Raw genomic sequence first — 115,343 nt, 5'->3', positions numbered from 1 at the left:
GAGCGCAGCGAAGCAACTATTCATAGGCAAGTCTATAGGCCGTGGGGTCAATACGATTCAGTCGATGCAGGCCATCGCCACCAAGTTAAGCGCATCACCGTTAACCCCGGTGCCAAGCTTAGCGTGCAAATGCACCACCACCGTGCCGAGCATTGGGTAGTGGTATCGGGCACGGCTAAAGTGACCAAAGGCGATAAAACATTTTTAGTGTCAGAGAACGAGTCTACCTATATAGCCATAGGTGAAGTACACGCTTTGGAAAACCCCGGCAAGCTACCGTTAGAGTTAATCGAGGTGCAATCAGGGTCGTATTTGGGTGAAGATGATATTGTGCGCTTAGAGGATAACTATGGCCGAGTTAAATAACTTTGGAGAGCATTGGCTAGTGTAAGGTCTTGTTGGTTATGAGCCTGTTATGAATTAGGGATCACGCTTGTCGATATTTTTTAGCTGTAAGCCACAAGCGGTAAGCTTTAAGAAAAGGATTAAAAGACTTGTCCTACGCAAGGCGTAGGCCGCAAAATTTTTGTCGCTTGTCGCTTGTCGCTTGTCGCTTGTCGCTTGTCGCTTGTCGCTTCCCGCTGCGAGCCACCGCTCGCATATCAAAATACTTCCTGCCGTTTTTGCCTGATAAGTTTGCTGGTACTTTTAACGGGTGCTCTATTTTATTCCATGCGGTGATTTTTTGGCCTTGGTTGAGCTGGGGGAAGTGTAGCTTAGGGTTAGCGGCTAGGCCCAAAAACGCCAGTAGCTGTTGGGGCGCTGCACTATCGGCGATGTTGAGGTTTAATAAATCCTGCGGCCTATCCCTAAAATAATTAACAAGCTGTTGCTGGTGTTGCTGGTAGCAGTGGCTTAGGTGTTGTTGGTTATTGATGTGCCCCAGCTCAAAAGGGGCAAAAACCTGTTTAAAGCACCGTTTTAACACGGGGTTAAAGCCGCCACTGTCATTGTTAATGTTTTTAATCATGCGGTTGAGCAGTTGCTGTATAGACGGCAGCCACAGCGTTAAGTCGCGCTCTAGGTAGATAAACTTCGAACCGGGATAGCGTTGATCCAAAAACGGATAATCACAATAAGCGGGAGTATCAGCCACCGCCTCGGCCTGTTCTATGGCGGCTTGGGTGAAAGCGGTATGCGCCACGCTATAACCTAGCGCTAGCAGGGTGGTACAGAGGCTAGTAGTGCCGGTACGGGGGAGGCCGATGATGAAGATTTTGCGCATCGCTCAAGTCTACAGGGGGGAGTCTCTAGTCGCTAGCAGGTAGACGCTAGATAAAAATGATGGGGATATTAAAGTTGCAAGCTTCAGGCGGCAAGCTGTAAGAAAAAAACGTTAGTTTGGGTAGTTTTTCTCTTGCCTCTTGAGGCTTACCGCTTGCAGCGAAGTGCGCTGGTTTTAGTTCTTGCTCTTCATGCTTTTTAGAGTACTATTAATAGTATTGTTAGTTGTACGGTAAAGATGATGAAGATATTAACAGCGAATGATTTAAAGACTAAGGGTGTTTCAGCCGTTGATTCCTGTATGGAGGTACAGGAAGAGGTGGTGATATCAGTGCGAGGCAAGGATAAATACGTGGTGATAGGGGTAGAAAAATACGCTAAGTTGCGTGAGTATGAGTTGGAAATTGCCTTGCAGGAAGCAAGAGCCGATGTTGACGCTGGTCGAGTGGTGGTGGAGTCGGTCGATGATCATATGAAACGGATGTCAGATGACTTATAGAATAATTTATCCAGAGAGTTATTTAAGGCGCGCTAAGAAATTTTTAAAAAAGCACCCAGAGGTGCATGACCAATACCAAAAAACCTTACAGTTGCTGGAGCTCAACCCCTATCACCCCTCCTTAAGGCTACACAGCTTGCATGGCCGCTTGAAAGGACTTTCATCAGTTTCAATTAATATCAGCTATCGCGTTGTGCTTGAGTTTCAGATTAGTGAGGATGGGATTCTGTTGGTAGATATTGGTAGTCATGATCAGGTGTATTAAAAAAAGCTATAAGCTTCGAGCGGCAAGCTGTAAGAAAAGGCAGTAATCTTACCTCTTGAAGCTTACCGCTTGCAGCTGACCTATGAGACTAGCGGCTGTGCCGCTAGTCTCATAGGTCTATAAACAAACACCTCCGCCCACACGCACAATATCGTGCTAATAATCGCCGCCGCAAACGCAAACGCATATACATAAAAATAGCTGCCATCTATTACCATATGGCCTGCAATAGCGGGGCCTATGGCTGAACCTAGTAGCTGGCAGGTGGGGATTAGCGGGGTGAGGCGGCCGCTGGTGTCGCCTTCTGAGATTAAGCTCATTTGAAAGGGCAGTACAAAATTCCAGGCCCCGGCAAATAGCAACATGCCCAAGCCAAAGTTAAAGGCTGAGTGAGCGTATAGCATCAGCAGTAAGCCGGCGATGAGGGCAATGGTGGCGGCCATAATGGGGATGATGCGGCCGTAGCGGTCGCCCATAAACGAGGCTAGGTAGGCCCCGGCGGAGCTGATAATCAGCGAGATGCCAAAGGCTTCGCCCATGGCGGCGTAGCTGAGGCCATTGGCTAGGCCTACTCTGTCTAAAAAGGCCCACACCCCGGTTTCACCCAAAAAGTAGATAAACATACCGGCAACGCCCAGCACCACCCCTAACAGGGAGCCTGTTAACACGGGAGAGTGAGTGCTCGCTTGCTGGCTGGGTTTGTCATAGCCACGGCAACCTCTGGCGGGGAAGAATGGCACTAGCAGCAAGGTGATGGCTACCATGGCGCCAAACAGCAACATAATACCGCCAAAACCCCACTGCGGGGTGATAAATATGGGCATAAAATACGCGGCTAAACCCGCCAGCAATACCTGCGTGCCCACACCATAACCAAAGTTGCGGTCGGGGGTGTCGGTGTCGCCAAAATAGGTGAGCACGCAAGAGACGATGGCGCCATTGGCAAAGCCCACCCCAAAAAAGGCCAGCTTTAAGGTGTCGTAACTGACAAATGAGGCAATGGCATAACATGCCAGCACCGTCAGCGATGAAATCGCCACCACCCAGCGCCAGTTAACACGGCGCACCCAAAAAATAGAGCTAATCCCCACCGCTACCGCGCCAAACATATAGCTGGAGCCTAAATAGCCTATTTGCACATCGTTTAAGCCCATGCCATCGGCGGCGGCCCCTAACACAACGGGCAGGGTGTTATAGATCAGGTAGGCCACCGATAAAAAGAATACCGCTACCCAAACGCTGCGGCCATTATTCAGTGTGCTGTTATCGATAGCTGACGGTGTGTTCATGCCTATTGCTCACATTATTGTTGTTGTTTTACTGTTATTGCTGCCGTCCCAGCCTACTGGTAAGTAGGATGGTCGCAAAGCAAACAGTCTATTTCTATTGGCTGTGGTGCTGGGTTGCTTATGTTTGTTGCGACTATTGATTAGAGCCTATTGTTTAAGGGCTATGGGTTAAAGACTATCCCATATACCTGTATGATTGTTCAACTAATAATATCTAAATCGTGGCTTTGGTATAAAAACGTACTTTCTTTAATTACATTAACTTATTGATAAAAAATAACTTTTTTGTTAATTAAGAACAATTAAACGATTTTGTTACCAATCCGTACATTCTAATAACAAAATTCTTATTGAACAATCGTATAGTTTCTGAAATGATACACATATTGCAACTAGCCCCTATGCTGTGAGGGGTAATCGCAAATCAATCGACAACGAATGGAGGCCTTATGGGCTTTACAGTAGCAACCAATAACGGCGTAAGACGCATCACGCTTGATCGCCCTGAGCACTACAACGCGCTAAGCGTGCCCGTGCTAAAGGCACTGGCTGAGTGTATAGATGAGTCAGCCAGTAATGCCGACGTGCGTTGCGTGGTGATTAGCGGTAGCGGCCGCGCCTTTTGCGCCGGCGCCGATGTGGCTGAATGGGCCGAGGCTGAAGCTAATGGCACCCTAGAGACTTACGGTTGGACCGAAGCGGCCCACGCCATGATGGCCAAGCTCTACGCACTGCCTAAGCCGGTTATTGCCGAGGTCAACGGTGCAGCTGTGGGTGCCGGTGTTGATTTGGCACTGTGCTGTGATTTTCGTTACGCCTCTAGCAAGGCCAAATTTAAAGCGGGCTATACCACCATGGCTTACAGCCCCGATGCGGGTAGCAGCTGGCACTTGCCGCGCTTAATTGGTTTAGAAAAAGCCAAGCAATTTTTATTCTTTGATAAGGCTTGGCCCGCTGCGCAAGCGTTAGCCGCAGGTTTAGTGACTGAGGTGCATGATCCTGAGTCCTTAACTGCTGCCGTTGATGCCGTAGCCGCCACCTTAGCCGCAGGCCCCACTTTTGCCTATGGCCAAACCAAAGTTTTATTAGAGCAAAGCAGTCGTAATAGCTTGGTTGAACAACTAAGCCAAGAGCAAGCGGCGGGCCTATTATGTGGCCGTAGCAAAGATGCCGACGAGGCCTTAAAAGCGTCTATAGAAAAACGTAGCCCTGAGTTCACCGGGCAATAGATAGCGTAATAAACCGCACAAAGTAAATAATTGTAAGCAGCTATAGGTATAACGCGATGGACTTTCGATTAACTGAAGAACAAGAAATGCTGGTATCAAGCGTAAAAGCATTTGTTGAAAAAGAATTACTGCCCCATGAAGAAGCGGTAGACCGTGCCGACGAAGTGCCCGCTGAATTAGCGGCGCAAATTCGTGAAAAAGCCCTAGACGCAGGCCTATACGCCTTTAACATCCCCGAATCCGGTGGTGGCTTAGGTTTGGATCATGTCTCGCAAGCTTTAATCGAGCGTGAGCTATCCAAGTGCGGCTGGGCCTTACATGTAAACGTTGGCCGTCCTTCAAATATTTTAATGGCCTGTAAAGGCGATCAAATCGAAGAGTACTTGGCCCCCTGTGTAGCTGGCGAAAAAACCGATTGCTTCGCGCTCACCGAGCCCGGTGCTGGCTCTGATGCGGCCTCTATACAAACCAAGGCCGTGAAAAAAGGCGACAACTACGTTATCAATGGCGCTAAGCATTTTATCAGCCATGCCGGCAGTGCCGACTTTTCTATCGTGTTTGCCGTTACCGGCACCTATGAATACAAGGGACGCCAGAAAAACGAAGTCACCGCCTTTTTAGTCGACAACGACAACCCAGGCATGACTATACGTCGTGGCCCTAAAGGGGTAAGTAACCGCGGTTATCACACCTACGAATTATTTTTTGATGACTGCATCGTGCACCAATCAAAAGTGTTGGGTGAAGTGGCCAAGGGCTGGGAAGTGGCCAACCAATGGCTAACCGCTGGCCGGGTGATGGTTGCCGCTAACTGCGTAGGTCAATCCATGCGTGCATTAGAAGCTTCGCTTGGCTGGGCTGCTGACCGCAAGCAATTTGGTAAGGCCATAGGCTTAAACCAAGGTGTGTCATTTAAGTTGGCCGATATGGCCACCCAAATTCGCGCCGCTGATTTAATGACTTTACACGCCGCGCAAAAAATGGATCTAGGCACCTTAACCGATGCTGATGCTGGCATGGCCAAGTTATTTGCCAGTGAGGCCTTGGGCCGCATCGTCGACGAAGCGGTACAAATTTACGGCGGCATGGGTTTAATGGATGAAACGCCCGTAGAAAGAATGTGGCGTAATGCGCGCATAGAGCGCATCTGGGAAGGTACCTCAGAAATACAGCGTCATATTATTTCTAAGGAGCTATTAGCTCCGTATTGGTAGGCCTTTGCTAGTAAGGTGTGTTGCGGTGAATTGGTAGTGGCCTAATTGTTGTAGCCATGAAAAAATAGCCGCATCGAAAACTACCCGTGGAACAATGATGGCAAAGCTAAGCGATAGCCCTAAAAAACCAAAGTTTGTGCGTGAAGAGCCAGAGGTCAGGCGCAAACTATTAATCGAGGCCACCCTGCGTTGCCTGGCTAAATATGGTAATAGCGGCACCACTGTAGAGGTTATCTGCAAGGCCGCGAAGGTATCACGCGGATTACTCAATCATCATTTTAACGGCAAGAGCGATATTATTGTTCAAGCCTACGAGTACATGTCAGATAAATTAGACAACAGTACTCGGGGCCTAATTGAAGAAATCGGTAGGGAGCCACAAGCTCAGCTAGAGGCCATGATCAAAGCGGCCTTTAGCCCACCTACCTTTACCAAAGAAGATTTATCGATATGGATAAGCCTTTGGAATCTCGCGCAAGTCGATCCACAAATAAATGGTTTAAATAAGCGTCACTACAACAAATACCGTCGCAGCATTGCCCACCTTATAGATGCGGTGGCCGACGAAAACAAAATCAGCATTAACAGCTCACGCGCCGCGTTGAGTTTAACCGCGTTAATGGATGGTTTGTGGTTGGAGTGGTGCTTGGATCCAGACGCGTTTGTGCCGCAAGAAGGCGAAGCCGCGTGTTTAGACTTTATTAAACGCCTCTTTACCTAGGCTTAAAAAAGACGTACCGGTTAAGCGCCGCACACTATTTTTTAAGATCCGCCGTAAAGATATGACTAAAAAATAGTGTTTGGAGTTGTGCATTATGGCCAACAAAGAAAATATGCGTCGCTTATTAGCCCCAAAAACCATCGCCTTCGTAGGCGGTAGTGCTATGGCCGATGCGGTTATACGCTGTAAAAAAGGTGGCTTCGCCGGTGAGATTTGGTTGGTTAACCCCGTTAAAGACGAAATCAACGGCGTTAAATGTTACCCCTCAGTAAAAGATTTACCCAGCGCCCCCGATGCCACATTTATTGGCACTAAGCGTGATATCACCATCCCCATTGTAAAAGAACTTAATGACATAGGCGCAGGCGGCGCGGTGTGTTATGCCTCTGGTTTTGCCGAGATGGATAGCCATGGCGAAAATGAAGGCGAACTAAAACAGCAGGAGCTGTTAGCCGCTGCCGGTGACTTAGCTATACTGGGCCCTAACTGTTACGGCTTGTTAGATTATTTACACGGCTCTGCGTTGTGGCCCGTTGCCCACGGCGGCAAAATGGTAGAGCAGGGCATGGCTATCATTACCCAAAGCGGTAACTTTGCCTACAACATCTCCATGATCGATAGATCCTTACCCATCGCCTATATGGTGAGCGTAGGTAATCAGGCACAAGTTGATGTTGCCGGTTTAATTGATGCTTTCTTAGAAGAGCCGCGCGTTACCGCCATAGGCCTGCATTTGGAAGGCTTAAAAAATGTGCCTAACTTTGCCGCTGCCGCCATGCGCGCTTTAGAAAAAGGCGTGCCTATAGTGGCTTTAAAAACAGGGACTTCTGCAATGGGCGCCGAGATGGCGCTAAGCCATACCAGCTCACTGGCAGGTTCCGACGATTTGTATAATGCCCTGTTTGATCGTGTAGGCATTGCCCGGGTTACTGGCCCCGTTTCTTTTGTTGAAACCTTAAAAATATTTGCCTGCGGTGCAGTGCCTAAAGGCAATCGCCTAGTGGCCCTAGCTAGCTCGGGTGGCGATGCTGGCTTAATTGCCGATTACAGCGATAACCAAGGCATAGCTCTACCAAAACTATCAGCAGGCGTTACAAAAAATATTGCCGAGTTATTACCGGCCTATGCCAATGTTGCTAACCCCTTAGATTTTACTACCGCTATTTGGGGCGATAGGGACGCGTTAACAAAGTGTATGGATAATTTATTTAGTGATGGCTATGACTTTTGTTTGCTACCACTAGATTTCCCCGGTGAAGCCTCGGGTGAGAACCCACAGTGCGAATTAATCGCCGATGTATTTCAAGCGTGCTGTAAAAAACACAATGTGCCTGGCGCTATCGCATCGGTGTTCCCTGAATTAATGCAAGAAAAAACCCGCCAGCATTTACACAGTATAGGCGTTCCGGCATTACAGGGTTTAGAGGATGCAGTCACCGCCATAGGCAAGGTTATGGCTTATAGCCAGCGCCGCCAAGATATATTGAACCGTAAGGATGAATCTACCCAAGCACTATGCCCTGCCGATGAATTAAACGGTGAGGCCATCGCTATGGACGAATGGGATTCAAAACAATGGTTACAAAAATATGGCCTACCCGTTCCGGCTGCCAAACTGGTTAACGCTGCTGAGGCTGAGCAAGCTGCCGCAGAACTAGGCTGTCCGGTGGTGGTGAAAATGGTGAGTAAAGACCTGCCCCATAAAACCGAAGCCGGTGCGGTAAAAGTGAATATCAAAACCCCCGCCGAAGCCGCAGCTGTTGCCCAAGAGATGGTAACCAGACTTAGCTTAAGCCATCCACAGCTAGACACCAGCCGCATACTGATAGAAAAAATGTCAGCCGCGCCGGTGACTGAATTAATTGTAGGTATTAAACGCGAACAAGGTTTTGGTTTGTCGCTGGTGATTGGTGCTGGCGGGATTTTAGTAGAGCTAATGAAAGAAAGCGTTAGCTTATTGCTACCTACCAGCCGCGATGCCGTGCGCGATGCGATTAAGCAACTAAAAGTGTACAAACTTATCGAAGGTTTCCGCGGTAAAGAACCTGGTGATTTAGAAGCCACCGTCGATGCGGTTATGGCTGTTGCCAACTTCGCCGTAGACAACGCCGATAAAGTGCTAGAGCTAGATGTAAATCCCTTGATGGTGTTACCGCAGGGCCAGGGAGCGGTGGCGGTGGATGCTTTAATTTCACGGGCGGAATAGCCCGTGAAAGCTGTAAGCGGCAAGCTTCAAGAGGTAAGAAAAAATAAGAAGAAGTCTCTAGTGAGTAGTCGCTAGTCGCTAGGAAAAACACCTTAGATTGTCATTCCGGGCTAGACCCGGAATCCACTTTAAGCTTGCCACTTGCGGCTTAAAGCTCAGCCCAAAGGGCTGAAAAATCACAACAAGCCGGCACCAAGAATGTTTTTTCTTAAAGCTTGCCGCTTGAAACTTAAAGCTCAGCCCTAAGGGCTGATGAAGAAGGAAGTAACCATGAGCGAATTTGAGCAGTACGACACTAACAAAATCGTAGAGGATGATAAAAACCATTTTTTACACCCCTGGCAGTATTTTGATGCTTTCAAAAAAGATGGTGCGCTACCCATAGCTAAAGCCGAGGGTGCTTATATCTACGATACCGAGGGCAATAAATTTTTAGATGCCATAGGCGGTATGTGGTGTACCAACATAGGTCTGGGCCGTGAAGATATGGTTGAAGCTATCGCCGACCAAGTACGCCAAATGGCTTACGCCAACCCCATGGTTGATATGACCAATATTCCCGCAGGCCAGTTAGCTAAGAAATTAGCCGAGCTTGCACCGGGTGATTTGAATCGGGTGTTTTTCTCTTGCGGTGGTTCTACTGCGATTGATACCGCTTTTCGTTTAATCCACTTTTATCAAAATTGCCGCGGCCTGCATGACAAAAAACACATCATCGCCCGCAAAGAGGCGTATCACGGTTCTACCTATGCGGCTATGTCTATAGGTGGCAAAAACGCCGACCATATAAAAGAATTTGATTACATTACTGACACCATCCATCACATCTCTTGCCCTTACTACTACCGTGCGCCAGTAGGTATGAGTGAAGAGCAGTACACCGACTCTTTAATCAAAGAGTTTGAAGATAAAATTACCGAGTTGGGCGGTGCCGATAAAGTCGCAGCGTTTTTTGCTGAGCCTATCATGGGTTCTGGCGGCGTTCTTGTTCCACCTAAAGGTTATATACGCAGAATGTGGGAAACCTGTAAGGCTAACGATATTCTGTATGTGTCCGATGAAGTGGTAACCGCCTTCGGCCGTGTGGGTGAATGGTTTGCTTCGGAATCCGTATTTGGCATACAGCCTGATATTATTACGTCAGCGAAAGGTTTAACTTCAGGCTACCAGCCGTTGGGTGCCACTATTTTTTCTGATGGCATTTGGGATGTGATTAGTGAGAGCGGCAAAGGCCGTTACTTTGCCCATGGCTTCACCTACTCAGGTCACCCGGTTGCCTGTAGAGCGGCACTCAAAAATATTGAAATTATAGAAGATGAAAAAATACTAGAGCATGTACGCGAGGTAGGTCCTTATTTTCAACAGCAGTTGGAAACCTTGCTTGATTTACCTATAGTCGGTGAAGTACGCGGCAAAAACTTTATGATTTGCATAGAGAACGTTGCCAATAAAGAAACCAAAGAACTGTTCCCCGAAGAGCTAGATATAGGCCGCTGGATTACCGACCAAGCAGCTAAGCGCGGTGTATTGGTGCGCCCTATAGGTCACTTAAACGTATTGTCGCCACCGGTAGTATTAACGAAAGAGCAGGTAGACCATATTGTTGCTACCTTGCGTGAAAGTATTGAAGCGGTCATGGTAGAGCTGGAGCAAGCAGGGCATTGGAATAGCGTAGCCAAAAGCGCTTAGCGCTTTTGCAAGCGGCAAGAGGCAAGCTACAAGAGGTAAGAAAAAAGTCTCTAGTGAATAGTCGCTGGTCGCTAGGAAAATACGTTAGATCGTCATTCCGGCGGACAAGGTGAATTGCGAAGCAAGAGGGGGGTGCCCTGGGGTATGCCGGAATCCACAGGCTTTAAACAGAAAGATGGATGCCGGATCAAGTCCGGCAAGACAGAAAGAGTGCTGGCATAGCAGAAAGAGGACTGTCATTCCGGGCTAGACCCGGAATCCATGGATTTGAAAGAAGATGAATACCGGATCGAGTCCGGCAGAGCCTGCCCCATACGCGTAGCGAGTGCTATGGGTATGACGAAAAGGCTGTAAATTTAAGTTGATTTAATTGACGAGATTATTGAAATGTCATTACCCGAAGTATTAAAAAATCGTTTATCGCTGCCCTTAATTGCGGCACCTATGTTTTTAGCCTCAGGGCCAGAGCTAGTCGTTGAGTGTTGTAAGGCCGGGGTGGTAGGTACCTTCCCTGCGTTGAACCCGCGCACTACAGCGCAGTTAGATGAGTGGCTAACTGAAATTGATAAACAGTTAGCACAGTTTGAGCAGGAGACGGGCCAAAAGCCTGCTCCTTACGGAGTGAACCTGATTGTACATAAATCTAACCCGCGCCTGCTTGATGATTTAGCGATTATCGAGAAGCACCAAGTGAAGCTCATCATTACCTCACTCAGTTGTAATGCTGAAGTGATAGATCGCATCCACGCCTATGGCGGCATTGTGTTTCACGATGTGGTAAATGTGCGCTTCGCGAAAAAAGCCGCGTCTATGAATGTTGATGGCTTGATTGCAGTGAGTGGCGGTGCCGGTGGCCATGCGGGCCATTGGAATCCGCTTACCTTAATCGGTGAGTTGCGTGAGTTTTTTGATAAAACGATATTGCTGGCCGGTTGTGTGTCGCGCGGTAGCGATATTGCCGCAGCACAAATGATGGGCGCCGATTTGGCCTATGCGGGCACGCGATTTTTAGCCACTAAAGAATGTCGCGTAGTCGATGACTACAAAGATATGATAGTGCGCTCATCCGCGGCCGATATAGTTTACACACCTGCTATATCAGGTGTGCCCGCTTCGTTTATGCGTGAGAGCGTAGCTGATGCCGGTTATGATCCAGACGACCTTACGCCCGCTGCCGAGATAGACTTTGGTGCCGAAATGGTAGGCGATGAAAAAACCGGCAAGAAAAAGGCCTGGAAGGATATTTGGTCCGCAGGGCAAGGCGTGGGAGGCATACACGATGTGCCCACTACCGCCGAGCTGGTTAATCGCCTAAAAGCAGAATATCAGCAGGCCCATGCCGCGCAGGCGGAAAAGTTTAAGGCTTTTAGTTAGCGCACCACTGCGTAATAACGAAAATATAAATGGGGCAAGCGGCAAAGCAAGCCCCATTTTTATAGTCTTAAACCCCCCCTCTAAACACTTAAGGTAATCGTTGACAGAAGAGCTAGAGAATTCAAAATCTCACCTCTCTTTTTAAAGCACTCCATAAGCCAACATGGCATCGGCGACTTTAATAAAGCCACCAATATTAGCGCCCTTCACATAATTTATATGGTCGCCCTCGCGGCCATACAATACGCAAGTGTCATGAATTTTCCCCATAATATCTCGCAACTGCTTATTGAGATCAACTTCAGCCCAAGAAATACGTGCGCTGTTTTGGCTCATTTCTAAACCGCTCATCGCCACGCCGCCGGCATTGGCTGCTTTACTGGGGGCGAAGGCGACGCCAGCCGCTAAAAATACAGCAACCCCGGCTTCTTCAGTGGGCATGTTGGCACCTTCGGAAACGGCAATGCAGCCATTTTTTACCAGTGCTTCAGCATCTTCTTTGTTGAGCTCGTTTTGGGTGGCACAGGGCAGGGCAACATCACAGGGAACTTCCCAAGGCGCTTTACCTTCAACAAATTTAACCCCGTATTCTTTTGCGTATTCAGAAATTCTGCCGCGACGAACATTTTTTAATTCGAGAATATAATTGAGTTTTTCTTCGGTTAAACCATCGGGGTCATAAATATAGCCCGAAGAGTCAGATAGGGTGACGACCTTTGCGCCTAATGCCATTAATTTTTTAGCGGCAAATGTTGCGACATTGCCCGAGCCGGAAATGACCGCGGTTTTTCCTTCTAATGTGGTACCTTTTTCTTTCAGCATGTCTTCAAGAAAATAAACCGCACCATAGCCGGTGGCTTCCATTCTTACCAAACTGCCGCCATAGGAAAGGCCTTTGCCTGTGAGTACGCCCGTAAATTCGTTGGTTAACCGTTTGTGTTGGCCAAATAAATAACCAATCTCACGTGCGCCTACGCCTATGTCACCTGCCGGTACATCGGTATTTTGGCCTATGTGGCGTGATAACTGGGTCATAAACGCTTGGCAAAAACGCATTACTTCCCTATCAGACTTACCCTTGGAGTTAAAATCGGAACCGCCTTTACCGCCACCCATGGGCAGGCCGGTGAGGCTGTTTTTAAAGGTTTGCTCAAAGGCTAAAAATTTCAGTGTGCTTAAGGTGACATCAGGGTGAAAGCGCAAGCCGCCTTTATAAGGGCCTATGGCATTATTGCACTGCACTCTATAGCCACGATTTACCCGTACATTGCCCTCATCATCTTCCCAGCAAACGCGAAACGTAACGATACGGTCAGGTTCCGTCATGCGTTCGAGAATATGGGGGATTCGGTAATGGGGTTTATCGTGGATATAGGGAATAATAGTGGCAGCCACTTCATGTACCGCTTGGTGGAAATCTTCTTCTCCGGGGTTTCTGCGGATCAAGCCGTTCATAAAACGTTCTAATTCTTGGTCGCTGCTTAAACTTTCGTCATAACTCATAGGTGGTTTCTCTTTATTATCGTTCTTATAGAAGCGAATGTTGTATAAGACATTGGTATTAAAGAGCATAGGTAATATCAGCAGGTTGCCAAGTAAATGAGTAAAATTAAGTAGATTGAATCGCCCCTACTTACTCACCGCTACGTTATATATGTATGTCCCTCATACCTGCCAATAACCAACTTCCCAGCGAGCGTAATTTAGCCAAGTGCTATCTGTGGGCGAAAGACTCCTTAATGGTGGCCAATAATGCTGATGAGCAGCAGCTAGCCGGGAAGTTAATAGCCAAAATTTTCAGAATCATGCCTCAAATGTGGGTAGGCAGTTTAGATAAAAAAGTAAATCAACACTTACAGCAGTTAGGCTCGCGCTAATCAAAATTAAAAAATTAGCCTATTAAACAATGGCTTAGCTATTTCTTGTCAGAAACTATCACTGCTGTCCAGCGGTCAAAAACCAACACTCTTGGAGTATTGTTATCTGTTGACAACAATCTATGCTTACTGCCATCTATCGTAGGAGAAGAATTGTGACGTCCCAACATACCGATGACTTAGCTATAGCACAGCAGTTTTTAACAGATAACCCCGATATTGAAACCATAGAGGTGATGGTAACCGACCTCAATGGCAGCTTTAGGGGCAAATGGTTAACCCGAGATAATTTAGAAAAAGTATTCAAGGGTGATGTAAAGCTTGCCCTTACCACTGTCTCTCCCGATGTGTGGGGCAGAGATGTAGGCTCACTGTGTGATAAGACCGGTGATGGCGATGGCGTTTGTCTACCTATAGTCAGCACCTTAAAACGACTGCCTTGGCTAGAGCGCCCCACCGCCCAAATGTTTATGCAGCTCACCGGCGATGACGGCCAGCCTTGGGGTTACGACCCCCGTGTTGTGTTACAAAACGTCTACAAGCGCTACCAAGCGTTGGGCCTACGCCCGGTAACCGCTCCCGAGTTAGAGTTTCACCTCTTCTTAGAAAAACGCGATGACATGGGTGTACCACAACTGCCCGATACTCGCATTAATGGCAAAAGCCATATGGCGGGCCAGCTTTACGGCATTGATGTGATGCAAGAGCAGTCTGCGTTGATGCACGATATACGCGACGCCGCCGTAGCCATGGATCTGCCTTTAGATGGTCTGTTAAAAGAACTAGCCCCCGCCCAGTACGAACTTAATCTCAACCATATTGATAACCCCTTGCACGCTGCTGATAATGCGCAAATGCTCAAGCGCGTTATTAAAGGTGTGGCGCAAAAGCATGGCTACATCGCTACCTTTATGGCCAAACCTTTTGGTGACATGGACGGCAATGGCATGCATATCCATTGCAGCGTATTAGATAATGACGGTAACAATATCTTCGATGACGGCACTGAAGCAGGTACTGATACTTTGCGTCACGCTATCGCCGGTCTGGCTCAAACCATGTCAGATACTATGTTGATTTTTGCGCCGCACTTTAACTCCTACCGCCGCTTTAAAGTAGGCAGCCACATTCCTAAGGCACCTACCTGGGGTTATGAAAACCGTGACGTTGCTATGCGCGTACCCAGTGGCTCGCCGAAAGCGCGTCGCATTGAATACCGCGTAGGCGGTGCCGACTTAAACCCTTACTTAGCACAAGCGGCTTTGTTATCGGGTATTTTATACGGCATAGAAAACAAGTTAGAGGCCGATGCGCCGCTAAACGATAGCGTTAATAAACCTGAGGCCTCACTGCCACGCAGCTGGCGCGATGCTTTAGAGCTATTTGAAGCGTCTACTTATGTGAAAGAGCATTTGGGCGCACCTTTCCAAGAAGCCTTTAGTGCCGTTAAACATGCTGAGCAGGAAGAGTTTGAAGGCCGCGTTAGCGCCTTTGAGTACGATACCTATTTAGTGGGTGCGTAAAACGTAGCCATAGTTAATGACTTAGTTGTAACAAAGCCGATGTGATGTCGGCTTTTTTTCGCCTGTATTTTTTAGGAAAACATTATGAAACCCATACTCATCATCCGCACCGGTTCTTCTTATGATGATTTACCCGCCCTGTGTGCCAGGCGCGGTGATGAGGTGCAATGGTTTTGTGATGCCATGGGTTGCACGGTGGACCAGATAATCACTGCCAAAGTGTATCAAGGTGAATCCTTACCTGCTGCTGATAGTGTGCGTGCAGTGATCGTCACCGGCTCGGTAGATATGGTGTCGGCGCAGCTACCCTGGAGCGAAGCCAGCGCGCAGTGGTTAGCGCAGGCGGTGGCGCAAAATGTGCCGGTGCTAGGCGTGTGTTTCGGCCATCAATTATTAGCACATGCCTTGGGCGGTGTGGTGGCTGCCAACCCTAACGGTGCCGAATACGGCACGGTTACTGTGCAGCAAAATAACAACGCTTGCGACGATGTCTTGCTCAGTCAGCTGCCCCAGCAATTACAGATGCAAGCGGCGCATGCTGAATCGGTATTGGCTTTGCCGGTAGGCGCTATCTGTTTGGCGGCTAATGCTCACGATGCCAATCATATTTTTCGCCACGGTCAGCACGCCTGGGGTGTGCAGTTTCACCCCGAATACGATGTAGAAATTATGCAGGATATTTACGACGAAGAAGGCGAGCATTTACAGGAAGTCGGTTTGGATGTAGCAAAGTTACGTGCCACTACTAAAGATTCTAGCCATGGCCAGCAGTTACTAAAAGCCTTTTATGATTATGTAAGTCAGTAAAATCAGGCCTTATTAGCCGTCGCTTAGTTCGCCTTGTACATTTTTTTTCATGGCGAGTTTTACCTCGGCTATAGGCATGTTTTGAGACAATAAAAAATGTAGCTTAGTGATAGTGGCTTCTAAGGTCATATCATAGCCACTAAGCACGCCGGCATCGGCCAGTGCTTTACCGGTAGCATAAACGGCCATATTGACACTGCCCTGTAAGCACTGGCTTAAATTAATAATAATCACACCACGCTGGTTGGCAGCAGCAAGCGCGTCAATAAAATTTGCGTGTTGTGGGGCATTACCGGCACCATAACTTTGCAGTATTAATGCTTTTATCGGTTGTTGTAACACCGTATCAAGTAGCTCTGTGCTAACGCCGGGGTAGAGCGTAAAAATACTAATAGGCTGTGGACTAATATTCGCAACGCTGAGTGTATTCGTTGCTGTTAATGCTTTTTGTTGATGCTCTGGGAGCGGCAGCATAGCACTGTCGGCTTCAAACAGCGGCGGATAATTAGGCGAGGCAAAGGCATCAACATCTTCAGCGTGTACCTTAGTGCTGCGGTTGCCGCGCAATAATTTTTTATCAAAAAATACACAGACTTCTGGCGCCGGGTAATTGGCAGCGAGATACAGTGCATGTGATAAATTACTGGGGCCATCCGAATGTGGCTGTGCCAAGGGAATTTGCGAACCGGTGATAATCACCGGCTTGGCTAAACCCTGCAACATAAACGACAGCGCCGAGGCGGTGTAAGCCATAGTGTCGGTGCCATGCAAAATCACAAAGCCATCATAGTCTTCGTAGTTAGCTGCGATGTCATCAGCAATAAGTTGCCAGTCGGCAGGCGAGGCATTGGCCGAGTCGATTAAGGGATCATATTCTTTAATAACAAACTCAGGCATCGCCTCATGGTAAAACTCAGGCAAGGTTTTGATGTGGCTGGTTAAAAAGCCCGCTACCGGCGCAAAACCCTGCGCCGTTTGTTGCATGCCTATAGTGCCGCCTGTGTAGGCGATGTAGATGGAGGGTTTGGTCATAAGTAAGCTTAGTGAGTTGCTAAAGTAATGATGGGTAGATTAGGGGTTGGTGGGGGTTTGTGCAATAAACCCGGCGCTTCAGTTTAGGTAGTGGGTTTTGTTTGGGCTGGGAAGACAGGATTGATGCTTGCAGCTTGAGGCTGCAAACACCCCTGCGGGGCAACCTTCGGTTGTTAGCATGCCCCGCGAAGCGCTTTGGGTACCCATTTATGTCGTGGACATAAATGGTCGAACGACAGGTTCTTGCCGTCGAGCAAGCCAATACTAAAAAACCCGGCGCTAGGCCGGGTTTTTTAGTATTGGCGCGCCCGACAGGATTCGAACCTGTGACCAACGGCTTCGGAAGCCGCTACTCTATCCAGCTGAGCTACGGGCGCATAACTCGTATAAATTGTGTTGTTCAGTTTAAGCCGTTGGCTGCCAACGGTTTAATGTTATTAGCTTAAGACTTATAACACCCCTTCGGGGCGTCGTCGTTTCACTCCTCGTTGCCAATGCATGCATTGGGTCGGAAGCCGCTACTCTATCCAGCGGTACCCGTTCCGGGCATAAAAGCTCCAAGCGGGCGCATAAAAGGGTGTTTAAAATATGAGCAGCTAGGCCGGTGTTGTGGCTGTAGGTGCTTTTTGGAAAGGGGAATTATACAGATTCGCCTTTAATTGACACGGCTTTCTTGCGGATTTTGTGGATAAGCGGGCTTAGGGTTTCCGCAGGCCTGATAACTGGCTATAATCGCGGGCTATTACAAGGCTGGGTTATGGGCCATTTATTGATTTTAGAGGGCGTCGATAGTGAACAACATTAAGAATAACGCGATAATTAAGTTGAGCTTATTGGTATTGGCTTCAGTATTGAGCCTTTCTGCATATGCAATATCAGAGAAGAACCTAGAGGCGATCAAAGAACGTACGGCACCTGTGGCCAAAGTTTGCCTAGAAGGCGATGACAGCTGTGGTTCAGTGGTAGCTGCAGTAGCTAGTGGCCCTCAGTCGGCGGAAGATGTGTATAACGCTAGCTGCATGGCTTGCCATGCTACTGGCGCTGCCGGTGCACCTAAGCTGGGTGATACCGCTGCTTGGGCGCCACGTATAGCGAAAGGTTTAGATACCTTGCATGACCACGCCTTAAACGGCTTTAACGGTATGCCACCTAAGGGCTTGTGTATGAGCTGTTCGGATGACGAAATTAAAGCGACTGTTGATTATATTGTTGAGAATAGTAAGTAGCAGGCCGAAGGCCTGCAGCGATAAGCTGCAAGTTTTAAGCTGTAAGAGACCGCGCATTGCGCGGTTTTTTTTGCTTTATGAAAAGGCATCGTGAAAAATTATTCTTGCCTCTTGCCTCTTGCCTCTTGCCTCTTGTAACTAGGCCTAAAACGTCTTCTCCGCATGGGCGCTAATCGACCAGCTATCGACATGTTCACCGGAGGTGAGGGTTTTGGCGATGTCTATGTGTATCACGTTTTGGCCGCTGGAGCGTATGGAGGCCAGGCGTATGCCAAAGCCTATGCTGGCGAGGGTGCCGCTTTGTTCGTTGTTGCTGACGATGTTTTCTGTGCCCGAGGCGCGGCCGGCGTCGATAAAGCCTACCCACGCTACGCGCACTAATCGGTAGAGTTCTATGTTGGGGTAGTGTCGGGCTTCCACAGTAGTTTGCCAGCGGTTGTTGCCGTGTTGGTATTGTGAAGGGTAGCCTCGCACTGTGGGTTGGGCGGCGGGGGTGTAATCTAATTCGTTGTCATCATCACCTCTGCTGCCACCTAAGGTGACGGGTTGATCGATGTAATTGTTGCCGCTGACGGTGGCTTCGGTTTTAACATAGAGTTTGTTGGCGGGGCTCCAGTTGTAAAAATATTCAAAGCCTACTGATGCTTTGTAGTAGTCATCGCTGGCTACGCCAAAGTCTACGGTGGCGCCGAGTGAACCAAACCACAAATGTTTACCGGCTAAGATACCTTTGCTAGCAGAAGCCCTGAGGTGGCCGGCGTAGTCTTTATCGCTGCGGCCGTTGTCAGCTTCTAGGCCAATGCGTAGTGAGTGCTTCCAGCCTAGGTGGTGATCTTCTTTGGCGTTGATAAAGTGCACATCGGAGATTACTTCATAATCGTCCTCTATGGCTTGAAACTGTAGCCAAGGGTAAATAAAACGGCGGGTATTGGGCACGGCCAAGCTTACATCGTTGCCGTTTAAGACGGGGGCGAAAGTTTCTTCATTGGCGCTAACGCCCAGAGTCCAGCGATGGGTCCAGCCATCAATTTTGCCCTCTGACCAGCCATAGCCTGCTTCAAACAGTTTTTTGTTGGCAATAAATACGTTTTCTTCATCGCCATTTTGGTCTATGTGTGAATCTTGTTTGCTGTGGTCGCTAGTAAAATAATAACTGTCGGTGGTGTTTAAGGTGTAAAAGGGTTTGCCCCAGCCTATGCCATAGCGGTAACCGTCATCATTATCAAAAGCGGCTAAGGAAAGCGTGCTGTGTTGAATGCTGGTAATGGGGGCATCTAACTTAATACCGTAGCCGGTGCGGTCTTTATCGGAAAAATAGCGGAAGTTACCTTGTATCCCCAAGCCTAATAAGTTGTCATCTTTTAGGCCGTAGGAATATTTATTTTCACCGCCCGAACGGCTGAAATTGATTTTAGGATAAAGTGTCCAGTGATCCCACGTGGTGACATCAACATTACCGTTAGGCTGGTGATTACAGTCTCGCTCAAAGCGAACCTTAGCATCGCGTATGTAATCTAGTTGCCGCAGCAGACGTTCGCTTTCTTCTATATCGGACAGTGTGACGGTATCGCCTTCATCAAAACTGAGATGATTTTTAATGATATGAGGTTTGGTTGTTATGTGCAGATTGTTGGCAAGATAATGCAGCCAAATAGCCTGGTCGTCTTCTTCAAAAATAGGCTGGTTTTGAATGGTAATCTGGTTAATGTTTACGTTGTTGGGTGCTGTGGTTTGGCCCATGTCTGAGCCTGTGGCTGTGTTCAGAGGCTGAGGCTCGCAGTCTGAGTGATCGGCATTGGCGCTTAAAGGGCTTAGCGCTAATGCACATATAAGCGAATAGAAAGGGGATGGTCTTACGGCCATTTAATTGCTCTGCTCAGGGATTATCAAGGATCTAGCGCCTTGCACTACACTGCTGTTATTTAAGCATAGAAGATAGCGGCTGGGTTAGCCCTCTTTATCGGCTAATACATTCTAGCCTGAATGTTAATCGACAAATAAGTTCTTAAGGCTAGCCAGGGTCTGTTTGCCGCGCTCTTTAGCGATGCTAGCATCTTGCTCGGGGCCGCCCTCCCACACCACGTCGTCATAGGGTAGTTCATCCAAAAAGCGGCTGGGGGCGCAGTCTAACATTTCACCAAATTGCTTACGTTTGGCGCACAGGGTTAAGGTGAGGCTGCGCTTGGCGCGGGTAATGCCTACATAGCAGAGGCGGCGCTCTTCTTCGACGTTGTCTTCTTCTATGCTGCTGCGGTGGGGCAGTAACTCTTCTTCCATGCCTATGATGTAAACATGGGGGAACTCCAAGCCTTTGGAGGCGTGCAGGGTCATTAGCTGCACCTTGCCGCTGGCTTCGTCCTCTTCTTCTTGGCGCTCCATTAAATCCCGCAATACCAGTTTGCTGATGGCGGTTTCTATGTTGTTATCGTCTTCGTCTATTTTGGCGAGGGTGTTTTCTAAGGATGTAATGAGAATATTGACGTTGCCGTAACGCTTCTCGGCGGTGGCACCGCTGGCGCTGTTTTGGTGTAGCCAGGCTTCGTAATCTACATCGGCGAGCATTTCCCGTATTGCGCCTACCGGTTGCTCGCCTTGGCAGTTTTCCCTGACCTTATCAAACCAGTAGGTAAACTCCCTAAGCCGCTTAACACCGGCATCCCCCACTTGCTGCTCTAAGCCCTGCTCGTTACAGGCGGCATACATACTGATGTCGTGCTGGGTGGAGTAGGTGCCTAAGCCCTCTAAGGTGGCGGCACCAATTTTGCGGCGCGGGGTGTTAATCACCCGCAAAAAAGCGTTGTCATCGTCGGTATTAATAATCAGTTTTAAATAGGCCATGATGTCTTTGATTTCATGACGCGAAAAAAACGAGGTGCCGCCGGTGAGGTTATAAGGTACTTGGTGATGCTGTAGTTTTAGCTCCAACAACCGCGACTGATGGTTGCCGCGGTAGAGTATGGCGTAGTCGCAAAACTCGGTGTTGTTGCGTAGCTTGTGGTCCAGTATTTCAAGCACGACGCGTTCGCACTCTACCTCTTCATTGCGGCAGCGCAGTATGCGTATGGGGTCGCCATAGCCCAAATCACTCCACAAGCTTTTATCAAATACATGGGGGTTGTGGGCAATAACCTGGTTAGCCGCCTTTAAGATGCGAGCGGTAGAGCGGTAGTTTTGCTCTAGCTTAATGATTTTGAGTTGTGGGTAGTCGGTTTGCAGCTGCACCATGTTTTCGGGGCGGGCACCGCGCCAGGCGTAAATCGATTGGTCGTCATCGCCCACCACGGTGAGTTTGCCACGGTCGCCGACGATGAGTTTAACCAGCAGGTATTGGGTGATGTTGGTATCTTGGTATTCATCCACCAGCATATAGCGAATTTTGCGCTGCCATTTTTCCAACACCTCTGGCTGACCCAAAAACAGCTGCACTGGTACCAGTATTAAATCGTCAAAGTCTAGGGCGTTATAGGCTTTTAGCGCACGTTGATAATGCTCATAGGCGGTGGCGCAGAGTATATCGGTGGGGCCGTCGGCTAGTGCTATGGCTTGGGCTGGGCTAACCATGTCATTTTTCCAATTGGAAATACGGTGTTGCACCGTATCGGCCTGGTCGCTGTCGCCGCCGTGCTGTTGTATTAGCAGGTCTTTAATGAGTGCTTGCGCGTCTTGCTGGTCAAAAATAGAAAAGCCCGACTTATAACCCAGTAGCTTATGCTCTTTGCGTATGATGGTGAGGCCTAGATTGTGAAAGGTAGAAACGGTAAGGCCGCGGCCGGCTGGGCCTTTAATAAGCTGGCCCACCCGCGCCTTCATCTCTCTAGAGGCCTTGTTGGTAAAGGTAACGGCGGCAATATTGGTCGCTTTGTAGTTACAGTGGTTGATTAGGTAGGCAATTTTGCGGGTGATTACACTGGTTTTGCCGCTGCCGGCACCGGCCAATACCAATAACGGACCGTCAATATAGTCTACCGCTTCGCGCTGTCGGGGGTTGAGTTTAGACACAGAAAAAAACGAACTCTAATGATGAATAGCGGCGCATTGTAGCAGTTGGTTGGCCTAAAGGCTTGAGGGCTGTGTATTATGGGGCGCTAACGGTATTAATTATCAAAAAGAACTAGAATTTTTGTTAAAAGACGGCTATAACTACTTGAATTATTTATAATTAAATTAAACAAGAACTAAGAAGTATCTAGGACCCAAGGATTGGAACCGTCAAAGGTAGAAGTATGAGAGATGCCTCAGTACGGATTTTATTAGCCGGCGGCACACAAAGCCAATATCAGCTGCTTATCGAGCAACTGCAAAACATAAAGCGACAGCCCTATCTGCTGACCTGGTTTGAAGACTACGACCACGCCGAGCGTGAACTTGCGGCTGAGTCTTATGATTTAGCATTGATTGATTGTCAGAGCGACTCCGAGCGCGCGCTGTATTTATTAACATCTATACAGCAAAGTGCTGTTTTGCCTTGCATCACCCTGTTTGAACACAGCGATAGTGAACTATCGGTGCTGGCTCAAGATTTAGGCGCGGTGGACTGTCTTTGCGCCGATAATTTACATATCGCCATCCTAGAGCGCTCTTTTCGCTATGCGCTGGACCGCAGTGTTGTTGACCAAAAACTTTCCCAATCCCATCTTTACGACCCGCTAACGGGTATTTCCAATCGGCAAATGTTCCGCAAAACCCTGGACGCTGCCATAGAAACCGCCAAAGCCCAGCAGACCAAACTGGGCTTATTGCTTATTAACCTGGACGGTTTTAAGCGTATCAACCAAGCCTATAGTATGGATACCGCCGATGAAATGGTGCGTACTATGGCGCGGCGCTTATCTCGCTGTGTGCGCAAAAGTGATCGCTTAGCACGTATGGGCGGTGACGAGTTTGCCTTGATTTTGGATGACTGCCGTAATGTGGAAGATGTCGCCTTAGTGGCGCAAAAAGTGATAGACGTCTTGTCGGCCCCTTATATGATAGAGGGCGCGCCGGTTATTATTAGCTGCAGCATAGGCGTGACCATGTACCCGGAATCGGGTGAGAGCGTAGACGGTCTGCTTAAGCGCGCCAATATGGCGATGATGGAAGCCAAGTCAGAGCGCGGCAGCCAATACCATTTTTACAGCGAAGAAACGCAAGTAGGCGCTTTGCAGCGGGTCAATTTAGAAAAAGATTTACGCGTGGCCCTGCGCGCCAATCAATTTGAAATGTATTACCAGCCACGGGTTGATTTGCGCAGCGGCGAAACCGTAGGCATGGAAGGCTTGATACGCTGGCATCACCCCAAACGGGGTTTGGTGTCGCCGGCGGAGTTTATCCCCCTAGCCGAAGAGTGCGGCCTGATCATCCCCATAGGCTATTGGGTGATACAGCAGGCCTGTAAAGACATGAAGTATTTTGATAGCACGGGTAAAACCAATTTACACGTGGCAGTTAACTTATCCTTTAAGCAGCTGCAAGATAATATGTTTGTAGATACCGCTGCGCGCATTATTAAAGACAGCGCTGTGGATGCCCACCGTTTAGAATTTGAATTAACCGAAACGGCTATCATGTCTAACTTTCAACAAACCTATGAAGGCATGATGGCACTGAGCCAATTAGGTATTACCTTTTCGCTAGATGATTTTGGTACTGGTTTTTCATCGTTTGCTCACATCCAACGTCTGCCTATATCGGCGCTTAAAATTGATCGTAGCTTTGTTAGCAACGTGATCAGCGATTTCGGCGACGCCGAGATTGTTAAAGCCATGATTAACTTGGCTCATAGTTTAAAGATAAACGTGATAGCCGAGGGTGCCGAAACCCTAGAGCAAATACAATTTTTATGGGAGAACAACTGCGAGCAAGTGCAGGGTTATTATTTTAGCCCGGCGGTAAGCGCGAAGGACTTTTGCGCGATAGTCGATCAACGAATGACGGTTACGGCATAATTTTAGCTACAAGCTACAAGTACGCAAGTGGAACTTCATTATGGATGAGCCGCAAGAATTTCATATCGCCATCACCACACCTAGCCTTGCAGTTGCGGTATTAGCATCTCACTCTGGATATTCAAAACAAGTCATTAAAACATTTATGCAGCAGGGGGCGGTGTGGTTAAGCCGTGGCAAGCATACTCGACGCTTACGGCGAGCTAAGGCTGCGCTGCATAGTGGTGATCAATTACATGCCTATATCAATCCCGACGTACTGGCCGCCAGCGTGCCGGCAGCGCAGCTAATTGCCGACGAAGGCGCATACAGTATTTGGCATAAGCCCTATGGTATGTTGTCGCAGGGTTCTAAATGGGGCGACCATTGCACCATTAGCCGCTGGGCAGAAACCCAATTACAACCTGAGCGGCCAGCTTTTATTGTGCATAGGTTAGATAGAGCCACTAGCGGTTTAATGGTGATTGCACACAGCAAAACCATGGCGCAGCAGTTCTCCAGTCTTTTTGCCCAGCGAAAAATAGAAAAAAAATACCAAGCGATAGCGATGGGGGATTTTAGTGCCCAGCCGCAACCGTTAACAGTAAGTTTGGCGTTGAATGGTAAAGCAGCTTGCAGTCATTTTTATCACCTGGCTTATGACAGTGAAAAAAACCAATCACTGCTGGACGTGCAAATAGAAAGTGGCCGCAAACACCAAATACGTCAGCACTTGGCGAGCATAGGTTTTCCTATAGTAGGCGATAGATTATATGGCCAGTTGCCGGAAGGCCAAAGTTACAGTAATGATTTGCAGTTGTGCGCCTATTATTTAGCCTTTAATTGCCCTGTGAGTGGCGAAGCTAAACAGTATAGGCTCAGTGACGATGTATTATTGTCGCTATAAATTATTAACGTAGTAAAAAATTAATAGACCATTTTTAGCACTATATAAGGTGATAAATTAAAAACAAAAATTAATAATTTATACATGCCCATCAGTTGATAATGTATTTCATCAAAGCGTTTCTCACTAAGCGTAAACCAGCAGCTGTGTATGCGCCGCAATAGATCTTTGCCACAACAGATTACCAAAAACCAAATGAATAAAACGCTATAGTTCAGTAAGCAGCTATACAACAGCAATTGACTGGCTTGTTCTATGCTCATGGTTTCTCCTAACATGGTTAAGGTATAAAAATAAATTTATCGGCCAGCCTAGTGTTCAATAATAGGTTAAGCCTGGTTTCGTGGCTTTATGGATGCCGGGTTGTAGCCCGGCATAACGGAAGTGCCTTTAGCGGGTTAAGGTCGTGCTGGTTATACCGGTTTCTAGCCAGTAGCCATGTAAACAGTTATAGCCGCTATTGGTCATGCCGGCCACCGAGCCGGTATCCATAACGCTCAATACGCCACACCCGTTTGGCCCCTATAGCCTATTGCTTCGCTCAAATCGCTAAAGTTGATAGCAGGCCGACGCTGTAAATCGGCAATGGTGCGAGCTACTTTGATAATACGGTAATAAGCACGGGGCGAGAGTTGTAGTTTTTTGCTGGCGGCATTAAGCAGTTGTTGGCCTTGCTCATCTAGCGAGCAGTGCTGCGCTAACTCTTTATTCGTTAACTGGGCATTGGTTTTTTGCTGCCTTTGTAGCTGTGCGTTTCTGGCAGCTAACACTCTTAAGCTGACAGTAGCTGAATTTTCGGCGGCGTTGTGGTCATAGTGCGCAAGCAACTCTGGCGCTATGCGATTTACGCTCACCTGCATATCGATGCGATCTAATAAAGGGCCAGAAATTTTCTCGCGGTAGCGATGTATGCGCTCGGGGGTGCAGCGGCACAGTCTTTCGCCATCGCCAAAATAACCGCAGGGGCAGGGATTCATCGCCGCCACTAATTGAAAACGGGCGGGAAAGCACACTTGGTGATTGGCGCGGCTAATCATAATTTCGCCAGACTCCAAAGGCTCGCGCAATACCTCCAACACATTGCGTTGAAATTCCGGCAGCTCATCCAAAAATAAAACACCATTATGAGCTAATGAGATTTCACCGGGCTTGGGGTTACTGCCGCCGCCCACTAACGCTACCGCTGAGGCGCTGTGGTGGGGATTGCGAAAAGGCCGTTGCAGATATAAGTGCAACGCTTTGTGCTGTTGGCTAACGGAATAGAGATTGGCTACCTCCAGCATTTCGCTTTGGCTTAGCGGCGGCAGTATGCCGGGCAGGCGGCTGGCTAGCATGGTTTTGCCTGTGCCGGGAGGCCCGTTAAATAAAATATTATGTTGGCCTGCGGCGGCAATTTCTAACGCACGGCGCGCCTGTTGCTGGCCTTTAATATCACTGAGGTCGGGGTAGTTAATGGGTGGTAATTGTTGCACAGAGCGCACATGGGGGCTGAGCTGTTCACGCTGGTGTAAGTGCGCGCATAGCTGCAATAAATTGCTCACACTAAACACTGTGCTTTGTTCAGCCAGTGCGGCTTCGTCGGCATTGGCGGCGGGCACAACAATGGCGCGCTGATCTTTTTGGCTTTGCATGGCTGCAGCCAACGCGCCAGTAACGCCGCGCAAGTCGCCGGTTAAGGCTAGCTCGCCGATAAACTCGGTGCTTTCTAGTGACTCTATCGGTACCTGCCCCGAGGCCGCTAAAATCCCCAGTGCTATAGGTAAATCAAAACGGCCGCCTTCTTTAGGTAAATCAGCGGGGGCTAAATTAATAGTGATGCGGCGGGCGGGAAATTCAAAATGCGAATTGATAATGGCGCTGCGCACACGATCTTTCGATTCTTTAACCGCCGCCTCAGGTAAGCCGACGATATTCAAGGCCGGTAAGCCGTTGGATAAATGGGTTTCTACGCTAACGAGCGGGGCTTCTATGCCGCGTTTGGCACGGGTATAAACTATGGCGAGTGACATCATACATCCTTGTTGAGTCTGGCCGCTGAGTCGTTCAGCGCCGCTTATGCAGTGTGTTTATTGTTGTTGGTTGAGCTGTTCTAGTTGCTGCTCTAGTTGTTCTAATTTTTCACGGGTGCGGGCCAGCACCGCAGTTTGGGCCTCAAACTCTTCGCGAGTCACTAAGTCCAGCTTGCTAAAGCTGCTACTGGCTAGGGCACGTAAATTCTTTTCCAACTCTTTGCCTGTGGCATCGCTGGGTAAAAATTGTTTGGCTTGGGCAATAAAGCGTTCTATGCGGTCGTTCATCATCAATATCGTTTAGTCAAAAGAGTAGGGGCGATTGTATTGCTTATTGCGGTACTTGGCTATATTGAAAAGGTTTAGGTTTTTCGTTGCTACATGTTGGGTCGGCCAGCACTAACTTGGTGCTTAATTCTACTAAGAAAGGTTTATGCATAGTGCGAGAAAGCCTCAAGGCATTGAATTATAGGGTTTTTAATTTTTTGGTACGACTACTGCAGTAGTCAGTGCAATAGCCAAATATCAATAACAAAAAGGGTAGATGAATGAAAAAAATAAATACCAACACTGCAGGGGCGCTAGTAGCACTGCCATTGTTATGGGCCGCAGCATTACCGGCGCTGGCGCAAGGGCAGCTATCGGCCAATATCGGTTATGCCTCGGAATACTATTACCGCGGTATTTTTCAAAACGAATCATCCGCCAGTGCTGGGGTAGATTATACGCTTAGCGATCTGAATATTAGCGACAGCCTACCGGGTACATTACAGGGCGGTGTTTGGTCCGCCGATGTCGGCGATGGGCTGGAGGTCGATGTCTATGGCAGTTATGCCGTGGCCGTGGATGCCTTTGAGTTTAGCGTGGGCTTTACCAACTATTACTACACCGGCGAATTCGACGATACCTATGAGGAAATTAACCTAGGTGCCAGCTGGGGGCCGGTGAGCATCATGCACAGCATAGGCGATTATCAAAACTTTACTGGCCCCGTGCAAGATTACACCTTCACGGAAGCGACTTACCAACATAGCTCGGGCGCCTATGCAAAATACGCCAGCTACGGTGACGACTTTGATGGCGAGTATGTAGAGCTAGGTTATGGCACTCAAATTAGCGAAATAGACTTAGCTATTATGCTGATTGTTAACAGCAAAGAGTTATCCGACCAAACCAATAGCCGCGGCAATGCCACTCAAGGTGAAGCGCTTATTTTTACTATAGGTAAAAGTTTCGACTTTTAATCAACTTATCACATGCCTATAAGCCGGTGGAGGGCTTAAGCTATGGAAAACTCGATTTTTGAACTGCAGTACGCTTTAGATACGTTTTATTTTTTAATCTGTGGCGCATTGGTCATGTGGATGGCGGCAGGCTTTGCCATGTTAGAGGCGGGCTTGGTGCGCTCTAAAAACACCACTGAAATTTTAACCAAAAACATTGCCCTGTATGCCATCGCCTGCGTCCTGTATATGGCGGTGGGTTACGAGCTTATGTATGACAAAGGCTTGGGCATGTTTCTTAGCGGCATAGTCGGTGATGGCGTGAGCGACGTTGCCGCTGCCGATAAAGCCAGCTACGCTCCCTCGGCGGATTTTTTCTTTCAGGTAGTGTTTGTGGCTACCGCTATGTCTATAGTGTCGGGCGCGGTGGCCGAGCGCATGAAGCTGTGGGCGTTCTTATTGTTTGCGGTAGTGCTCACCGGTTTTATTTACCCTATAGAAGGCTCGTGGACCTGGGGCGGCAAGTCAGTTCTGGGTTTATACAATCTGGGCGATTTAGGCTTTTCTGATTTTGCCGGTTCGGGCATTGTGCATATGGCCGGTGCGGCTGCCGCTTTAGCGGGGGTGTTACTACTAGGCCCCCGCAAAGGTAAATACAACGCCCAGGGCCAGGTGGTGGCCATACCGGGTGCTAACTTGCCCATGGCAACACTGGGCACCTTTATTTTATGGCTGGGCTGGTTTGGCTTTAACGGCGGCTCAGTATTAGCCACCGCCAGCGTTAATGCGGCCAACAGCGTAGCCGTGGTGTTTATGAATACCAATATGGCGGCGGCCGGAGGTTTAATCGGAGCGTTGCTAACGGCTAGAGTGCTATTTGGCAAAGCCGATTTAACCATGGTGCTAAACGGTGTGTTAGCCGGCCTAGTGGTGATTACCGCCGAGCCTTCTACGCCCAGCCCGCTACAGGCCACCTTGTTTGGTTTGGTTGCTGGGGTGCTGGTGGTGTTGAGTATTATCGGCCTTGATAAACTAAAAATTGATGACCCCGTAGGTGCGATCTCAGTGCACGGCGTGGTGGGTCTGCTGGGCTTGTTAATGGTGCCGCTCACTAATGATAGCTCGACCCTACTGGGGCAGGTAGTAGGCGCGCTTACCATATTTACTTGGGTGTTTGTGAGCAGCCTTATTGTTTGGGGCCTGATCAAGCTGGTTATGGGTATACGAGTGAGTGAAGAGGAGGAGTATCAAGGGGGTGACTTAGCCGAGTGCGGTATGGAAGCCTACCCTGAGTTTATTAGCCAATAGCAGCGGCCTTATAGCAGGTATTTTTGTGGCGGGCTGTTGCTGTTAAAGCCCGCGTTAAAGCGTAAAGCTTGCTATGATTAGGCCATTATTTTCAACTAAGCGTACATCGAGTACTTAGAGGACTTTTTACATGAAATTGGTAACCGCTGTGATCAAGCCGTTCAAACTGGATGATGTCAGGGAATCCTTATCGGAGATAGGCGTGCAAGGCATTACCGTCACCGAGGTTAAGGGTTTTGGTAGGCAAAAAGGCCATACCGAGTTATATCGTGGTGCTGAGTATGTGGTCGACTTCTTGCCCAAGGTTAAATTAGAAACCGTGGTCGCCGACGATAGGGTAGAGCAGGTGATAGAGGCCATCACCAATGCCGCCAACACCGGCAAGATAGGCGATGGCAAAATTTTTGTGTCGCCCATAGAGCAAATCATACGTATACGTACCGGTGAAACTGGCGCCGAAGCGGTGTAGCGCTCGCCTATCATCAAAACCGTCAAAAGCCCGTCAGCTCTCGCTTGCGGGCTTTTTTGTGGCAGCGCAAATAAGGGTTTTTTACACCTTTGGCGCTTTAGCTATTTTAGCTTTGGCCGATGTATAACTCACTGGTGTGAGAAGCCAGTAAAAAGGAAGTAATGTCAGCGCAAGCTGATAGAGCAAATCAAACTATGCAAATCCCGAAAATGCATGGCGTCTGAACGCCACTAGGCTATATATATTTCTCTGCGCACTAGCCGTGTTGCCAGCAGCAATAATGTAACTAGGCATAAATAGGGGTGACAAGTTTGAGCCGTACAGTATTAACGAGAGAGGGTTTGTGGGTATGGCTAAGAAGTCGCCTTCAATATCGAAGAAGCCTGCCGTACATAGGGCAGTGGAGGACGCATTAGATATGTCTTCTGTACAAAGCATAGATGATAGTCCTGAGGCTCACACCGTTGCTGCCAAAGAGCGGGTGAGGGATCAACTAGACGACGCCGTAGCGAATTTTTTGGCCCAGGGTGGCAAGGTGCAGCAAATAGAGTCGCATGTCACCGCCGCGCCGCCGAAAAAGCCGCTGAGCCGCTATGGCGATAGGCCTATCTAAGGCAGTCGCTAGTTGAGAGTCTCTAGTCACTAGATGAAGAGTTCCTAGTTCCTAGTTGAGAGTCTCTAGTTGAAAGTCGCTAAGTAGCAAGGCCGGCCCTTAGGGGGCTGGCCTTTTTTTTTGAGCTCCCTCTAGAGACTATCAACTAGGTACTAGCGACTTGTTTCCCCATATATTTTATTAAGGGATCACTAGGGCTATTGGTGTTGGCTAGCGACAGCGAATCGATAAACAAATAAAACAATTCCGATAGCGTACTTACATCCAATTTTTGATACATATTCTTACGGTGTAGTTTTACCGTCTCACTAGATATGCCCAGCCGCTGCGCCGCCGACTTACCCGAGTGGCCGCGCAATAGCATTTGCAACACTTGCTGCTCGCGGGGTGATAACAGCGAACTGCCAAAATGTTTAAGCGCATGTTGCAGGGTGTTATTAAGGTAGTGCTCGCCAACCGGGCGGGCTGTTTGTGTGTGGCTAAGCTGCCAGTGCTGCTTAATTAAGGCCGGTATCACCGTGTGCAGGCTATCTAAGTAACGCAGCACACTTTTGGGAAACTTGTGGCTGGTATCGGCGGGGGTAATAGAAAAGTGGATGTACTCCTGCTCCCCCAGCGTGACCAAATAACAAAGCTCATCGGCTAACAGCGAGGGCAGGTAGTAATGCTTATAATATTCCGTTTTCTTAAAGTTATCGGGGGCTATATCGCGCAGACGGTAGGCGCCATCGGCTAAGCCGTCCAGCTGGGCTTGGTAATAGGGATCAAAAATATACGGGCTATCAATATAAGCCTGTACCTCTAACTGGTAAGTGTTTTCGGTTTTACAGTCGTTATACAGGCATTGGGGCTTGGCGTTGGCGGGATAATACAAAATCACCACATGGCCACCACAGTGCGGTAACGCTACAAAACTTTGGCTTAAAGCGCTAAAAAAATCCGCACCGCCCTGTTGGTCTATAGCGTGACCTAATAGCGCTAGGCTGTTGGCATATTCTTGCATGGGCTGTTATCACTGCGGTGTAGAGTGGTTAGTCGTGTTGAGCTAGGGTAATGGTGATTATAGGACTATAGCGCAGAGGGTGGAATTTTTAATTGCGGGGAATGTTGGTTTTGTATGTATTCACAATTGCTGCTTATGCCTTGGTTAAGCGTACTTTTTAAGTACGCGTTTGGTCGATGCAGGATAATTTTTTAGTTCGGCTGCCGACTGAATAAGGCGTTGAACTAAATTGCCGAAACAATTAGGGCGTATATTGTTTAAAATATTCACCAAGCAATTTTGGCAGAATGTGCATTCAAAAGCACAGAAAACGGCTTGATTGTCTATTGCCCCAACGTTTTCGATTCATCTGAGGCCGCGAGGTAAAGCATGCCTGCGTACTTGACTGCTAAAGGCTTGGCTATAAGTTCATTAATTTAAGCTTTTATCCATAACAGATAGCAGCGGAGGATTTCAGATATAACTCTTAACCCTGTTACTGCTTACTAGCTATTTACCAAGCGCTGAGTGTTTTTATGAAGCCCTACAATGCAGGCGCTGGCGTTTGTGATTTTCGCTCCGGGTTAACAAAGGGCTTGTTAACTATTGTAGCGTTGACGATTTGATTATCTATCATTACCTCTAGTTCTCTACCTATTTCAGATAAGGTCGCTTTAATAGTTGCCAAGGCAATATTTTTTTCTAGGCTTACTGAATACAGGCCTGAGGTTACAAAGCCTATTGCTATGCCATTCAACATCACCTTGCTGCCGTGTTCGGCAGGGATTATATCTTCAATTTCTAGGCCTACGTTATGCCACATAAAACCATTTTCACTTTCTGCTAATAAAGCTGTTCGCCCTATAAAGTCAGGTTTTTTGAAATCAATCAAAAAGCCTAAATCCAATTCAAAGGGGCTACGATTAAAATCATGGCTGGTATTGGCCATTGGATCTATAGGCTCAAATTCAAAACCACCCTCAGGTATAATTAAACCAGCTTCCAAGCGTGCATTGCATAAAGTGTCTAGGCCACAAGGGGTAATGCCGGCTTGCACTAAACCATTCCACAGGTTCTCGGCCTGGCTATAGTCTAACCATAATTCATAACCTAAATCGCCAAAAAATCCGGTGCGCGATATGCGTATGGTGCCTGCTATCGATTCATAGTCATCAAAGCGAAAAGGTTTTAGTTTTTCTAAACCCTGCACGCCTAGCGCTTGAATCATAGTTAAAGATTTTTTGCCCTGCACGGTTAAGGCCGCCAGCTCTAGAGTGATATCGCTAACTTGCAAATCCATACCGGCTGCCAACTGTTCAAAGTAGGCTTGTCTATTGCTGCCAGGCATTAAAATATATTCATCGTCTGCTATACGAAAAGCGGTGCCGTCATCAATCACCTTACCCTGTTCATTACACCAGCAGGTATACGTTACCCTACCTACGGCAATATCCATTTGCCTTGTAGTCATTTTATTCATATAAGCTAGGGCATCAGGGCCTTTAATTCGATATTTAACTACCGGCGTCATATCAAACATAACGGCATTACTACGTACGGCTTTTAGCTCTTGATCTAAATCTGTTATCTTCAGCGCTGTAGCAAACCCTCCCCAGTTATCCCACTCTACCTCGGCGCTATAGTTGTTATGTAAATCATAGAATGGGGATAGTTTTAATGGCGCTGGCATAACACTTCCTTTTAGTGGCAGGTGATAGCTGTGTAACTATCAAAGAGTTACCACTCTAGCAGCTCAATTAGTAAATAGTCAGGCTAAGCAGCGGTATAAAAAGAGTGTTTCCAAACAAGCATGGTCGCTGCTATCTAGAGCAGGCTGCATGCGGTGCTTTGGGACTCATGGAAGCAAAATGGGGAGAGTGAACTGTATTTTATTTAATATCTTCTATTTCTTGCCTTCTTTTTTCATCAGCGTTCTTTAGCATTAGTTCTACGTTTCTTGCAGATTCAAGTGCTTGCATCTGATGCTCTGGTATTACGCCTTTTGCTTCTTCAGATTTACTACAGCCTGTCATAAGGGTGACGAGTGCAAAGATGACGGTGTATTTTAAGGTATTCATGTGTTTATCCTTGGTATGGTAGGTCATATCAGTTAATTGTCTCTGACCCGAATGGCACTTACTTAAGCAAAAAGTGTGAGTCATACCCACAGCACTCGATTTGCTCATGGGGCAGGCCCTTCCGGTCTCCGAGCCGGAATCCAGCTGTTAAATACGGATACCGGCTTTCGCCGGTATGACAAAACAATGAAGAAATATGGCTTAAGCAAGTGCCATTCGTCTCTGGCCCCGTTGTTCTTAAGTTACGTATATAAGGTTCAATAAGTAATATTGGACGATTTTCATTGCTAGCCATTTGCTTTACTTTTTATTGCGTTTTTACTCAGCAGTAAATACCTTTGAATAGGATGTGTATTTTTTTAATGTGTCATGGCATTGGGTAGCGTATTCTTCAAGCGACATTCCAAGCTTGGCAGCTTCAGATCTCCAAAACCTTTCTACGAACTTACTACCGCCATCCAATCCTGTGTTTTCCTGAAATTGAATTTGCAATTTAAATATTCCGCAAGCTCCACTCATTTTCCCTATCACCATCAATTCTCTTGCGAATTCTGAACTATCTTTCTTCTCATTACTTAATGCTGGAATCGAGAAAGTAAAAATTAATGTTAGAAGTAAAATGTTATTCATGGATCCATATTTCCTTGTTTTCATAACAGTTTATTATATAGTTATTCTGCGCTAACAATTTTAGCTGCAAGGCATAGCCAATAAAGAGTAGGCCAAAAGCTCCTAGATACATCGGTCCCAGCCTTCCAATCCAGAAGGAATATAGTGCCCGATTCTTCTCTACGACAATCCTAGTATGTAATGCCGTAGCCATGATGAAATACAGGTTCATTATTTATTCCTTGACTGAGGCTACATAGCGTTTGAGTTGTGGGGTGACGGAGCATCCCACACGAACGATTTGTTAGGTGTTTTGCACACAGCTATTTACTAACCAATGCGATGATTGCAACGATTAGAGAAAGCGAGGCTATACCAATAGCAACCCATGCTCGTTGATTTATTGGTGCTTCGTTTCTTCTTCTAATTTCTTGTTGCCCAGCAATATGCTTATCAGTAGTAATTTTCCATCCGGCTGTCCATGTGTAAAGCTCCTTTTTAGATAATTTTTTTAGGTCGTATGGATCATCTGGCATTATTTTTTCCTTTGTTTAGAAACCTAACAGTTTAATAATGGACCCGATCTATATATTGTATTTTAAATAACCCTACCAGTATCAACCAGCCATTCTATATTTCAACAACATAAAAGCCGAAATAATTACATTCTAACAACAGCCTTACCTCTCACCACTCTCTATCCGAGTCACCGCCGCCAACACCTCAGCCAATCCCTTCACCTCATGCGCCTTATGCCCTTGCGGCAAAGCCTCTTCCCCCCAGTTCAACCAAATCGCATGGCAGCCTGCATCTAGCGCGCCTTGCACGTCGTGCTCTATGTGGTCGCCTATGTGCACTAACTCATGGGGTTGGCATTGGCTATGTTGTAGGGCTGCGTGAAATAAATCGGGGGCGGGTTTGCTGGCGTTGAGTTGTTCGGCGCTGTAGGCGAAATCAAAATAGCGGCCTATGGGTAGCTTGCGTACATCGGCGTTGCCGTTGGTGAGCACGCCTAATTGATAGCGGTTGTTAAGTTGTTGCAGTAGCGGCTCGGCCTCGGCAAAAATGTCTAGCTGATGGCGGGCTTTAATAAATACGGCAAAGGCTTGCTCGGCTAAGTCTTTCGCTTCGGCGGCGGGGTAGCCTACTTCGACTAAGGCTTCAGCTATGGCGATGCGGCGTGACTCGCTAATTTGGTGGGCCAGTTCTGGCCTGTTGTTATGCACTTGCATACGCCATTGCGTGAGCGCTTGTTGGTCAAAGCGCTGGCCAATATTAGGGGCGTTTTGCAATAGCCATGCGTAGGTTTGTTGCTCGGCTTTAATGAGCATGGGCTTAACCTGCCAGAGGGTATCGTCTAAATCGAAGGTAATGGTTTTAATGGTGGTCATATTATTGATTACCGTCGCTGCTGTTGCTGAATTATTAGTTGAGTTGATAATAAAAGTATTTATTGAGTTACTGGCAGAGCTATTTACTGCTTTTTTTACTGCGGTTGGCACGCGGGTGGGCGGCGTCATACACCTTGGCTAGGTGTTGAAAATCTAAATGCGTATACACCTGGGTGGTGGAGATATTGGCGTGGCCTAGCAGTTCTTGCACTGCGCGTAGATCGCCGCTGGATTCCAGCATATGGCTGGCAAAGGAGTGACGCAGCATATGCGGGTTGACGTTTTGGTTCATGCCCTGCACTAGGCTGTGTTTTTTTAACCGTAGTTGTATGGCGCGCTGGCCTAAGCGTTGGCCTTTGTTGCCTATAAACAGCGCGTTGTCTGCGGGGGTAACTTGTTCGCGCACCGCCAGCCAAGCTTGCAGCGCGCTAATGGCGTAACGGCCTATGGGCAGGCTGCGGCTTTTATTACCTTTACCGGTGACGGTGAGCAGGGCATCGCCCCAGTCTATATCGTGAATATTAATGCCCACCAATTCGGATAGCCGCAAACCCGAGGAGTAAAACAATTCTAAAATGGCGCAGTCGCGCAGCCCTATCCAATTGTCGGTGTCTATGTTGAGTAGTTGCCCCACGCTGTCGGCGTCTAGGGCTTTGGGCAGTTTCTTGGCGGACTTGGGTGCGGCTATACCCAGTGCGGGGTTGTGTTGGCTGCCTTTGCGAGTGCGGTATTTATAAAAGCTGCGCAGTGATGATAGCCCGCGCTGCAGGCTGCGGCCGCTGGCCCCTTGTCGAAACTGCGCTGCTACCCACTGCCGCACATGGGCGCTAAGGGCTAGTTCGGCGTGGGCTATGTTGATGCTGTTGCAGTACTGGGCGAATTTTTCTAAGTCGCGGCGATAGCTGCTAAGGGTGTGGGGCGAGAGCCTGCGCACGGTGTTTAGCTCATCGATGAACTCATCGATTTGCTGTTGCCAATCCTCGCGGCTCATGGGCTTAGTTTAAGCTGAGGTAGCGAGGCAGTATGCGGTTAAGCACTTCGGCGATGTAGCCTAAAAACAAGGTCCCCATGCTGGAGCGAAAATAGTGCGAGTCTTTGCTGCCTATGGCAATGACGCCCAGCGGGTGGCCAAAGCTTAACGGCACAACAGCGGCGGAGCCTACGTCTCTATGTTGGTTGGGGAATAAAAACGCCAGCTCTTCGGGGCGCAATACGCCGCAGGTGGCCTTGTTGCTTTTTAGTAGGCCGGGTATGGCGTGAAAGGCGTCATCCAAGGGCACTATGCGTGAGGCACTGTTGCGATGGGTTTGCGGGTCGGCAAACAAAATCAGGCTGGCATAGTCCATGGCGAATTCGTTTTTTAAGCCGCGGGTAAGGGTGTTAACAATGCTGTCTAGGCTTTTGGCTTCTAGCAGGGCTAGCACTATGGCTTTGGTTTTTTCAAACAGGCGGTCGTTGTTGCGGGCATTGTCTAGCAGGCTGTTAAGGCGGCTGCGTATATCCATATTGCGCTCGCGCAACAGGCTTACTTGCCGCTCTAGCAGCGATACGGCTTCACCGCTGGAGTGCGTTAGCTCAATTTCGCACAGCAAGTCGTCACGTTTTAGAAAAAAGCCGGGGTGGTTTTTTAGGTATAGCGCCACTTGCTCTTCAGTGACTTCAATATCGTTATTATGCTTACTCACGCAAAGTTCCTGTTATGGGTGATGAGGTTATTGCTGCCGGTTTATTAATGACCTAGCTATAGCTGACTGATTTATAGCGGGGCTATTTATAATTGACTGACTTATAGTTGAATCGTCCCTTCAAATACTGTGGTGGCAGGCCCCGTCATCATAACGGGATGGCCCGGGCCGCGCCACTCTATCAGTAATTGGCCGCCGGGTAGCTGTACGGTAACGCTTTGGTCTAGTAGGCCTTGTTCTTGGCCAGCGACTACCGCAGCGCAAGCGCCGGTGCCGCAGGCTAGGGTTTCACCTACGCCGCGCTCAAACACCCGCAGTTTTATATGGCGACGGTCCACCACCTGCATAAAGCCTATGTTGGCTTTTTGCGGAAAGCGTGGGTGTGCCTCTAGCTGTGGCCCTAGTTGCGCAACCGGGGCGCTGTCTACGTTATCGACGACTAATACGCCGTGGGGGTTGCCCATAGAAACGGCGCCCAGGCTGTAGTTTTGCCCGGCCTGCTCTAGGGTGTAGCTGGCGGCCTGGCTGTCGGCAGTAAAGGGGATGTCGCTAGGGTTTAATATAGGCTTGCCCATGTTAACGCGCACTTGTTGGTCGGCGGTAACCGCCAGCTCTATCACGCCGCTGCTAGTTTCTACTTTGATTTTGCTTTTGCCGGTGAGTTTTTTATCCAGCACAAATTGGGCAAAGCAGCGCGCGCCATTGCCGCATTGCTCTACTTCGCTGCCATCGCAGTTGTAGATGCGGTAGCAAAAGTCTACTTCGGGATTGCGGGGCGGCTCTACCACTAAGATTTGATCGCAGCCTATGCCAAAGTGGCGGTCGGCTATGTGTAGTAGGTCTTTTTGACGCAGGCGGTAACGTTGGGTGATGAGGTCTATCACCACGAAGTCGTTACCTAGGCCGTGCATTTTGGTAAAGCGTAACAGCATGGCTGTATCCAGAGCGGCGTGGCGGCTTTAGCCTGCCCAACGACTCATTAGGGCGCCCGCCCGTTGCTTGTCTATGGGGGCGCGTGGTTAATCTGTGATGCCTGCCGATATGGACTAGCCGGGCAGTACGGCTTCACCTAGCATCAGGTCGGCGATGGTTTCGCGGGCGCGTATCACATGGCAGTTGTCGCCATCGACCATGATTTCTGCGGCGCGGCCTCGGCTATTGTAATTGGAACTCATGGTAAAGCCATAGGCGCCAGCGCCAGCGACAGCTAATAAGTCGCCCTGTTCTAATATTAGTTCGCGGTCTTTACCTAAAAAATCGCCAGTTTCGCATACCGGGCCAACAATATCGTAGCTTCGCGACTGGCCCTCGGCTCTGGGCGTAACGGGGAGTATGTTCATCCACGCTTGGTACAGGGCTGGGCGTATCATGTCGTTCATGGCGGCATCGATAATGGCAAAGTTTTTATGCGGGTTGCACTTGAGGTACTCCACCTTGGTTAGCAACACACCGGCATTGGCGGCAATAGAGCGGCCGGGCTCAAAGGCTAGGGTAAGTTTCCTGTCGCCTAGGCGGTCTAGCACGGCCGCTACGTATTCGGCTGGCTCTGGTGGTGTTTCATCGTGGTAACGCACCCCTAAGCCGCCGCCTAAATCTAGGTGCTTAATAGTAATGCCTTGCTCGGCTAGCTGGTCGATTAAGGCCAGTAGTATGTCTAGGGCATCTAAAAAGGGGCTGATGTCGGTGAGCTGCGAGCCTATGTGGCAATCCACACCTATCACCTCTATATGGCTAAGGCTGTTGGCGTGTTGGTACACTTTAGGCGCGCGGGCGATATCGATACCGAATTTGTTATCTTTTAAGCCGGTAGAAATATAGGGATGGGTTTTGGCATCCACATTGGGGTTGAGGCGCAGCGACACGCGTGCGGGCATATTGAGCTGGGCGGCCACTTGGTTAATGGCTTCTAACTCGTCTTCTGACTCTACATTAAAGCAGTGTATACCGGCCTTAAGGGCGTGGGCGATATCGGCTTGGGTTTTAGCCACACCGGAATAGACGATTTTGCTAGCCTCACCACCGGCGGCTAATACCCGCTCTAGCTCGCCTATAGAGACGATGTCAAAACCCGAACCCAAGCGCGCCAGCACATTTAACACCGCGATATTGGAGTTGGCTTTAACAGCGTAGCAAATTAAGTGCTCGCGGCCTTGTAGTGCGTTTTGATAAGATAAAAAGCGCTCTTCAAGATGGCGACGTGAATACACATACGTGGGGGTGCCATAGGTTTCAGCTATTTGCGTGAGGGCCACTTGCTCAGCAAATAACTCATTGTCTTGATATAGAAAAGCGTCCATAAGATGAAACCTATAAAAGGGTAGAAATAAAAAAAGGGATTAGTTAGCGTTGGCGTCGCTAGCCGCTACTGGCGCATCAGGCTGTTGATCCCCTGATTGATTAGCTGACTGATTGCCTGGTTGGATGTCTGCCTGATTGCTTTGCTCCGGCATTTCATCGGTGGGCAGAAATAAAGGCCCTTTTTGGCCGCAGCCAGCTAATAGCAGTAATAAGCTAATCAATATGAAAGGTGCAGGCAGGCGCATAATAAAATCCAGGCAAATGAGCCGCGATTATACCGTTGCCCAGCACGGTAGCAAAGGCTTGATCTAAGCTTTGCTAGAGTTAACCATAGCAACGAACGATAAATACAGATAAAGGAGTACGGGGTGCAGATTGATAAAGTGGTAAAAACCTTGGCGATGGCATCGACCATAGCCGTGAGTGGCACAAGCTATGGGGCTAGCTTGGATCAGCCCTTTCTCAGCGCCAATCGCAACCCCTTGGTGCAAATACATGGCCTGCCCGACGCCCAAAGCGCCAAGCTGACTCGCAGCGGTTACTGGCAGGGGGCGTTAAGCGCCGAGAACAGCAATACCTTTGTCGTTGAAAGCCGCGGTGATGAGGCGATTACTTTAGATGGCGAAACTTACCGCTCAACGCTTAATTGGAAGTATGGCCTAGCGCAGGGTTGGGAGTTGGGTTTAAGCTTGCCGGTGATTAGCCATCAAGGCGGTGCTCTGGATGGCTTCATAGAGGACTGGCACGATGCCTTTGGGTTGCCCGATGGCGATAGAGTGAATTACCCCCAAGATCAACTGCGCTACGCCTACCAAAATGGCGAGCAAGTGCTGTTGGATATGCAGGACAATGGCCAGGGCTTAGGCGATGTGACGCTGGCCGCGGCTTATCAAATAGCAAAAAACGCCCAACGTAGTTGGGCCCTGCGCGCCGGTTATAAATTTTCCACGGGCAGTGTCGACAGGCTGCGCGGTTCCGATGCGGCCGATAGTTATATAAGCCTGCACCTAACGGACCGCACATTAAAAGACGATTACGGTATTAACTTTCACCTCAGCGGTGGCCTGCTAAATTTGGGCGATGGCGAAGTACTGGCGCAACAGCAAGAGGATCAAGTATGGTTTGGCTCTACTACCTTAAGCTGGGCTTATAGCGAGAGCCTGTCGTTTAAAACCCAATTGGATTTTCACAGCGCCTTTTATAATAGTGCCTTGAAACAAATAGGCGATGACTCGGTGCAGTTATTGCTGGGCGCCAGTATTAAAGTGACTGAGAAATTAGTGTTGGATTTTTCGATTAGCGAAGATATCGCGGTAGAAACTGCACCTGATGTGGTGTTTATGTTTGCATTAAGAATGGGTGAGTGGAGGTAACTAAGCCATGTGGAAGTACATACGCATTTTTTTACCTCTAATTGTACTGGGCTTTATCGTGCCTATGATTATGCCCGGCCAAAACGGCAAGCCGATTATGTCACCCCGTGATTGGTTGCCCGATGAAAAAACCCTAGATAAAATTACCGAAAGTGTTAGCAAGGTCGCCAACACCACCAGCGAAATAGCAGGCGGCAGGCCAGTTTTTCAGAGCACTAAAAAACAGCTGTATAAATGGCAGGATAAAGAGGGCAATTGGCAATTTACCGATAATTATAATCAGATACCTAACTATGCCTTGTCGCAACTGCAGGCCCAAGATATGCCTAGCACTGTTAATAGCATGGTAGCGCCGACTATAGTGGAGGTTGCCGAGGCGGCAAGTGCTGGTAGCAATTTACTCAACCCCGATGGCACGCCTGATGTGAGCAAAATGCCAGAGATGGTGGATGAGGCCAAAAAAGTGCGAGCGCAGTTAGAGGCGCGTAATAAAACATTGGAAGAATTGTAGGGAAGTCGCCAGTCGCTAGTTTTTAGTCGCTAAAAAAAGTAAAAGTAGTTGACAGTAGGTTAGCTGTAGACAGAATTTTATCGCTTATCGCTTATCGCTTATCGCTTATCGCTTATCGCTTATCGTCTAAAATATAGACGACTTGGTTTTGGTGGTAATGGCCTCAAGTAGTCGCATGCCCATATAAGAGTTGCCGCGGCTGTTGAGCTTGGGGCTCCAAACCGCAATACAGAATTCACCGGGGTGTACCGCAACGATACCGCCCCCTACGCCACTCTTGCCGGGCAAGCCAGTTTTAAAGGCAAACTCACCGGCTTCGTCATAAAAACCGCACATCAGCATAATAGAATTGATACGCTTGGTTCTTTCCCTGCTGATAATTGTGTTATTGGTGATAGGGTTTACACCACCGGCGGCGAGAAATAAGAAAGCCTGGGTCAGGTCTTTACAGCTCATTTCAATGGAGCACAGGTGAAAATATAAATCCAATACGGTCTCTACGTCATTGTGTATATTGCCAAAATCTTTCATAAAATTAGCAACGGCATAATTTCTGTAACCGGTATTTTTTTCCGACTCAACCAATTTGGGGGAGTAGTTAATATGGGCAAGGCCCGAGCTGCTACGGATAAATTCCAATAGATCGTGTTTGGGATTGTGCAGGTGGCTTACCAAAATATCGCACACCACAATCGCACCGGCATTGATAAAGGGGTTGCGAGGTATACCTTTTTCGTACTCTAACTGCACCAAGGAGTTAAACGGCGAGCCCGAAGGCTCCACGCCTACTCTGTTCCACATGTCTTTGCCTACAATTTTTAAGGCTAAGGTCAGGGAGAATACTTTGGCTATGCTTTGTATAGAAAAAGTTTCATCGTAGTCACCAAAGGCATAGTGCTCTTGCTTGGTGGTAGTAAGGTGTATGCCTAATTTATTGGGGTCTATCTTGCTGAGTTCGGGGATATATGAGGCAACCTTACCGCAGTCGTCTACATTTTTTAAATGGGCGGCTACTTCTTGAAATACCTGTTGGTAATCTGGGGTGTTGGTCATTGGGGTGGCAAGCCTTGGCTCTTCCTAGTTAATTAAATATTTAACAATGCAGTATTGAGTGCCTGCTCCAATCGTTTTTTATAAAATAAATAACGATTGGTGGGGGTGCTTAAACCTATATTTTCGTTGCTTAGGCTTAAATCTAGGTCGGTAATGTAACAGGGGTAGCGTTGCTTGGATTGCCGGCGTTGCAGTATGTGCTTGGCAACGGTGTTATAGAGTTCGCCGCCGTATTCCTGCTCGCTAAATTCTTTTTGGTCGCAGTAAATAGTAAACAGTAACATACCGTTATCGTTGCGCTTGGCTATGGCTTGCACATTAAAAAAATTGGGGCAGCCTTCGTGGTTGATGGGGTTATTGCGCACGATAGTGTAGCTGGTTTTTTTGCTAATAATCTCGTAGTAATCCACATCTTTTATGTTGTCTTGTGCGACAGAGCTAAGGTCGCTTTGGCTGTCGATAGTTTCAGTATCGATTATTTCAATGTCTATGGTTTCATTGTTTTGACGAAAGCGGGTGGATTGTAAAAACATATCCAATGGCGTTAAGAAATTCTTTTTGTCTAAGCAGGGGGTGTTGAAGTGGCTGACGGCGCCTTTTTCATCAACAATATAAATGTCGGATTTTTGTTGTTGGCATAAATAAAACACTTGGATGTTGTCGGCCTGCATATAAGGGCTTAGCGCCGCCACAGGATTATTACTTTGGCAATGGCGATCAAAAACCAAGGGGCTGAAATGGGTTTGGTTGCCGCCTATATAATCTTGCATATCGTTATATTCACCCATATTTTCTATGCTGGGTTGTTGATTATTAAACTGCAAGATGTAGTAGTCGTGCTGCATGTTAAGGATGTAGCGGCTGCTGGCAGGTTTATTGTCGCGGTAGTAACAGCTGGCAATATCATTAAATAATTCTTCAACCCGGTTGCTAATGGCGCTGGCGCGGCTGGCGCAATAGCAATGAATTTCTATGTGAGGCAGCGCTTTACCTGCACCCGGTGGAATCATTTGTAAGTAGTCGCGCAGGCAGCGCAGTAAGGCGCTTTCGCCATCGTAACGTTGGGTAATTAATTCGCCCCAGCTGTTAACTAACACTTGCTCTATGTTGAGTACCAAGTTTTCACGCATACCGCTGTAGCTTAGGCTGTCGGTTTGGTCGCTAAGCCGTTCTATGCCCTGGCTGCGTATATGAGATAGCGGATCGGTGCCTATATTGATAAATAATTGCAGCTGGCTGGGGCGCATAGGCCGTGAAAACTGTGTGTTAGCTTCGGCGGCATGGTCGGTGTATTGGCTGGCGATGGGCAGTGATTTTTGTAGGGCCCGTATCAGGTTGAGCAGTTCAAATTCATTAACGGCATGTGGCCCGCCTATAATATTGCAGCGGGTGTGGCTGCTCAGCAAACCGTTAAAATGGCACCAGGCCAGTAGTGCGATTAAATGGTCGCCGCGTTTAAGTGGTTCGTGTTGCTCAGTATCTTTACTCGACAGTATTTCGGTGCTTACCCCCCAGTAACTGTGATTGCTGTTTTCTACATAGTAAAAGTTGAGGTAGTCTTCGGCCAAGCTGTTGGATATTCCTGGGTTTATCCATTCTACTTTGCCCGCTTTACGCTCAAAGGCCGCGTATAGTTTACGCCCTAATAGAGTCATGTCTGAGGAGTTGATTAGGGCGGTAGCCTTGGTGCGGCGAGCAAAGTCTAATAAAAAACGGTAGCTGTTGGTGAGCTCGCGCACTATGTCTTTTTGCTCGTCCATAACGCGCGCCACCTTCCATTTATCTTTGGCGTCTAGCGTGTGTATATACTCACGTGGCCACTGCCACTCACCGGTGAGTTTTTCCAGTAATTGTCTTTGCCAAGATTTAACGCTTTGGGTTTGCGGCCGGCTTAAGGCCTTGCCTACTTTAAAATAAAAACAGCGGCGTATTAGCTCTAAGCGTTGTTTTTCGTTGCGGGCCAGCAGGTACTGCTCCAGTTTTCTAAACACCATAACGTAAGGGTCTAGCTCATCGATGTCGAGCAGGTTGTTATAGATGGCGCGTTTAAAGCCGGAGCTTAAGGGCTCTATGTTGGGGTATTGGTCGGCGTAGACTTCGGACAGTAATATTTTAAGGGTGGATTTATAGGGCGAGTCTATGCCTTTATATAATTGCCATATGCCTGCACCGACAAATTCACCGGCTGGAATTTGGCCGACGTTGCCAAAATCCAACACATCATCGCTAGGTATAAAGCGCTTAGTGATTAGCGTATTAACATAGTCGTCGTAGCGCGGCTCTTGTTCGGGGGGGCATAGCCACCAAATAGGTATGCGGCCAGCCAGCAATAAACCGGTGCGGTAAAATTCATCCAATAATAAATAATGTTGGCTGCTGCCGCAGTCTTCACCGGAAAGGTTTTCGCGTTCGCCCTGTTTAAATTTTTCGCTATCCATCAAAAAACAGTGAGCTTCTACCCCTATGCTCATGGCCCATGCGCTAATTTTGTCGCATTTTTGCCGCAGTTGTAGCAGGCCTTGCTGATCTATGTCATTGCTATGGCACACCCAGATATCAATATCGGAACGATCGGATTGGGCTACCGTGCCACAGGAACCCATTAAAAACAGGGCGTTAATTTGCTGCCCTATAGGCGGCTGAAAGCGATAGGTAAAGCTGCGGGCTAGTTTGGTGGCAGCTAGCCGCTGCTCTTTATTGGGCGTGTAGTTGCTCACCCCAAAGGGGGTTTGGTGAGTAACATAGCCGGGCAGTATAGGGTGGTTAACGTGGAATAATAGCGGCAGCAGCTGTAAAAAAACCTGCTGCCTGTCGCCCAGCGCGTTTTGGGTGCGTTCTAGGCGCACACTATTAACCTGTAAAAAACGCTCCTTAACGTTTTTTAGCTGCTTTCTATCTATACCGTAATCGATAGTGGCCTGGCCACTATCGCTGCTTGCGGGATTATGTGTCGACATGTTGACCCATTGTAGCTGAGCTGGAGAGTTTAATTATTATGGGCGGTAATAGCTGCGGCTATGATTGTTAGTCATTATAGAAGGTATGAATAAAAAATCTTCTACTAATTGCGATAAAAATATGGGCTAAAGCTAGGTGTTTACGGTTTGCTGGGGATGTAATTACCAGAAAAGATAAGCAGTAAACCGCGCTGTTTAGCCGTGACTCATGCTATTAGAGTAGGTGTTGATAATAGCCACGCCTAAAACAATAAAGCACATCCCTATGATAGCGGCCGTATCAAGACTTTGCTTAAATGCCAGCCAGCCTACTAATGAAATTAGCACTATGCCTGCCCCCGACCATACCGCATAAGCTATGCCCATAGGCAGGGTGCGCAGTGTTAAGGATAATAAGTAAAACGCTATCGTATAGCCTACCGCGGTGATAAGAGTGGGCCACAATTTAGTAAAACCTTCGCTATGTTTTAGCGCCGAGGTGGCGATAACTTCGGCAATAATGGCTAGTGATAGAAAGAACCAGTGATTCATCGGAATAGTCTGCATAGTTTATGATTCGCTATCGTAAGGCTTGGCTGTAGCGAATTCAATCCCCGTGGGGAAACGCAGTATAACTTGCCCATTAAGGCCTATGCGTGTAGGATCCCGCACAGTTTTTGGTCTGGCTTTGATGTTTAAAGCTAGTTAAATGGGAAGATGGTGCATTGCCTTTGGCAATAATTCCATCGCTGCCCCCGCAACGGTAAAGCATGTTCGCATGCAAAGCCCGATACCTGCCAACAACTGTATTAACTCGATGAAGCGGAGGGCTTTATCAGTGAATTCTTATAGCATCAGTTGCTCTAGCACTTCACTCTTACCCTCCCTCAATCACTTTACTTATCACTATAAGCCTAAGCTGCTTATGGATTTAGATTGGGGACACCATGAAAACATTATTATCTTTGGCTATTTCAGCCCTTGCCTCTGGCGCAGTTATTGCGGCAGACCAAAACGGCAATAGCAATGACAAAGCCGAACAAACCCTAGTAACTGCTACCCGCACCCAGCAAAGCTATGCGGAAACCTTAGCATCAGTCACGGTATTTAGCCGTGAAGATATAGAAAAATACCAAGCCAAAAGCGTGGCAGAGTTATTAGCTAAAGCGCCGGGCTTAAGTATTGTCAATAACGGTGGTCGTGGCGCGCAAACTAGCGTGAGCCTAAGAGGCAATCAATCAGACCACACCCTGTTTTTAGTCGATGGTATACGCGTAGGCAGCGCTACATTAGGTAGTACGGCTGTTGAATATCTAGACCCAGAGATGATAGAGCGCATAGAAATTGTGCGCGGGCCAAAATCCAGTTTATATGGCTCTGATGCCTTAGGCGGGGTGGTCAATATTATTACCCGTAAAGGTAATGCCAATCGGCCTTTAATCGTTAAGGCCGGTGTGGGTAATCACGACACTAGAGATGCTTCGGTAAACGTGGGCCATAAAGGTGAAAACTATCAAGCCAGCTTAACCGCCTCCTATGTCTACACCGGCGGCTATGATTTCACTGATGATAAAACCGCACCCAGTGATGACGACGATGCCTATAGGCAGCGCGCTATAGGTTTTAATGGCAGCTACAACCCCATACAGGGCGTTACTCTGGGTTTGAGCTATCAGCTTAACGAAGCTGAGTCTGAGTATGATAGAAGTTGCTACGGTTATACTTGCGCACCTTATACCGATAGTAAAACGGAAGCGCTGAATGTTAATGCCGCTTGGCAGTTACTCGATACCGTCTCTACGTCATTGAGCATAGGTTCATCTAAAGATGAAACCGAAACCTTATTTGACGACCAGTCTTTTAGCGGCGGCGTATTTAATACCGAAAAAACCGATCTGTCTTGGCAAAATGACATTCGTGTTCACGACAATGTGTTATTAACCTTGGGCTACGATTACTTAAATGAAGAAGTTTCAGGCTCAACCGCATACAGCGAAGATGAGCGTGATAACCATGCCGGTTTTGCGCAAGTGCAATTTGTGCAGGGTGCTGTTTCTGCAAACCTAGGTGCCAGAAATGACGATAACGAGCAGTTCGGTAGTTACGATACTTATAACGCCTCGGTGGGTTACGATATACGTGCCAATTTAAAAGTGGTAGCCAGCTATGGTGAAGCGTTTAAGGCGCCGACCTTTAATGATCTTTATTATCCCTTCTTTGGCAACCCTAATACGGTTCCTGAAGAAAGTGACACCTATGAGCTAGCGTTTAAAGGTTTTGGAAATGATTACAGCTGGGCAGTGAGTGCGTATAAGAATAATGTGAAAAACTTAATTCAATATAACGCCGCTATTTTTGCTAATGATCAAATCGCCACAGCAACCATTAAAGGTATCGATGCTTCTTTTGAAAAAGAAATTCTGGGCTGGGATGTGAATACCTCGCTGACCTTACTCGATACCCAAGATGATACTACCGGCAATGACTTGGCGCGCAAACCCGAGCAGGCCATTAACATAGATATCGATCGCAGCTTTGACCAGTGGTCTGTGGGTGCAAGCATTTACGGCGCAAGCAGCCGCTATAATGAAGCCGACAACAGCACCAAGCTCAATGGCTATGGTACTGTGGCTTTACGCGGTGCTTATAGGCTAGATCAAGAATGGAAACTACAGCTGAAAGTCGATAACCTGTTTGAAAAAGAATATGTAACCGCTGTAGGTCGTTTAGGTGACTATAGAACACCCGGCCTAGAGTTGTTATTTTCTGTGGTTTATACGCCTGCTATATAGGGGGTAACCCAAATAGAGCCTCATAGTAAGGTATAGCCAGATAAAGTCAGGGCCGAATAAGGCCCTGACTATTTTTTATGTAGAGAGTATGAAAAGGTTAAACCCACGTTATTTAGTTACACTTACATTATTGCTACTGCCTTTGTCGTTAGTCATTGCGCTAACCCTTGGCCCAGAAATTATCAACCCTTTAGAGTTGTTTGATGTTTTTGCAACACCCTCATCGAATCAACTGATCTTAGAAAAAATTCGTCTACCCCGTGCCCTAATGGCCGCAATCATTGGCGCTACCTTAGCCGTAGCTGGGGTGATGATGCAGGGGCTGTTTCGTAATCCTTTGGCCGACCCTTCTTTAATTGGTGTTACCAGCGGTGCCTCGGCAGGTGCCAGCTTAGCAATAGTGTTAGGTGCAGGCAGTGCGATTGCCGGTGTCTCTTTTATAGCCTTGGGCGCTTTTGCCGGTGCTGTATTGGCTACCACTATTGTTTATAGGTTGGCTTCTAGTAGCAGCGGCACATCAGTGGCGACTATGCTACTGGCTGGTATTGCCATTAGTGCGTTGGCGGGGGCTTTAAATAGTTTCTTTCAGTACATCGCCGACAATCATATGTTGCGTCAAATCAGCTTGTGGCAAATGGGTTCGCTTAATGGCAGCAGCTGGCCGCGTTTGGCCATGGCCTATGGCGTGTTAGGCAGCTTGTTATTATGGATGCCACGTTATAGTCGGGCTCTTAATGCCATGTTATTGGGTGAATCAGAGGCACGCCATTTAGGTATCTATGTTGATAGAGTAAAGCGCCAAATTATTATTTTAGTGGCCTTGGTGGTGGGCGTGGCGGTAGCGCTAAGCGGCACTATCTCGTTTGTGGGTTTAATTACTCCGCATATCATTCGCCTATTAATTGGCCCCGATCACCGTTACTTAATTCCCTGTTCCGCCCTGGCGGGGGCGATTTTATTAATATTGGCCGATGCGGTTTCGCGCATAGCCATAGCGCCCAGCGAGTTGCCCATAGGTGTAGTTACCGCCGTATTGGGCGCGCCTTTCTTTTTATCACTATTACGCCAGCAGCGTAATGCCAGCTTAATCGCGAGGTAATGATGCTGCAGCTCAAACATCTACAATTACAGTTAGACCATGCCGCTATTTTAAACAATGTGAGTGCCGACATTAATGCCGGTGAGTTGGTGGTGGTGTTGGGCCCTAACGGTGCTGGTAAGTCATCATTTTTAAAAGTCGCCAGTGGTGAACTTAGCCCCGATAGTGGCGAGGTGAACTACTGCTCGCAGCCCATACGGGATTGGCCGCTATTAGCAAAGGCCAAGCAGTGCGCGGTATTGGCACAACATCAGCTATTGGATTTTCCTTTTACCGCTAGCGAAGTAGTGGCCTTAGGCCGCACTCCTCACGATACTGGTTTACTTATTGATAATGACATTATTAAAGAAGCCTTAAATTTGATGGGCGTAGGCCAGCTACGCCATCAGCCCTATACCCAATTGTCCGGCGGTGAAAAACAGCGTGTGCAATTGGCGCGGGTGTTGGCGCAGGTGTGGCAGGGCCGCTGTTTATTATTGCTAGACGAGCCTACCGCCGCCTTAGATTTTTCCCACCAACAGCAAGTGATGACTATTTTTAAACGCAAAGCTATGGCCGGTAGCGCAGTGCTAATGGTGCTGCACGATTTAAATTTAGCCGCCAGCTTTGCCGATAAAATTATTTTAATGGACCAAGGCTATATTAAAGCCGTGGGCACACCCGAGCAAGTTCTACAAGAGTCGCTATTAGAAGACGTGTTTAAATTAAAATTTCACCGCGTAGTGCATCCCACTAGCGGTAAACATTTGTTTGTAAGCTGATGCTGTGGCTAACGGTATTAATAGCGGTGCTGACCGATAGGTTGCTCGGCGAACCCAAGCGTTTACATCCGCTAGTGGGATGGGCTGGCTACGCCCTACTTATCGAGCGTTGTTGCAATGGCGGCCAGCGTTGGCAGGGCGTGATGGCTTGGTTGTTGGCGGTGGCTGTGCCCGCCGGGTTAGTGGCGGTATCTCTTCATTTTTTACGTAACTACGCGCCGCCTTATGTTTATCATTTAGCCGCCGCTGCCCTGCTCTATCTTGCTATAGGCTGGCAGAGTTTACGCGAGCATGGCTTAGCGGTGGCGCAGGCACTGCAACAGAATATTGCCGCGGCGCGGGCAGCGGTGGCACGTATAGTCAGCCGCAACACTGAAACCATGGATGAACCAGCCGTTTTACGCGGTGTCTTAGAGTCGTTATTAGAAAACGGTGCCGATGCTATTTTTGCCGCCTTGTTTTGGTTTGTGGTGGCGGGCCCAGTAGGTGTAGTGGTGTATCGCTTGGCCAATACCTTAGATGCCATGTGGGGCTACCGCACCGCGCGCTATCAACAGTTTGGTTGGTTTAGCGCGAAAGTGGACGACGTACTAAATTCCATTCCCGCGCGCTTAACAGCGCTCAGTTATATGTTGTTAGGTAAGCGCCGTGCCGCGTGGCGTTGTTGGCGCGAGCAAGCATCACAGTGCGCTAGCCCCAATGGTGGCCCAGTGATGTGTGCGGGCGCAGGCAGCTTAGGCGTATTGTTAGGTGGGCCGACGATGTATCACGGCCAGTGGCAGGAGAAACCTATTATGGGTTGCGGTGCACAACCGCAGGCGGGAGATATAGCGCGAGCGATAGGTTTATTAGATCGCACGGTATATGGCTGGTTAATAGTGTTGCTAGTAGTGGTATTAAGCGCAGAACTGGTGGGCCATTATGCTTGAGCATGGAGGCAATTTATTACAGGCTAGGCAGCAGTATCCTGATGCGCAGCAGCCTTGGTTGGATTTATCTACCGGCATTAGCCCTTGGTCTTGGCCGGTGACAGAGTTACCGCAAGCTTGTTGGCAGCGTTTGCCCGAGCATAGCGACAGTTTTAGCCGCGTTGTTAGCGGCTATTATGGTGTGCAAGGTTTAGTGCCAGTTGCGGGTTCGCAGCAAGCCATAGAATTATTGCCGCAATTATTGCCACCCCGTACGGTGGCAATGCCGCTGTGGGGCTATGCCGAGCACCGGCAGGCTTGGCAAAACGCTGGCCATCAGCTGCTGACCTATAACAGCTATGCGCACTTACTGGGCTTGTTAGATCAGGTGGAGCATGTGTTGGTAATTAATCCCAACAATCCCACCGGCGAGTTATGGGATAACACAGCCTTACAACGCTTGCAGCAAAAAGTCGCCGGTTATTTAATTATTGATGAAGCCTTTATTGATAGCTGTTCGCAGACCAGTATGCTGCAGCATGTTGAGCAAGGTTCCTTAATCGTACTGCGCTCTATGGGCAAGTTTTTTGGTTTGGCGGGCATACGGGTAGGCTTTGTGTATTTACCCATAGAGTTAAAGGCGCGTTTTGAGCAGCGCCTATTGTTATGGGGCTTGACTGCACCCAGCCTATACATAGCCGAGCAGGCCTTAAGTGATAGCGCTTGGCAGATACAGCAACAACAGCGCATACATAATATGCAGCAGGCCATGCAACAATTGCTGGCTACACAGTTGCCAGATTTCACGATTAAACCTGGGCCTTTATTTATTTCTGTAGCCGGGCCTTATGAAAAACTAAGGTCTATTAAACAGCAGTTTGCGCAGCAAGGTATTTGGCTACGCATCTTTGCACCGCAGCAACCTGATGGCGACGGTCTATTGCGTTTTGGTTTACCGGCCTGTATCAAACGCTGCCAACGCAGCTTAAGTAATATAAAACTATGATGAAATTAATCACCTTGTTTATGACTAAAGTGTTAATGACTAAAGTGTTTAGAACCAAAGCGGTTATAACTTGGGCGCTAATAGCTAGTGCGACAATATTGCCTGCCCATGCCATACAAGTCACCGATGATAGCGGCCAAGTGATACAGCTAGATAAACCCGCTAGCCGCGTGGTGGCTTTGGCTCCGCATATCGTCGAGTTGGTTTATGCGGTAGGGGCTGGCGATAAGTTAGTGGGAGCCGTGAGTTATAGCGATTATCCAGAAGAGGCTAAAAATATTCCTCGAGTGGGCAGCTATAAAAGTTTTAGCGCCGAAGCCATACTGCGACTGCAGCCCGATTTAATTTTGGCCTGGCATTCGGGCAATGGTGCCGAGCGCATAAAAAAAATTGAAGAGCTGGGTATTAAAGTGTATTGGGGCGAGCCCAGAACGTTACTTTCTATTGAAAAATCTCTGCGTAATGTCGGTATGCTACTTGGGGAGAAAATCCCGGGTGCCGCCGCTGAGGCTTATAATAAAAAACTAACCTCACTACAGCAGCAGTATCAAAATAAAAAACCGATTAGTGTTTTTTATCAAGTATGGGNCGAGCCACTACAAACATTAAATGGTGAACATTTAATTAGTGATGTGATCAACCTATGCGGTGGCCGTAATGTGTTTGCCGATGAGCCAGCGCTGGCACCTAAGCTCAGCGTGGAGTCGGTATTGCATACTAACCCGCAGGTAATTATTGCCAGCGGCATGGGAGTAGAGCGCCCCGAGTGGCTGGATGCTTGGTTAACATGGCCGCAGTTACAGGGGGTAACTAACAAGCAACTGTATTTTATCCCTCCCGACATCTTGCAGCGCCATACCCCTAGAATATTACAGGGGGCAGAAATTATGTGCCAAAAGCTGGAGTTGGCGAGAGAGGTTTACCGCTAACATGAGCGAGAACCAAAACAATAGCCAAAGCCAAAATAAAAACTTAGCTTTTAACAGTGCGATGCGCGAGTCAGTTTACAAAGCCATTTTTGAGCGCCGCGATATGCGCCACTTTAATGGGCTGCCTGTGGATGAGGCGCTAATGCAGCGCTTATTTGCTGCCGCGCACGCAGCCCCCAGTGTGGGGTTTATGCAGCCCTGGCGTTTTATACGGGTGCAAAAACCTGAGTTGCGGCAGCAATTACATCAGCTAGTGCAGCAAGAAACCCTAACGACCGCCGAGCAACTGGGTGAAAAAAAGCAGGATTTTTTACAATTGAAAGTTCAGGGCATAGTTGATTGTTCAGAGGTGGTGGTAGTGGCTTTAATGGAACAACGCGATAGACATGTATTTGGCAGAAGAACCCTGCCCGAAATGGATGTGGCCTCGGCCGCCTGCGCTATACAAAATATGTGGCTGGCGGCTAGGGCCGAGGGCATAGGTTTAGGCTGGGTCTCTTTATTTGAGCCGCAACAACTCAGTGAGTTACTGCAAATGCCAGAGCAAGCCACCGCCATTGCCATTTTATGCCTAGGCCATGTTGATGCGTTTTATGAGCAGCCCATGTTGCAGCAAGAGCAATGGGCAGAACGTGGCGATATCAAACACTATATTATGCGCGACGGCTGGGATGATAAAAAAGCGCAGCAGGCGCAACAACAGTGGGATGACAATGACCGCAGCTAAAACTGCTTTTAGCGCTGCCAATACCTTAATGGTGCAAGGCACTACTTCCGATGCCGGTAAGAGCGTAATGGTAGCGGCGCTGTGTCGTATTTTTAAACGCCGCGGTAAAAAAGTTGTGCCCTTTAAGCCACAGAATATGGCTTTAAATTCAGCAGTCACTGCCGATGGAGGCGAAATCGGTAGAGCGCAAGCGGTGCAGGCGCAGGCAGCCGGTGTGGCACCACATACTGATATGAATCCGGTATTATTAAAGCCTACTACCGATATAGGCGCGCAAGTTATTATCCATGGCAAAGCCATTTCGCAAATGCAGGCCCAGCAATATCACCACTATAAAACCACCGCTATGGCGGCAGTATTAGAGTCGCATCAGCGCCTCAGCAAAACGTATGAGCTAATAGTAGTTGAAGGTGCCGGCAGCCCCGCCGAAATTAATTTACGCGATAGAGATATCGCCAATATGGGTTTTGCCGAGGCGGTAGATTGCCCCGTCATTATTATTGCCGATATAGACAGGGGTGGAGTGTTTGCGCATTTAGTGGGCACACTGGAATTATTAAGTGCCTCAGAGCAAGAGCGCGTGGTGGGATTTGTAATCAATCGTTTTCGCGGCGACATAGCATTACTGCAATCGGGTTTAGACTGGTTAGAACAGCGTACCGGCAAGCCGGTGTTGGCAGTAGTACCGTATTTGCAGGGTTTTCATTTAGAAGCTGAAGATGCACTCACTGGCAATATGTCAGCAGAGTCAGACACTAGTATTAAGGTGATCGTGCCGGCCTTACCGCGCATTAGCAACCACACCGACTTCGACGCGCTGCGTTTACATCCGCAAGTTGAATTTGAATTTATAGGGCCGAATCAGGCCATACCTGCCGCCGATTTAATTGTGCTGCCGGGTTCAAAAAGCGTGTGCGCCGACTTGCAATGGCTGCGCGATAACGGTTGGGAGGCCGCCATACAAAAACACCTGCGCTATGGTGGTAAGGTGATAGGCATATGCGGAGGCCTGCAAATGCTAGGGCAGAATATTTACGACCCCGACGGCATAGAGGGCACTATAAAATCCACCCAAGGTTTACACTGGCTACCCGTAAACACCACCTTGTATCCCGAAAAGCAGTTGATCAACGTTGAAGGTCAGTTGTGGAGCGGTGCCAAAGTACAGGGCTATGAAATTCATGCAGGTATTAGTGATATAGAGGCTCAGCCTATGCTCACTATTAACGGCAAAGCCGAAGGCGCACGCACAGAGCAAGTCATGGGCACCTACTTACATGGCCTGTTTGATAGTGAAGAGGCGCTACATGATTTATTGCAATGGGCAGGTTTAGCGCAGGTCGAACACTTTGATTATGCCGCGTTAAAAGAACGAGAGATTGATCGCTTAGCCGATGCAGTGGATGAAAGTATGGATTGGGAAAAGTTATATAAGGGGTTGGGGTATTCACTATAGGGACGGGTCTCTAGTAATTAGTCGCTAGTCTCTAGCAGAGGAATGGATGCCGGGTCGTGGCCCGGCATGACGTACTATATGTCGTCATACCGGCGCTGGTCGGTGTCCATAAACATAAGCTAAGAAAGTTGTCATACCGGCGAACGCCGGTATCCATGCTAGAAATATAAAGGAGCCAAGGATGGCAAAACAACCAGCGGTTTATATACTGACCAATAAAAGAAATGGCACTTTGTATATAGGTGTAACCGGTCATTTTATACAGCGTATTTGGCAGCACCGAAATAATGAGCTGGATGGATTTACTAAAAAATACCAAGTGCATAAACTGGTGTATTTTGAGCTGACGGATTGTATTACTACTGCGATAGCAAGAGAGAAACAATTAAAGAGCTGGCGACGTAGCTGGAAGATAGAATTAATAGAACAAGATAATCCAAAGTGGAATGACCTTTGGTTTGAAATTATAGATTGATGGTGGATGCCGGGTCTAGCCCGGCATGACATACTATCTGGCTCGTCATACCGGCGGACAGGGTGAATTGCGTAGCAAGAGAGGGTACCCTGGGGTACGCTGGTATCCATAAATATAAAGTATAGTCTTGCATATAAATATAAAAGTGTTGTCACGCCGGTGTAGGCTGGTGTCCATAAATTAACATTAAGAGACTGTCATACCGGCGAACGCCGGTATCCATAGTAATAAACAGGAGAAAAACATGAGTGACGAAAGAAAGAACGAAAAACATAAAGCTTCCATGGAAAAGCAAAAAGAAAAAGTGGATGCCCGCATAGAACAGGCCGCCACCGAAAGAGGTGTAGCCATATTGCTTACCGGCAACGGCAAGGGTAAATCCAGCTCGTCTTTTGGCATGATTATGCGCGCCCTGGGTTATGGTCATAAAATTGGGGTAGTGCAATTTATTAAAGGCCAGCAACTTTCTGGCGAAGAGATCTATTTAAAAGAGCATTGTCCGCAGGTAGATTTTTACCAAATGGGTACGGGCTTTACTTGGAATACCCAGGACAGAACAGCTGATATAGACGCCGCAGAAAAAACTTGGGCGGTAGTCGAGCCTATGTTAAAAGATCCCAGCTACGATTTAGTGGTTTTGGATGAGCTGACCTATATGATCGCCTACAAGTATCTAGACGAAGATATGATTGTTGAGGCCATTAGAAGCCGCCCAGTAGAACAGAGTGTGGTGGTAAGTGGTCGCGGTGGCGGTTCTAAACTGCAAGACGTTATGGATACCGTATCGGAAGTGAAAGAAATTAAGCACGCGTTTAAATCCGGTATTAAAGCGCGCAAGGGTGTGGATTACTAAAATCAGTATGCATACACAAACAAGCGCACACTGCCCAGCCCTGTTTATTACAGCGCCCGCCTCGGGTGAGGGTAAAACCACCGTCACCGCGGCGTTAGCGCGCCTGTTAACACGTCAGGGCAAGGTGGTGCGGGTGTTTAAAACCGGCCCCGATTATTTGGATCCACAGATTTTGCAAGTGGCGTCTAAACAAACCGTGGTGCAATTAGATTTGTGGATGGCGGGTGAGGCTTGGTGCCAGCAGCAACTTTTTTTAGCTTCCCAGCAGGCCGACCTGATTATTATTGAAGGGGCGATGGGTATGTTTGATGGTCAGCCCAGCAGTGCCGATTTGGCCGCGCGTTTTGCTATCCCCATGGTGATAGTGATGGATGTTAAAGCCAAAGCACAAACCGCCGCTGTGCTGGCTATGGGTTTGGCCAATTACCGTGATGATGTGCAGGTAGTCGGTTTAATTGCCAATCACTGTGCGTCTAACCGCCACAGAGAATTAATTGAAAATACCTTGCCGGATGACTTACCTTTAATTGCCTGCCTAGCTAATAGCGAGCAGATAAAATTACCGGAAAGGCACTTGGGTTTAGTGCAGGCGCAGGAAATAAATACAGAGCTTGAAAGCTTGTTAGAGGCCGGCGCGGATGTGTTGGCAGCAACCGGCATAGAGCACTTTATTGTACACTTGCCGCCTATCACTTTTTGGGAACAGCCCCTAGAGCCATTACCAGCCTTGCTTAAAAACGTGCGCATAGCGATAGCAAAAGATGTGGCGTTTAGTTTTATCTACCAAGCCAATATACAGCTATTAACTGATATGGGGGCCGAGCTGCGTTATTTCTCGCCGCTTAGTGACAGCACCATACCGGCGGCCGATGCCTTATGGTTGCCCGGCGGCTATCCCGAGTTACACGCTCAAGCCTTAGCGGATAATCATAGCTTGTTGCAGTCTGTTAAGGATTTTCACCGCCAGCATAAACCTATCTTAGCCGAGTGCGGTGGCCTGCTTTATGTGCTGGAGTCTTTACAAAGCTTGGCGGGCGATAGTTATAACATGGCGGGGTTACTAGCTGGGCTAGGGGTAATGAAAGCAAGAGGCGGTTGCCAAGGTATGCAAACCGCCGCTTTGCCGGAAGGTGAGCTGCGTGGCCATGCACATCATCGTTCGACCAGCCAGGGCACCCCTGAGGCTATGTGTTATGGCCGCCGCGCGAATCACCCGGCACCGGGTGAAGCGATTTATAGAGTGGGGAGCTTAACCGCCAGTTATCTGCATTTATTTTTCCCCTCTAACCCCACGGCAATTGCGCATCTTTTTAAACCCGCAATGCACGAATAACAGGAGTCAGTAACAAACGATAACACAAGGTGCCTGTCGCTAATGCCTACCGCATTAGCTGGAACAGGGTAAACGGGAAGTGTGGTAACTAACAGTGCATCCAGTGCAAACCAGCACAATTATGATGAGCTGCTACTAAGCCACCGCTGCCCCCGCAACGGTAATTTATCGAAGTGATGAGATAAAAAGCCCGAAACCGGCCTTGGTGATCTTCAATTGTGCGCTAGCGCGCAATGTTTAACGATAAAGCGGAGGGCTTTATCGCGAGCGATTTCCTTTCTTAAATCCTCGTTTATCCCTTCTTATCGCTGTGTAGTTAAACGTTAGTGTTTACCTGCGTCTTATTAATTAGTATCGCCTTGTTTGTGGCGTGAGTATGATTTATGAAACGGAAATTAACGGCCGCGCTAGCTGCTTTTATGCTGGCTTTATTGGTGATAGCGGCCAAGGCACAAGCGGCCACGCTAGTAGGGATAATAACACCCCAAAACACGGCCGATGTATTAAGCGGTGCCCATGCCTTTTTATTGGCTCACCCTAAGCAAAAAATTATTTTACGCAGCACCGAGCAGTTCGCCGATTTAACGCAGCTTCAACGTCAGCAGTTATTACAGCAAGCCGACATGGTATTTGTGGGTGGCGTATTTGGCGATACTGTAAATAGCCTAATGCAGTATCTGCAAACCAGCTCTACTGCCAACTCTTTTGTGGCCATACACAGTGATAGACGCTTAGTGCAGGCCTCACATATTAAAGGCCGCAGCTTATTAGCCGGTGCCGATATAGATGCCTTAATGGCCGATGCTCCAGTGGCCGCAGCCGCGGAGTTGGCAGCTTGGTCGCAGCAGCAGCTAAAGCAATACCCAGATTATCAAACATGGTTGCTGGCTAAAATGTTTTGGGCGAATCGCGATGCGATTAATAGCCAAGGTCTGCTTAGCCATTTGTTTCACTCGGTGGGCGAGTCTATAGCCGTGCCTACCCCCAAGTTTTATACCGCCCTACGTTTTGTGGTAAATGGTAAGGATGTTAGCTCAGAGGGCTTAACACTAAGCAACAATAAACGCTGGGTGGCGTTATTAGATTATGAAAGCGGCGATAGGCCGGGTGAAAAAGCGCTGCATGATGCAATCTGTCTAAATATGAATAAACAAGGCTTGGGTTGTTTGCGAGTATTAGCGAAATGGGGCGAGCATAGCGTGGCAGCGGTAAAAGCGTTGCGCGCAAATAAACAACAACTGGCAGCGATTATTTCATTGCAGAATTTTGTGGTGGGCGCCGGCGAAGGGCGGGAAGAAGTAAATCGCCATTTGGCAGAATTAAATGTGCCAGTATTAAAAGGCATACGCTTAAGCGATAGCACTAAAGAACAATGGCTATTATCAGAAGAAGGACTAAGTGCCAGCAGTGTGCATTACCGTGTTGCCATGCCAGAGTTGCAAGGTGTTATAGAGCCGCTGGTGCTGGCGGCGATGACGGCGGCCAGCATAGACCCACAAACTGGCGTTAAGCTGGCCAGTTCTAAACCTATAGTCAGCCAAGTAGATTTACTTAGCCAGCGCCTACAGCGTTGGTTGCTGCTGCAAAGCAAAGCCAATCACGATAAAAAAATTGCCATCGTTTATTACAACCACCCGCCGGGGAGGCACAATATTGGTGCCGACAATTTAAATGTGCCAGCGTCTTTATTTCATTTATTACAGCAACTAAAAAAGGCAGGCTATAACACCGGCGAGTTACCTGCCAGCGAGCAAGATTTATTAGATCTATTGCAGGCCAAGGGAGTCAACCTGCCAGAAGATAGACAAGCGCTAGCCACCATGGCGACACAGGTAGCCACCGTGAGCACGCCCCAATATAAAAAATGGTTTGCCTCATTACCATTAGCCTTACAGCAGGAAATGAGCGCTGGGCCGTTGGCGTATTTACATGCCATGTTACAGCGCGCCATTGCGTTGGAAGACCAAAGCATAGGCCGTGGTTTACTAGCCCGCGTGCTGGAAGATTTACACCACGCCATCGACGGTGCCGATCACCCCGCCCGTGAACGCGTGATACAACTACTAGCGCAGCTACAACAGGTTTATACGCAAGCTTTTGATGGCCAGCCTGATTGGCCCTCGGCCCAGGCCTTAGTCACCGCAATTTCCGAAAGTGGCATAGAAGGCTTACGTGGCTGGGGTGCATTACCCGGCAAGGTGATGGTGCATGAGCAACAACTGCTGATCCCGGGACTACAGTTTGGTAATATTTTTGTGGGGCCACAGCCACCACGAGGCTGGGAATTAAACGAAGAGTTACTGCACGCCAATTTATCCTTTCCTCCGCCCCATCAATACTTAGCATTTTACCTATGGCTGCGACATAGTTTTCAGGCCGACGCGCTAGTGCATTTAGGTAGGCATTCAACTTATGAGTTTTTACCTCGCCGCCGTGTGGGTATGAGTGCAGAGGATTATTCGCTGGCGGTGCTGGGGGATATACCCAGCATCTATCCCTATATAGTCGATGGCGTGGGCGAGGGTATACAAGCCAAGCGTCGCGGCTTAGCGGTAATGATAGATCACCTAACACCGCCGCTAGACAGCACCGATCTGTATGATCGTTTACTAGCTTTGCGTCAATTAGTAGAAAGTTACGAGGCCGCGCCAGTAGGTGCCGGCGCCATGCGTGAGCGTGCCGTTAGCGCTATGAAGGCGTTGGTAGACGAACTGAAACTGCGTGATGAATTAGTGGCCAGCATGTCGGGTGAGTTAGCGGTGCGTGGCATTACCGACTTTGATCAGGTGGACGATGAGTTATTGGTGCATGAGATAGGCCACTACCTAACCAAGTTGCAAGAAGATTTTATGCCCTTAGGTTTGCATGTTTTTGGCCGCGATTGGAGCCGGCCCGCCATCGCCACCATGCTCAACTCTATGGCGCAGGGTGAGGCGATTGAGCCACAGTGGCAGCAACAACTCAGTGCCTCACCTGCAGCAGAGTTAAGCGGTTTATTACATGCGCTAGCCGGTCAATATATTGCACCGGGTAAAGGTAACGATCCTATTAGAACCCCCGAAGTGTTGCCCACCGGCCGTAATTTTTTTGCCTTAGATGGCAGCTTAATCCCCTCCCGCTTAGCTTACCAAGTGGGTGTAGAGCTGGCCGCGAAAGCGCGCGCAAAAACTGCCCAGCAAGCGGCGGATAATAATAGCCCACAAGATACCCCCGCAGACGCAATAGTGTTGTGGGCCTCCGATGTAGTGCGCGATGAAGGCGCGATGATTGCTTTTGGTTTTGACATGCTGGGGGTTAAGCCGGTGTGGAGTAGCCGGGGCATTGTTAAAAGTTTGCAGCGTCTTGATATTAGTAATCTGCAAGAAAACGGCCAGCCTAGAGTTAGGCACGATGCGGTATTTACCACTTCGGGTTTATTCCGCGATTTATATGGCTCGCATATGTTATTGCTAGAGCGCGCCGTGTTGATGGCTTTGGATGCCTCCGCTGAGCTCATACATAAAGATTACCCCGCACTTAGCTACGCATTAAACTCCGCCTTAAAACCCTTGGGCGCTATGGCTAATCCCGGTAGTGAAGCATTAGCTATCAACCATGTCGCTGCCCGTTGGGTGGCCGATACCCGCGCGGCACTGCAGCAAGGTATAGGCGCGGAGCTGGCCGGTAAACAGGCGGCCTATCGCGTATTTGGTGATGCCCCAGGCACTTACGGTGCAGGGGTCAATCGCATGGTAGAGCGCTCGGGTAGTTGGCAGCAGCGCTCAGAAATCGCCAGCGTGTATATGCGGCGCTTGGGCCACGCCTATGGTCAAAACTTACATGGCGAGCCTGTGCTAGCAACCTTTAAACAACGCCTAAGCAGTATTAACAACACCTACTTAGGTAGGGCCAGCAACCTCTATGGTTTGTTGGATAACAACGATAGCTTTGATTACCTAGGGGGCTTAAGCCTAGCGGTGGAAACCCTTACTGGTAGTGCGCCCGAAAACTTTGTTATTTATCACCCCGACACTAAAAATTTAAGCATAGAGCCCTTACAGGTGGCGCTATTGGCAGAGCTGCGTGGTCGCTATTTAAATCCGCAGTGGCTAAGCCCCTTAATGGATGAAGGCTATGCCGGTGCCAGAACCATGGGCAGCGAATTTTTAGAATATCTATGGGGCTGGCAAGTCACTAACCCCGAAGTTATAAAAAGTTGGGTATGGGATGAGGTAAAAGCCGTTTATATAGACGACAAACTCAACCTTAACTTGGATAGCTTTTTAGAGCAGGGCCATAACGTACATGTTAAAAGCAATATGCTGGCGGTGATGCTAGTGGCCGCGCAAAAAGATTTTTGGCAGGCCGATGAGCAAACCTTACAGCAACTAGCCAAGGCTTTTGCCGATTTAGTCTTAGCGCATGGCTTACCCAGCAGTGGCCATACCAGCCCAAATCATCCGCTATATCCCTGGTTAGAAAATTACTTGGCGGCAGATAAATACGTACAGTTGCAACAATTATTGGCCGCCACAAAAGTTGATGCCTCGGTCAATAGCGCTGCATCGGTGATGGCGGAAATTAGTCTTAAAGATATAACGTCGGCTAGCAAAGAGCCTGCCGCTAAAGCTGAGAAAAAACCTGCAAAAGATCAGCTCGCGGAAACAAAACACTATTACTGGCTTGCAGTTATGGTGTTGCTATTACTACTAATCGGCGCTTACAGAGGTAGCCGCACACCTAAAAACTAATAGTTATAATATTAAGGAATACAACAATGTTTACCTCCTCCTCATTAGGTTTTATGCATTTACTCACTGGCTATTTATTAGAGCCGGTGGTGTGGTTGCTACTGGCCTTTGCTGGGCTAGCTGTGCTTGAAATAGGCGTGTTAATTAGCGAGCGTTTTATAGGGCTAAAACGTTGGCAGCGTAGTGGCAATATTAAGGCTGTAGAGCGCTTAGCCCTACGGCGCATAGAGCGCAGTGATTTTATAACCCGCATTGCGCCCATGCTGGGTTTAATGGGTACCTTAATTCCCTTAGGGCCAGGGTTGGCAGCGTTGGGTGAGGGCGAGTTGAGTGTATTAACCACCGCCATGAGTGTGGCCTTTGATACTACGGTGCTGGGTTTGTTAGTGGGCGTGGTGGGTTTTGTGATGGGACGAATACGTAGACGTTGGTATGATGAATTGTTAACGGCTATGGAAGATAGCGCGGCAAAAATGTCGCTCTCCACATACCCGCCGGTTAGTGAAACTACCGCAGCGATAAAGCCAGTACATGAGGAGCCTGCTCATGTCTAACCGTTGGCAGCAAGGCCGCTTTGCTAGCGGTGATGATGAGCCCTTGGGGCCGCTAGCTAATTTATTAGATTTAATGCTGGTGTTTGCCTGCGGTTTAATCGCGGCGCTCATTGCCATGAGTGAGCAGTTACAAGATCATTTTCAACAATCTGTTAAGCCAATCAGCGAGCAAGTGATAGAGCGAGGAAAAGAGTTACCCGCTATGCCGGGGCAAGGTGCTAAGGGGGCTGAAGGCTATGAAGCGGTAGGGCAAGTGTATAGGGACCCTAAAACGGGTAAGTTAATTTTAATTGGTCCATAGGCGCTGATCTATACAGTCCGCAGTCATCAAACTGACATATAACTTTCTTATTATCACTGTAATCGTTCACTAAAGGAGAATGAACAGTGATGGAAAGTGAAGTTATCTTAGTAGCGGTAGACCCCAGCCGTAATTTCCACCCCGCCCTAGAGCGAGTTATTGTTAATGCCAGCCTGCGTAAGAAAAAGCCGCGATTGCATTTGTTTATCGCCGTTGACGCTAATGCTAGTAAATTAAATCTAGACAATGAAAACCTCTACCCCTCATTGGCAGCATTGAATGTGCTGGTGCAGTCGGTAGAGGCGCAGGGGCTACTCTGCGATACCGAATTGTATTGGGCCGAGCAGTGGCAGCAGGGCATGCTGGATGCCGCCAAGCGTATTAAAGCTGATTTAATTGTGATGACCGATCACAGTAATGTGTCGCGCAATGTTTTTCTAGCGGATTCAAAATGGATGCTATTACGCCAAGCCAAGCGCCCTGTGATGTTAGTGCGCAGTGGTGCTTCGGGTAGGCGCGAAAGTATACTGGCCGCAGTGAATATGCAGGCCACCGATGAGGATCATAAAATACTTAACAGCCGTATATTGGCTGCAGGTAGGCTAATGGCTCAACAATACCGCGCCGAGTTTCATGTAGTGAATGCCTATCAAGATTCTATGCGCTATCCCGATAGAGGCTTACTGGTAAGAGCGGCTGAGGTGGATACCGCCAATGTGCATGTTAAAAAAGGTGCGCCGGAAACGGTGATTGCTGAAACCGCTGCCGCTCTAGGCGCCGATGTGGTGGTGATAGGTACTATGGCTAGGCAAGGGGTGATGGACAGCATACGCGGTCATACCTCAGAAAGAGTGCTGAATAACTTACAGTTTCAAGATGTGTTAACGATTAACTAATGCACAAGGCTATTAACACCGTGGCTTCGATAATTTCTACCGCGGCACCGGTGGTGTCACCGGTATTGCCTTGCAATCTATCCATCATTAAATAGCGTAAGCCCAGTAATATTAGGGCGCAGCTGCTTAGTACAATCAGCGCGGTGGGTAAGCTTAAAATAACAAAACACAATAACAATACAGTAAGCAGCACCGCATAGATGGCCGGTTTTGAGGAGTAGCTAATAAAGTGCTGAGCTAGGCCGTCTTTGCGTACATACGGTGTACTTAAAAATAAAATCAATGGCACGCAGCGGCCTATAATCGGTGCAAGCAACAGCGCTGAAAGCTGGGCCTGTTCTAGTAGGCTGGTCAAGGCGGCAAATTTTATTATCAATAGGCAGCCTACTGCCATCACCGCAGCACTACCACAGACGGGGTCTTTCATAATCTCTAGGCTGCGCTCTTTGTCGCGGGTGCCGCCCAACCAGCCGTCGGCACTATCGGCTAAGCCATCTATATGCAGGCCGCCAGTAATAAAAACCCAGAATGTTAATAACAGCGCCGCTAACACTAATGGCGACATAGCTATGAGCTGCGCGATTAATAGCATCAGTAAACCTATTACCAAGCCCACCACCGGGAAGTAAGCCAAAGCTCGGCCAGAGTCCTGCGGCTGAAAATCTTTTAACTCGGGCATGGGTATGCGAGTTAAAAACATAAAGGCGGTGATGATTGGGCGCAGTGAAAATTTAGGCATAGGTTTTTTCAACTATGGGTTGAAGATAAAAGGGTTGATGACAAATGGTCTGGTGACGAAAGGGGCTGATGAAAAATTAATTGCGGCCAGTCGGGAGAGCCTGCCTGGTGGAAAATTTTAATTTGGGTGAGGCAGGCATGAGGCACCGATAAATACGACAGCGGCCGCAACGGCATTTGTAAGATATGCGCCAAGATGATGCGTATCACCCCGCCGTGGCTAATGAGTAAACTGTGCTCGCCGCGATGTTGCTCAACTAACTGCTGCCAGCTGTGCACTACCCGTTGTTGAAAGTCCGTTAATAGCTCGCCATTGGGCGGAGTATGTTCGGCGGGGTTTTGCCAAAAATTGCTAACGGCGGCGGGCTGTTGTTGCTGCACCTGCTCGGTTAAGCAACCATCCCAGTCGCCAAAACTAATTTCTTGTAAGCCCGGCTCTAGTAATAAAAACGCATTGTTATTTTGGCTATCGATAAGTTGTTGGGCAAACACAATGCAGCGTTGTAAAGGCGAGCTAATGATCTGCTGCCAATGCGCTTTCTGGCCGGGGTAGGCGTCTATAGCCTGCTGCATTTGCTGCTGGCCTTTTGTGCTCAAGGCCGAATCGGTGTGGCCGCGAAAAATTAAGCCACCCTCACACTCGCCGTGGCGTAATAAATCGATAGTGGTGACGCAAGCGTTAGTCATAGTTAGTCTTTATTGGCCACGCCAGCATGGTCAAAGGTGGCCATATTATTGTGTAAGTCACAGGCCAGTTTGAGCAAGGGCAGGCACACAGCTGCGCCACTGCCTTCGCCTAAACGCATACCCATATTGATTAAGGGTGAGTAAGCAAAGCCATCAAACAAGGCTTGCTGGCCGGGCTCTGCCGATTGATGGCTGAGTAATAGCCAGGGTTTAACGCTGGGGTTAATGGCGATGGCATAGCGCGCGGCGACGGTGCAAATATAACCGTCTACCAATGCCGGTACACCTAGTTGCGCGGCACGTATATAACCGCCCACCAAGGCGGCAATTTCTAAGCCGCCTAGGTGTTGTAGGTTCTCTAACGGGCTGGCGGTGTCGGCGCTATGAAAGACTAGAGCAGCATTAATAACAGCGGCTTTATGTTGCTGGGTGGCCTGATCAATGCCAGTGCCTGGGCCGACTAGCTGCTCGGCGTTGAGCTTGAGCAGGGCACAAGCTAAAGCGGTGGCCGAGGTGGTGTTGGCTATACCCATTTCGCCGCCCAGCCAGATATCCTGTTGCCGGGCTACGGTGTTTCTGCCCACGTCTAAGGCGGCCATTAATTGCTGGCGTTGCATGGCGGGGCCGTGAGCAAAGTTGGCCGTGCCGGCGGCTATACGTTGATCTAACACTTTGGGCAAATCGGGCAGGGCTTGCACGGTGCCGACATTGCTAATGGCCAGCTCGGCGTTTAGTGATTGTGCGATTACGGCAATAGCGGCACCACCGCTAGAAAAGTTTTGTACCATTTGTGCGGTGACTGCCTGCGGAAAGGCCGACACATTTTCGGCAGCGACGCCGTGGTCGGCGGCAAAAATATGTATGTGTATATTATTAAGCTGTGGAGTGTGGCTGCCTTGCAGGCTGGCCAAGGTGATTGCTAAGGTTTCTAACTCACCCAAGGAGCCTGCCGGTTTGGTCAGCTGCTGTTGGCGCTGAGTCGCAGCGGCACGGTGTATATCAGAGGGTGTTTTTGCTTGCTGTAAAAACCAATCCATTTTTGTTCCTAGGGTTGAGTCGCTTATAGTGCAGGGCCTTTCATCACCAGTGGTAAACCGGCGGCGGTAAAGATGACGCGGTCACAAAGCGCTGCTACCGCTTGATGCAAAAAACCACTTTCATCAACAAAGCTGCGGGAGAGTTCACCCATTGGCACTATGCCCATGCCCACTTCATTGCTGACCATAATTAGCTCGCCGTTAAAATTTTCTAAGGCGTTTAAAAAATCTTGCCGTTGTTGTGGCCAGTTACCTTCATGCAGGCAGTTGCTTAACCATAGGGTGAGGCAGTCTATCATCACCGCATCGTAATGTTGCAGCTGGGCTAGTGCTCCGGCCAGCGCTATAGGGGCTTCAATAGTGTGCCAGTGCTGGGGGCGCTGCTGTTGATGCTTAGCAATACGCGCATCCATTTCGCCATCGTTAAATACCTTATTGGCCGTTGCTATATAGGCAACCTTATCACCATAGCTAGCACAGAGTTTTTCTGCCAGGCTGCTCTTGCCTGAGCGTGCGCCACCCAAAACAAATTGCTTCATCATGTTTACTCTGCGGTTAATGGCATTTACTTAAGGCTAGTTGTGACTTCTAGGCACTTTACTGCTTTTTGATGAGCTGCTAAAGCTACTGGGTTCCGGCTCGGAAGCCGGAAGGGCCTGCCCCGTGAGCAAAGCGAGTGCTGTGGGCATGACTCATACTTTTTGTTAAGTAAGTGCCATGCTACTCGGCTTTACATATCCTAGCCCTATAAAAAAGCCAACGTATTTCAGTTGGCTTTTGCTTGTAACTTACAGCTTGCCGCTTATCGCTGCGCGACTAGCGCCTTAGCCCTTTCCGCGGCTGCCTTCACCTGGTTAGGCGCAGTGCCACCAATATGATCGCGAGCACTAACAGAACCAATTAGCGTCAACACCTCAAACACGTCTTGCTCTATGGTGTCGCTAAACTGTTGTAGCTCTGGCAAAGACATTTCCGATAAGTCTTTATTTTGCGCTATGCCATAGGCGACGGATTTACCCACCACTTCATGGGCGTCGCGGAAGGGCATGCCTTTGCGCACTAAGTAGTCGGCCAAGTCAGTGGCAGTAGAGAAACCGCGCAACGCCGCTTCGGCCATATAGTCTTTACGCGCTTTAATCGCGGGTATCATATCGGCGTAAGCTTTTAAGCAGTCTTTAACCGTGTCTATAGTGTCGAACAGCGGTTCTTTATCTTCTTGGTTATCTTTGTTGTAAGCCAGTGGTTGTGACTTCATCAACATTAGCAAGCTGATTAAATGGCCGGTAACACGACCAGATTTGCCGCGCACTAATTCAGGCACATCGGGGTTTTTCTTTTGCGGCATGATGGACGAGCCGGTGCAGAAGCGGTCGGGCAATTCTATAAAGTTAAACTGCGCCGAAGTCCACAGCACTAATTCTTCACTAAAGCGTGACATATGTATCATCAGCAAGCTGGCGAAAGCGCCAAACTCTATGGCGAAGTCACGGTCGCTTACAGAATCCAGCGAGTTTTCGGTGGGCGCTTCAAAACCTAATAGCTCGGCAGTGTAGTGGCGATCTATAGGATAAGTGGTGCCGGCTAAGGCCGCTGCACCTAAGGGGCTTTGGTTAACGCGCTTGCGGCAATCCATTAAGCGGCCAAAGTCGCGTTGCAGCATTTCGTTCCACGCCAGTAGGTGATGGCCGAAGGTTACCGGCTGCGCAGTTTGCAAGTGGGTGAAGCCGGGCATAATAGTGCTGGCTTCACGTTGGGCTGCGTCTATAAGGCCCAGTTGTAAGCGCGAGAGTTCTTTAACGATGCTGTCTATTTCGTCGCGTAGGTATAGGCGTATATCGGTGGCGATTTGGTCGTTGCGCGATCGGCCGGTGTGTAGCTTTTTACCGGTAATGCCAATTTTAGCGGTGAGCGCGGCTTCGATGTTCATGTGCACATCTTCCAGCGTTATCGACCAATCGAATTTACCGGCGACGATCTCAGCGCGTATTTCTTCTAAGCCGGTTTGAATGGACTGGTACTCATCTTCGCTGAGCACACCCACTTTGGCTAGCATCTTGGCATGGGCTAAAGAGCCATTGATATCGTGGTGATACAGGCGCTGATCAAAATCAACAGAGGCGGTAAAGCGCTCTACAAAGGCGTCGGTGGGCTCACTAAAACGGCCACCCCAGGGTTTGATAGTTGGATCTTGTTCACTCATGACAGTCACTTACCACGTTAAAAATACTATTAGGTTAATCGCAGCCGCGAATTATAACAGCAAGCGCAGTAGGATGCTGCTATTGGGGCGGTGTGCTGGCTATAAAGGCTCTGCTATGATGTGGGCCATGGAATATAAGTATAAACAATAGGGTGTAGCGCATGAAGGAACAGCCTCAGGGGTTTTTCTTACCCGACTTATGCCAAGTGAAGGCAGTGTTGTTTTTGGTGCTGGTGGCTGAGCTACTGGCGATAGTGCTGGCCTTGGACAATAGCGGCGTACGCTACTTTGATTGGCAGGGTTTTGCCCTGAAGTCGCTATTTTGCCAGTGGGTCTTTTTGGCCAGCGCCGCCTGCCTGTGCCAGCTGCGGCCTTGCTTAAGCCGGCTGCCGTTGGCTTGGGGCGCGGCCTGCAGCTATCTATTAATAGTAGGCCTAGCGGCGCTATTGGCCTTGTTGGGGCAGTGGTTAATGGCCGGCGGCGTGCTGGGCGGCGCGTGGCTGCCCGATGGTGATCAACTACTTAAAACTACACTGATTGCCGCAGTATTGGCGGGCATAGCGCTGCGCTATTTTTACCTAGCCCAGCAATTACAGCAGCGCCAACAGGCCGAGTTGCAAGCTCGTATACAGGCCCTGCAATCGCGCATACGGCCTCACTTTCTATTTAATAGTATGAATATTATTGCCAGCCTGATTGCCGTTAAGCCGCAGGCGGCGGAGCGGGCGGTAGAAGATTTGTCGGCGCTATTTAGAGCTAGCCTCAGCGACAGCACGGCGGCGACCACCTTGGGTGATGAAATAGAGCTGTGCCGTAGCTATGCGCGCATAGAGAAAAATCGCCTAGCTGAACGCCTGCAGTTGCAGTGGCAGCTGGATGAGGTGCCCATGAGCCTAGCCATGCCCAGCTTGGTATTACAGCCTTTATTAGAGAACGCCATCTACCACGGCATTCAAAATCTCGCTGCAGGTGGCACGGTTACGGTGGCGGCCAGCTATGCGCAGGGGCAATTAACGGTGACGATTAGCAACCCCTTCAACACCGAGCGGGCCCACACTCACGGCAATAAAATTGCCCTGCCTAATATAGAGCACAGGCTTAAGGCCTTATTTGGCGAGCAGGCCAGCTTACTCAGCGAGCAAGTCGACGGCCGCTATACCGTGCGGCTTAGTTACCCAGTTAGCCTAGAGGATGAGCCATGAAGGTATTGATCGTCGATGATGAGCCCTTAGCTAGGCAGCGGCTGGCAAGGCTGGTAGCCGAGGATGCGGGCTATCAGGTGGTAGCCGAGGCCGACAATGGCCAGCAGGCAATCACCTTGGTAAATGAGCACCACCCCGACATACTGCTAATGGATATACGCATGCCGGTGATGGATGGCTTGGCCGCCGCCCGTGCCTTAATGGCCATGGACGAGCCACCGGCGGTAATCTTTTGTACCGCCTATAACGACTATGCGCTGGAGGCCTTTGATGCCAATGCGGTGGGTTATCTACTTAAACCGGTTAACCGCGATAAGCTCAGTCAGGCCTTGGCCCAGGCACAAAAACTCAACAAGCTGCAATTGGCTAGCCTGGCCGAGGGCGATAAGCAGGGGACCAGCGAGCAGCGCCATTACATTAGCGCTAAGTCCAGCCGCGGCATAGAGTTAGTGCCGGTGGCCGACATACGCTACTTTTTAGCGGATCAAAAATACGTCACCATTATGTACCAGCGCGAAGGCCTGTTGGCCGAAATCCTTATCGACGATACCTTAAAAGAGCTGGAAGACGAGTTTGATCAGCAGTTTATCCGCCTGCACCGCAACGCCTTAGTCGCCATACGCCACCTTACCGGTGTCGACCGTCGCGGCAGCAATTTTTATGCGCGTTTGGCCGGGGTAGAGCAGGGGCCGCAAGTTAGCCGCCGTCATATGCCGGAATTACGCAAGTTTTTAAACAGTCTCTAGTCAGTAGTCACTAGTCACTAGTCGCTAGTTAATAGTCTCTAGAGGGGTAGGCTGCTTTGCTAGCGACTAGCGACTCCAAACTAGAGACTGTGTACTAGTGACTGTAGACTAGCGACTCCCCGTCCAATAAGCGTTAAACTGGCCGCTGTTATTTCACTACTAGTTAAGAGTTGTTATGTCCTTAGAAAAAGTCGTTATTGCCACCCGCGAAAGCCCTCTTGCCCTATGGCAGGCCGAATACATTAAAGCCGAGCTGGAAAAACATCATCCCGGCATAGTGGTTGAGCTACTAGGTATGACTACCAAGGGCGATATAATGCTGGATTCACCGCTATCGAAAATCGGCGGCAAGGGCTTGTTTGTGAAAGAGCTGGAGGCTGCCTTGCTAGATGGCCGTGCTGATATTGCGGTGCACTCCATGAAAGATGTGCCCATGGATTTCCCCGAAGGTTTGGGCCTGTCTATTATCTGCCCTAGGGAAGACCCCAGTGATGCCTTTGTCTCCAACGATTACGCCAGCATAGAGGATTTGCCACAGGGCGCTCGCGTCGGCACCTCCAGCCTGCGTAGGCAATGCCAGTTGCGTCAGCAGCGCCCCGATTTAACGATTTTAGATTTGCGCGGCAACGTCAATACCCGCCTGCGCAAGTTAGATGAAGGCCAATATGACGCCATCGTCCTGGCCACTGCTGGGCTGATGCGTTTAAACATGCATGATCGTATACGCCTAGCCCTTAGCGATACCCAAATGCTGCCCGCCGGTGGCCAAGGCGCGGTAGGGGTAGAGTGTCGCCGCGACGACCAACGCTTGCAGGATTTATTAGCGCCTTTGCATCACCCCGCTAGTGCCGAATGTGTGCTGGCCGAGCGCGCCATGAACAAACGCTTAGAAGGCGGTTGCCAAGTACCTATCGCCTGCTTTGCCATTACCGATCCCAATAACCCTGAGCAGCTGTGGTTGCGCGGCTTAGTGGGCAAGCCCGATGGCAGCGTTATGCTCACTAGCGAGCAATGCGGCCCTAAGGCCGACCCCGACGCGCTGGGCATTAGTGTGGCGGAAGATTTAATCCGCCAAGGTGCTGCCGAGATACTCAGCGCCGTCTACGGAGCACAGTAAGTGCCAGCCACAGTGCAAAACTTGCAAGGTCAAAAAATATTAATTACTCGCCCTGAGCAACAGGGTGGCAATATCGTTAAAAAGCTCAGCCAGCTGGGGGCCAGCGTTATACACTATCCCGTGCTAGAGCTGCAGCCGTTAACCGCAGAGCATACTCAGCGGCAGCGTAGCAAACAATTACTGCTCAACCTAGATCACTACCACCACGTTATTTTTATCAGTAGCAATGCCGTACATTTTGGTGCGCAATGGATGCAAGAGTTTTGGCCGCAGTGGCCGGTGGGCATACAGTGGCATGCTATAGGCGTGGCTACCGCCCAGGCGATGTTGCACTATGATCTAGATGCCAATGCTCCCACTATTGCTATGAACAGTGAGGCGCTGTTGCAGCTTATGGATCTGCAACATATTAATCAGCAAAAAGTATTAATTGTACGCGGCGTAGGCGGTAGAGAGCATTTGGCCGAGCAGTTGCGCAGCAAGGGTGCTTTGGTTGATTATGCCGAGTGTTACCAGCGGCAGCTACCCCACAGGCCTAAAGGTGAACTAGCTGCTATTATTGAAGCGCAACAAATCAGCACCCTGTGTGTTAACAGTGGTGAAAGCTTGGACAATTTTATCCAATTAGCCGGTGCAGACGTATTACGCTCGCTGAATGTGTTAGTGCCGGGCCAGCGGGTGGCTGATTTAGCGCGCGTAGCCGGTTGCCGGCACATTATTGTGGCCGATAATGCCAGCGACGATGCCTGTGTGGTGGCACTGCAGCAGTATGCGCAACATCAACGTTAGCTAAGGCAAAACAAAAGAGTTGGGAGAAAGTAACGTGAGCGACAAAAAGACGGAACAGCAGGCAGAGCAATCAGCATCCAGTGAAGCAAGCGCGACGCCCCAGCATGATAAACAGGCTGCCACAGAAGATGACAGTCTTAATGAGAGCTTAAACGAAAATTTGGTAAAACAAAAAACAGCCGCCATGAAAAATAACGACAGTAGTGCTAAGAAAACGCAAGCAAAAGCCAGCTCTGAAAACAAGAGTTCGACGGCGTCTAATCCTGGCAATAACTCGACCAAGAGCTCGACAAAGAGCTCGGCAAATAACGTAAGCAATAATGTAAAAAAGGCTACAGCGAAGCCTAGCAAGGCGCTAAGCCTAGTCGCCTTGATTATAGCGTTAATTGCAGTACTAGCCTGCGCATACCTATGGCAACAGGGCGGACAACAGCAAGGCCAGTTGGCCACAGAGGTCACCGAGCTACAGCAGCAATTGCAACAACAAGAGCAGCAGTTACAGCGTAGTGAAAATGCGGTGCAGCGTGCGTTGGCACAACAAGCTGCCAGTAATAAAGAATCACAGCAACAGCTAGTGGAGCAATTAAACGCTTTGCACTTAACTGTTAAAGGTCAGCAGCAGCGCCTACAATCTTTATCCACCACCGATAGGGAAGACTGGTTACTGGCCGAAGCTGAATACTTAATGAAACTGGCAAACCAGCGTTTACTTATGGGTAAGGAGTTGGCGGGTGCATCAGAGTTATTAACCGCCGCTGACGCAATACTGCGCGACTTTGACGATGCCGCTTTATACGCGGTGCGCAAAATTCTAGCGCAGGAAATTACCGCCTTAAAATCGGCGGCACGCTTCGATATGGAAGGGCTGTATTTACGCATAGGCGCTTTGGCCCAGCAGGTAGAACAAATCGATTTATTTAAAGCGCCGCAGCTAACCGTTGCGGCTACAGAGCAAACCACGGTTGCCGCACCCAGCTGGCAGCAGCGAGTGAGCAGCGCCATAGAGCAGGCCAAGCATAAACTCAGCCAATACATACAAATCAACCGTCGCGAGCAGGTGTACAAGCCTATGCTGGCGCCCGATCAAGAGGCCGCCATACGACATAATTTACGCTTGATGTTCGAGCAGGCACAGCTGGCCTTATTAGCGGGCAAGCAAACACTGTATGAGCAAAGCCTGCTTAAATCACAGCAGTGGCTTAATGATTACTTTGCGATTAACCCCGAGCAAGTCGACACCGTCAATGACATGTTGGAAAACTTAAAACAGCAGGCGGTAACCGTAGAGCTACCAGATATCTCGGCTTCATCCCGAGCGCTAAAAACTTATATAGAAACGCGCCACGATTTACCCAAGAAAAAGGCCCAACCCGCGCAGCAAAAAAATAGTGAGTCTGGCGAAGAGGGCAGTGCGCTATGAAACGCTTATTTATTCTTTGCCTGATACTGTTAATAGCAGCGGTGGCCTTTGTTACCTTGGTAAAACACGACCCCGGTTATGTGCTGATTAGTTACGGCCTGTATACCATAGAGAGCTCGTTAACGGTGGCAGTGATAGCTTTTCTAGGGGTGTGCCTATTGTTAAGCTTGGTATTTTCAATCTGCTATAGGTTGGTGAGTAAGAGTGTGGCCTTTAACCGCTGGTTTTCTGGCCGCGGCTATAAGCGCAGCCGCGAAAAAACGGCACAGGGCATTATTGCTTATATAGAAGGGCAGTGGCAGAAGTCGCGGCGCTTATTAGTTAGCGCGGCCGAAAAATCGGAAACCCCCTTAATTAATTATTTATTTGCCGCCTGGGCCAGTAATGAATTGGGCGAAGACGAGCAAACGCGAGAGCTATTGGCTAAGGCCAGCGACAGCAATCGCGGCGCGGCCATCGCGGTGGATATAGCGCAGGCACAAATGCAAATTGATAGAGGTTATTTAGAGCGCAGCCTAGCGACGCTAACCCGGGCTAAAGAGCATGCCAGTAAACACCCCTATGTCTATAAATTATTACAGCAGGTGTACACCGGCTTACATGATTGGCAGGGCTTGGCTGTAATCTTACCGGCCCTGACTAAACATAAGCTTATCGATAAAGCCGAGCTGGCTAAGCTAAGCCAACACTGTTGTCAGCAACAATTATTAAGCCTAGTGGCTAATAAGACAGGCGCTGAAGCTAAAGCAGCCATTACTAGCCTGTGGCAGCAGCAAAACAAAACCGTGACTAGGCATGGCGAAAGCGTATTATGCTATGCCCAGTGCTTGATCAAAGTTGGCGATGAGGCGGCCGCCGAAAAACTACTGCGCGATCAATTAAACCGTGAATGGTTACCGGCCTTAGTCGATGCTTATGGTGTGGTGAAAGGTGTCGATAGCAACAAACAATTACTGCATGCCGAGCAATGGTTAAAAGAGCGCAACAATGATGCGCGCTTACTCTTATGTTTGGGGCGTTTGTCGCTGCGCAATCAATTATGGGGTAAGGCTAGAGAATATTTTGAAAGCAGTAATAAACTGCTTGCCAGTAGTGAAGCTTGCGCCGAGCTAGGTCGCTTATTAGCCAGCCTAGGTAAGCACGAGCAAAGTAATCATTACTTTCATCAAGGTTTGTTAATGAGCACCCATGGTTTACCTGAAATGGTTATGCCCAAGAAGAAAATATAGTCGCTTAATTATTTTTGCCAAGAGTTACTCACTAAGCCGGTAAGTTGTAGAGTATGAAATGTCTATAGAAGCTGACAACCAAAGAATCACCCATGTTTGTAATCTACTACACAGTGCTTTAGTGCCTATACGTATATTGACGCATGTGAGCTGGGATGTTTCGGTGCGCGAACAATTTTTTGCTAAGGGTGCAAAAGAATTACCGCAAGTCAGTTATCCAGCCTTCGATGCTAGTCTAACCTCGGCTATAGTCACCGAAGCACGGCGTTATATTAAAGACTCCAGCATAGATAAATGGCTGAACCGTCATTGCAATACTATAGAAAACAGCGCCCGTATGTTATCGGCCTGTGGCAGTCCCGATTTTTTTAAATACTCCAGTCAACTTTACGGTTCGCCGTTGAGTGTATTGCCCGACGAGTCTACCACCTCTTATGCTTTGGCTAAGCAGTTTGATAGTTTAATACAAAGCTTTACTCGCATTGATATGGGGGCGCCACCACGGGCCTGCCACTTGGCAGAAACCGTTGCCGAGGAAATGACCGTGGCGGTGCAAGCTATGTTTAAAGAGGATGCGCCGAAAATAGAAATTGTGGACGAGTTATCGGCCAATGCCTTGGCGGGTGCAGATCGCATACGCATACGCCGCAACGCTTGTTTTACCGATAAAGATATTAATCAGCTAATACAGCATGAAGCTTACATTCATGTAGCCACATCGCTGAATGGGTTAGCGCAAACCGATTTAAAAATATTAGGGGCTAGTCATCCCGGCACTACAAAAACCCAAGAGGGTTTGGCGGTGTTTGCCGAGTTTATTACCGGTTCTATCGATATTGATAGAATGCGTAGATTGGCGGATAGAATACTAGCTATACAAATGGCCATAGATGGCGCCGACTTTTTACAGGTGTATCAGTATTTCCTAGAACGTACCGGTAATGAGGAGCAGGCCTTTGAGAATTCTCGTAGGGTCTTTAGGGGTGGAGTGCTAACTGGTGGTGCGCCTTTTACCAAAGATGTGGTTTATTTGGATGGGCTGTTGCGGGTACATAATTTTTTACGGGTGTTAGTGTCTACCGGCCGAGGCGACTGCCTGCGATTATTGTTTTGTGGAAAATTAGATATAGAAGATATGCCCATCATCTATGAGCTCAAAGAACGTGGCCTATGTAAGCCGCCTAAATATTTACCACCTTGGGCCAGCGATATGCGATTTTTGCTTTGTCAGTTGGCCTATTCCTCTTTTTTAAACGGTATAGATCTCAGCCAAATCAAACAACACTATAATATTTTGTTGGAAAAAGTGCCTAAGTTCGATTGATTTTGAGTCTTTACCTGTTAATTAGACGAAGCCAGCTGTATACCCAATAAGTAGTAGGTATTAGACCTGATTAACTACTTTGCTCAATTGTGGTGCAAGAAATAACGTGAGTTTACATTGCTGTAATTAGAATAAGCTGTTTTCTAGCTTAAAATTATGAGTGCAATATTTTCGAAAATAATAATGCAGGATCTAAGCGTGATAATACAACCCCCCCAAAATATCCAGCCGTTGGATGCTATTTTACCAGAAGAGCCATTGCTGATGATGGGGGCTGGGCCAGTGCCTATCCCGCCACGTGTGGCCGCCGCTAATTCCATAGTCATTAACCATCTTGGCGATACTATGGCGGTCATTATCGACCAAGTTAAAATCATGTCTCGCTATGTTTTTCAAACACAAGCTGACCATATTTTGGGCGTGGCAGGGCCTGGTTCGGCAGCGATGGAAATGGCAGTAGCTAATATGGTTGAGCCAGGTAGTAAAGTATTAAGTATTTGTAATGGTTTTTTTAGCAGCCGATTAGCAGAGATGGCTACGAGGTTAGAGGCGAAGGTTGTAAAATTAGAGATTAAAGAAAAAGAAGCTGCCGATCCCCAGTTAGTTGAGCAGGCTATTATTCAACATAAGCCGAAAGTGTTGACTATAGTGCAGGGCGAAACATCAAGCACCGTGTGGAATTGTCATTTAAAAACGATTGCCGGCATTGCCAAAAAACACCATTGTTTTGTCATAGTCGATGCCGTATGCACGCTAAGCACGATGCCGTTAGAAATGGAAAATTGGGATGTGGATGTAATTATTACCGGTGGCCAAAAAGGACTTTCGTCTATACCTGGCGTTTCACTGGTCGCTTTCTCTGATGCCGCCTGGGATCATGTCAATAATCGACGCGACGTGTTACGGCATTGGTGTTTAGATGCTAAATTGGCAGATCAATTCTGGTATCAAAAAGCTTATCATTATACTGCGCCAGTATCGGGTATTTTGGCGATACATGAAGCTTTACGTTTAATCTGTATAGAAACTCTACCGCTAAGGTTTGCGAGGCATTTACGTTCTTCATTAGCGCTACAAAAGGGTTTAGAAATTATGGGTTTGTCGTTATATGTTGAAGAATCTTCCCGGCTAAACTCGGTGGTAGGTATTAATTTACCTAAAGGGGTAGAGGCAAAAAAATTATTAGCGTATATGTCAAAGCATTATCGTGTGGAGATATCGGGAGCCTTTGGTGCCAATATAGTGCGCATAGGACAAATGGGTGAGCAGTGTCGTTCACACCATATTTTCAGAACATTACATGCCTTGGGGGCTAGCTTAAAAATGTTTGCTGTTGATGTTGATATGCCTGCTGGTGTGTCCGCGTTAGAGCATAGCTTAGAAACGTTTACTTATACGAAAACTATGACCAGCGCTTGTCAAGAAGCGCAGTTAGCAGAGTTATAAATATTAACTACTGTAAATCAATGATAAAAGAGATGGCCTTCTGGCTAAAATATGAAAATTAGAAAGCTTAAATTGCAGCAATTGGCCATACAATTTCAGGCTATTGTTTTTACTATCTGTGCTGTTGGTGAGCTGCAGGCGGATGTTATGGATGCCTGTTTGTTGGATGCGCTGAATAAAGCGGCCGATAAAAGAACCGTGGCTAATATTAAAGCATTTTGTAGAGAAAAAAATGGCTTGCAACAGCAGTATGTTGAAGCTGTTGAGGTTGCTGATGAAAACCTAGATGCCGAGGAAGCCGTAACATTGCGTATGGCTTCAGAAGATCAGGCGGAATCCAATCCCTTTATGCTTACCGCCTATAAGCCCAACTATTTATTATTTGCCACCTATAATGAAAGCCCCAACAGTCAGCCCTGGCAGCAAGCCTATCCCGATGCTCATTTAGATCATGGTGAGGCCAAGTATCAATTAAGTTTTAAGGCGCGCATGGCTAAAGGGGTATTGGGTGGTGAGTTATGGGGCGGCTATACCCAACAGTCTTGGTGGCAGCTCTATAACTCTGATGTGTCGGCACCGTTTAGAGAAACCAATTACGAGCCTGAATTATTTCTGCGCTGGGAAACCGACAATAGAGTGTTTGGCTTTAAAAATCGTATCTATAGCCTTGCCTTCAATCACGAGTCTAACGGCCGTGGCGCATTACTTTCCCGCAGCTGGAATAGAATTATTGCTGCCACGACCTTAGAAAAAGATAATTTCGTTATTGTCGGTAGAGCGTGGTATCGCATCCATGAAAATAAAAGCGATGATGACAACCCCAATATCGAGCGCTACTTAGGTTATGGTGATCTCAGCGCGTTATATAAAATGAAAAGGCATACTTTCGGTATGACCTTGACCAATAATTTACGTAGCGAGAATAAGAGCAGTCTGCAATTAGATTGGACTTTTCCGCTAACTGAGCGCTTTAAAGGTTATATACAATATTATAATGGTTATGGTGAAAGCCTAATTGATTATGATAAAAATACTAATCGTATAGGTTTTGGCGTGCTGCTGAATGATTGGTTGTAGGCGGTCGTTATCACGACCGCCAAGCTTATACGGCTTATAATAAGCCCTTAGAAAAACCTTTTATTTCAGTCTGTTTATCGGTTAGCTGTTTCTTAATGGTATCGATAAAATCAGCATCCTTACTTAGGCCTTGTAATTGCGGGGCTAATTCAGCGCTAAGTTGTGTACGTAAATCCTGCTTATACTGATCTAGTTTTTTTGAAGCCTGTTGGCCAAAGGCCTTACTCAGTGCTTTGTCCAAATTCGATTGTAGGCTGAGCTCAGGTTGTTCTATATTGCCATTTAACCCTAGCTGCATAGTGAAGCTGTTAATATCCTGCAATAGTCCGGCAATGAGTTGTTGGCTGGTAGAGCTTGTTTGCGCCACCGTAAACTGGGCTTGTGAAAATTGACTATCGGCCTTAAAGGCTAAGCTGTCTGCGGTGATGCGCATGCTGGCGTCGCCCGCTAAGCGTGCTTGATCTAAGGTAATCGGCATGGCGTTGCTGGCCGAGAGCACTAAGCCTTTAATATTCAGCTGATTAACCGCTAGGCTCATCTCGCTGCTAGGGCTGTCGCGTAAATCTATCTTGCCCTTGCTATTAAAGCTACCGCCCTGTGCTGACTGACCTTGCAGGGTAAAGGTGGTGGGCTTGGGCCAACGTTTCGCTTGATGGGTGATGTCTTTGGCCTGACCGGTAAACGCTATGCTATCACCCAGTAGGACAAAGTTGCCGCTGAGATTGGCCTGTTTAATGAGAAAGTCGGGGTGAGGCTGTTCGCTAAAATGTAGCCACTGACCTTGACCTCGCTGGGGCTTGCTGGCAACGGCTGCTGTATCAGCTGCTACGCTGGTAAATAAACCGGTGAGCTGGTTTATCCATTGCTTGGCTTCATCACCAAATAAACTTTGTGCCAGCTGAGCGCTACCGCCGCTATAGCCGGCTTTGGCTAGTAGCCTATCAGCTTCTTTTTCGGGCAGGTTTTTGGCTTCTTGAACTAAGTCTTTTAGTGTGGCTTTGTCCTTGTCTAGCTGCTGGTTTAGCGCATTAATATTGTCTATATCGTTATTAAGGTCTTTTTGTAATGCTTTGGTGTCAGCAATTTTTTCTAGCCAGTTCTTTTTCTTAAGTGCCTTCCAGCGCTCTTGATACTCTGCCATAGTTTCTTTGTTGGGCAGTGTTTTAATGCGCTGCTGCCATTGTTGTTCTATATTTTTGATGCGCTGTTGTATGCTATCAATCTTAGCTTGGATAGCGGCTTTTTCTTGGGCGACGACTTGTTTAGGGTCGGCCAGCATATCGTTGGCACCCGTTTTTAGTTGTTCACCCAGGCTGGGGCTGCCGTCTTTTTTAGTTTTATGTAAGGCACCACTGCTGCTACGCGGGCTATTAAATTGCAGGCCGCTAACATCGGCAATATCGACAATGACTTGGCGGCGTAGTAAATAGCCGCTATCTAGTTGCAGTTTAATATTGTCACTAAACCACAGATTTTCCATAGGGCGTTCAGGATTGGTAATAGCTAAGCCTTTGATGCTTAAACTCAACGGCGATAATTGTAAATCGCTACTGGCGACGTCAACTTTGGCGCCTACCGCCTTACTACCCAAGCTTTCTATGCTGTAGATGATGATGCTATCTATACATAGCCACCATAGTAGAGCCAAGGTGAAAAAAACGCCTAGCCCCCACCAACGTATCCACTGCCTCATCTGTGACTCCTATCCGTAAAAAGTTTGGTATGTGTTATAGATCTTGCCACCTTTAAGCCATAGGCCTAGACGGCTTTGGCTTACCCTTTGTAATAAGTGGCTGCGGTATTTAATAATCAATAAGCGGCTAAGAAAAAATAGTGGTATGGCTATCAGCAAACTCACCACACTGCTGCCTAAAATCAGGGTGTTATTAAAGCCCAAAAAACGCCACACATTATTGTTGTACAGTAGCTGCCATAAGCTCTGCAGGCTATCGGCCTGCAGCAACGTTAGGCCTATGCTGTGGCTAACGGGATCAAAGACGTAGGCGATAACAGTAAAGAAACCCCAGCTGAGTAAAAATAAGCTGAGGTTAATGCGTAGCAATAAGAGTAGAAAGAGCAACAGAATATTATGGGGGGCGCTTAAGGGCGTTAAACCCATGGCGGCGGCAAAACAAACCGCCAAGGCCAGCTGCGAAGGGTTAGCATTGGAGTTGAGCAGTTTTATTAATTTAGCAATGATTGTTAACACGGTACTGTCCTATGTAGTGTGGCTATGTGATGTGTTAGTCGGATGCTTAAGGTTAAGTTATTGAGTATAGCCTTGGAGAGTAAAAATAAAATGTAGTTTTCGATTAGTTTTCGTTGAGATGTAGTGCCAGCTGTTGCATAGCTAGGCCACGGTGGCTCAGTGCGTTTTTTAGCTCTGGGCTAAGCTGGGCCGAGCTGCATTGCTGGCTGGGCACATAAAACAGCGGGTCGTAGCCAAAGCCATTAGCGCCTTGTGGCGCGTTGAGTATGCGCCCCTCCCAACTGCCTTGGCAAATAATAGGAGTGGGGTCTTGCGCGTGGCGCATATACACCAGTACACACTGGAAGCGTGCACTGCGTTGGGCCTCATCTATGCCGTTCATGTCGGCTAGCAGCTTTTCATTATTACTGGCATCGGTGGCGTTGGCGCCTGCGTAGCGCGCGGAATAGATGCCGGGTTTACCTTGTAGAGCATCTACCTCTAAACCGGAGTCGTCAGCTATGGCGGGTAGGCCAGAGTGCAGGCAGGCATTGCGCGCTTTAATAATGGCGTTTTCTACAAAGCTGAGGCCATCTTCTATGGCTTCGGGGGTATCAAAGTCGGATTGCGCTAGTATTTGGTAGCCGCTGTCGCCTAGCAGTTTTTGTAGTTCGTTGATTTTTTTTGGGTTGCCGCTGGCGAGTACGATTTGTTTTGTGTTCATGCTTTCTTCTTTGTTGTAGAGGGGTTGCTAAGCTTTTGTTTCGCTCTGCTGAGCGAGTTCATTTTCTTTGTTTGCCCAAAGAAAACAGAACCAAAAGAAAGGGCACCCCTAGTACGTCGTCGGCTGCGCCGATGCCCTGTGCTACTCAGAAATTAGCGGCCGCTGCGGAACTCACAAAATAAAAACACTAAATTTTTATTTTGCTCAGACAGTCCTCGCTGCTTCGCGCCGCTACTTTCTTCCGTTGCTCGGCGACTCCCAAGGGGAGTTTGGGTGCTTCGTCGTAATTTATGATGAGCTTTATAGTTCTACATAAATCTTTTGAGAGAAAGTTAGTGTGTACGGTTCTATATTTGGATCTGGTTGTATTTGTATATCAAAGCGTCGTGTGTCTTTGTCGTTAAAATCAAACTCGGCAATGTAGTAGATGGCGCCCTGCTCGATGATTTCTTTAAAGTTCAGCGGAATGCTGTGTATCATGTCTGAGGTTTTGCCGTTGACTAGGGCGCGCTTGGCGGTATCGCTGCCATCTTTTAATAGTTTGCGTATGCTGATGTTAACAAAGGCGCGTTTTTTGCCGCGGGTGATTTGGTAGGCGGCAGCCACTTCGGGGGTGATGAAGGTGCTGTTAACCACGCTGTAGTGCACCTCATAGTCGCCAAAGCGTTGTTGTTGTTCGGCCTGGGCGCTGACTGCAAGTAGCGCTAGGATCATGATAAGGCTGTGTTGGAATAGGGTTTTCATGGCTGAGGCTCTAGGTTATTTGCTGATATGGTAAACCGCAGTTAGGCCAAATAGATTAGGCCATAAGCGGGTGAGTGGGCTGTCGGTGGTTTCACCGGCGACCACGACGCGGTTTTTGATTTTGATATTTTTTTCGTGGCAAAGAATATCAAAATCGTTAATGGTGAAAAAATGTATATTGGGGGTGTCGTACCAGCTATAGGGTAAAAACTTGGAGACCGGCATACGGCCTTTTAGCATTAAATATAAGCGGCAGCGCCAGTGGCCAAAGTTGGGGAAGGTGACTATGCACTCTTTGCCTATGCGCAGCATTTCATCCAGCACTAAGTGAGGGTTGCGCAGGGTTTGCAGGGCATGGGTCATCACTACGCTGTCAAAGCTGTCGTTTTCGAAATTTCTAAGACCATCGTTTAAATCTTGTTCAACAACGTTTAGGCCTTGTTCTATGCATAGACTGATATGTTCGCTGTCTATTTCTACGCCCAAGCCGTAAATGCTTTTGGTTTTTTGTAGCATGGTCAGCAGTTTGCCATCGCCGCAGCCCAAATCTAAAACATTGGTCAGTGGTTTTATCCACTGGGGTATAAGCTGTAAATCTAAGCGCATGGCTTATGCTCCACTGGGGTGTTTTCTTTAACGATGCGTTGCAGGTAATTGCGCAATACCGTTTCATAGCGGCGGTGCGGGATTAGGAACGCATCGTGACCAAAACTGGCATCTATCTCGGCATAACTGACCGGTTTGTGCGCGGCTATCATGGCGTTAACGATTTCCCGCGAGCGCTGGGGGGCAAAGCGCCAGTCGGTAGTAAAGGAGACGATAAGGTAATCGCATAACGCGCCTTGAAAGGCCGTTACCGGGTCGTCGCCGTAATCATTGGCCAAGTCAAACATGTCCAAAGCTTTGGTCATCAGTATGTAGCTATTAGCATCAAAGGTGGTGGAGAAGGAATCGCCCTGGTAGCGCAAATAACTTTCTATTTGAAACTCGGCCTCGTCGCTGTGGCCTAGGTCTAGGCTGCCGGCTTTGAGTTCGCGGCCAAACTTTTCTTTCATGCCATCTTCAGAGAGGTAGGTGATATGGCCGACCATGCGCGCTAGGCGCAGGCCTTGCTTGGGTAGCGTATTGTGCTCTAGGTAATGACCATCGTGAAACTCTGGATCTGACACTATGGCTTGCCTAGCGACTTCATTAAAGGCGATATTTTGGGTGCTGAGTTTCATGGCCGAAGCGATAACCGCACAGTGGCGCACGCATTCGGGGTACATCAGTGACCAGCGCATGGCCTGCATACCGCCTAAGCTGCCGCCTATTATCGCCGCCCATTGTTCTATCTGTAATAGCTGCATTAATTGGTATTGGCTGTTTACCCAGTCGCGGCAGCGCAGCGGCGGAAAATCTGAGCCCCAAGGCTTGCCGGTATCGGGGTTGATGCTAGTGGGGCCGGTAGAGCCGTGGCAACCGCCTAAGTTGTTGAGGCTGACCACGAAAAAGTCATTGGTATCTATGGGTTTGCCCGGGCCTATATAGGCGTCCCACCAGCCAGGGTTTTTGTCGTCTTCATGGTGTTTACCTGCAGCGTGGTGATGACCGGATAGGGCGTGGCAAATTAAAATGGCATTGCTGTTGTCGGCGTTTAACTGACCATAGGTTTCATACACGAGGTCATAGCTGGGCAGTGTGCGGCCACAGGCCAAGTCCAGTGGCTGATCAAAATGATGGTGTTGTGGGCTAACAATTCCTACTGAGGGCATACATATCTACTTTTGGTTTTTACGGTTTCCGCAAAAAAATTCTGTAGCCAAGTTTAGTATTTTTAGGCCGGGGGTTCTATAGCTGAGGGGGATAAAGCGTAGTGGCTTCAGGCATAGGTGCCAAAAAGGACGGTTATAGAAAGGGCTAGCGTAATGCTAGCCCTACTGTAGGAATGATTTGGCGGTGGCTATGTTTTAGGCTAGCTCGGCGGCCTCGGCCTTTTCTTCTTCTATCTCTTGGCTCCAGTTGAAAATATTGAGCTCAATAATCATGAAACCCAGCAACCATAACACCGCATCCCAAAAATCGGTGAAGCTACCATAGATACCCCAGAACACCGCTAGGATAAACAGGGTGCTATAGAGTATGACTTTGAAAATGGTGGTCACGCGGATAATGTGTTTATTTACGATGCCGCGTATCTGCAGAATGATGTCTAGCTGCAACAGCGCCACGATCAGCAGCCAAGTAGCGGAGTTGGCGACATCTATCCAAGCTAATAGCTTAACCTCGCCGTAGTTGCTGTTCTCAAATACGATGGGGTGACCGACGATTTGCCCCATGGTGGCGGGGTTTAGTGCTTGGCAGCTTTCGGCGGTGAGGTCGACATATTGGTCTAAGGAGACGATGTTGACTACGCTGGTGTTAACCAAATCACAGGGGTTACCGACAAAAGGCACGGAGTTCAGCAGCATAATGAGTTTGCCGGCGTAGCCAGCAAAGGCATACATAATGAACAGGTAACAGATAGCGGTAAAAATATTAATAGGCCATTTTACCCGTTTAAGCTTCATGGTTTCATCATCTAGCACCCAAGTTTCCAGTTCAAACACCACTAGTAATGAGATCCAAGCGATGGTGTCCATGGTGACGGCAAAGGTATTGACGATCTCCGATAGGCTGGAGGCGCTATTAAGTAGCTGATCGCCGGCGGCGATATCATCAGAGATAAACTCATAGCCGTTAATGCATAGACAGGTGTAAATGAAAATTTTGAATAAGGTCATTAGCCGTTCGGGGGCTAGGTATTGCAGTACGTAATGCTTCATGGCAAGTGGGGGCTCTTATAATGTTATCTCGGCATTTTACTCACGATAGCGCATAAAAAAAGTATTTGTTAAGGCTTAAATTGTCAGTGAACGTCACCGGGCTATCGCGTAGATAGTTTATAGTAAAGCCTAATAGGCGGTGGTGATACAAAAAAATATCGCCACCGCCTGCTACACGTATAAGCTGGCGTAGCGTTTAATAGCCAGTAAAGCCGGTGTAGTAGTGAGGGTAGTAGACATCGTCATCTTGTCCTAATGGCCCCTGCTGCTCAACATGGCGTATGGCCTCTTCTATTAAGCCTAAACCTTCTAGCAGTGTCTCCTCCCGCATAGTGAGCGAGGGGTAGAGGCGTATGGTGTTTTCGTGGTCGTTAACCACAAAGGCACCGCGGCGCAGGGCCTCGTCACCTACACTCATGCCCCAGTTGACGCTGGCCTCGCCGGTGTTGGGGTCGACGATGTGGGCAGACATCAGCATACCTAAATTGCGCACCTCGCCTACGATAGCAAACATTTCTGGCCACAGGGCCATACGCTTGGCGGCAACCTCAGCCAAGTGCGCGGCCTGTGCGACGACTTGATCACGCTCATAGATCTCTAGCGTTTTCAGCGCTGCGGCGCAGCCGGCGGGGGTACCGGCATAGGTGCTGCCCGAGCTGGAATAGGTGTTGTCGCCCAGCACCTCTTCGGTGGCGGTGACCACGGCGATAGGCTCTATACCGCCGGTGATATTTTTGCCTATCACCAAGATGTCGGGCTTGATATCAAAGTGCTCTATGCCCCAAGTTTTACCGGTACGGCCTAGGCCTGTGAGCACTTCATCGCAAATAAACAGCCAGCCGAATTTTTCGCAAATGCGCTTAACCCCCTGCATAAAGCGTTTGGGGGGTAGCCAGTTGCCACCCTCGGCCAGGCCCGGCTCTATAATAACGCCAGCGATTAGATCGGCGGGTACGTCATAGCTGGGTATGCGTGTTTCTAAATGCCACAGGCAGTAGTCTACATACTGCTCTATATCCATATCTGCTGGCGCGTCATAGGCTGAGGGGAAGGGGGCTTTTAGCACCCCGCCTTTCCAAGCTTCCATATAGCGGGTGGATTCTGAGCTATAGCCGCTGACCAGTTTGGTGCCCATGCCCATGCCGTGAAAGCATTTATCAAAGGAGATAATAAAGCGCGCCTTTCTAGCGCATAGCGCCATATGGATGGCGGCTTCGGCGGCTTCGGTGCCAGACACCTCATAGTTCAGGCGGGTGTGGTGGCCGTAGGGGGTCATGGGCAGCAGTTTTTCCGCCAGCTCATAGCGCAGCGGGTGCTCATAGCAAAAGCCGTATTGCTTCATGGCGGCATACACAGCCTCTATCACTTCTGGATTGGCATTGCCGCAGGGGTTAGAGGCCCAGCCATTTTGAAAGTCCACATAGCGGTTGCCATCCACATCGTAGAGAAAATCACCTTCGGCCTTGGCAAAAATAGTTTGCGGTGGCCGCTGGCTTTTACCGGCCTGCACGGCCGCTGCCACGCGTTTTTGATAATTGCCGCCACTGCGAAAAACGGCATTGCCGCGTTGTAAAATAGCTTCGGCTTTGGGGCCGGGTAGGGAGTAGCTCATAGTCGCCTCGCGGTTAGCTTGATGTGAGTTAGTTCGGGTGTCAGCTGTTAAGAGTCGCTTTAACTGTAGAGGCTGAACTTGGCTAGGTAAAATGACATAAAGGTAACTATCGTTTGCGTTTTTGGCAGGCTCAGTTGAGACGGCAGGGCTTTACGCTTATGCTGCGAGACATCATTCGCTTTTGGCCTGAGAGCCCGTTTGAGCAATAACCTGAGAGACTGCCCCTATGTCAGATGCTAGCAATAGTCTTAACAATAATCCTAACAACAGTCCTAATAACAGCGCTTACCACCTGCCGCCGCTGAAAGCCTTAAAAGCCTTTGAGGCGGTGGGGAGGCATCAGAGTTTTAAAAAAGCCACCGAAGAGTTATGCGTCACTCAGTCGGCGGTGAGTCGGCAAATTAGCCAGCTGGAAGATTACTTAGGGGTAAAGCTGCTAGAGCGTAATAATCGAAAAACCCAACTCACCGATATAGGGCAAAGCTATTTGTTGTCCTTGAGTACGGCCTTTAAGGGTATTAGTGATGCCACCCAAACATTATTCCCCAGTAAGGCCCAAAAACATTTTCAGCGCAGTTTAAAAATTGGCGTGGGGCCTGCCTTTGCCGAGTATTGGTTAACCGGCCGCATAGGTTTGTTTCGCGACCAATATCCACAAATAAAATTAGAGATACACATTAACCAGAATTTACGTATAGCTGCGCCTTTACAGGATGTGGATGTAGAAATTTACACAGGCTCGAAAATTTTTGAAGGCTATAGCCGCGAGCCGCTGTTTCAATTGGTGGACTATCCGGTGTGCAGCCCGCGTTTAATTGATGAGCCGCTAAACGAGGTGGCCGAGCTGCACCAATACACGCTATTGCACGAAAGCTCTAATCATTGGTGGCCGCGCTGGTTTGAGGCAGTAGGCTGTGACGAGAAAGGCAAAGGCACGGGGCCGGTCATACACGATGAAACTTTGTGCGTAAAGCTAGCGGTGGCCGGCGAGGGGATAGCGCTGGGTGATGCGATTTCTACTGCGCCTTATTTAAACAGCGGTGAGCTAATGCGGCCAGTTGCTGTCGGTATGGTGACTAATGATTGGGTGAGTATAGTAAAAAAAGAGCCGGTAAATGCAAGTACAGATGCAGCTTCAAATGCAAGCCCAGAAGTAAGCTTGTTTTGTGAGTGGCTAAGGGTAGAAATGCAGCGCTTTACTCTCAGTTTAAAAACATAAATAAGCTGCATTTTTAATCATGCCTGTTAGCCAGGCTGATTTTGAGCGTGGCACATACTCTGCGCCGTCACATCTACTCCCTTATTGATGGCGGCTAAGTTGCCAGTATCAATATTTTGAAAATATTTACTATAAGTGATCTTGTCGTCACCCGGCCCATAGCCATGCTGTAGCTGCTGGCTAATATGATAGCCCATAGCTTGATAAAAACGACGTGTGGGTAGGTATAGTTCGCGGCCAGAGGTTTCTATTAATAATTGCTCGCCACCCGCTGCTAGTACGCAGGCTTCGGTGCTCTGTAAAAGTTTTTTACCCAGGCCTTGGCCTTGTTGCTGCGGCGCTACCGCTATCCAGTACAAGTCAAAGCTATTCACCGTGGCCGGTATAGGCCCGTAGCAACTATAGCCTTGCAGTTGGCCGGGGTTAGTCGGCTCATCGGCAAATAAAAAAGCGTAGCCACTGTCGCTGCCTTGCTGCAGAGTTTGCTCTATCAGCTCCAGCGCTATGGCAATTTCCTGTGGCGAAAAAAATCCGCTAGCAGTAAGCAATTGCGGTACGGCGTTGATGTCGTTAAGGCTGGGTGTTGTTCGCCATGAATGACTGGCTGTTATTACTGTGCCTGTTGTTACGGCCCCTATTATTTCGGTGCCTGTTATTACGGTATTAATACAAAATCCTTAAGCAGACATGCCCTGCCATAAACCACTAAAAAAATGCCGCGCATTAATGCCTAGGGTTTGGGTTTTATAACCGCCTTCCTGTATCACTAAGGTGGGTAGTTTCAGTGCGCCTATTAATTCACCGTTGCGGTGAAAGTCTTCAGCCATTAATTGAAAGGAGCCGGTAGGGTCGCCCTTGGCGGTATCCAGCCCCAGCGACAATACCAAAAATTTGGGCTGGTATGCATTCAGCTTATGCAAAGCTAGCTGTAAGGTTTTTTGATACTGCGGGCCATCTAAGTTTTCCGGCAGCGGATAATTGCGGTTATAACCTTTGCCCAAGCCTTCACCTTTTTCATCTTCAAAACCGGAAAAGTACGGGTAGGAATAACGAGGGTGGCCGTGCAGTGACAGTGTGTAGACATCAGCACGTTGATAAAAAATATCCTGATGGCCATTGCCGTGATGGTAATCAATATCCAATAGCGCCACCTTGCCGTGCAGGCTAAGGTGATGGGCGGCTACGGCGGCAGAATTAAAATAACAAAAACCGCCGAAAGATTGCCGTTCAGCATGATGGCCCGGTGGCCGCACCAGCGCGTAGGCGATAGGCTTGCCGTCTAGCAAACAGTCGGCGCCGGTCATGGCGCAATCCACCGCGGCTCTAGCCGCTTTATAGGCATTGGCATTGAGCGGAGTAAACGTATCTATGCAGTAATAGCCGGCACGCAAAGGTAAGTCTTGCGGTGGCCTGGCGCGATTGCGCAGCGGAAACACATAGGGGTATACCGACTCCCCTTCGGGAATGGCGGCGCAGGCCTTGCGTAAATAACTGACAAACTCGGGGTCGTGCACTTGCTCTATATGGCTTTGGCTATATTTTTTAGCGGCGATAGTTTCAAATAAATCGGTACGCGCCAGCTCTTTGCTTATAGACTTAATACGCACGGGGGATTCTACATAGCCACGCTCTTTAATATGATGTATGTCGTGGCCATCATTAATAATTAAGGCGATTTTATGTTTGTGGGGTTGGCTGCTGCTAACACTACTTTTTTTGTGGTAGCGTGGCGCGCGCAATTGTAAGGGGTCGTCGTTAATAGACGTCACCACCGTATCTATATATGCGGGCGGACATAGCTTGGCATATTTACGTTCTAAAATGGCGCGAACTATGGCTTGTGCGGCATCCCGTGCTAAGGGTTTATCTTTCTGGCCTAAGTTATCAAATACTAAATACGGCGGGTCGCTGTCTTTATCACTCACCGGCGTTTCATAGGCGGTGTTAGCGATGGGCCTAGCACCGTAGCGTTCATAAAAACGTAAGCGAGCTATGTTTTGTTTGCGTGTGTCGGGGTTGGGTGACAGCGCCGGATCGTCGGGCAGGCACTCCATAAACAGCCCCAACACATTCAGTTGAAAAGCTTCTTCTCGCACCCGCTCATATAATGCGCCACCTATACCGCCGCCAGTTTCGCCGCGGCCGGCACAGATATAATCTAAAAAACAAAACTGTAAATCGGGGGCGTGTAATAGCAGGGCGAAACCGCGCACTTTGGCGTGGCCATCTTCGGCGACTAATAATGACGTGTGAAAACGATATTTTAGTGGGTTGGCTAACTGTGCTGGCAGCTTGGCTATATCTTTTTCACTGAGCTCATTAAACTGTATGCGCAGCATGGCCTGCACTTGGCTGAGCAACTGTTGATTGGTGGCGGTGTTAACGTCGTAAATTTTATGTATGCGAAACATGCTTATGATGCCACGGCTATAGACGCTGGTTGTGCAACGCTATTGGCCAATGCCGCCAGCACGATGTGTTTAATAACTTGCTGGTAGCTAATGTCCGCCTGCGCAGCGGCAGCGGCAAAGCCGGCATCCATAGTCAAACAGGGATTGGCATTAACTTCTAACACCCAGGGTTGCTCATGCTCGTCGCAGCGTATATCGACGCGGGCGTAGCCGCTAAGGCCAAAAGCCTGCCAGCACTGCAAAACCTGCCGGTGGATAACGGCGCTCAGGGCGGGGCTTAGCGTGGGAAAATGACGCTGGGTGGATTGATAGTCGATGCTGTCCTCATCCCATTTGGCGGCATAGCTCACTATTTTGGGTTTGCCCTGCGGGTAGTCGATAAAGCACATTTCCGCGATGGGTAACACCTGCGGTTGACCGTTAACTTCTAATACCGACACGTTAAATTCCCGGCCAGTGATATAGCGCTCGGCAAACCACTCGCCGCCTAAACGTTGTTGGCTATCGCGTATGCGTTGCAGGGCTGCTGCACTGTTACTAACCACGCAACCATCGTCCATACCAAAAGAGGCATGTTCCCATAGCGATTTCACTATCCACGGCCCTTTGCTTACGGGTAGGGGGCCGTTTAAGTCAAAACTTTCGGCGCTGTCTATGTGATGATATTGCATCACTTTTTTTGCCAGGCGTTTATGAGAACTTAAATACATAGCGTCGGCACTAACCCCGGTATAGGGGACAGCCAATTGGCTGAGCAGCGCTGGTATGCTGTGTATCATTTTGCCTTGGCCTGCCAGTGACTCTACCAAATTGAACACGCAGTCGGGCTGCTGTTTTTTTATCTGGGTGGCGGTGTTTTCCAAATTTAAATTGGTACTTAGAATTTGCAACTGCCAGCCTAATTGGCTGGCGGCCGCGGCAATTTGCTCAGCTTGCTTGAGGGTGTCTAATTCATCACTGCGGGCATCTGCTGCTATGGCTTCATGCAATAGCAGCAGTGATAAGGATTGTGTTTTCATTAGGCGGCCGCGGCTTTAGCGGGGTGTGTTTTTACTAAGCGTTGCAGCGCTGATTGCATAATGCGGCTTAGCAAATGCTCATAGCTGTTACCCGCCATGGCATTCATTATAGGCAAATCAGAATAGGTGGGGTGTATGCCTGCCAAGGGGTTTACCTCGATAAAATTAACCCGGCCATTATCATCGGCGCGTACATCTATACGGCCACCATCGCGGCAACCTAAGGCGCGCCAAGCAGCCAAGGCAACCGCTTCCGCTTCGGCGCGCAAGGGACCAGCTTCTAGTAATTGATAGCGCACTAACTGCTGCCAGTTTTCTTTATTGTGAAAAGAATAGACTTCGCAATCGGCACCGGCCTGTAATTGAATTTCCATGGCGCCTACAGCCTGCGCATCTGCGCCACTGCCGACTATACCCACGGTGAATTCTCTACCGGGTAAAAAACGTTCGACTAAAACCGGCTGCTGAAATTGCTTTAACAACTTTTTGCACACCCGTTGCAATTGCTTAGCGTTTAAAATTTTAGAATCGGCGCTAACGCCTTTACCGGTGCCTTCGGCCACGGGTTTAGCAAATAGCGGGTAGCTAAGGTCTATTTTTTCTAAATCGGCCAAGCTGTGTACGACGACATAGTCGGGGGTGGGCACGCTAGCAGCGCGCACCACATCTTTAGTCATGCCTTTATGCAAGGTGAGCGCACACACCAAGGTGTCGGAAAATACATGGGGTATTTGATAGGCGTCTAGCAAGGCGGGTACCTGTGCTTCGCGGCCTATGCCGTGCATGCCTTCGCAAATATTAAACACCATGTCCCAACGATCACCCGCCACTAAGCGCGTAGCTAATTGCTTAACGTGACCTATGGGATCTACCGCATAGCCCAGTTGGCTGAGGGTATAGCTCAGGCTTTCTATAGTGCTGGCCTGATCCATTTCGGCGGTTTCTAATTCGCTGTAACCCATTTTTAAATAGTCGTCGCGCAAATCGTAGGTTAAACCTAGGCGTATAGGCGTAGCGTTCATAGTGTTGTTCATGAACAGCTCTCCTTAACGGCGCTAGTGTGTGCCAACGGTAAATGCGGGCCACTATCGGGGTAGCGATAGGTGCCACCGTCATAGCTTTTTAATAATAGCTCGTCGTTTTCGTAACCTACTACATAGTCGGGGGAGATAGGAATCTTACCGCCGCCATTAGGTGCATCCACCACAAAAGTGGGAATGGCATAGCCAGTGGTGTGGCCGCGCATGGCACGAATTAATTCCACGCCGGCAGACACTGGCGTACGAAAATGCGCCGAACCCGAAATAGGATCGCATTGGTATAAGTAGTAGGGTTTTACCCGCGCCTTTAGCAAGCCGTGCATTAATGTAGTCATGGTGTTTACATCATCGTTAACACCTTTTAACAATACCGTTTGGCTACCCAGCGGTATGCCAGCATCAGCTAAGCGACCACAAGCTTCTACTACCTCGGGGGTGAGTTCGTCGGGATGGGTAAAATGCAAACTCATCCACAAGGGGTGGTAGCGTTTTAGCATGCGAGTGAGTTCGCTGGTAATACGCATGGGTTGCACCACGGGCTGCTTGCTGCCAATGCGAATAAATTCGACATGGGGTATGGCCCGCAAGTTGCGCAACACGTATTCCAGCTTTTCATCGTCCAAGCTAAGTGGGTCACCACCAGAAATTAATACGTCGCGAATTTCTGTGTGCTGTCTGATGTAATCAAAGGCGCCTTCTATATCGGATTTTTTCACACTGCGTTCGCCGGCCGAACCCACCATGCGGGCACGGGTACAGTAGCGGCAATACACTGAGCAAAAGTTGGTAACCAATAATAAAACTCTATCGGGGTAGCGATGAACTAAGCCGGGAACGGGGCTGTGGTGATCTTCACCTAGAGGATCATTATTTTCACCGGCTACGGTTTCATATTCGCTGAGCACAGGAATAACCGTGCGGCGCAAACCTTGGCTGGTGTCTTGGCTGTCCATGAGTGAGGCATAGTAAGGGGTGATGCCTACGGGTAGGGCACCTTGGTGGCGTACTATGGCTTCGCGTTCATCATCGGATAAGCTAACGATACGCTCTAAGTCTTGCAGGCTGCGCACGCGGTTGCGATTTTGCCAACGCCAATCGTTCCAGTCTTGTGAACTGGCTTGCGGGTAAAAACGGCGTAAAAAATCGGCCGAGGTTTTCGAAATACGAAACTTGCGGCTGCGAGGCTTGTGAACAATGTGTATCTGCGGCGAGCTCGCAGGGAAGGCTTGGGGGTGAAGATCAACTAAAGAAATAGCTGAGGGCGTGGCAAGCATGGCTGTAGCCGAGCTAGGAGGCTCCTCGTCGCGGATGATTTGGTCCATTTCAACTCTTTAATAGCAGATGGGCGACCTGCGCAAGCTAAAACGTCTCGGCCCTTCGAGGCGTATTACAGTTAAGCTGTAATGGAGCGACTATATATTCTTATGCGAATTTGTTGTCAAACTTTATTTTCGCAATGGGGTAAATAATTATTGGGTGATAAACGCAAGTCTCGACTTTGTCGTGATATGGAAGCAAGGTGTCTTGCAAGCAACTAGCTTGCTGCCAAGCTACGAGTATTAAGACGAACAGTTATATCCCTATAACCAAACCCACCGGCATCATTGTGGCGGCGGCCAGATGTTTTAAAACAATCTGCAGTACATTAATACTCAAAAATACCAAGATGGGGGACAGGTCCAAGCCGCCCATGTTAGGTAGCATTTTGCGGAAGGGGGTCATCACTGGCTCGGTTATTTGATTGAGCAGTAGCACAAAGGGGTTGTAGCTGCCGGGGCTAACCCAACTCAAAATAATCACCGCTAAGATGGCGAAAAAATAAATATTAATCACCACTCCTAAGCAGCCTAGTATTGACCACATCACTAAATAAAGAGGGTTGGCAAAGCCGTGACCATGCATAAACAGCAGCAAGGTAATGGCCAACATTTGGGCGGCGATGGCCAATACTATCGCGGACATGTCTATCCCTAAAAAGCCGGGAATAATACGCCGCAGGGGCTGTAGAAAAGGCTTGGTGACTTTGACTAAAAATTGCGACACCGGATTGTAAAAATCGGCGCGAGAAAATTGCAGTAATAAGCGCAGTAATACCGCAATGATAAATAGGTTAAAGACGGTGTGTATTAGCAAGTTGCCAATTTCGGTCATCGCGCCCATGTGTGCTCCATATAAGGGTCGCCTGTGGCGACCAGTTGTAAGCCGCAAGCTGTAAGCGGCAAGTTTAAAAGGTCAGTATTGTTATCTTACGGCTTGTAGCTTAAAGCTTACCGCTAGCCAAACAACGTTTGGCTATTAACCAGCTATAAGCCGCAAGTTGTAAGCGGCAAGTTTATTAAAGTTTGTCTTTTTATCTTGCGGCTTGCCACTTGAAGCTTACCGCTAGCCAAGCACAGCTTGGCTATTCCCCAGCCATTTCTTTGGCCATAACTTTAGCGCGGTCGCGACAGGCTGTCATGGCTTTGGCAAACATGGCCTCTAGGCCATCGGCTTGCAGGCTGAGTATGGCTTGTTCGGTGGTGCCGCCGGGTGAGGTGACACGACGGCGTAATTCGCCGGCAGCGACATCGCTTTGGCTGGCCATAGTGGCGGCACCTAAAGCGGTTTGCAAGGTTAGTTGCTTGGCCGCATTTGGGCTTAGCCCTAGTTGCTCACCAGCCGCTTGCATCGCCTCCATCACTAAAAAGTAATAGGCCGGACCGCTGCCCGAAACGGCGGTAACGGCGTTAATCTCTTCTTCGGCATCAACCCACAGGGTAATGCCTACCGCTTGCATCATGTCAGTAGCCATGGTTTTTTGGGCATCTGTTACTGCCGCATTAGCAAACAGGCCGCTGGCACCACATTGCACCAGTGAAGGCGTGTTAGGCATGCAGCGCACAATGGCTAAGCCTGCGCCTAGCCAGTCTTCGAAGCTTGCTATCATTAGCCCGGCCGCTAATGAAATCACCAGTGGCTGTTTGGCTTGTATGGCGGGGGCCAATTGTAGGCATACGCTTTTCATCGCCTGTGGCTTCACGCCCAATACCACGACATCGGCTTTAGCGATGGCGGCTTCATTATCTAGGGTGGTGGTGACCGGTACTAGGGCTAGCAGTTTATCCAAACTGGCCTGACGGGTGGCGGTGGCGATAATGTTAGTGGGCGGGTAACCCTTGGCCACTAAGCCACCAATAATGGTGGATGACATATTACCGGCGCCTATAAAGGCGATGATGGGGTGGGCCAAGGTCGGTACTCCCTTTGTTTGTTAAGACTCATTGTGGTGAATGCTAAGGTTGATGAAGCCTAATAACGGTCAATGTTTAGTAGTGGGGGCGAGTATAGCAATAACAAGCCGAGCTTAGGCGAGCGGCGTGGCTCTGGCACCAAATATATCAGTGCCTATGCGCACGATAGTGCTGCCCTCGGCGATGGCGGCATCCATATCGCCAGACATACCCATGGATAGCGTGTCTAGTTGCGGCAACTGGTTTTGCAGGGTTTTAAAGACGCTGGCGACCTGGGCAAAGTTGCGGCGCTGCTCTTGTTCATCGCTGCTGGCCTTAGGTATAGCCATGAGGCCGCGCAGCTGTAGCTGTGGCAAGTTAGCTACTGCCAGCGCCAGTGCCGGCAATTCCGCTAAGCTGACGCCGCTTTTGCTGGCTTCGTCGTTGACGTTAACTTGCAGGCAGATATTTAAAGGCGGTAGTGACAGCGGGCGCTGCTCGCTGAGGCGGCTGGCAATCTTCAGGCGGTCGACACCGTGTACCCAGTCAAAGTGCTCGGCGATGGGGCGGGTTTTATTGGACTGTATAGGCCCTATAAAATGCCAGCACAGGTCTATGTCGTTGAGCTCGGCGATTTTTCCCAACGCTTCCTGCAGGTAATTTTCGCCTATATGATAGGCACCTGCAGCAGCGGCCTCGCGGACTAACGCCGCGGGCTTGGTTTTACTCACAGCCATGAGTTTTACCGAACCGTGATCACGTTGGTATTTTTGTTCTGCTACACTGATACGTTGCTGTAGCTTTGCTATATTGTGCGCTATTGTGGTCGACATGGCTGGTCCATAGGGCTGTTTTATTATGTGGCTGTGTTATAAAGACGTCATCGTTAACGATAACAAAAACATTATACGCAATATCTGCCGTATTCACGTTGTAATTCATGTGGTAGATAGAATTAATAATATTTGAGGGTATCCATGGATATTACCGAGCTTCTCGCATTTAGTGCCAAACAGGGCGCGTCTGACTTACATCTTTCAGCTGGTCTGCCACCCATGATACGGGTAGATGGTGATGTACGCCGTATTAACTTGCCCCCCATGGAGCATAAAGAAGTTCATAGTTTGATTTATGAAATCATGAACGATAAGCAGCGTAAAGATTATGAAGAGTTTTTAGAAACCGATTTCTCGTTTGAAGTGCCCGGTGTGGCGCGTTTCCGTGTTAATGCTTTTAACCATAATCGCGGTTGCGGTGCGGTGTTTCGTACCATCCCCTCGAAAGTGCTGACTATGGAGGAGTTGGGTATGGGCCAGGTGTTTCGCGATTTGGCCATGGTGCCGCGCGGCCTAGTGCTGGTGACGGGGCCTACCGGCTCGGGTAAGTCCACTACGCTGGCGGCGATGATGGATTTTATCAACGACAATAAATACGAGCATATTTTAACCATTGAAGATCCTATAGAATTTGTGCACGAATCGAAAAAATGCCTGGTCAACCAGCGTGAGGTGCATCGCGATACCCATGGTTTTAACGAAGCCCTGCGCTCGGCCCTGCGTGAAGACCCGGATATTATTCTAGTAGGCGAATTGCGTGATTTGGAAACCATACGCCTGGCCATGACCGCAGCGGAAACCGGTCACTTGGTGTTCGGTACCTTGCACACCACCTCGGCAGCAAAAACCATAGACCGTATTGTTGATGTATTCCCCGGTGAAGAAAAATCGATGATACGTTCCATGTTGTCGGAGTCCTTGCAGTCGGTTATTTCGCAAACCTTATTGAAAAAGACCGGCGGTGGTCGGATCGCAGCCCACGAAATCATGATAGGCACGCCAGCCATACGTAATTTGATACGTGAAGATAAAGTGGCGCAAATGTATTCGGCCATACAAACCGGTGCCAGCGTCGGAATGCAAACCATAGATCAGTGTTTAGCGGATTTAATTGATAAGCGTTTAATTAGCCGTGACATCGCCCGTGAAAAAGCACGTTTCCCGGAAAATTTCTAGCATAAAAAACACAATAATAAGCCGCTAGGTATTGCCTTAAAGCTTATGTAGGAGAGTGGTGTGGAAATTGATAAGTTATTAACCATTATGGTTGAGAAAGGCGCATCGGATTTATTTATTACCGCTGGTGTACCTCCCTCTATAAAAGTTAATGGCAAAGTGGTGCCTGTCACCACAACCCCGTTAAGCCCAGAAAAAACCCGTGAAACGGTGATGGGTATTATGAATGAAACCCAGCGCCGTGATTTTGTGCGTGAAAAAGAATGTAACTTTGCGATTAGTGCCCGCGGCATAGGCCGTTTTCGGGTGAGTGCGTTTTACCAGCGCAACTTGGCGGGTATGGTGTTGCGGCGCATAGAAACCAATATTCCGAAAGTGGATGATTTAGGTTTGCCCGATATAGTTAAAGATTTAGCCATGACTAAACGCGGGCTGGTTGTTTTTGTGGGCGCTACCGGTTCAGGTAAGTCTACCTCGCTGGCGGCTATGATAGGCCACCGCAATAAAAATTCTAAGGGTCATATTATTTCAGTGGAAGATCCCATTGAATATATACACCAGCACCAGGGCTGCATAGTGACCCAGCGGGAAGTGGGTATCGATACCGATAGTTTTGAAGTGGGCCTTAAAAATATGCTTAGGCAGGCTCCCGATGTCATTATGATAGGCGAGGTGCGCACCCGTGAAACCATGGAACACGCTATAGCCTTTGCCGAAACAGGTCACCTGTGCCTATGTACCTTGCACGCCAATAATGCCAACCAAGCGTTGGATAGAATTATGCATTTTTTCCCTGCCGATAGGCATGGCCAAATGTGGATGGATTTATCCCTAAACATGCGCGCTATTGTCGCCCAGCAATTAATACCCACCCCCGATGGCAAAGGCCGTCGCGCCTGTGTGGAGGTGTTAATTAATTCGCCGCTGGCACAGGATATGATACGCAAAGGCGAAGTGCATGAGTTGAAGTCGCTAATGGCTAAGTCTAACGAGCAGGGTATGCAAACCTTTGATCAGGCTTTGTATGAGTTGTATAAGACGGGCGAAATCACCTATGAAGACGCCTTGGCGCATGCCGATTCGGGCAATGATTTACGTCTAATGATTAAGTTAGGTGATGATGCTACGCCAGAAAAACTCGAAAGCATGGCCGGTGGCTTAAGCTTGGAAGAAGATGACCCCGATGATTTTGGTAAGGGATATAAGCGCTAACTTTTTGCCAGCGCTTTTTTCACTGCCGCAACATTGGCGATTAAATGCTGCGGGTTAATGGTGCCGACTATGGCACTGCTAACCCCAGGCTGCGAAAAAATAAAATCCATAGATTGCTGCACCGGATCTTCACCTTCCTGACGAAAATGGCCGCTGGCAAAGGCCTTTTTAATTAATAAACCTTTGTTGTGGCTTCGGCAGTAATCAATAACAGGCTGTTCATCTTGATAGCTTAGGTTGTAGGTGGCCATCACCGCATCGGTTTGTTTAGCGGCTAATAAGCCGCCCTCTACGGTTTTAGTGGACACGCCAAAGGCGCGTATTAGACCTCTATCTTTTAGTTTTTCTAACTCTTCTAGGGCGCCACAGTGCTCAATGACATCTAGGTCGTTACCGTCCGAGTGCACTAAGACAATATCTATCCAGTCGGTGTTTAGTCGTTTAAGGCTACGCTCTATGCTAAAGCGGGTATGTTTGGCGCTAAAGTCAAAACGCGACTCGCTGTTGTCAAACTCCTCCCCTACTTTTGAGCAAATAACCCAGTTGTTGCGCTGGCCTGTTAATAAGGGGCCTAGGCGTTGCTCGCTATTGCCATAGGCGGGGGCGGTGTCGATTAAATTGATGCCCAAGTCTTTGGCCAAGGCAAGTAATTCAGCCGCGGTTTTGTCGTCGGGTATGGTAAAGGCCTCGGGATATTTAACCCCTACATCGCGACCCAGTTTTACCGTGCCTAAGCCCAGCGGGCTAACCGCTATATCAGTACTGCCAAAATTTCGTGTTTGCATATCAGCTCTTTATACGCCGGTTTTATTAAACAAGGTTTCCCAGCAGGGGCTGGCAATAGTGGGCGTGGTTAAGTGCACTAGCTCAGGGCTAAGCGCACCTGCTTGTGGTTGGATATTATCGGCGGCCAACAGCGCGGTAACTTGATCGGCAAGATTGGGTACTAGGGTGAGCTTAGTGGGCCAAGCAATGATGGCATTGGTGACAGCGGCGGTGGTTTCGGCAAAGGCTTGGTCGGGTTTGATTAAACCTTTTTGCTTGGGCTCGGCGCGGTCTATGCGTAAGGTGGCCCACTCGGCGTCACTAAGATCCAGCCAAGGGAATAGTTCTGCCAACTCTTGCTGCGCTTTCGCTATCAACGTCGCGCTATCGCTATTGGCGTGCTCGGTGGCTAAGTCTCCGCCCAAATACCACACGGTTTTGCCATCGGCGGTGGCGTGTGAAGAAATGGTTAAGCGCGGTGAGGGGTTGTTACCCATGCAATGGGCGTATAGCGGCAATGCATGCGAGTGTTTTACTAACACCTGCTGCAAGGGGCGCAGCTGCATGGCGGGTTTTTGTATGCCTAGTTGTTGCATCAACTCGCCATTGCCTTTGCCGGCGCTAAAAATAAAACGTTGAGCTTTGATCTGATAGTGGCGGTCGCCCTGCTGCAAATTAAGCGCTTCTATAGCTTGGCCATTACTCTGCCACTGACAGTTGCTGTTGGCGCTAGAAAAAATTCTGCCGGCGCCATGGCTGCTTAGATTTTTTAACAGCGAGGGTACGTCTAATACCAGATCGACTAAACGGTAGACGTTGCCTTTAAAGGCCGGGTTGGTAAAGGCGGCAGGGTAATCCTCGCGGCGGGCTTTTTCAACGCGGCCGCGGGTGAGTTTGCTGGCAAAAAACGAAGTGAATTTAGAGGCTATAGAGGCGGTGGACCATAAATAGAAGTGGTCGCTTAGCACTTTGGTGTTGCGTAAGTCGACATCCCCTTCACCATGCAAGCAACGCCGCCAATGCTCAGGCATATCGGCTATGGCTTCTGAGGCGCCGCTGAGTGCGCCGCTTAAGGCGTATTTAATACCGCCGTGTATCATGCCCTGTGAGGCGATGGTTTGCGCGCCACCTACATCGCCTTGTTCAAATAATATGGCGTTATAGCCTTGGCTGCATAAACGATTTAATAGCCATAGCCCGGCGATGCCGCCGCCCATAATAACTATATCGACTTCAATGCTACTGTGACTCATTAATGGCTAAATCCTGCGGGCAAAAGGTTATGGCTTGAAAGGGGGGCAGTATATCGTATTTTGCCGTGAGGCGCGGTGGGCTGCTATGCTTGCAGGCTAAAATCATCCGTCTTGTACATGGAACATCCCTTATGGCGCTGGCCTTATACACCGCTTTTTATTATTTGATTACGCCGCTGATTGTGTTGCGCTTGCTATTGCGCAGTATTAAGGCACCTGCCTATAGGCAGCGTATTGCTGAGCGCTTTGGTTTTTTTACGGCAACTCATTCAAAAGTTACGTTACAGAACTGTATCTGGGTGCATACCGTGTCTATGGGCGAAACCATCGCGGCGGTGCCTTTGGTGAAAGAATTACAGCAACGCTATCCCGATAAAACCATAGTCATGACCACCATGACCCCCACCGGCTCGGAGCGGGTTAAGGCGCTGTTAGCGGATAGCGTATTCCACGTTTATGCACCCTACGATTTACCCTGCTGCCTGCAGCGGTTTTTGCAGCGCATTCAACCTGAGCTGTTAGTGATTATGGAAACCGAGCTGTGGCCCAATACGCTGGCGGCCTGCCAGCGTCGTGGTATACCGACGGTGTTGGTTAACGCTAGGCTATCGGCAAAGTCGGCAGCGGGTTATCAGCGCTTTGCTGCGCTCAGTAAACCCATGTTACAGAACCTAAGCTTGGTAGCGGCGCAAACTGAGGCCGATGCCGCAAGGTTTGTAGATTTGGCTATGGCAGCAGATAAGGTCGTCGTTACCGGCAGTATTAAGTTTGATATCAGTATCAGCGAGCCCTTACAGCAGCAGGCGCAACAGCTTAAAGCCCAGTGCAGCCAGCAGGGCCAGCGCATAGTGTGGATAGCGGCCAGCACCCATAAAGGCGAAGACGAGATTATATTAGCGGCTCACCGCCTGTGGCTGGCGCAATACCCCGATGCCTTATTGATTTTAGTACCGCGCCACCCCGAGCGTTTTAATACGGTGGCACAGTTAGTTCAGGCTCAGGGGTTTACTAGCTTATTGCGTTCCAGTGGTGAGTTGCCGGATGCATCGGTGCAGGTGTATGTGGGCGATAGCATGGGCGAGATGATGCTATTACTAGGTGCGGCTGATATCGCCTTTGTTGGCGGCAGCTTAGTGGCCAGCGGCGGCCATAATATGTTGGAACCAGCAGCTTGGGGTTTACCGGTATTAACTGGGCCCAGTGATTTTAATTTCTTAGCGATTAGCCAGGCGCTGATAGAGGCGCAGGCGTTGACCCAAGTGCAGGATGCAAAGGGTTTAGCTGCGCAATTGCAGCGCTTACAGCAACCCAGCGAGCGCCTGTGTCAGGGGCAGGCGGCACAGCAAATGGTAGCCGCTAACCGAGGTGCGCTGGCGCAGCTACTGGATTTGTTGGCGCGTTTTTTGGGCTAGCTTTGGCTTAGTACTGGTTGGCGCTGAGTTTTATATCTTTGGCGCTAGGAGCGGCTGCGACAACCAGTGCTTTATTGAGATTAATAATGTCCTGTGGGCTTAAGGTGCCGGCCTGTTGCTTGAGCTTGAGCATGTTAATGACATAGTCGTAGCGTGAATTGGCGTAATCGCGTATCGCTGCGTATAAGCTGCGTCGAGACTGCAAAACATCAACAATATTACGGGTGCCCACTTCATAGCCTGCTTCCGTTGCCTCTAAGGCGCTACGGGTAGAGGTAATACTTCTGGCGCGCGCCTTCACTCTTTGTACATCGGTCATCACATTTAAGTGCAATGAGCGGGTAGATTGAATGGTGGTGCGGCGGGTATCAATTTCGTTTTGCAGGGTTGCGTTGTAGCGCTCATAGGCTTCGCGGCGCTGTGAACTTACGCCACCGCCGGAATATAGAGGGATGGTCAGAGTCACGCCCCAAGTGCTGCCTTCAGTATCGTTGTAAAAAAAGTCATCGATGTTGTGAGTGCGGCTGTAGCTGTCGCCATCTCGGCTATTATCGTTGTAACTATAGCTGGCGGTAACCTTGGGCATATGTTCCATTTTTTTGGATTTGGCACTGAGGTGGGAGGCTTCGGTGGCTGCATGGGCGGCAGCCAGCAGATGATTATTTTTTAGGGCAAATTCCACCCAACTATCACGCTCAACAGGCACGGGGGCTGCTATGGCATAGTCTTCTCTTAGTTCCCACAGGTTATGGTGTGCCGTGCCAGTTAATACGCTTAGGGCTTCGTAGCTTGTGCCCAGCTCACCTTCAAAACTAAGCCTTTGCACCATGGTGTTGTCGTATACCGCACGGGCTTCGTGTACATCTGTAATGGCGATAAGGCCGACATCGTAGCGTTGCTGAGTTTGTTCTAGCTGGCGCTTGGTAGCTTGCTCCTCGGCTTTGGCGGCCTCTAAGTTGTCTCTGGCGCGCAGCACATTAAAATAGGCTTCTACGGTGCGTACCATCAGGGCCTGTTGGTCAGCGGCTAGTTGTGCTTCGGCCTGTTTGGTAATGGCCTTGCCACCTTTAAAATCAAACCAAGTGGGTAAATCAAATACTTTTTGCTGCAGGCTAATACTATAGTTTTCTTCTTCGCTATCGGTTTGGGTATCTGTGGCCGAGTAAAAGGCATTGGGCACACCGGGAGTTAAATTAGCACCTCGGCTTAATACATCGTTATCGGATTTTGTATAGCTGGCGGTGCCGACTATCTGGGGCAGTAATTGTGAAAAGGCCTGTTCTTCTGTTTCTATATTGGCACGGTAGTTGGCCTCGGCGGCTTTCAGCTTGGCATCATTGCTCAGTGCCAACTCATAGATATCTTGCAAGGTGTCGGCATAGCTGGCTGTTATGCAACTAAGGGCCATAACGATGGAGGTAAGCGGCCGCGTATAAGCTTTCATAAACTGTCCTGTTTAGCATGAAAATTGTATCGTGAAGATGGAGTTAGTTGCAGGGCTGGCTAGTATAGAAGGATGTACAGTGATTATAAGAATTGCCTAGCCAGAGCTGCTAAACTCTCGGTAGAGAGCATATTCCTAGAAAGTGGTATAGATGTAAACATGCTAAAAAAACAAACAACCGATTTAGCGGGGCAAATGGCCGAATGTGAAGCCAATTATGCGAGGGTGATGAAGCTTATGCCTGACATGGCTAGTGTCAGCTTGCGTGAGTTTTGGGTGCAGCTGCCCGCCCAGCAGCGCGCGCACTTTCGGCTTGAGGTATTGGAGCGTTGCGCCTACACCACGATTATGGAGTTTAGCCAGCTGGAGTCGAGCTTTGCCGGCCAGCTAGATTGGGCGCCGGCGCCGCACTTTACCTTGCGGGTATACCATGATGCGCGCATGGCGGAGGTGTCGGCTTTTCACGGCAACCACCGTTTGCGCTCTAACTATGATTACCCCAATAAATCCATGTTTCAACGCGATGAAAAAGCACAGTTAAACAAATTATTGGGGCAGTGGTTAAAACATTGTGTAAATTTTGGCCATGTCGATCAGCCACTGAGCTGTCTTTAGGGTAAAAAAACAGCGCTTTAGTAAAATAGTTACTAGACGCACTTCCCGCTCAGGGGATAGAGTAAAGTTTATGCGCCATAATCTAGACAGTTAATGGCAGATATATTCACATAGCGCGCGGCATAGGTGTATCAGTGCATAGTTGCCGACGTTACCAGCTAAGGGTTTGACGAGTTTGGCAGCAACAGTAGATACGCCGGTAGCATTGAGGGTGTTACAACTAACCGATAGTCATTTGGGCGAGCAGCCGGGTGAGCGCTTACTCAACCTCGACACCGATCACAGCCTCAGTGCTGTGTTAGACCTTATCGAGCAAGAGCAAGACGGTTGCGACTTACTCCTAGCCACCGGCGATATAGCCAACCACGCCAGCGTAGCGGCCTACCAGCGCTTTCAGCGCCTAACTCAGCATGTCGCCCCCGAAACCCTGTGGCTGCCCGGTAACCATGACGACCCCACTTTAATAGAGCAAGCCTTGGGCCAGCCTTTGGTGAAGTCGGCCACGCTGGCGGGCTGGTTAATTATCATGCTGGACTCTACCGCCAGAGGCCTGGTAGGCGGCAGTTTTAGCGAGCAGGAGCTGCACTACTTACAGCAGCAATTGGATAATGCCGGTGATAGCCATGTGTTGCTATGCCTGCATCACCACCCGGTAAATATAGGATGCGCTTGGCTGGATGAACAGAAGGTGAGCAATGCCGATGATTTTTTTACCATCGTCGACAGTTGCCCGCAGGTGCGTGGCATTGTATGGGGTCACGTCCATCAGCAATTAGATAGCCAGCGTAAGGGCGTGCAGTTGATGTCCACTCCTTCTACCTGTGTGCAATTTGCCCCCGCCAGTGAGCGTTTTAAACTGGATAGGTTAAACCCCGGTTACCGCTGGTTGGATTTGCATGCCGATGGCAGTATTGCCAGCGGCGTCTCGCGGGTCACGGCGGTAGACTTTGATATACACTACGATAACGCCGACGGTTACTAGCTTTTCCAGCAGTGTTTTCCACAACTTTCCCTCAACTTTATGGGCGCAAACCTTCCCCAAAGCGGTGGCAACGGGTATGCTCGTGCTTCCCATAGAATAGTGTCGATTAAAATTTAAACAGGCTCGAAGTATGCGCCCCTTGTTACTCTATATACACGGTTTTAGTAGTTCAGGTCAGTCAGAAAAAGCACTTGCTGTCGGCGATTATATTAAACAATATTGCCCAGAGATTGATTATCTAGCCCCTAGTTTTCCTAATTACCCCGCTGCTGCCTTTGATGCGATTAAAGCCGTCATTGAGTCGGAAATAGCCAAGGGCCGTGACAAAATAGGCATGATAGGCAGCTCGCTAGGGGGCTTTATGGCCACCATGGTAGGGGAGCTGTATCAGCTAAAAGCGGTATTGGTGAACCCCGCGGTGAAGCCCTCAAAATTGATGCCGGTGTTATTGGGCGAGAACACGAATTTTCACACCGGTGAAAAATTTCTGCTGACCCAAGCGCATTTGCAAGAGTTGGTGGAGATAGAGTGCAGCGCCATGCAGCATCCCCAAAACTACTGGCTAATGCTGCAAACCGGTGATGAAACGTTAAATTACCGCTGGGCTAAAAAATACTATGGCAAAAGCCCGCAACACATAGAAGAGGGTGGCAACCACCGCTTCGAAAACTTTGAACAACATTTACCCGCAGTGCTGCAGTTTTTAGAATTAAGCGACGGCTAGTCAGTGCCCACGGTTTAGCGACGACAGATAAAATATGAGTGAATACAACGCAAAATCCATAGAGGTCTTAACCGGCTTAGACCCGGTGCGCAAGCGCCCGGGCATGTACACCGATACCACCCGTCCCAACCATCTAGCCCAAGAAATCATAGACAACAGTGTCGATGAAGCGCTGGCGGGGCACGCGACTAAAATAGATGTGATCGTACACAAAGATGGCTCGCTGACGTGTACCGACGACGGTAGAGGCATGCCAGTGGATATGCATCCCGAGCAAGGCCTGCCTGGGGTAGAGGTGATACTGTGTACCTTACACGCAGGTGGCAAATTCAGTAACGATAACTACCAATTTTCCGGCGGTTTGCACGGGGTGGGGGTGTCGGTAGTTAACGCCCTCTCGACAAGCTTAGATGTCACCATACGCCGTGATGGCCAAGTGCACCATATCGCTTTTGCCAACGGCGAAAAAAGCAGCGACTTAAAAGTGATAGATAGCTGCGGCAAACGCAATACCGGCACCAGCATACGGTTTATGCCCAATGGCAGTTATTTTGATTCCGCCAAGTTTTCACTGCTGCGTTTAAAACATGTGCTTAGAGCTAAGGCAGTGTTATGTCCGGGTTTGCAGGTAAGTTTTGTCGATGAAGCCAGCGGCGAAAAAGAACAGTGGTTTTACGAAGATGGTTTAAAAGATTATTTACTATCCCATACCCAGGGTTGGGAAACACTACCGGCAGATCCTTTTATAGGCAGCTTTAGTGGCTCTAGCGAAGGGGTGGATTGGGCGGTGCAATGGTTGCCTGAAGGTGGCGAACTGATCACCGAGTCCTATGTTAACTTGATCCCCACGGCGCAAGGCGGTACGCACGTTAATGGTTTGCGTTCCGGTTTATTAGACGCGTTGCGCGAGTTTTGTGAATTTCGACATTTATTGCCACGCGGTATTAAGTTGGCGCCGGATGATGTGTGGGATAAGTGTAGCTACATACTGTCATCGAAGTTATCTGACCCACAGTTTTCAGGCCAAACCAAAGAACGTTTAAGTTCGCGCGAAGCGGCGGCCTTTGTTTCGGGCGTGGCCAAAGATGCCTTTAGCCTATGGTTAAATCATCATACTGAAGAAGCCGAAAAAATTGCCGACATGTGTATTAATAATGCACAGACACGCATGAAAAAATCGAAAAAAGTGGCGCGTAAAAAAGTCACCAGCGGCCCGGCACTGCCTGGAAAATTGGCCGACTGCTCTAGCGGTGAGCCTGAGCGCGGTGAATTGTTTTTGGTAGAGGGTGACTCGGCGGGAGGCTCTGCCAAGCAAGCGCGCGACCGACAGTTTCAGGCGATACTGCCACTGCGGGGTAAAATCTTAAATACTTGGGAAGTGGATTCACAAGAGATACTGGCCTCAGAAGAGGTACATAATATCGCCGTGGCCATAGGTGTGGACCCTGACTCCAACGATCTTAGCGGCCTGCGCTATCACAAAATCTGCATATTGGCGGATGCGGACTCCGACGGTTTGCATATCGCTACCTTAATTTGCGCGCTGTTTTTACGCCACTTCCGTCCCCTAGTGACGGCGGGCCATATCTATGTCGCCATGCCGCCGCTGTATCGTATAGACGTAGGTAAAGAAGTTTTTTACGCCCTAGATGAGTCTGAAAAGAAAGGGGTGTTGGATCGCATAGAGGCCGAGAAAAAACGCGGTAAGGTAGGGGTGCAACGCTTTAAAGGTTTGGGTGAAATGAACCCGCTGCAATTGCGCGAAACAGTTATGGATGCCGACACTCGCCGCCTAGTGCGTTTAACTTTAGAGGCCGATGACGAGACCAATCAAATGATGGATATGCTGTTGGCGAAAAAGCGCAGTGGCGATAGAAAGATTTGGCTGGAAAGTAAAGGCGATATGGCTGAGATATAAATTCCTAAGCCCTTAGTAAAAACCCCGTTGTTTTGCGCTATGCTAAAGGCATATCGACAACGGGGTTTTTTTATGGATTATCACTGCCTAGATTGCAGCTACCAAGGTAAAAAGTTTATTAGCGGTGCCTGTCCGGCCTGTGGCTCTAATAATATCCGGCGTGCTCAGCAAGATACCTCAACGCCGGTCGCTAAGCCCAAGCCCTACCGCTTAATCGCCGCCGTGGCTTTGTGGCTGTTGTTCTTAGTCGAGCTTTATAAAAAAATCAGCGCTTAAATGGGTGCTATTAATAGCCGACAGTATAATTAGAGCAATAAAAAGGCAGCCTAAGCTGCCTTGATAGCTATGACGATAGTCTTACTTCATCAATTCTTGATCTAGTTCTTGTTGCGCCTTGTAGGCCATAAACTGTTCTTTTAATACCGATTCATGATCGGGTGATAAATTAACCTCGGCTGATTTGACCAGGCTTTTAAACAGCTGGTTAGTCGCCTCTGGCGTTAAAGCGACTAGCGCGCACATCATTTTTTTATCATCGTCTAGCACACGCTCAAATTTAATCGCCCGTGAGCCCGATAGGCTTTGTTGGGTGACTTGTTTAGAAACGCTCTCAAAGGTACCTCCGGTAGATGACCCTGCGTTGGTGGTGGTGACGCGGTCATAGGTTTTATCCATGGCTTTAACTTTGGTTTCTATTTGAAAAGCCAGATTAGCACGGCCATTGGCGGTGGCTTGTTTTTGCGCCACCGACACATTGCTGCCGGGGATGGGCACGCAGCTGGCAGCGGCTATGCCGTTCTCTACCGTGGGATTGTAAAACCAGGCGGGGTAGGGGTCGGCTTTTGCCAGCTCTTCCTTGGTGGGGCTGCCGCCACAGGCGGTTAGTAAAACACTAGCCGCAAGGCCAAGAGTAGCTAAGTTTAGGGTTTTCATATCGGTTCCTTTCGTTTTATATCTGCTGTGCTGCCTGCTTACCGTGAGTGGGTAGCCCTAAATTGGCAGGGTATTGTCTCGCTAAAATGTATGTCTTTTGGCTGCACAAGTAAAGTCCGAGGGCGATTAATCCCTCTCAAGAAGATTCACCATAGAGTTGCTGGCGGCTGACCACGCGCTGTAAATAGTGGCGGGTTTCTTCATAGGGTAAGTGTTCCACTAAGCGCTGATACACTTGCTGCGGGCTGAGCTGGTTAATGATAGGCAGGGCGCGTTGTAGGCTGCGTTGATTGACAAAGGCCCTAGCAACATTGCCCGCGCCGGTATTATAAGCGGCTATGACGCAGTACAGTCTGCTCAATGGATTTTCTACGGCTTTTAAATAGGAATAATACAGAATATGGATATAGGTCGCGCCTGCCTGCACATTGTTACTGGCATTGTAGAGGTAGTCTGGCGATAAGATTTGATCTTTGCCGTATAGACGCAGGGCCACGTCGCGGCCAGCAGATTCTGGCACGATTTGCATTAAACCATAGGCAGGCACATGGGAGCGCGCCAGCGGGTTAAAGGCGCTTTCGGTATGCATGATGGCAAAAACCAATGTCGGGTCCAACTGGTAACGGCTGGCATTGTTGGCGACTAAGTTTTGATATTTTTTGGCGCGCTCGCGCACACTGCTGGGGGGTAGCTTAATAGTAATAACGGTAGGCGTTTTATATTGTGCGTTGCCGCTGGAGCTGGGTTGTTGTATTACCGCGTGTTGCGCCAGTTCGGCGGCCTGCATGCTAAAGCTGTTGCGGCTGTAGTCGGCCAGCTCCGATAAAATAGTGCTGCGGCTAATGGCGTCGCTGCTGTCGCTTACGCTGCCGGCTAGTTTGAGTACGGGGTCGTTTTTTCTGGCGCTATTAGGGGTTTGCGCCAGTAGGTAGCTGAGGTTAGCTTTTATGAGCTGGTCTAGTTGCTCGTTACTTAGGTTGTTGTCTAGCACGCTAATGCGTATTTCATTATTGGCAAAGTCTACTACGCGCTTGGTTTGTAAATCATCGGAGTATTCTACCCAGTTTTTTTTATCGCTGATCTCAGCGTTTTGCCATTGTGCCAGTATGTTCTGTTTATAATCATGCAGGGCTTTGAAGTAGGCTTGCTTATAATTGGCGTATTGTTGTTGCTGCTGGCTTTGCCATTGTTCAAATTCGCTAACCGCAGCGGGATTTTTATGCGCTGTTGCCGGTTTGTGGTTAGCGCCGCTGCTTTGCTCTAATTCTAGCTCTGCAAAGGCGTCCTTTAGGTTGTTAGCCTGTGATAGCGGCGCCAGTAGCATAGTGGCTAGCATTAATAGACATAGGGGCGATGGCAATAGAGGCTGGGCCGTGTGCATGCTGGCATCCTTAGCGGGTAGGCGAGGGTTTACTATAACAAAAAACACTTGCTGTGCTAGCTTAAGCGGCGGCTGGCATATTGCTATTTAAGGCATATACTGTTTTTAAAGCTGCGGCGTTTGGGTAGCTTTACATGCAACTTTACAGAGACAGCATCCACAGACTGTGTTTATTTTTGATGCAGAAATGATTTGATGTAAAACTGTTTTGGAGAGTATGTGTTGCAGGACTCTATATTGGCAGGCTTGTTAGCTTTAGTAATTGGTTTATGTTTATTGGCCAGTTATGCGGCTTAAACCACTGAGCTGAACTACAGCGCTTAAGCTACAGGACTAACAAGCCGCTTAATGCGCCACCCCTATACAACGCCGCGAATGTTGCGTTGCTTGGCCCCGTCACCGTTAAAAATGATAGCTGTAAGCGCTAGAAACTAAGGCTTAGGGCGTAGCGGCTAATCCTTATGATACAAAGCTTTATAACACAAAGCCTCATAATAAAACGCCTCTTAAGATAACCCCCCCAAAGTGTGAAAGCATGGCATGGTTTTTCATAAGCTGTATTGAGTGACGCTTAAGCGCCGGCATTTTATGCTGCTTTTTACGATTAAATACAGTACAAAACTATTGAGGCTAAGGTCGATAGTGTCGGGTAAATCAATAAAAAGATTAATGGCAACGGCCAGCCATACGCATACAATAGACGCTTGCGCTAGTAAGCTTATAGGAGTAATCAGCGCTGTTGGGTGGGTGGAAAAGTCCAGCCCACACATAGCAAGTGATATTATAATGGCACCGGCGTAGGCTAAAAGCCCTTGGGCTTGGGTGGTTTACCACACTATCGTAATTGAAAATGCCGGCAGATAATGCCCTGTCAGTACGTTAGTGAAATTTTACCAAAAATAAAGGTGCTGCCGAGTGGTAGTACTGAGTCAGTGGTGTTTAAAAAGCACAGAGGTTATATGTATACAGGTATAGTGCAGGGCGCATTTACAGTGACCCAGCTACAGCGTTTACCGGGTTTATTAACGGTGACGGTACAGCTTAACGCCAGCTTATTAGAGGATTTATTGATAGGGGCTAGCGTATCGATTGATGGTGTATGTTTAAGCGTAACGGGCATGGTGGGCGAGGACGTTAGCTTTGATATTATGCAGCAGACTTTAGATGTCACTACCCTAGCCGATTTACGCGTAGGCTATAGTGTTAATATAGAGCGTTCCGCCAAGCAAGGGGTAGAGGTGGGCGGCCATATACTGTCTGGCCATATAGATAGCAGCGCGCAGTTAGTCGCTATAGCTGAGCCGGAAAATAATCGCTTTGTGACTTATCAGTTGCCAGCGCAGCTGATGAAATATGTCTTTGAAAAAGGCTTTATTGCCATTAATGGCTGTAGCCTTACCGTAGCCAAAATAGACAGAGCGAAACAGCAATTTACGGTGTGTTATATACCAGAAACCCTGCGAGTCACCACCCATGGCAGCAAGCACATAGGCGATAGCGTCAATATAGAGATAGATAGGCAAACCCAAACTATCGTCGATACTGTGGAACGTGTGCTTAGCTCCCAGCCCGAGTTGTTTTCGGGCTTGTTGAACAATTCCTAATGAACAATGCCTAGTTGAACAAAGCCTAATGTTAGAAGTGAGTTATATGATTACCCTGTCTGCCAACGACAAAGAATTGAAAGTTTTTTTACATAAGCTAGGTGATGCTGTGCTGGATTATCAGCGCTTACAGGGCTTTTTATTTGCCATAGCTTGCTCACCGGAGCCGGTTAAACCCTCGGAATGGTTTGAGCTTATTTGGTTAGATGATGAGCCGCAATTTGATAACAAGGCCGAGGCTAAGCGCTTTTTGGCCCTGTTAGTGGACGATATGCAAGTCTTGGAGCGGAGCCTAGAGCAGGGCCAGTTACTGCCCTTCTTTTGCCCCAGCAGCCTAGAGCAGCAGCGCCAATTAGGACTGTGGTGTGAAGGCTTTTTGTTTGCCCACCAATACTTGGATGAACTGTGGGAGCTGGCGCTAATGGATATAGACGACGAGGCTATAGATGATGCCGTGACTGCCGCGCTTAATTTAGCCAGTGCGTTTACCGATGTGTTGGTCAGCGATCAACTGCAATTTGAAGAGGGTTTTGGCGCGGATAATAGCGCTACCGAGCCCGCCGCACAGCAGCAACTACAAGAAGCCTACCAATGGTTTGATGAGGTGCTGGCGGTGTATGCTGACGTGCGAGGGCAGTGGCGGAACTCAAGCACCCAGCACGATGCCGACCAATTATTTTTAGCGTTGGAGCCCGTGGCTAGGGATCAGCTCTGCCCCTGTGGCAGCGGTGAGATTTTTGCCAAGTGCTGCTTGCATTAAAGCGGCGGTGTTTGCTAAACAATTGATTATAAAGGCTTAAACTTATTTTTAGGTATAGTGTTAACTACGTTAATGGGCTGGTGATTAGCCGGGTAAATAGTGGTTAATTCGTCGCTAGTAGGCTTTACTTTAGAGATGAATATTCGCTTTAAGGTATTTGTCTATGAGCCCGTCTAGCAGTGAGCACAAGGTTCTGGCCGCCAAGATCAGCAAGATTGTTGAAGCCTATTTGCCTACCCAATTTGAACGCAATGTCGTGCATCAACAGCTGCAAGATCGTATCGCGGCGGTGTTAGCTGACAGCCCCTTAATTAAGCAGCCATCGCTAGAGCCAGCACAACATCAAGAGTGCCGCGCCGAGTCCCGTACAGTGACTATCCTGCGGGCCGATATACGCGGTTTTGCCGCCTTGGCTGAAACCTATTCCGCCAATATGTTGATGAACCTGCTTAATCGCTTTTATGCGCTAATGTCTGAGCTAGTACAGCGCTATGGTGGCTATATAGAGCATGTAGTGGGTGATGCTATGCGGGTGTTGTTTGGCATGGACCACGTTGAGGCAGATGGTGTGGAGCCCGCGTTAGCGTGTGCGATTGCAATGCAGCACGCCATGAATGATTACAACCGGCAAAACAAAGAGTTAGGGTTTCCCGAGTTATTTATGGGTATAGGTATCAATACCGGTACCGTATTAGCGGGCAATGTAGCGGCTGACCAACCGCAGCAGTACACAGTGATGGGTGATGCTGTTAATTTGGTGTCGCGTATAGAAGCACAAAGCTTACGCGGCCAAATACTGATGAGTGAGGCTACCTTTAAACTGGCGCAGACCTATACCCTAGTAGGGCAATCGAATAGCGTGCAAGTGAAGGGGCAGCGTAAGCCCGTGCTATTATATGAGCTATTAGGCACTACTCAGCCGCGTACCATGACTGTGCCTAGGCGTGAAATTCGTAAAAGCCCTCGCGTGGCGGTTAATATGCCCTGTTATTTTCAGGTGGTGCAAGGCAAACAAATAAAAAGCCAGCACTGTAAGGCCGAGGTTATCGATATAGGCTATCACGGTTTTTTGATTTTAAGCCCGGTGCCTTTGGAGCATTTTTCAGAAATCAAGCTAGAGGTGGCGCTAAACTTACTGGCGGCCGATACCAGCGCGCTGTATGCCAGAGTGCTGCACTGCGAATCTACCAGCCAGGGTTTTCGTTGCAGCTTAGAATTTACCACTATGGATTTGGCCGGCCAGCAGTGTATTAAACGTTTTGTCGATAATATGATTAGTGGCTAAACCTTTCTTTTTAGGGGATAAGTTTTGTTGATGGTGATACCCGATGACCGATAATAACGACAATTATTTAAGCGCAGAGTTGCTAGCTTTGCGCACCCAGCACCAGCAATTAGATGAGCAAATTACTCAGCTACACGCCAGCGTCTCCGCCGATCAGTTAAAGCTACAACGCTTAAAACGAGAAAAGCTACGCATCAAAGACCTGATAGCGCGGGTGCGCTGCCGCTTAATTCCCGACTTAGATGCATAAGTAGATGCATAACAGGGCGTACAAGTCTTGTTCAATGTTTTGCTTGCTAGGCCGATACAGCGCTGTACGATTACACTTTTCGCAATTAACAGCGCTGACACGCTTTAGAAGATTCTAATGCCGATGGCTGCGCGCTGTGGAATACACCATGGTTTTGTTCGAGTCCGACATACTAGAGCCCACATTAACCCAAGAGTTGGTTGATGATATTGCTATTCATTACCAACGTAGTGAGTCCGCCCTAGTACAACTCGATAGCCAGCCTCATAATCTTGAGTTAATACAGCAGCTATGCCGCGCCGTACACACCATAAAAGGTGATTTGGGTGTGGTGGGTTTTACCCCGTTAATGCCCTTGCTGGCAGCGCTGGATGATTTACTGCTGCTGTTAAAGCAACAGCGCATGGCCTATAGCCCTTTGCTGGGTGATTTAATGCTGTTATTACTCGATGATGCCAAAACCTT

General features: G+C 48.7%; 109 protein-coding genes, 1 tRNA gene and 2 riboswitches (2 of these 112 running past the window's edge). Of the genes, 59 read left to right on the top strand and 51 right to left on the bottom strand.

The window, feature by feature from the left end:
- Positions 1–366: the end of a mannose-1-phosphate guanylyltransferase/mannose-6-phosphate isomerase gene (locus tag B067_RS0102635; RefSeq protein ID WP_019528502.1), read on the top strand. It extends 1,044 nt beyond the left edge of the window; the window shows 366 of its 1,410 coding nt (coding positions 1,045–1,410); its start codon lies off the left edge, out of view; it ends in the stop codon at positions 364–366.
- A 133-nt stretch (positions 367–499) separates the two neighbouring features.
- On the opposite strand, the gene B067_RS0102630 is transcribed toward B067_RS0102635, so the two are convergent.
- On the bottom strand, positions 500–1,225 hold the full coding sequence (locus B067_RS0102630) for a sulfotransferase (protein ID WP_019528501.1): 726 nt from the start codon (positions 1,223–1,225) through the stop codon (positions 500–502).
- Between the two features lie 240 nt (positions 1,226–1,465).
- Here B067_RS0102630 and B067_RS0102625 point away from each other — a divergent pair, with 240 nt between their 5' ends.
- On the top strand, positions 1,466–1,723 hold the full coding sequence (locus B067_RS0102625) for a type II toxin-antitoxin system prevent-host-death family antitoxin (protein WP_019528500.1): 258 nt from the start codon (positions 1,466–1,468) through the stop codon (positions 1,721–1,723).
- Complete coding sequence (locus B067_RS0102620; protein WP_019528499.1) at positions 1,713–1,988, top strand: type II toxin-antitoxin system RelE/ParE family toxin; 276 nt, start codon at positions 1,713–1,715, stop codon at positions 1,986–1,988. The genes B067_RS0102625 and B067_RS0102620 overlap by 11 nt, the downstream gene beginning before the upstream one ends.
- An 80-nt stretch (positions 1,989–2,068) precedes the next feature.
- On the opposite strand, the gene B067_RS0102615 is transcribed toward B067_RS0102620, so the two are convergent.
- The gene (locus tag B067_RS0102615; protein WP_019528498.1) at positions 2,069–3,277 is read right to left on the bottom strand and encodes an MFS transporter; all 1,209 of its coding nucleotides are present in this window, start codon (positions 3,275–3,277) and stop codon (positions 2,069–2,071) included.
- A 449-nt stretch (positions 3,278–3,726) separates the two neighbouring features.
- On the opposite strand from B067_RS0102615, the gene B067_RS0102610 reads away from it, so the two are divergent.
- From B067_RS0102610 to B067_RS0102585, 6 genes are all read left to right on the top strand, one after another.
- On the top strand, positions 3,727–4,506 hold the full coding sequence (locus tag B067_RS0102610) for an enoyl-CoA hydratase/isomerase family protein (RefSeq protein WP_019528497.1): 780 nt from the start codon (positions 3,727–3,729) through the stop codon (positions 4,504–4,506).
- Between the two features lie 56 nt (positions 4,507–4,562).
- Positions 4,563–5,720, top strand: a complete 1,158-nt coding sequence (locus B067_RS0102605) for an acyl-CoA dehydrogenase family protein (RefSeq protein ID WP_019528496.1) — start codon at positions 4,563–4,565, stop codon at positions 5,718–5,720.
- Positions 5,721–5,817: 97 nt separating this feature from the next.
- Entirely contained in the window at positions 5,818–6,441 is a 624-nt protein-coding gene (locus B067_RS19520; protein WP_169335535.1) for a TetR family transcriptional regulator C-terminal domain-containing protein, read from the top strand.
- Between the two features lie 94 nt (positions 6,442–6,535).
- Complete coding sequence (locus tag B067_RS0102595; RefSeq protein WP_019528494.1) at positions 6,536–8,647, top strand: acetate--CoA ligase family protein; 2,112 nt, start codon at positions 6,536–6,538, stop codon at positions 8,645–8,647.
- A gap of 270 nt (positions 8,648–8,917) precedes the next feature.
- Positions 8,918–10,336: an aminotransferase gene (locus tag B067_RS0102590; RefSeq protein ID WP_019528493.1), complete on the top strand. Its 1,419-nt coding sequence runs from the start codon at positions 8,918–8,920 to the stop codon at positions 10,334–10,336.
- A 387-nt stretch (positions 10,337–10,723) separates the two neighbouring features.
- Positions 10,724–11,710 carry an NAD(P)H-dependent flavin oxidoreductase gene (locus B067_RS0102585; protein ID WP_019528492.1) on the top strand — a complete coding sequence of 329 codons (987 nt, stop codon included), beginning with the start codon at positions 10,724–10,726 and terminating at the stop codon, positions 11,708–11,710.
- Positions 11,711–11,851: 141 nt separating this feature from the next.
- Here the strand turns inward: B067_RS0102585 and gdhA are convergent, their stop codons facing one another.
- Positions 11,852–13,213, bottom strand: a complete 1,362-nt coding sequence (gdhA, locus tag B067_RS0102580) for an NADP-specific glutamate dehydrogenase (protein ID WP_019528491.1) — start codon at positions 13,211–13,213, stop codon at positions 11,852–11,854.
- Positions 13,214–13,368: 155 nt separating this feature from the next.
- Between gdhA and B067_RS0102575 the strand changes: the two genes are divergently transcribed.
- The 3 genes from B067_RS0102575 (at position 13,369) to B067_RS0102565 (ending at position 15,917) form a co-directional block, all read left to right on the top strand.
- Complete coding sequence (locus B067_RS0102575; protein WP_019528490.1) at positions 13,369–13,587, top strand: hypothetical protein; 219 nt, start codon at positions 13,369–13,371, stop codon at positions 13,585–13,587.
- A 155-nt stretch (positions 13,588–13,742) separates the two neighbouring features.
- Positions 13,743–15,110, top strand: a complete 1,368-nt coding sequence (locus tag B067_RS0102570) for a glutamine synthetase family protein (RefSeq protein WP_019528489.1) — start codon at positions 13,743–13,745, stop codon at positions 15,108–15,110.
- Positions 15,111–15,194: 84 nt separating this feature from the next.
- Positions 15,195–15,917, top strand: coding sequence for a glutamine amidotransferase (locus tag B067_RS0102565; protein ID WP_019528488.1), 723 nt, complete (start codon positions 15,195–15,197; stop codon positions 15,915–15,917).
- A gap of 12 nt (positions 15,918–15,929) precedes the next feature.
- On the opposite strand, the gene ansA is transcribed toward B067_RS0102565, so the two are convergent.
- Both ansA and B067_RS0102555 read right to left on the bottom strand, forming a co-directional pair.
- On the bottom strand, positions 15,930–16,949 hold the full coding sequence (gene ansA, locus B067_RS0102560; protein ID WP_019528487.1) for an asparaginase: 1,020 nt from the start codon (positions 16,947–16,949) through the stop codon (positions 15,930–15,932).
- Positions 16,950–17,249: 300 nt separating this feature from the next.
- Positions 17,250–17,326, bottom strand: a tRNA-Arg gene (locus tag B067_RS0102555).
- A 414-nt stretch (positions 17,327–17,740) separates the two neighbouring features.
- Between B067_RS0102555 and B067_RS0102550 the strand changes: the two genes are divergently transcribed.
- Positions 17,741–18,175, top strand: coding sequence for a c-type cytochrome (locus tag B067_RS0102550; protein WP_019528486.1), 435 nt, complete (start codon positions 17,741–17,743; stop codon positions 18,173–18,175).
- A 144-nt stretch (positions 18,176–18,319) separates the two neighbouring features.
- Here B067_RS0102550 and B067_RS19515 read toward each other — a convergent pair whose 3' ends face one another.
- Entirely contained in the window at positions 18,320–19,915 is a 1,596-nt protein-coding gene (locus B067_RS19515) for a BamA/TamA family outer membrane protein (RefSeq protein ID WP_019528485.1), read from the bottom strand.
- A gap of 246 nt (positions 19,916–20,161) precedes the next feature.
- Positions 20,162–22,174, bottom strand: coding sequence for a DNA helicase Rep (rep, locus tag B067_RS0102540; RefSeq protein ID WP_019528484.1), 2,013 nt, complete (start codon positions 22,172–22,174; stop codon positions 20,162–20,164).
- A gap of 224 nt (positions 22,175–22,398) precedes the next feature.
- Between rep and B067_RS0102535 the strand changes: the two genes are divergently transcribed.
- Together B067_RS0102535 and B067_RS0102530 are read left to right on the top strand one after the other, a co-directional pair.
- Positions 22,399–24,102: a putative bifunctional diguanylate cyclase/phosphodiesterase gene (locus B067_RS0102535; RefSeq protein WP_019528483.1), complete on the top strand. Its 1,704-nt coding sequence runs from the start codon at positions 22,399–22,401 to the stop codon at positions 24,100–24,102.
- A gap of 40 nt (positions 24,103–24,142) precedes the next feature.
- Positions 24,143–24,988 carry a pseudouridine synthase family protein gene (locus tag B067_RS0102530; protein WP_019528482.1) on the top strand — a complete coding sequence of 282 codons (846 nt, stop codon included), beginning with the start codon at positions 24,143–24,145 and terminating at the stop codon, positions 24,986–24,988.
- Between the two features lie 20 nt (positions 24,989–25,008).
- On the opposite strand, the gene B067_RS0102525 is transcribed toward B067_RS0102530, so the two are convergent.
- The 3 genes from B067_RS0102525 to B067_RS0102510 form a co-directional block, all read right to left on the bottom strand.
- Complete coding sequence (locus tag B067_RS0102525) at positions 25,009–25,251, bottom strand: DUF6868 family protein (RefSeq protein ID WP_026244359.1); 243 nt, start codon at positions 25,249–25,251, stop codon at positions 25,009–25,011.
- A 234-nt stretch (positions 25,252–25,485) separates the two neighbouring features.
- Entirely contained in the window at positions 25,486–26,997 is a 1,512-nt protein-coding gene (locus B067_RS0102515) for a YifB family Mg chelatase-like AAA ATPase (RefSeq protein WP_026244358.1), read from the bottom strand.
- 57 nt (positions 26,998–27,054) lie between these two features.
- Positions 27,055–27,288 carry an accessory factor UbiK family protein gene (locus B067_RS0102510; RefSeq protein WP_051083802.1) on the bottom strand — a complete coding sequence of 78 codons (234 nt, stop codon included), beginning with the start codon at positions 27,286–27,288 and terminating at the stop codon, positions 27,055–27,057.
- Between the two features lie 257 nt (positions 27,289–27,545).
- Between B067_RS0102510 and B067_RS0102500 the strand changes: the two genes are divergently transcribed.
- The 4 genes from B067_RS0102500 (at position 27,546) to B067_RS19510 (ending at position 30,610) form a co-directional block, all read left to right on the top strand.
- Positions 27,546–28,241 (top strand): TorF family putative porin, encoded by a 696-nt coding sequence (locus B067_RS0102500; RefSeq protein ID WP_019528476.1) that lies wholly within the window; start codon positions 27,546–27,548, stop codon positions 28,239–28,241.
- Positions 28,242–28,283: 42 nt separating this feature from the next.
- Entirely contained in the window at positions 28,284–29,528 is a 1,245-nt protein-coding gene (locus B067_RS0102495) for an ammonium transporter (protein ID WP_019528475.1), read from the top strand.
- A 130-nt stretch (positions 29,529–29,658) separates the two neighbouring features.
- The gene (glnK, locus tag B067_RS0102490; RefSeq protein WP_019528474.1) at positions 29,659–29,997 is read left to right on the top strand and encodes a P-II family nitrogen regulator; all 339 of its coding nucleotides are present in this window, start codon (positions 29,659–29,661) and stop codon (positions 29,995–29,997) included.
- Between the two features lie 418 nt (positions 29,998–30,415).
- The gene (locus B067_RS19510; protein WP_019528473.1) at positions 30,416–30,610 is read left to right on the top strand and encodes a hypothetical protein; all 195 of its coding nucleotides are present in this window, start codon (positions 30,416–30,418) and stop codon (positions 30,608–30,610) included.
- A gap of 145 nt (positions 30,611–30,755) precedes the next feature.
- On the opposite strand, the gene B067_RS19505 is transcribed toward B067_RS19510, so the two are convergent.
- From B067_RS19505 to lptM, 12 genes are all read right to left on the bottom strand, one after another.
- Positions 30,756–31,613: a LuxR C-terminal-related transcriptional regulator gene (locus tag B067_RS19505; RefSeq protein ID WP_019528472.1), complete on the bottom strand. Its 858-nt coding sequence runs from the start codon at positions 31,611–31,613 to the stop codon at positions 30,756–30,758.
- Between the two features lie 144 nt (positions 31,614–31,757).
- Positions 31,758–31,940, bottom strand: a complete 183-nt coding sequence (locus B067_RS22305) for a DUF1272 domain-containing protein (protein WP_420806517.1) — start codon at positions 31,938–31,940, stop codon at positions 31,758–31,760.
- A 196-nt stretch (positions 31,941–32,136) separates the two neighbouring features.
- Positions 32,137–33,282, bottom strand: coding sequence for an aminomethyl transferase family protein (locus B067_RS19500; RefSeq protein ID WP_019528471.1), 1,146 nt, complete (start codon positions 33,280–33,282; stop codon positions 32,137–32,139).
- A 199-nt stretch (positions 33,283–33,481) separates the two neighbouring features.
- Positions 33,482–33,670 (bottom strand): hypothetical protein, encoded by a 189-nt coding sequence (locus tag B067_RS21755; protein WP_156820727.1) that lies wholly within the window; start codon positions 33,668–33,670, stop codon positions 33,482–33,484.
- Between the two features lie 318 nt (positions 33,671–33,988).
- The gene (locus B067_RS0102465; protein WP_019528469.1) at positions 33,989–34,300 is read right to left on the bottom strand and encodes a hypothetical protein; all 312 of its coding nucleotides are present in this window, start codon (positions 34,298–34,300) and stop codon (positions 33,989–33,991) included.
- Between the two features lie 302 nt (positions 34,301–34,602).
- The gene (locus tag B067_RS0102455) at positions 34,603–34,815 is read right to left on the bottom strand and encodes a hypothetical protein (RefSeq protein WP_019528467.1); all 213 of its coding nucleotides are present in this window, start codon (positions 34,813–34,815) and stop codon (positions 34,603–34,605) included.
- A 144-nt stretch (positions 34,816–34,959) separates the two neighbouring features.
- Positions 34,960–35,670 carry an HAD family hydrolase gene (locus tag B067_RS19495; protein ID WP_019528466.1) on the bottom strand — a complete coding sequence of 237 codons (711 nt, stop codon included), beginning with the start codon at positions 35,668–35,670 and terminating at the stop codon, positions 34,960–34,962.
- Between the two features lie 79 nt (positions 35,671–35,749).
- Positions 35,750–36,661: a tyrosine recombinase XerC gene (gene xerC, locus B067_RS0102445; protein WP_019528465.1), complete on the bottom strand. Its 912-nt coding sequence runs from the start codon at positions 36,659–36,661 to the stop codon at positions 35,750–35,752.
- A 4-nt stretch (positions 36,662–36,665) separates the two neighbouring features.
- Entirely contained in the window at positions 36,666–37,355 is a 690-nt protein-coding gene (locus B067_RS0102440) for a DUF484 family protein (RefSeq protein WP_019528464.1), read from the bottom strand.
- A gap of 101 nt (positions 37,356–37,456) precedes the next feature.
- A complete protein-coding gene (dapF, locus tag B067_RS0102435) occupies positions 37,457–38,287 on the bottom strand; it encodes a diaminopimelate epimerase (RefSeq protein ID WP_019528463.1) in 831 nt (276 codons plus the stop codon).
- A 114-nt stretch (positions 38,288–38,401) separates the two neighbouring features.
- Positions 38,402–39,652: a diaminopimelate decarboxylase gene (gene lysA / locus B067_RS0102430; protein ID WP_019528462.1), complete on the bottom strand. Its 1,251-nt coding sequence runs from the start codon at positions 39,650–39,652 to the stop codon at positions 38,402–38,404.
- Positions 39,653–39,691: 39 nt separating this feature from the next.
- Complete coding sequence (lptM, locus tag B067_RS19490; protein WP_019528461.1) at positions 39,692–39,898, bottom strand: LPS translocon maturation chaperone LptM; 207 nt, start codon at positions 39,896–39,898, stop codon at positions 39,692–39,694.
- Positions 39,899–40,021: 123 nt separating this feature from the next.
- On the opposite strand from lptM, the gene B067_RS19485 reads away from it, so the two are divergent.
- Both B067_RS19485 and B067_RS0102415 read left to right on the top strand, forming a co-directional pair.
- Positions 40,022–41,026, top strand: coding sequence for a DUF3187 family protein (locus B067_RS19485; protein WP_019528460.1), 1,005 nt, complete (start codon positions 40,022–40,024; stop codon positions 41,024–41,026).
- Positions 41,027–41,033: 7 nt separating this feature from the next.
- Positions 41,034–41,537, top strand: a complete 504-nt coding sequence (locus tag B067_RS0102415) for a hypothetical protein (protein ID WP_019528459.1) — start codon at positions 41,034–41,036, stop codon at positions 41,535–41,537.
- A gap of 126 nt (positions 41,538–41,663) precedes the next feature.
- Here the strand turns inward: B067_RS0102415 and B067_RS0102410 are convergent, their stop codons facing one another.
- From B067_RS0102410 to B067_RS0102400, 3 genes are all read right to left on the bottom strand, one after another.
- Entirely contained in the window at positions 41,664–42,590 is a 927-nt protein-coding gene (locus tag B067_RS0102410) for a glutaminase (protein WP_019528458.1), read from the bottom strand.
- 32 nt (positions 42,591–42,622) lie between these two features.
- Positions 42,623–45,547 (bottom strand): class I adenylate cyclase, encoded by a 2,925-nt coding sequence (locus B067_RS0102405; protein ID WP_019528457.1) that lies wholly within the window; start codon positions 45,545–45,547, stop codon positions 42,623–42,625.
- Between the two features lie 195 nt (positions 45,548–45,742).
- The gene (locus B067_RS0102400) at positions 45,743–46,078 is read right to left on the bottom strand and encodes a DMT family transporter (RefSeq protein WP_019528456.1); all 336 of its coding nucleotides are present in this window, start codon (positions 46,076–46,078) and stop codon (positions 45,743–45,745) included.
- A 109-nt stretch (positions 46,079–46,187) separates the two neighbouring features.
- Positions 46,188–46,342, top strand: a riboswitch (cobalamin riboswitch).
- A 131-nt stretch (positions 46,343–46,473) separates the two neighbouring features.
- Between B067_RS0102400 and B067_RS19480 the strand changes: the two genes are divergently transcribed.
- The 15 genes from B067_RS19480 to B067_RS0102325 all read left to right on the top strand — a co-directional run bounded on the left by B067_RS19480 (position 46,474) and on the right by B067_RS0102325 (position 64,346).
- Positions 46,474–48,318 carry a TonB-dependent receptor domain-containing protein gene (locus B067_RS19480; protein WP_019528455.1) on the top strand — a complete coding sequence of 615 codons (1,845 nt, stop codon included), beginning with the start codon at positions 46,474–46,476 and terminating at the stop codon, positions 48,316–48,318.
- 88 nt (positions 48,319–48,406) lie between these two features.
- Positions 48,407–49,417, top strand: coding sequence for a FecCD family ABC transporter permease (locus B067_RS0102390; protein ID WP_019528454.1), 1,011 nt, complete (start codon positions 48,407–48,409; stop codon positions 49,415–49,417).
- Positions 49,417–50,178, top strand: a complete 762-nt coding sequence (locus B067_RS0102385; protein ID WP_019528453.1) for a heme ABC transporter ATP-binding protein — start codon at positions 49,417–49,419, stop codon at positions 50,176–50,178. Before B067_RS0102390 ends, B067_RS0102385 begins: the two co-directional genes overlap by 1 nt.
- Complete coding sequence (gene cbiB / locus B067_RS0102380) at positions 50,178–51,107, top strand: adenosylcobinamide-phosphate synthase CbiB (RefSeq protein ID WP_019528452.1); 930 nt, start codon at positions 50,178–50,180, stop codon at positions 51,105–51,107. Before B067_RS0102385 ends, cbiB begins: the two co-directional genes overlap by 1 nt.
- Positions 51,100–52,092: a threonine-phosphate decarboxylase gene (locus B067_RS0102375; protein WP_019528451.1), complete on the top strand. Its 993-nt coding sequence runs from the start codon at positions 51,100–51,102 to the stop codon at positions 52,090–52,092. The genes cbiB and B067_RS0102375 overlap by 8 nt, the downstream gene beginning before the upstream one ends.
- On the top strand, positions 52,089–53,021 hold the full coding sequence (locus B067_RS0102370) for a cobalamin-binding protein (RefSeq protein ID WP_240472820.1): 933 nt from the start codon (positions 52,089–52,091) through the stop codon (positions 53,019–53,021). Before B067_RS0102375 ends, B067_RS0102370 begins: the two co-directional genes overlap by 4 nt.
- A gap of 1 nt (position 53,022) precedes the next feature.
- Positions 53,023–53,748, top strand: a complete 726-nt coding sequence (gene bluB, locus B067_RS19475; RefSeq protein WP_019528449.1) for a 5,6-dimethylbenzimidazole synthase — start codon at positions 53,023–53,025, stop codon at positions 53,746–53,748.
- Positions 53,735–55,204: a cobyric acid synthase gene (locus B067_RS0102360; protein WP_019528448.1), complete on the top strand. Its 1,470-nt coding sequence runs from the start codon at positions 53,735–53,737 to the stop codon at positions 55,202–55,204. Before bluB ends, B067_RS0102360 begins: the two co-directional genes overlap by 14 nt.
- A gap of 181 nt (positions 55,205–55,385) precedes the next feature.
- On the top strand, positions 55,386–55,679 hold the full coding sequence (locus B067_RS0102355; protein WP_019528447.1) for a GIY-YIG nuclease family protein: 294 nt from the start codon (positions 55,386–55,388) through the stop codon (positions 55,677–55,679).
- A gap of 244 nt (positions 55,680–55,923) precedes the next feature.
- On the top strand, positions 55,924–56,532 hold the full coding sequence (gene cobO, locus B067_RS0102350; RefSeq protein WP_019528446.1) for a cob(I)yrinic acid a,c-diamide adenosyltransferase: 609 nt from the start codon (positions 55,924–55,926) through the stop codon (positions 56,530–56,532).
- A 7-nt stretch (positions 56,533–56,539) separates the two neighbouring features.
- On the top strand, positions 56,540–57,865 hold the full coding sequence (locus tag B067_RS0102345; RefSeq protein WP_035801381.1) for a cobyrinic acid a,c-diamide synthase CobB: 1,326 nt from the start codon (positions 56,540–56,542) through the stop codon (positions 57,863–57,865).
- Positions 57,866–57,875: 10 nt separating this feature from the next.
- A riboswitch (cobalamin riboswitch) is annotated at positions 57,876–58,083 on the top strand.
- 165 nt (positions 58,084–58,248) lie between these two features.
- Positions 58,249–62,595, top strand: a complete 4,347-nt coding sequence (locus B067_RS0102340; protein ID WP_019528444.1) for a cobaltochelatase subunit CobN — start codon at positions 58,249–58,251, stop codon at positions 62,593–62,595.
- A gap of 26 nt (positions 62,596–62,621) precedes the next feature.
- On the top strand, positions 62,622–63,149 hold the full coding sequence (locus B067_RS0102335) for a MotA/TolQ/ExbB proton channel family protein (RefSeq protein ID WP_019528443.1): 528 nt from the start codon (positions 62,622–62,624) through the stop codon (positions 63,147–63,149).
- Complete coding sequence (locus B067_RS0102330; RefSeq protein WP_019528442.1) at positions 63,142–63,450, top strand: DUF2149 domain-containing protein; 309 nt, start codon at positions 63,142–63,144, stop codon at positions 63,448–63,450. Before B067_RS0102335 ends, B067_RS0102330 begins: the two co-directional genes overlap by 8 nt.
- A gap of 89 nt (positions 63,451–63,539) precedes the next feature.
- Positions 63,540–64,346, top strand: coding sequence for a universal stress protein (locus B067_RS0102325; protein ID WP_019528441.1), 807 nt, complete (start codon positions 63,540–63,542; stop codon positions 64,344–64,346).
- Here the strand turns inward: B067_RS0102325 and B067_RS0102320 are convergent.
- From B067_RS0102320 to argH, 5 genes are all read right to left on the bottom strand, one after another.
- Positions 64,339–65,085, bottom strand: coding sequence for an adenosylcobinamide-GDP ribazoletransferase (locus tag B067_RS0102320; protein WP_083921341.1), 747 nt, complete (start codon positions 65,083–65,085; stop codon positions 64,339–64,341). The two genes, B067_RS0102325 and B067_RS0102320, sit on opposite strands and share 8 nt — an antisense overlap.
- A gap of 8 nt (positions 65,086–65,093) precedes the next feature.
- On the bottom strand, positions 65,094–65,771 hold the full coding sequence (locus B067_RS19470; RefSeq protein WP_019528439.1) for a histidine phosphatase family protein: 678 nt from the start codon (positions 65,769–65,771) through the stop codon (positions 65,094–65,096).
- A 2-nt stretch (positions 65,772–65,773) separates the two neighbouring features.
- On the bottom strand, positions 65,774–66,808 hold the full coding sequence (cobT, locus tag B067_RS0102310; protein WP_019528438.1) for a nicotinate-nucleotide--dimethylbenzimidazole phosphoribosyltransferase: 1,035 nt from the start codon (positions 66,806–66,808) through the stop codon (positions 65,774–65,776).
- A gap of 23 nt (positions 66,809–66,831) precedes the next feature.
- On the bottom strand, positions 66,832–67,347 hold the full coding sequence (gene cobU, locus B067_RS0102305; protein ID WP_019528437.1) for a bifunctional adenosylcobinamide kinase/adenosylcobinamide-phosphate guanylyltransferase: 516 nt from the start codon (positions 67,345–67,347) through the stop codon (positions 66,832–66,834).
- Between the two features lie 263 nt (positions 67,348–67,610).
- Positions 67,611–69,008, bottom strand: coding sequence for an argininosuccinate lyase (gene argH / locus B067_RS0102300; protein WP_019528436.1), 1,398 nt, complete (start codon positions 69,006–69,008; stop codon positions 67,611–67,613).
- Between the two features lie 161 nt (positions 69,009–69,169).
- Between argH and B067_RS0102290 the strand changes: the two genes are divergently transcribed.
- From B067_RS0102290 to B067_RS0102250, 9 genes are all read left to right on the top strand, one after another.
- Positions 69,170–70,210: a sensor histidine kinase gene (locus B067_RS0102290; RefSeq protein ID WP_019528434.1), complete on the top strand. Its 1,041-nt coding sequence runs from the start codon at positions 69,170–69,172 to the stop codon at positions 70,208–70,210.
- Positions 70,207–70,956, top strand: a complete 750-nt coding sequence (locus B067_RS0102285; RefSeq protein WP_019528433.1) for a LytR/AlgR family response regulator transcription factor — start codon at positions 70,207–70,209, stop codon at positions 70,954–70,956. Before B067_RS0102290 ends, B067_RS0102285 begins: the two co-directional genes overlap by 4 nt.
- Positions 70,957–71,131: 175 nt before the next feature.
- Entirely contained in the window at positions 71,132–72,073 is a 942-nt protein-coding gene (gene hemC, locus B067_RS0102280; protein ID WP_019528432.1) for a hydroxymethylbilane synthase, read from the top strand.
- Positions 72,074–72,862 carry a uroporphyrinogen-III synthase gene (locus tag B067_RS0102275; protein ID WP_019528431.1) on the top strand — a complete coding sequence of 263 codons (789 nt, stop codon included), beginning with the start codon at positions 72,074–72,076 and terminating at the stop codon, positions 72,860–72,862. It abuts the gene before it with no gap.
- Between the two features lie 34 nt (positions 72,863–72,896).
- Positions 72,897–74,282, top strand: a complete 1,386-nt coding sequence (locus B067_RS0102270; RefSeq protein WP_019528430.1) for a uroporphyrinogen-III C-methyltransferase — start codon at positions 72,897–72,899, stop codon at positions 74,280–74,282.
- Entirely contained in the window at positions 74,279–75,511 is a 1,233-nt protein-coding gene (locus B067_RS0102265; RefSeq protein WP_019528429.1) for a heme biosynthesis HemY N-terminal domain-containing protein, read from the top strand. Before B067_RS0102270 ends, B067_RS0102265 begins: the two co-directional genes overlap by 4 nt.
- 58 nt (positions 75,512–75,569) lie before the next feature.
- Positions 75,570–76,835 carry a peptidase MATCAP family protein gene (locus tag B067_RS0102260; RefSeq protein ID WP_019528428.1) on the top strand — a complete coding sequence of 422 codons (1,266 nt, stop codon included), beginning with the start codon at positions 75,570–75,572 and terminating at the stop codon, positions 76,833–76,835.
- Positions 76,836–77,033: 198 nt separating this feature from the next.
- The gene (locus B067_RS0102255; protein WP_205619932.1) at positions 77,034–78,281 is read left to right on the top strand and encodes a pyridoxal-phosphate-dependent aminotransferase family protein; all 1,248 of its coding nucleotides are present in this window, start codon (positions 77,034–77,036) and stop codon (positions 78,279–78,281) included.
- A 51-nt stretch (positions 78,282–78,332) separates the two neighbouring features.
- On the top strand, positions 78,333–79,358 hold the full coding sequence (locus B067_RS0102250; RefSeq protein ID WP_019528426.1) for a phospholipase A: 1,026 nt from the start codon (positions 78,333–78,335) through the stop codon (positions 79,356–79,358).
- Between the two features lie 34 nt (positions 79,359–79,392).
- Here the strand turns inward: B067_RS0102250 and B067_RS0102245 are convergent, their stop codons facing one another.
- The 8 genes from B067_RS0102245 to B067_RS0102210 form a co-directional block, all read right to left on the bottom strand.
- On the bottom strand, positions 79,393–81,051 hold the full coding sequence (locus tag B067_RS0102245; RefSeq protein ID WP_019528425.1) for a TIGR03545 family protein: 1,659 nt from the start codon (positions 81,049–81,051) through the stop codon (positions 79,393–79,395).
- A 9-nt stretch (positions 81,052–81,060) separates the two neighbouring features.
- Positions 81,061–81,567 (bottom strand): TIGR03546 family protein, encoded by a 507-nt coding sequence (locus tag B067_RS0102240; RefSeq protein WP_019528424.1) that lies wholly within the window; start codon positions 81,565–81,567, stop codon positions 81,061–81,063.
- Positions 81,568–81,670: 103 nt separating this feature from the next.
- Entirely contained in the window at positions 81,671–82,270 is a 600-nt protein-coding gene (gene rdgB / locus B067_RS0102235; RefSeq protein WP_019528423.1) for an RdgB/HAM1 family non-canonical purine NTP pyrophosphatase, read from the bottom strand.
- A gap of 300 nt (positions 82,271–82,570) precedes the next feature.
- The gene (locus B067_RS0102230; RefSeq protein ID WP_019528422.1) at positions 82,571–83,014 is read right to left on the bottom strand and encodes a DUF4426 domain-containing protein; all 444 of its coding nucleotides are present in this window, start codon (positions 83,012–83,014) and stop codon (positions 82,571–82,573) included.
- 15 nt (positions 83,015–83,029) lie between these two features.
- Positions 83,030–83,620 carry a methionine biosynthesis protein MetW gene (gene metW, locus B067_RS0102225; protein WP_019528421.1) on the bottom strand — a complete coding sequence of 197 codons (591 nt, stop codon included), beginning with the start codon at positions 83,618–83,620 and terminating at the stop codon, positions 83,030–83,032.
- Positions 83,611–84,768 (bottom strand): homoserine O-succinyltransferase MetX, encoded by a 1,158-nt coding sequence (gene metX, locus B067_RS0102220; RefSeq protein ID WP_019528420.1) that lies wholly within the window; start codon positions 84,766–84,768, stop codon positions 83,611–83,613. The genes metW and metX overlap by 10 nt, the downstream gene beginning before the upstream one ends.
- A 195-nt stretch (positions 84,769–84,963) precedes the next feature.
- Positions 84,964–85,818 carry a hypothetical protein gene (locus B067_RS19465; RefSeq protein ID WP_019528419.1) on the bottom strand — a complete coding sequence of 285 codons (855 nt, stop codon included), beginning with the start codon at positions 85,816–85,818 and terminating at the stop codon, positions 84,964–84,966.
- A gap of 196 nt (positions 85,819–86,014) precedes the next feature.
- Complete coding sequence (locus tag B067_RS0102210) at positions 86,015–87,430, bottom strand: aspartate aminotransferase family protein (protein WP_019528418.1); 1,416 nt, start codon at positions 87,428–87,430, stop codon at positions 86,015–86,017.
- 226 nt (positions 87,431–87,656) lie between these two features.
- On the opposite strand from B067_RS0102210, the gene B067_RS19460 reads away from it, so the two are divergent.
- On the top strand, positions 87,657–88,649 hold the full coding sequence (locus B067_RS19460; protein WP_019528417.1) for a LysR family transcriptional regulator: 993 nt from the start codon (positions 87,657–87,659) through the stop codon (positions 88,647–88,649).
- Positions 88,650–88,675: 26 nt separating this feature from the next.
- On the opposite strand, the gene B067_RS19455 is transcribed toward B067_RS19460, so the two are convergent.
- From B067_RS19455 to B067_RS0102165, 8 genes are all read right to left on the bottom strand, one after another.
- Positions 88,676–89,197 carry a GNAT family N-acetyltransferase gene (locus B067_RS19455; RefSeq protein WP_019528416.1) on the bottom strand — a complete coding sequence of 174 codons (522 nt, stop codon included), beginning with the start codon at positions 89,195–89,197 and terminating at the stop codon, positions 88,676–88,678.
- Between the two features lie 129 nt (positions 89,198–89,326).
- Positions 89,327–91,060, bottom strand: coding sequence for a histone deacetylase family protein (locus tag B067_RS0102195; protein ID WP_019528415.1), 1,734 nt, complete (start codon positions 91,058–91,060; stop codon positions 89,327–89,329).
- 2 nt (positions 91,061–91,062) lie between these two features.
- Positions 91,063–92,079, bottom strand: coding sequence for a D-alanine--D-alanine ligase family protein (locus tag B067_RS19450; protein WP_019528414.1), 1,017 nt, complete (start codon positions 92,077–92,079; stop codon positions 91,063–91,065).
- The gene (locus B067_RS0102185) at positions 92,079–93,113 is read right to left on the bottom strand and encodes a D-alanine--D-alanine ligase family protein (RefSeq protein ID WP_019528413.1); all 1,035 of its coding nucleotides are present in this window, start codon (positions 93,111–93,113) and stop codon (positions 92,079–92,081) included. Before B067_RS0102185 ends, B067_RS19450 begins: the two co-directional genes overlap by 1 nt.
- A complete protein-coding gene (locus B067_RS0102180; protein ID WP_019528412.1) occupies positions 93,110–94,441 on the bottom strand; it encodes a KamA family radical SAM protein in 1,332 nt (443 codons plus the stop codon). The genes B067_RS0102185 and B067_RS0102180 overlap by 4 nt, the downstream gene beginning before the upstream one ends.
- A 250-nt stretch (positions 94,442–94,691) precedes the next feature.
- Positions 94,692–95,279 (bottom strand): YggT family protein, encoded by a 588-nt coding sequence (locus B067_RS0102175; protein ID WP_019528411.1) that lies wholly within the window; start codon positions 95,277–95,279, stop codon positions 94,692–94,694.
- 241 nt (positions 95,280–95,520) lie between these two features.
- Positions 95,521–96,348 carry a pyrroline-5-carboxylate reductase gene (proC, locus tag B067_RS0102170; protein ID WP_019528410.1) on the bottom strand — a complete coding sequence of 276 codons (828 nt, stop codon included), beginning with the start codon at positions 96,346–96,348 and terminating at the stop codon, positions 95,521–95,523.
- A gap of 114 nt (positions 96,349–96,462) precedes the next feature.
- The gene (locus B067_RS0102165; protein WP_019528409.1) at positions 96,463–97,161 is read right to left on the bottom strand and encodes a YggS family pyridoxal phosphate-dependent enzyme; all 699 of its coding nucleotides are present in this window, start codon (positions 97,159–97,161) and stop codon (positions 96,463–96,465) included.
- A gap of 144 nt (positions 97,162–97,305) precedes the next feature.
- On the opposite strand from B067_RS0102165, the gene B067_RS0102160 reads away from it, so the two are divergent.
- Both B067_RS0102160 and B067_RS0102155 read left to right on the top strand, forming a co-directional pair.
- Positions 97,306–98,340, top strand: coding sequence for a type IV pilus twitching motility protein PilT (locus tag B067_RS0102160; protein ID WP_019528408.1), 1,035 nt, complete (start codon positions 97,306–97,308; stop codon positions 98,338–98,340).
- A 60-nt stretch (positions 98,341–98,400) separates the two neighbouring features.
- A complete protein-coding gene (locus B067_RS0102155; protein ID WP_019528407.1) occupies positions 98,401–99,552 on the top strand; it encodes a PilT/PilU family type 4a pilus ATPase in 1,152 nt (383 codons plus the stop codon).
- Here B067_RS0102155 and B067_RS0102150 read toward each other — a convergent pair.
- Both B067_RS0102150 and B067_RS0102145 read right to left on the bottom strand, forming a co-directional pair.
- Positions 99,549–100,337: an aldo/keto reductase gene (locus B067_RS0102150; protein WP_019528406.1), complete on the bottom strand. Its 789-nt coding sequence runs from the start codon at positions 100,335–100,337 to the stop codon at positions 99,549–99,551. The two genes, B067_RS0102155 and B067_RS0102150, sit on opposite strands and share 4 nt — an antisense overlap.
- A 9-nt stretch (positions 100,338–100,346) precedes the next feature.
- Positions 100,347–101,570, bottom strand: coding sequence for an FAD-dependent oxidoreductase (locus B067_RS0102145; RefSeq protein ID WP_019528405.1), 1,224 nt, complete (start codon positions 101,568–101,570; stop codon positions 100,347–100,349).
- Between the two features lie 131 nt (positions 101,571–101,701).
- On the opposite strand from B067_RS0102145, the gene waaA reads away from it, so the two are divergent.
- Complete coding sequence (waaA, locus tag B067_RS0102135; RefSeq protein WP_019528403.1) at positions 101,702–102,982, top strand: lipid IV(A) 3-deoxy-D-manno-octulosonic acid transferase; 1,281 nt, start codon at positions 101,702–101,704, stop codon at positions 102,980–102,982.
- A 7-nt stretch (positions 102,983–102,989) separates the two neighbouring features.
- On the opposite strand, the gene B067_RS0102130 is transcribed toward waaA, so the two are convergent.
- Positions 102,990–104,426, bottom strand: a complete 1,437-nt coding sequence (locus tag B067_RS0102130; protein WP_019528402.1) for a TolC family outer membrane protein — start codon at positions 104,424–104,426, stop codon at positions 102,990–102,992.
- A 159-nt stretch (positions 104,427–104,585) separates the two neighbouring features.
- On the opposite strand from B067_RS0102130, the gene B067_RS0102125 reads away from it, so the two are divergent.
- The 5 genes from B067_RS0102125 (at position 104,586) to B067_RS0102105 (ending at position 108,941) form a co-directional block, all read left to right on the top strand.
- A complete protein-coding gene (locus B067_RS0102125) occupies positions 104,586–105,041 on the top strand; it encodes a DUF1249 domain-containing protein (protein ID WP_035801354.1) in 456 nt (151 codons plus the stop codon).
- Positions 105,042–105,216: 175 nt separating this feature from the next.
- Complete coding sequence (gene cpdA / locus B067_RS0102120) at positions 105,217–106,023, top strand: 3',5'-cyclic-AMP phosphodiesterase (protein WP_026244349.1); 807 nt, start codon at positions 105,217–105,219, stop codon at positions 106,021–106,023.
- A 130-nt stretch (positions 106,024–106,153) separates the two neighbouring features.
- Positions 106,154–106,747 carry a YqiA/YcfP family alpha/beta fold hydrolase gene (locus B067_RS0102115; RefSeq protein WP_019528399.1) on the top strand — a complete coding sequence of 198 codons (594 nt, stop codon included), beginning with the start codon at positions 106,154–106,156 and terminating at the stop codon, positions 106,745–106,747.
- Positions 106,748–106,781: 34 nt separating this feature from the next.
- The gene (gene parE, locus B067_RS0102110; protein WP_019528398.1) at positions 106,782–108,665 is read left to right on the top strand and encodes a DNA topoisomerase IV subunit B; all 1,884 of its coding nucleotides are present in this window, start codon (positions 106,782–106,784) and stop codon (positions 108,663–108,665) included.
- 72 nt (positions 108,666–108,737) lie between these two features.
- Entirely contained in the window at positions 108,738–108,941 is a 204-nt protein-coding gene (locus tag B067_RS0102105) for a hypothetical protein (protein ID WP_019528397.1), read from the top strand.
- Between the two features lie 81 nt (positions 108,942–109,022).
- Here the strand turns inward: B067_RS0102105 and B067_RS0102100 are convergent, their stop codons facing one another.
- Positions 109,023–109,598: an LPP20 family lipoprotein gene (locus B067_RS0102100; RefSeq protein ID WP_019528396.1), complete on the bottom strand. Its 576-nt coding sequence runs from the start codon at positions 109,596–109,598 to the stop codon at positions 109,023–109,025.
- A 136-nt stretch (positions 109,599–109,734) separates the two neighbouring features.
- Positions 109,735–110,979 (bottom strand): transglycosylase SLT domain-containing protein, encoded by a 1,245-nt coding sequence (locus B067_RS19445; protein WP_156820725.1) that lies wholly within the window; start codon positions 110,977–110,979, stop codon positions 109,735–109,737.
- Between the two features lie 959 nt (positions 110,980–111,938).
- Between B067_RS19445 and B067_RS19440 the strand changes: the two genes are divergently transcribed.
- From B067_RS19440 to B067_RS19435, 5 genes are all read left to right on the top strand, one after another.
- Positions 111,939–112,583 carry a riboflavin synthase gene (locus B067_RS19440; protein ID WP_035801348.1) on the top strand — a complete coding sequence of 215 codons (645 nt, stop codon included), beginning with the start codon at positions 111,939–111,941 and terminating at the stop codon, positions 112,581–112,583.
- Positions 112,584–112,629: 46 nt separating this feature from the next.
- Positions 112,630–113,343, top strand: a complete 714-nt coding sequence (locus B067_RS0102080) for a UPF0149 family protein (RefSeq protein WP_169335534.1) — start codon at positions 112,630–112,632, stop codon at positions 113,341–113,343.
- A 163-nt stretch (positions 113,344–113,506) separates the two neighbouring features.
- The gene (locus B067_RS0102075) at positions 113,507–114,628 is read left to right on the top strand and encodes an adenylate/guanylate cyclase domain-containing protein (protein ID WP_019528391.1); all 1,122 of its coding nucleotides are present in this window, start codon (positions 113,507–113,509) and stop codon (positions 114,626–114,628) included.
- A gap of 43 nt (positions 114,629–114,671) precedes the next feature.
- Positions 114,672–114,878: a YdcH family protein gene (locus tag B067_RS0102070; protein ID WP_019528390.1), complete on the top strand. Its 207-nt coding sequence runs from the start codon at positions 114,672–114,674 to the stop codon at positions 114,876–114,878.
- Between the two features lie 148 nt (positions 114,879–115,026).
- A protein-coding gene (locus B067_RS19435) for an HD-GYP domain-containing protein (RefSeq protein WP_019528389.1) crosses the window boundary here: on the top strand, positions 115,027–115,343 show its 5' end (the start). 823 nt of this gene lie beyond the right edge of the window; only the first 317 of its 1,140 coding nucleotides appear in the window; the start codon lies at positions 115,027–115,029; the stop codon falls past the right edge of the window.

This window comes from Dasania marina DSM 21967, from assembly GCF_000373485.1.
Classification (GTDB): domain Bacteria; phylum Pseudomonadota; class Gammaproteobacteria; order Pseudomonadales; family Dasaniaceae; genus Dasania; species Dasania marina.
Note: the sequence above shows the minus strand (reverse complement) of the source record. Positions and strands in the feature narration are given on the sequence as shown.

Bases quoted from the DNA above. Each gene is read 5' to 3' on its own strand.
- B067_RS0102630 (WP_019528501.1), bottom strand. From the start codon at position 1,225: ATGCGCAAAATCTTCATCATCGGCCTCCCCCGTACCGGCACTACTAGC.
- B067_RS0102625 (WP_019528500.1), top strand. From the start codon at position 1,466: ATGAAGATATTAACAGCGAATGATTTAAAGACTAAGGGTGTTTCAGCC.
- B067_RS0102620 (WP_019528499.1), top strand. From the start codon at position 1,713: ATGACTTATAGAATAATTTATCCAGAGAGTTATTTAAGGCGCGCTAAG.
- B067_RS0102615 (WP_019528498.1), bottom strand. From the start codon at position 3,277: ATGAACACACCGTCAGCTATCGATAACAGCACACTGAATAATGGCCGC.
- B067_RS0102610 (WP_019528497.1), top strand. From the start codon at position 3,727: ATGGGCTTTACAGTAGCAACCAATAACGGCGTAAGACGCATCACGCTT.
- B067_RS0102605 (WP_019528496.1), top strand. From the start codon at position 4,563: ATGGACTTTCGATTAACTGAAGAACAAGAAATGCTGGTATCAAGCGTA.
- B067_RS19520 (WP_169335535.1), top strand. From the start codon at position 5,818: ATGGCAAAGCTAAGCGATAGCCCTAAAAAACCAAAGTTTGTGCGTGAA.
- B067_RS0102595 (WP_019528494.1), top strand. From the start codon at position 6,536: ATGGCCAACAAAGAAAATATGCGTCGCTTATTAGCCCCAAAAACCATC.
- B067_RS0102590 (WP_019528493.1), top strand. From the start codon at position 8,918: ATGAGCGAATTTGAGCAGTACGACACTAACAAAATCGTAGAGGATGAT.
- B067_RS0102585 (WP_019528492.1), top strand. From the start codon at position 10,724: ATGTCATTACCCGAAGTATTAAAAAATCGTTTATCGCTGCCCTTAATT.
- gdhA (WP_019528491.1), bottom strand. From the start codon at position 13,213: ATGAGTTATGACGAAAGTTTAAGCAGCGACCAAGAATTAGAACGTTTT.
- B067_RS0102575 (WP_019528490.1), top strand. From the start codon at position 13,369: ATGTCCCTCATACCTGCCAATAACCAACTTCCCAGCGAGCGTAATTTA.
- B067_RS0102565 (WP_019528488.1), top strand. From the start codon at position 15,195: ATGAAACCCATACTCATCATCCGCACCGGTTCTTCTTATGATGATTTA.
- ansA (WP_019528487.1), bottom strand. From the start codon at position 16,949: ATGACCAAACCCTCCATCTACATCGCCTACACAGGCGGCACTATAGGC.
- B067_RS19515 (WP_019528485.1), bottom strand. From the start codon at position 19,915: ATGGGCCAAACCACAGCACCCAACAACGTAAACATTAACCAGATTACC.
- B067_RS0102535 (WP_019528483.1), top strand. From the start codon at position 22,399: ATGAGAGATGCCTCAGTACGGATTTTATTAGCCGGCGGCACACAAAGC.
- B067_RS0102530 (WP_019528482.1), top strand. From the start codon at position 24,143: ATGGATGAGCCGCAAGAATTTCATATCGCCATCACCACACCTAGCCTT.
- B067_RS0102525 (WP_026244359.1), bottom strand. From the start codon at position 25,251: ATGAGCATAGAACAAGCCAGTCAATTGCTGTTGTATAGCTGCTTACTG.
- B067_RS0102515 (WP_026244358.1), bottom strand. From the start codon at position 26,997: ATGTCACTCGCCATAGTTTATACCCGTGCCAAACGCGGCATAGAAGCC.
- B067_RS0102510 (WP_051083802.1), bottom strand. From the start codon at position 27,288: ATGATGAACGACCGCATAGAACGCTTTATTGCCCAAGCCAAACAATTT.
- B067_RS0102500 (WP_019528476.1), top strand. From the start codon at position 27,546: ATGAAAAAAATAAATACCAACACTGCAGGGGCGCTAGTAGCACTGCCA.
- B067_RS0102495 (WP_019528475.1), top strand. From the start codon at position 28,284: ATGGAAAACTCGATTTTTGAACTGCAGTACGCTTTAGATACGTTTTAT.
- glnK (WP_019528474.1), top strand. From the start codon at position 29,659: ATGAAATTGGTAACCGCTGTGATCAAGCCGTTCAAACTGGATGATGTC.
- B067_RS19510 (WP_019528473.1), top strand. From the start codon at position 30,416: ATGTCTTCTGTACAAAGCATAGATGATAGTCCTGAGGCTCACACCGTT.
- B067_RS19505 (WP_019528472.1), bottom strand. From the start codon at position 31,613: ATGCAAGAATATGCCAACAGCCTAGCGCTATTAGGTCACGCTATAGAC.
- B067_RS19500 (WP_019528471.1), bottom strand. From the start codon at position 33,282: ATGCCAGCGCCATTAAAACTATCCCCATTCTATGATTTACATAACAAC.
- B067_RS21755 (WP_156820727.1), bottom strand. From the start codon at position 33,670: ATGAATACCTTAAAATACACCGTCATCTTTGCACTCGTCACCCTTATG.
- B067_RS0102465 (WP_019528469.1), bottom strand. From the start codon at position 34,300: ATGAATAACATTTTACTTCTAACATTAATTTTTACTTTCTCGATTCCA.
- B067_RS0102455 (WP_019528467.1), bottom strand. From the start codon at position 34,815: ATGCCAGATGATCCATACGACCTAAAAAAATTATCTAAAAAGGAGCTT.
- B067_RS19495 (WP_019528466.1), bottom strand. From the start codon at position 35,670: ATGACCACCATTAAAACCATTACCTTCGATTTAGACGATACCCTCTGG.
- xerC (WP_019528465.1), bottom strand. From the start codon at position 36,661: ATGAGCCGCGAGGATTGGCAACAGCAAATCGATGAGTTCATCGATGAG.
- dapF (WP_019528463.1), bottom strand. From the start codon at position 38,287: ATGCTGTTACGCTTTACCAAAATGCACGGCCTAGGTAACGACTTCGTG.
- lysA (WP_019528462.1), bottom strand. From the start codon at position 39,652: ATGGACGCTTTTCTATATCAAGACAATGAGTTATTTGCTGAGCAAGTG.
- lptM (WP_019528461.1), bottom strand. From the start codon at position 39,898: ATGCGCCTGCCTGCACCTTTCATATTGATTAGCTTATTACTGCTATTA.
- B067_RS0102415 (WP_019528459.1), top strand. From the start codon at position 41,034: ATGTGGAAGTACATACGCATTTTTTTACCTCTAATTGTACTGGGCTTT.
- B067_RS0102410 (WP_019528458.1), bottom strand. From the start codon at position 42,590: ATGACCAACACCCCAGATTACCAACAGGTATTTCAAGAAGTAGCCGCC.
- B067_RS0102405 (WP_019528457.1), bottom strand. From the start codon at position 45,547: ATGTCGACACATAATCCCGCAAGCAGCGATAGTGGCCAGGCCACTATC.
- B067_RS0102400 (WP_019528456.1), bottom strand. From the start codon at position 46,078: ATGAATCACTGGTTCTTTCTATCACTAGCCATTATTGCCGAAGTTATC.
- B067_RS19480 (WP_019528455.1), top strand. From the start codon at position 46,474: ATGAAAACATTATTATCTTTGGCTATTTCAGCCCTTGCCTCTGGCGCA.
- B067_RS0102390 (WP_019528454.1), top strand. From the start codon at position 48,407: ATGAAAAGGTTAAACCCACGTTATTTAGTTACACTTACATTATTGCTA.
- B067_RS0102385 (WP_019528453.1), top strand. From the start codon at position 49,417: ATGATGCTGCAGCTCAAACATCTACAATTACAGTTAGACCATGCCGCT.
- cbiB (WP_019528452.1), top strand. From the start codon at position 50,178: ATGCTGTGGCTAACGGTATTAATAGCGGTGCTGACCGATAGGTTGCTC.
- B067_RS0102375 (WP_019528451.1), top strand. From the start codon at position 51,100: ATGCTTGAGCATGGAGGCAATTTATTACAGGCTAGGCAGCAGTATCCT.
- bluB (WP_019528449.1), top strand. From the start codon at position 53,023: ATGAGCGAGAACCAAAACAATAGCCAAAGCCAAAATAAAAACTTAGCT.
- B067_RS0102360 (WP_019528448.1), top strand. From the start codon at position 53,735: ATGACCGCAGCTAAAACTGCTTTTAGCGCTGCCAATACCTTAATGGTG.
- B067_RS0102355 (WP_019528447.1), top strand. From the start codon at position 55,386: ATGGCAAAACAACCAGCGGTTTATATACTGACCAATAAAAGAAATGGC.
- cobO (WP_019528446.1), top strand. From the start codon at position 55,924: ATGAGTGACGAAAGAAAGAACGAAAAACATAAAGCTTCCATGGAAAAG.
- B067_RS0102345 (WP_035801381.1), top strand. From the start codon at position 56,540: ATGCATACACAAACAAGCGCACACTGCCCAGCCCTGTTTATTACAGCG.
- B067_RS0102340 (WP_019528444.1), top strand. From the start codon at position 58,249: ATGAAACGGAAATTAACGGCCGCGCTAGCTGCTTTTATGCTGGCTTTA.
- B067_RS0102335 (WP_019528443.1), top strand. From the start codon at position 62,622: ATGTTTACCTCCTCCTCATTAGGTTTTATGCATTTACTCACTGGCTAT.
- B067_RS0102330 (WP_019528442.1), top strand. From the start codon at position 63,142: ATGTCTAACCGTTGGCAGCAAGGCCGCTTTGCTAGCGGTGATGATGAG.
- B067_RS0102325 (WP_019528441.1), top strand. From the start codon at position 63,540: ATGGAAAGTGAAGTTATCTTAGTAGCGGTAGACCCCAGCCGTAATTTC.
- B067_RS0102320 (WP_083921341.1), bottom strand. From the start codon at position 65,085: ATGCCTAAATTTTCACTGCGCCCAATCATCACCGCCTTTATGTTTTTA.
- B067_RS19470 (WP_019528439.1), bottom strand. From the start codon at position 65,771: ATGACTAACGCTTGCGTCACCACTATCGATTTATTACGCCACGGCGAG.
- cobT (WP_019528438.1), bottom strand. From the start codon at position 66,808: ATGGATTGGTTTTTACAGCAAGCAAAAACACCCTCTGATATACACCGT.
- cobU (WP_019528437.1), bottom strand. From the start codon at position 67,347: ATGAAGCAATTTGTTTTGGGTGGCGCACGCTCAGGCAAGAGCAGCCTG.
- argH (WP_019528436.1), bottom strand. From the start codon at position 69,008: ATGAGTGAACAAGATCCAACTATCAAACCCTGGGGTGGCCGTTTTAGT.
- B067_RS0102290 (WP_019528434.1), top strand. From the start codon at position 69,170: ATGAAGGAACAGCCTCAGGGGTTTTTCTTACCCGACTTATGCCAAGTG.
- B067_RS0102285 (WP_019528433.1), top strand. From the start codon at position 70,207: ATGAAGGTATTGATCGTCGATGATGAGCCCTTAGCTAGGCAGCGGCTG.
- hemC (WP_019528432.1), top strand. From the start codon at position 71,132: ATGTCCTTAGAAAAAGTCGTTATTGCCACCCGCGAAAGCCCTCTTGCC.
- B067_RS0102265 (WP_019528429.1), top strand. From the start codon at position 74,279: ATGAAACGCTTATTTATTCTTTGCCTGATACTGTTAATAGCAGCGGTG.
- B067_RS0102260 (WP_019528428.1), top strand. From the start codon at position 75,570: ATGTCTATAGAAGCTGACAACCAAAGAATCACCCATGTTTGTAATCTA.
- B067_RS0102250 (WP_019528426.1), top strand. From the start codon at position 78,333: ATGAAAATTAGAAAGCTTAAATTGCAGCAATTGGCCATACAATTTCAG.
- B067_RS0102245 (WP_019528425.1), bottom strand. From the start codon at position 81,051: ATGAGGCAGTGGATACGTTGGTGGGGGCTAGGCGTTTTTTTCACCTTG.
- rdgB (WP_019528423.1), bottom strand. From the start codon at position 82,270: ATGAACACAAAACAAATCGTACTCGCCAGCGGCAACCCAAAAAAAATC.
- B067_RS0102230 (WP_019528422.1), bottom strand. From the start codon at position 83,014: ATGAAAACCCTATTCCAACACAGCCTTATCATGATCCTAGCGCTACTT.
- metW (WP_019528421.1), bottom strand. From the start codon at position 83,620: ATGCGCTTAGATTTACAGCTTATACCCCAGTGGATAAAACCACTGACC.
- metX (WP_019528420.1), bottom strand. From the start codon at position 84,768: ATGCCCTCAGTAGGAATTGTTAGCCCACAACACCATCATTTTGATCAG.
- B067_RS19465 (WP_019528419.1), bottom strand. From the start codon at position 85,818: ATGAAGCATTACGTACTGCAATACCTAGCCCCCGAACGGCTAATGACC.
- B067_RS0102210 (WP_019528418.1), bottom strand. From the start codon at position 87,430: ATGAGCTACTCCCTACCCGGCCCCAAAGCCGAAGCTATTTTACAACGC.
- B067_RS19460 (WP_019528417.1), top strand. From the start codon at position 87,657: ATGTCAGATGCTAGCAATAGTCTTAACAATAATCCTAACAACAGTCCT.
- B067_RS0102195 (WP_019528415.1), bottom strand. From the start codon at position 91,060: ATGTTTCGCATACATAAAATTTACGACGTTAACACCGCCACCAATCAA.
- B067_RS19450 (WP_019528414.1), bottom strand. From the start codon at position 92,079: ATGAAAACACAATCCTTATCACTGCTGCTATTGCATGAAGCCATAGCA.
- B067_RS0102185 (WP_019528413.1), bottom strand. From the start codon at position 93,113: ATGAACAACACTATGAACGCTACGCCTATACGCCTAGGTTTAACCTAC.
- B067_RS0102180 (WP_019528412.1), bottom strand. From the start codon at position 94,441: ATGGACCAAATCATCCGCGACGAGGAGCCTCCTAGCTCGGCTACAGCC.
- B067_RS0102175 (WP_019528411.1), bottom strand. From the start codon at position 95,279: ATGGGCGCGATGACCGAAATTGGCAACTTGCTAATACACACCGTCTTT.
- B067_RS0102165 (WP_019528409.1), bottom strand. From the start codon at position 97,161: ATGTCGACCACAATAGCGCACAATATAGCAAAGCTACAGCAACGTATC.
- B067_RS0102160 (WP_019528408.1), top strand. From the start codon at position 97,306: ATGGATATTACCGAGCTTCTCGCATTTAGTGCCAAACAGGGCGCGTCT.
- B067_RS0102150 (WP_019528406.1), bottom strand. From the start codon at position 100,337: ATGCAAACACGAAATTTTGGCAGTACTGATATAGCGGTTAGCCCGCTG.
- B067_RS0102145 (WP_019528405.1), bottom strand. From the start codon at position 101,570: ATGAGTCACAGTAGCATTGAAGTCGATATAGTTATTATGGGCGGCGGC.
- waaA (WP_019528403.1), top strand. From the start codon at position 101,702: ATGGCGCTGGCCTTATACACCGCTTTTTATTATTTGATTACGCCGCTG.
- B067_RS0102130 (WP_019528402.1), bottom strand. From the start codon at position 104,426: ATGAAAGCTTATACGCGGCCGCTTACCTCCATCGTTATGGCCCTTAGT.
- B067_RS0102125 (WP_035801354.1), top strand. From the start codon at position 104,586: ATGCTAAAAAAACAAACAACCGATTTAGCGGGGCAAATGGCCGAATGT.
- B067_RS0102115 (WP_019528399.1), top strand. From the start codon at position 106,154: ATGCGCCCCTTGTTACTCTATATACACGGTTTTAGTAGTTCAGGTCAG.
- parE (WP_019528398.1), top strand. From the start codon at position 106,782: ATGAGTGAATACAACGCAAAATCCATAGAGGTCTTAACCGGCTTAGAC.
- B067_RS0102105 (WP_019528397.1), top strand. From the start codon at position 108,738: ATGGATTATCACTGCCTAGATTGCAGCTACCAAGGTAAAAAGTTTATT.
- B067_RS0102100 (WP_019528396.1), bottom strand. From the start codon at position 109,598: ATGAAAACCCTAAACTTAGCTACTCTTGGCCTTGCGGCTAGTGTTTTA.
- B067_RS19445 (WP_156820725.1), bottom strand. From the start codon at position 110,979: ATGCACACGGCCCAGCCTCTATTGCCATCGCCCCTATGTCTATTAATG.
- B067_RS19440 (WP_035801348.1), top strand. From the start codon at position 111,939: ATGTATACAGGTATAGTGCAGGGCGCATTTACAGTGACCCAGCTACAG.
- B067_RS0102080 (WP_169335534.1), top strand. From the start codon at position 112,630: ATGATTACCCTGTCTGCCAACGACAAAGAATTGAAAGTTTTTTTACAT.
- B067_RS0102075 (WP_019528391.1), top strand. From the start codon at position 113,507: ATGAGCCCGTCTAGCAGTGAGCACAAGGTTCTGGCCGCCAAGATCAGC.
- B067_RS0102070 (WP_019528390.1), top strand. From the start codon at position 114,672: ATGACCGATAATAACGACAATTATTTAAGCGCAGAGTTGCTAGCTTTG.